A 113204-nucleotide genomic window follows, 5' to 3' on the forward strand; every position below is an offset into this window, starting at 1 on the left:
ATTTCCCCCCTGATTTCATTCAGGATTTCCACCACACCGGCAATCTGCGTCCGCCCCTCGGCGGCCAGTTCTGCAGCCCCCGGCTGGAACAGCACCTCAGACGAAAAGACGAAGCGGTCGCCCACCACCCGCACCCCCTCGCGCCCGTCCAGAAGGGTGGATAGTTTGCCAAAGAATTCAGACCGATAGCGTGCCAGATCGGCATTCTCCGCCGCCAGCCGCGCCGCCTCTGCCGCCTCCAGCTCCGCCCGTTTCCGCTGCTCTGCCGCCACCTGCGCCAAGGCCGCGTTCAACTGCGTGCCCAGCGCATCCAGCTGCACCTGCGCCGCCTCGTCCCGCGCGGCGGAGGCGTCCAGGATCCCCTGCAACTGCGCCAACTGCGCCCGCAGCGCCCCGATCTGCTCGTTCAACAGCGCCACTTTCCGCTGCGCTTCCAAGGACTTGGCCTGTTCCTCGGTCAACGCCCGTTCTGCGGCGGCCAGAACGGCGTCCTTGTCCGTCTGCCCTTCTGCCGCCTTCGCCGCCTCGGTCTGCGCGGCGGCCAAAAGGGTCAAGGTCTCCTCCGCCTGCCGCCGCTGCTCCTCCAGCGCCAGGGTCATGGCGGCCAGTTCATCCTCCGACCCCTTAAGCTTCTCGCGCAATTCCTCCAGCGCAGCCGCATCCACCAACCGCGCCGCCTCTTCCTCGGACAGCTTCGCCTCGGCCCCTTCGGCCCGCGATTGCAGGCTGGCGATCAGGCTTTCCAGCGCCTGCCGCCGCGCCGCCATAAAGCGGGCGGTCTCGGCATTCGCATCCACCTCCTCGCGCGCGCGGGCAAGGGCAAGCTGCATCGCCTCCTGCTCGGTCAGCAGTTTTTTCTGAGCATCCTCAAGCTCTTGCACGGAAGCTGTCAGCTCCGTCACCTGCCCCCGCGCCGCGTCCCGCTCGGCCAGCAGACTGGCGACCTGCGCCTCGAAACTGGCGATCCGGCCCTGTGCCGCCTCCAGATCACCCTGCGCCGTGGCAAGCTGCCCCGTCAGCGTGGCGATCAGCGATGCCTGCCGCTCACCCTCGGCCTGCGCCGCGGTCAGCGACGCGGTCAGGCTGTCCACCTGCTCCTCCAGCCCCGCCGCCCGCTGCCGTTCCAGCCCCAGCGCATCGGCCAGTTGCGAAATCTGGTCGGTCAGGCTGTCCAGTTCGTTGGATTGCGTGGTGATGGTCTCGCGCAGGACCATCTGCATGACGGTGAAGATGGTCAGCACGAACATCATCACCATCAAGAGCGTGGTGACAGCGTCCACGAAACCCGGCCAGATCAGATTCGAATCCCGCCGCGACCGCAGTGCCATGACCTATCCCCGCCCGACCGTGCCGCGCGACAACTGCCGGATCGCCGCCGTCAATGCCGCCAGATCGCCGCGCAGATCGGCAATCGCCTCTTGCCGGCCAGCCGCCATTTCCTCAAGGATTTTCAACAGTTGCACGTCGATCGACCGCAGGCGCATCCGGCTTTCGGCATCAGCGCCCATGGCCCCCTCGCCCCCGCCGGACGTCACCGCCGCGATCAGTCGATCCTGCCCCTCGGCGATGCGGGCCAGAAGTTCGGCGCTCTCTCCCGTGGTCCGTTCGGCCAGACGCGACACGGCCCGCGCCAGATCGTCGATCTTGTCCTCGACCATCACCCGCGTGATGTCGGACTGGGTATAGAGCGATTGCAGCGCATCCATCTGCGCCTGAACCTGCTCCAGAACCGCAGCCATCGCGGCGGTATCGCTGGCCTCGCCATCCGCGCTGGACAGACTGACCCGCGTGATGGACGACAACCATTCCTCCAGCTCGCGGTAAAAGCGGTTTTGCCCATGGCCCGCGAAAAGCTCCAGCAGCCCGATCACCAGCGATCCGGCCAGCCCCAGAAGCGAGGAGGAGAACGCCGTCCCCATCCCGCCCAACTGGCTTTCCAGCCCCGACATCAGCTTTTCAAAGACCTGCAGGCCCGTCTCGCCCTCTTGCGGGGCAAGGGACCGGATCGTCTCGACCACGGCGGGCACCGATGTGGCAAGGCCGAAGAACGTCCCCAGGAGGCCAAGGAAAACCAGAAGGTTGGCCAGATACCGCGTGATGTCCCGTGCCTCGTCGATCCGTGTCGCGACAGATTCAAGGATGGATCGTGATGACGAGGACGAAATCTGCATCCGCGCTCCCCGCGACCGCAACAGCGCGGCCAGCGGCGCCAGCAGGCGCGGCGGATTTGCCGTGTCATGTCCGGGGACATGGCGGACGAAATCCTCGATCCAGCTGACAGATTGCACAAGGATGAGAACCTGCCAGAAGCAGGTCACCACCCCCAGCAGGAAGACCGCCGTGATGAACCCGTTGAACAGCGGGTTGACCTGCAGGATCTCGGTCACTTCGCGATGGATGAACCACGCGCCCGTCCCGACCAGAAGACAGACCACCAGCATGGCCACGATTTGCCGGATCGGCTGGCTGAAGGTCGGCGCGCCGTCGCCCCTGGTCTTTTCCATCCGCCCCACACTCGTCCGTTTCTTGCCCGGCCACAGAATAACAGGCCGGACGCCCCTGCCAAGCCGCCGTAGATCAGACCTGCGTCATCGGCAGGATCTGCCGGACCCGTTCTGCCAGCCAATCCAGATCAGCATCGGCAATGCCCAGTTCGTGCAGATGTTCCGCCGTCGACCACAGGTAATCGCGGTTCGGCCCGCGCCCCCCGACGGCCTGCGCGATGATCTGCGCCTGTTCCTCGAGCGCGAGCCCGCCGCAATACTGCACATGATGCGGGTCGATGACATAACACAGCGTCCGCAACCGGCGCCCGTCGGCCAGCGAAACGTCGAGTTCTTCTTCCAGATAGGCGGACGAGACAAGCTCGCGCTCGCGCAGGGCAGCCACCGTTGCGGCCTCGGCCCCCGGCTCCACGCGGAAGGCCACACCGTCGCAATGGGCCCCCGTAGCGCGGTCCAGCGCCAGCACGAGTCCGGGTGCGTCGGGCGTGCCGCGATGGTGGATCGACCGCATGCAAAAGCTTCGGTGCCATCCGTCCAGCCGCGCAACCTGCCGTTCGGCCACGGGAAATCCCGGATGCCAGATCAGCGACCCGTAGCCGAAGACCCAAAGACCGCCCGTCATATGCTGGCCCTCCCCTGATACCCCCTGTAAACAGCAGCGCGACACGGAAGGAAAGGGTCGGACATGCGGGCACTTCTCTGGATCATTCTGGTCGCGGCGGCGCTTTGGGGCGGTTACTGGTTTGCCGGTGCCAAGGCCACCGAACAGGCCGTCTCGGGCTGGTTCGCGGAACAGGACGGCCGACCCGTCGCCGCGCAGCATCAGGGGATCGCGGTGCGCGGTTTTCCCAACCGCTTCGACCTGACCATCACGCAACCGGAGATCCGTGACGCGGAAACCGGCACCGGCTGGTCTGCGCCCTTTGCCCAGATCTTCACCATGACCTGGAAGCCGTGGCACCTGATCGCCGCACTGCCGCAGGAGCAGACCCTTTCCCTGCCCGGTCAGGACCTGACCATCAGCAGCACCGTGATGCAGGGCAGCCTCGTCCTCGTTCCGGGTATGGACCTGACCTTGGACCGTCTCTCGACCGAGAGCGACGGCATTACGGTCCGGTCCTCGGCCGGATGGGCGGTTTCCGCGACCTCGGCCAATCTGGCGACGCGCCGTGCGCCGGACAGTGCGATGGGTCACCAGATCTGGGCCGAACTCACCACGGTCACGCCGGATGCGGCCTTTCGGATGGCGCTTTCCCCGCTGTCGGACCTGCCCGAACAGATCGAGCGGCTGCGCCTTGACGGTACGGTGACACTGTCCGCACCGGTAGACCGCCACCTCGCCACGACCCGCCCCGACCTGCAGGCCCTGACCGTGAAAGAGGCGCTGCTGCTCTGGGGTGATCTGACGGTTTCCGGAAAGGGCGACATCGTGCCCACCGCAGACGGAACTGCCGAAGGACGTATCGACATCAGGATCGACAACTGGCGCAAGCTGGTTCCCGTCCTCGTGGCCGCCGGTCTTGTCACACCGGAGGTGAGCGAGACCGTCACCCGCGCCATGGAACTGATGGCCGCGCAGGACGGCACGCCCGATGTGCTGGACGTGCCGCTGGTCTTTGCCAGCGGACGGATGAGCCTTGGTCACGTTCCCCTTGGCCCCGCGCCGCGCCTGCGCTGATCAGCGGCAATAGGGGCGGTCGAGATTGGCCACGTCGAAATGCAGGTGGTCCTCGTGGTACCCGTCCGATCCGGGGCCGAGGGTGGTACCGAATATCCCGCAGGCGGCCTTGTGCGCGCGCCTTATGGTGCGGTTGTAATCCCCCGCGATCGACCATTCGCGGCCGTCTTCCATGATGAATCCCGAGATGTCGACCGCATTTCCCCGCCCGTGCTCGCTGACCTTTGCGCCGCGCAAATTGTTGCGGGGGCGGCAGATGTAGCTGGCGGCGATCCGCAGTTCGACCACCTCGTTCCGCCCGAAGGCGGGGCGCATCGCGTCATTGACCCATGTCTTCAGGGCCCGTGCCGTCTGGCAGTTGATCGTGGCGGGTGTGGTCAACCGGATTCCGTCGACCGAGGTGACGCGGACCGGTTCCTCGATCCCGCACCCTTTTACCCGCGAGGAGATGGGGGCCAGTTCCTCGCCCTGGATGTCGCGGTCGCCACAGACGAAGCCATCGGCGGGTTCCGGCCTTTCCTCGGACTTGCGCCGTCCGAAGAGCCCGCCGAAAAGGCCGCCGCCCTGCCGCTCTTCCCGGGCACGCGGGGCGGGAACGTCGCTCTGCGGCGCGCTGGCGGTCTGTGTCTGGCCAAGCCCTGCGGGCCGCGGCATCGGGCGCAGAACGGGCAGGGCCGCGGCAAGTTCGACAGGCTGGGGTGGCAGGGCCGTGGTCATCGCCACGGCGGGGCGCGGGCGGGGCCGGATCGGCGAGGCGGCAGCTTCAGGTCCGGTGACCGGTGCCGCAACGGGTGGCAAGGCGACGGATGCGGGACGGGGCTGCGGGCGCGGCGATGTCGTCAGGTCCTGCGCCGCGAGCGGTCCCCCGAACAGGAGGGCCACGACGCACAGGAACCGGACTCGCACACGCATTCAACCACTCTTCTCGACCACTATGGCGGATCGCCCGAAATCGGGGGCCGCGGTATCCTGTCCCGCTTCGATGATCCCGCGCCTGATGGCACGGGTGCGGGTAAAATAGGCGTGCAGATGATCGCCGTCACCCAGCCGGATCGCACGTTGCAGCGCGAAAAGCTCTTCCGTGAAACGGCCCAGAATTTCCAGCGTGGCGTCCTTGTTGGTCAGGAACACGTCGCGCCACATGGTGGGGTCCGATGCCGCGATGCGGGTAAAGTCGCGAAATCCGGCGGCGGAATAGTTGATCACCTCGCTGTCGGTCACGCGGCTCAGGTCATCGGCCACGCCGACCATCGTGTAGGCAATCAGGTGCGGCGTATGCGACGTCACGGCCAGCACAAGATCGTGGTGGGCCGCGTCCATCTCGTCGACCTTGGCCCCCATCCCCTCGCACAGCGCCCGCAGGCGGGCGACAGCGGCGGGATCGGCCCCTTCCATCGGGGTCAGAAGCCACCAGCGGTTGACGAAAAGCGTGGCAAAGCCCGACCGCGGGCCGGAATGTTCGGTCCCTGCGATGGGGTGGCCGGCGATGAAATGCACGCCTTCGGGCATATGCGGCGCAACGGCCGCGATCACCGCCTGCTTCACCGACCCCACATCGGTCACGGTCGTCCCTGCCGCCAGATGCGCCCCGATTTCTTCGGCCAGCTCGCCCATGGCGCCCACGGGCACGGCGAGCACCACCAGATCGGCGCCCAGCACCGCTTCGACCGCAGTGTCCGTCACGCGGTCGCACAATCCGATCTCGACCGCCACCGCACGGGTTTCGGCGGATTTGGCATAGCCGACAATTTCCTTCGCCAGACCATTCGCCCGCATCGCATGGGCCATGGACGAGGCGATGAGGCCCAACCCTATCAGTGCGACACGGTTATAGAGCGCGGCCATCACCGGACCCCTTTGAACTGCGCCACGGCATGGGCGACGCGGCGGCAAGAGGCCTCGTCCCCGACGGTGATCCGCAGGCAATGCGGCAGTTTATAGCCCGCCACCCGCCGCACGATCAGCCCCTGCTGCTGCAGGAAGGTATCGCAGGCCACCGCTTCCTCTTCGGATGCAAAGCGCGCCAGAACGAAATTCGCCATCGACGTATCCGACGGCACGCCCAGTTCCGCCAGCGACTCGGACAGCCAGTGCCGCATGCGCGCATTCTCGGTCCGGCAGCGGGTGACGAAGTCCTGATCGCGCACGGCGGCCTCGGCCGCGTCAAGCTGTGTGGTGGACAGGTTGAACGGTCCGCGGATGCGGTTGAGCACGTCGATGATCGCCTTTGGCCCGTAGCCCCAGCCGATCCGCAACCCGCCCAGACCGTAGATCTTGGAGAAGGTCCGCGTCATCACGACATTGCTGCGTGCCTCGATGATCGACAGCCCCGCATCATAGCCTTCGACATATTCGGCATAGGCCCCGTCCAGCACGAGAATGGCCTGTTTGGGCAGGCCCGCCGCCAGACGCTCGATCTCGGCAGTCGAGATCATCGTGCCGGTCGGGTTGTTCGGATTGGCGATGAAGACAAGCTTCGTACGGCGGTTGCAGGCGGCAAGGATCGCGTCGACATCCGTCGTGCGTTCCCGTTCGCGCACTTCGACCGGCGTGGCGCCGACGGCCAGCGCGCTGATGCGGTACATCAGGAAACCGTGTTCGGTGAAGACCACCTCGTCCTTCGGTCCGGCATAGGCCTGACAGAGGAAGGTGATGATCTCGTCCGAACCCACGCCGCAGATCACCCGTGCTGCATCCAGCCCATGCACCTCGGCGATCGCCTCGCGCAGCGAGGAATGGTCGGTCGAGGGATAGCGGTGCAGCGAGTGGACGCTGCGCTGGAACGCTTCTTTCGCGCGGTCGGACGGGCCGAAGGGATTCTCGTTGGACGAGAGTTTGACGACATTGGTCATGCCCGCGACATGGGCCTTACCGCCCTCGTACAGCGCGATATCAAGGATGCCGGGTTGCGGGCGGATGGCGTCGGTCATTTTGGCAAGATTCCCCTCATGCTGCGGGGTTCTACCGACGGGCGCGCAGCAAGGCCAGACGGAATGTCGCGGCGGGGATCACTTCGTCGACCGCGCCTGCAACCAGTCCATCAGCGCCATCAGCACGCCCGAGACGACGAAGGTCAGATGGATGATGGTCAGCCACAGCAGCGTGCGGTCATCCGCGGCGGGGGTTTCGGGATCGCCGATCTCCATGAAGCGTTTGAGCAGGTGGATGCCCGAGATCGCGACGATCGAGGCGATGAGCTTCATCTTCAGCCCGCCGAAATCCACCTTTCCCATCCAGTCGGGCCGGTCGGTGCCCGCGTCGAAATCGAATTTCGACACGAAATTCTCGTACCCCGAGAACATGACAATCAGCAGCAGGTTCGCCGCAAGCGTCAGGTCGATCAGGGTAAGCACCACAAGGATCGTTTTTTCCGGACTGAGCGTCAGGACCTGCGGCGCGTAATGCACGAGTTCGCGCAGGAAGATGACGGTCATCATCCCCAATGCGACAACCAGCCCCAGATACATGGGCGCCATCAACCAGCGCGACGCAAAGAGTCCCCGCTCGAAACGGTCTTCAAGTGCCTGCTTGCGTGCCATCGCCCTGTGTCCTGCCCTGCCTGACCCAAACCTGTCGCGACTTGTCACAAAAGCAAGAGGCCCGCCATAAGGCGGGCCTCGCTCCGGTGCACCAAGGTGCAGCGATCAGTTCTTCGCGTAGTATTCGACGACGAGGTTCGGTTCCATCTGCACCGGATAGGGCACATCGCCCAGAGCCGGGGTGCGGACGAACTTGGCGGTCATCTTGGAGTGATCCACCTCGATGTAGTCCGGAACATCACGCTCGGTCAGGGCGACGGCTTCCAGAACCAGCGCCATCTGCTTGGACTTCTGGCGCACTTCGACGATGTCGCCTTCCTTGACGCGGTAGGAGGCGATGTTCACGCGCTTGCCGTTCACGGTCACGTGGCCGTGGTTCACGAACTGGCGGGCGGCGAAGATCGTCGGAACGAACTTGGCGCGGTAGACAACGGCGTCGAGACGGCGCTCCAGCAGACCCACCAGCATCTCGCCGGTGTCGCCGCGCACACGCTCGGCCTCGGCATAGATCTTGCGGAACTGCTTTTCGGTCAGGTCGCCGTAATAGCCCTTGAGCTTCTGCTTGGCGCGCAGCTGCGTACCGAAGTCGGACAGCTTGTTCTTGCGGCGCTGGCCGTGCTGGCCGGGGCCGTATTCGCGCTTGTTCACCGGGGACTTCGGACGGCCCCAGATGTTTTCGCCCATGCGGCGGTCGATCTTGTACTTGGCAGAGGTGCGTTTGGTCACCGCTGATCTCCTTCGTTTCGTTTTGAAGGGCGTTGTCCTTTGGCCCGAAGGCCCGACAGGCATCCCCTTGCGGGGGCCACCAACACCAATGAAAAGCCCCGGCGCAATGCACCGGGACGGGGGGGCTTATACAGCCGCTCGGGGCGGAGTCAACCGCTGCCTGTCATGGCCTCCGGTCATATCGCCCTGTCATGGCGCAAAAGGGCGACCTCGCTGCTGGACAGGTTGCGGCGCGCGTAATCGCCATAGGCCTGCGGATTGATGTCCACCCCGGGCACCACCTCGACCAGACCTGCCCTCTGGGAAGGGTCCAGCATGTCGAGCGTGGTGTTGGACGGGTGGAAGCTTTCCGTCTCGATTCCATTGGCGAAGACGATGCTGTGCCGGTCCAGCAGGATGTGGATATAGGTCACTTCGCGCAGGCTGTGGTCCAGCAGGATCGTCGTGTCGTTCACCAAATCCTCGGCCTTGACCAGCACTTCCGATGTGCCGAACAGCGACAGCGCGCCCGGCCCCTTGACCAGAATCCGGTGGGCCGGCGACACGATCAGGTCGGGGTCGGGCCGGTCCTGTCCCATGGCGCCGGAACGCAGGCGGATCGGGCGCAGGTGAGGCATAGCGTAAAGCCGCGCACCCGACATCCGCCGGCTGCCGGACCAGAGGATCGGCTGCGGCCCGTCATCCTTGGTCAGCACCATGTCGCCGGGTTCCAGCGACTGGATCAGACGGGGACCGTCCGGCGTGGCGATGCGGGTTCCGGGGGTGAAGCAGATCACCCCGCCCCCTTCGCGCCCGCCCGAAGCCACCCGCGCGCGGTCGATCGAGGCGCGGACCACCCAAAGGTCGCGGTCCGTGGGCGGCAACTCGCCAAACGCCATCAGAATGCGCGTTCCCGTATCGGGCACCGCAATGATGGTCAGCGAGAAGCTCTGTATCCCGTCGGTGACGATGAAACCCTGATCGGGCGTTTCATCCTCGTCCGCCGCCATTTGCGCCGAAAGGTCACCCGCCGGGGTCTTGCCCAATGCGGTCCCCACCAGCCGTTTCACCACACGCGCCGCACGACGGCGCATCTCTGCCTGCCCCTCGGCACCTTCCAGACGCAGAAGGTCTGCCGCGCCGTCGATACGCACTGCCTCGCCCGACCAGCGCCATGAGGCGCCGACGACGAGGAGGTCAATCGCCGCCCCTGCCAAACCATCTATTTCTGTCTGTGCCCAAGAGATGACAAACGTGCCACGAAAGCCCGTCACCATGTCCTGTATGCCTGCTCGTACTTTTGTTTTTATGAGCAGACCTTAGGACATATACAGACTTTCGGCTATATCATTCCTGCAACAGGCCGGAAAAAGACGGTCGATCAGAATTTCACGCGCAGGTTGACGGACCCCACGATCTGGTCCGCGGGCTGTTCGTCATATTCGCGGCCAAGCCATGTCAGCCCATAGAAGGCCTCGCTTTCACCGCCCTGCCAGTGGACGCCCGCGCGCAGACGCGAGCGGGTGTCGGACAGGGTATTGGGGTCGGCCTCGATGAAGTATTCGCTGTCGAACACCTGCGCGATGTCCCCGCCCAGGGTCAGGCTGATGCCTTCCCCGGTATTGCCACGCGCGACGCGGAACCGCTGGCCGGTCGTCACGTCGCGCAGCATCAGCGCGCCTTGGGCGAAATGGCCGAAGGAGATGTCACCGCCGACACGGACCAGCGTTTCCGCGCCGACCTGCGCCTCGGCGAAGGGGCGGACCTGGGCCGGACCGAAGGACAGGCTGCGTCCGATCTCGGCCGTGGCGGTGGGAAAGACATCATCGCCGATCTGTCCGCCAAAGACGGTGGGGGCGGGCAGACCCAGCAGGTCGTGCAGGTCTGCATGCAATCCGCTGATCCGGGTCTGCGGGCCGACGATCACGGCATCCGCGCCAAGACTGGTTTCGATCCCTGCCATGTCGAAATGGGTATGCATCCCGAAGGACAAGGCCCCGACATAGCGGCGGTCTGTCGCCGCAGGCGTGACCAGATCGGCTGGCGAGATCGTCTCGAGCCGCATCCGGAATTCGAGGATCTCTCCCGGCATCGCGGGAAGCGTGCCGCGCCAGTTGGGGCCCCTTACCCGGCTGAGCGCATAGGAACCGGTGCGCCACCGGTCACGCCCGTCGCCGATGGCGTCATTCGTCAGAAGCCGCCCCCAGCCAAGCGTCACGCGTTCCTGCGATTCGGCAGGAAGGGGAAGCGACAGGGCAAGGGCAACGAAAGCCACAAGGGGTGCGCGCATGGATCATCCGTCTGTTAGCCCCCCCAGGCTGACGGGACATTAACCTGTGCTCACGCCCGCGGCTAGTGCTGTAAGGCAACAGCTTTGTTAACTTGGATTATCAGTTCGCGTGGCGTGAACTGGAAGTGACGCCAACTCACGACTCCACGACAGACGCCAATAGAAACACGCCCCTACCCGCGACACGCCGCGCGGCGGGAGGCGCTATTGTATGCAATCCGGCAGTTTCATCACCTTCGTCACGAAGGTTTACGGCTTCGTCACCGCGCAGTTTCCCATACGGAAGTATCATGCGATCACATAATTGATCGCCGTCGGCAGTGTAGATGGTGACCAGTGTTCCGATGCCCATGTCCCCCGAAGACGCGGCATCACGGTGGCTGGCGGCGATCATGCAAAGCGTGTGCGCCGCCATGTGTAGATGGTGTCCAGTGTTCCGGCGAAGGGTCGCAGACCCGACAAAGGATGTTTCTGGCGGCAAGTACGCGGTGATTGATCGCCGCCGGCCTTTTGGATGGTGACAGTGTATCGATGCCCACGTCCCCCGAAGGCGCGGCATCAGGTTCGGCTGGCGGCGATCGACTTACCCCCACCTAACCCGCACTTAGAATAGCCGCAGCTGGCGCAGGTCATGCAACCCTCGACCATGCGCATGTCATAGCTGCCGCAGGAGGAACAGGCCTTGCCCTTGGGCGCGCCCAGCGCCACCACCTCGGCCTTGGGGTCGGATTTCAGGCCCAGCCCCTCGCCCGCGATGAAGCCGATGTCGATCAGGTGGCGTTCGATCACCCCGCCGATGGCCGCAAGGATGGACGGGATATAGCGCCCCTCCATCCACGCCCCGCCGCGCGGGTCGAAGACGGCCTTCAGCTCCTCAACCACGAAGGAAATATCGCCGCCACGCCGGAAAACCGCACTGACCATACGGGTCAGAGCCACGGTCCAGGCGAAATGTTCCATGTTTTTCGAGTTGATAAAGACCTCGAAGGGGCGGCGATGGCCTGCGATGACGATGTCGTTGACCGTGATGTAGAGCGCGTGTTCCGACCCCGGCCATTTCAGCTTGTAGGTCTGCCCTTCCAGCGCGGCGGGGCGGTCCAGCGGTTCGGAAAGATAAACCACCTCGGCCCCGTCGGTGCCCTGCTGCACGGTGGCGGGCGCCTCGGCCGGGGTCTTGTCGGAGCTTTCCGACACGGTCAGGACAGAGCCGGTCACATCATTCGGTCGATAGGTGGTACAACCCTTGCAACCCTGGTCCCAGGCGGCCATGTAGACCTCCTTGAAATCGTCGAAGCTGATGTCTTCGGGGCAGTTGATGGTTTTCGAGATGGAGCTGTCCACCCACTTCTGCGCCGCCGCCTGCATGCGGACATGGTCCAGCGGGGGCAGGGTCTGGGCGTTGACGAAGTAATCCGGCAGGAGCGCGTCGCCGTTCTTTTCGCGCCACAGGCGGACGGCGTAGTCGACCACCTCTTCTTCCGTCCGCGAACCGTCCTTTTGCAGCACCTTTCGGGTATAGGCATAGGCGAAGACCGGTTCGATACCGGATGACACGTTGCCCGCATAGAGGCTGATCGTGCCGGTGGGGGCGATCGAGGTCAGCAGGGCGTTGCGGATGCCCTTGGCACGGATTGCGTGCTTTACCTCGTCGGGCATGACGCGAAGTGAACCTGACGACAGGAACTTTTCGGCGTCGAACAGGGGGAAGGCGCCCTTCTCGGCGGCCAGATCGGCCGAGGCGAGATAGGCCGAGCGTGCGATCGCGGCCATCCACTCCTCGGTCGCGCGGGCGGCGGCGTCGGAGCCGTAGCGCAGCCCCACCATCAGCAGCGCATCGGCCAGACCGGTGACGCCAAGGCCGATGCGGCGTTTCGCCTGCGCCTCGGCCGCCTGTTGCGGCAGGGGGAAGCGGCTGGCATCTATGACATTGTCCATCATGCGGACGGCGGTGCGGACGAGGCGGTCAAGCGCGGCCATGTCCATCGCGGCGAATTTGGTAAACGCGCCGTTAACCAGCGTCGGCAGGTTGATGGAGCCCAGAAGGCAGGCGCCATAGGGCGGAAGGGGCTGTTCGCCGCAGGGGTTGGTCGCGGCGATGGTTTCGCAATAGGCCAGATTGTTCATCGCGTTGATCCGGTCGATGAAGATCACGCCCGGTTCGGCGAAGTCATAGGTGTTGCGCATGATCCGGTTCCACAGATCGCGCGCCTGCACCGTGCGATAGACCTTGCCGTCGAAGACGAGTTCCCACGGACCGTCGGCCTTTACCGCCGCCATGAAGGCATCGGTCACTAGCACGGAAAGGTTGAACATCCGCAAACGGGCGGGATCTTTCTTCGCCTCGATGAAGGTTTCGATATCGGGGTGGTCGCAGCGCATGGTGGCCATCATCGCGCCGCGGCGGCTGCCTGCCGACATTATGGTGCGGCACATCGCATCCCAGACATCCATGAAGGACAGAGGGCCCGATGCATCGGCGGCGACCCCCTTCACCTCGGCCCCGCGGGGGCGGATGGTGCTGAAATCATAGCCGATTCCGCCGCCCTGCTGCATGGTCAGCGCGGCCTCTTTCAGCCCGTCGAAGATGCCGCCCATGTTGTCGGGGATCGTGCCCATGACGAAGCAGTTGAAGAGCGTGACGGAACGCCCCGTGCCTGCGCCCGCGGTGATGCGACCTGCGGGCAGGAATTTGAAATCCTCCAAGGCTTCGTAAAATTCGGCCTCATACCGGGCGGGATCGGCTTCGACCTCGGCCAGGGCGCGGGCGATCCGGCGCCAGCTGTCCTCGACCGTGCCGTCGATGGGGGTGCCGTCCGCCTCTTTGAAGCGGTACTTCATGTCCCAGATCTGTTCGGCGATGGGGGCGGAGAAGCGGGACATTTGGCGCCTATCTTGCGTTGGTTTTGAGCAAGCCCCCAACATACGCGAAGGGGGTGGGATGGTCAAACCTTGCGGGTCCGGTGGTTAACGCTAGAGTCCCGACCGGAGACCCCGGGGGAATCGTGGCTTACGTCAATATCCTGAAGCTTTGCGTCGGCGCGGACAGTGTCGAGGATCTGGTCGACTGGCAGGAGAGCCAGCGGCACAGATGGCCGAAGGGCTGTGCGGTGCATGTGACGCGGATGTGGCCCAAGCGCGAGGCAGAGGTTCTGGCGGGCGGGTCGCTCTACTGGGTCATCAAAGGGGTCATCCTTGCCCGCCAACGCATTGTCGGGCTTGAGAAAATCGATGGCGCGGACGGGGTGCAGCGCTGCGCGCTGGTACTGGACGCAGAGGTCATCCGGACCGAGGGCGCGGCGCGGCGGCCGTTTCAGGGGTGGCGCTATCTGGACCCTGCGGAAAGCCCGCGCGACCTGCCCAAGGGGCGCGAGCGCGAGGATGCGCTGCCGCCGGAACTGGCGCAGGCTTTGGCGGAAATCGGGCTGCGGTAGCTGTACCGTCGGCTGTGCAGAGCGTTGTACCGCAAACTGTCAGCACGCAGCGAACGCTTCATTGCGGAAGCGTTCGCATTCCGGGCGCCGTCGAGAGGTTCAGAAGTTGTTGGGATTGCCGTCGATCAGGGTTCCGGTGCCATCCTCGGCCCCGTCCTTGATCCATGCGACCTGATCGCCGGACAGGCGAACGCCCCAGCAGCTCGCCCCTTCGCCATAGTCGAAGCACATCGCGTCGCCTTCCACCGTCCATTTGCCGGTGTAGCCGTCGCCCTTGATGGTGCCATCCTCGGCGTAAAACTCGGTATAGGCGCCAGAGGCGATCATGGAGCCCTGCACGGTCTTGCCCGAGATCGCGGACTTGATCGTCTCGCCAGTGGCGAGGTCCTGCGCGAAGGCGGGAAGGGCAAGGAGGAGGGCGGTAGCGGTCAGACGGAGATGCATCCGGGATATCCCTTTTGTTCACCAGAAGGGGAGGTAGTCCTTGGCGCAGGACGTCAAGCTTTGGTCACAGATCGGCAGGCGGCGCGACATCGACGCGGGCGGCGAGGGCAGCCAGCGTGGCGCGCTCGGCCTGCGTCCAATCCGCGTTGCGCGACAGGAAGAGCACCGCCTGAGACTGGTGGACCAGACCGTCCGACAGCACCTTGAGGTGGTTGGCGCGCAGCGTCTCGCCGGTGGAGGTGATGTCGGCGATGGCCTCGGCGGTCAGGTTCTTGACCGTGCCTTCGGTCGCGCCTTGGCTGTCCACCAGTTGGTAATCCGCCACGCCGTTCTTCGTCAGGAAGTCGCGGACGAGGCGGTGGTATTTCGTGGCGATCCGCAGGCGGTGGCCGTGGGCAGCGCGGAAGGCGGCGGCGGCGGCGTCGAGGTCGTCGAGCGTGTCGACGTCGATCCATGCGGCGGGGACGGCGATGATGAGGTCGGCATGGCCGAAGCCCAAGGGGGCGAGTTCGGTGACTTGTGACGGCCAGTCGGCCAGCTTGTCGCGCACGAGGTCCGATCCGGTGACGCCAAGGTGGATGCGGCCCGCGGAGAGTTCGCGCGGGATTTCACCGGCGGAGAGGAGGACGAGTTCCACCCCGTCGATCCCTTCGACCGCGCCGGAATATTCGCGGTCATTGCCGGTCTGGCGCATGGTGATGCCGCGCGCGCCGAACCAGTCGAAGGTCTTTTCCATCAGCCGGCCTTTGGAGGGGACGCCGATTTTCAGCATCAGACAGCTCCCTTCAGGCGGGCGACGAGGCCGGGGCGGATGACGCCGCCGACGGCGGGGATGGAGCGGCCCTGCCCGAGGACGGCGGTCAGCGCGTCATAGCGGCCGCCCGAGGCGACGGGGGGAAGGGCGGGGTCCGTCGCGTGGAAGCTGAACACGAAGCCGTCGTAATATTCGAGGCTGGTGCGGCCATGCGATGCCTCGAACGGCAGGGTCGCGGTGTCGGTGCCGAAGCCGTCAAGCGCGTCGAGGCGGGCGGCGAAGCGGTCCACGGCGGGGGCGATGGCGGGCAGCATCGGGGTGATGCCGCGCAGGTGGTTCAGTGCGGCGCGGGCGGGCGCTTGCAGTGATAGCAGGTCGTAGAGGAGCGCGGCCTCGGGCGCGGCGATGGGGGGCGTTGCCGCATCCTCGATCAGGGCGCGGGCGCGGGCGGCGATGTCTTCGGGGCTGCGCAGGCCGACATGGGTTCCGGCGGCGAGGGTCAGCGCCTCGGGGCTGTCCTTTTGCAGATGGTGCAGGAGGGCGGCGCGGGCGGCGGGCATGGGCGCGCGGCCCGAGAAGCGGTCGAGCAGCGCGCGGAAGCGGTGGGGCCGCCAGATGTGGCGCAGGAGCGCGGCCTTGCGGCGGTCGGTGGTGGACAGGCCACGGACGGCGGCCATGAGGATGCCGATATCACCGGTAGCCGCACGCAGGTTCAGGGGGGCGAGCAGGCGCGCGAAGAGGGCGAAGACCTGCGCGTCGGCCTGTTCGGGGGCGGTGCGGTCGAAGAGTTCGAAGCCCACCTGCAGGTATTCGGAGGCGCGGGGGCCTGCGGTATCCTGTTTGCGGAACACCTCGCCCATGTAGCAATAGCGCGCGGGTTCGGCGCCGTGGGCCATGTGGGCCTGCACCACAGGGACGGTGAAGTCGGGGCGCAGCATCATCTCGCCGCGCAGGGGGTCGGTCGTGACATAGGCGCGGGCGCGGATGTCTTCGCCGTAAAGATCGAGCAGGGTTTCGGCGGGCTGGAGGATGTCAGCCTCCACCGGAACCGCCCCTTCGGCGCGGAAGGCGGCGAAGAGGGTTTCGGCCTCGGCCCGTATCGCGGCCTTGGGCGTCATTTGCCCAGCATCTTCCGCACCGCCGCGACCAGTTCGGCGCGGGGGACTTCGACCTGTGCGGGGCGGTCTTTCCATTCTTCCAGCGTGGCGTTCTGCGCGATCTGCGCGCCGAGGATCAGGTCCTTCAGGATGACGCTGCCCTTTTCGGCCTCGTTCCCCCCTTGGATCACGGCGACGGGGGATTGGCGTTTGTCGGCGTATTTCAGCTGGTTGCCGAAGTTCTTGGGGTTGCCGAGATAGACTTCGGCGCGCAGCCCCGCGTTCCTGAGGTCGGCGACCATGCCCATGTAATCGGCCATGCGGTCGCGGTCCATGACGGTGACGACGACGGGGCCGGTCGTGTCGGCCCCTGCCCGCCCCTTGGCCCGCAGGGCGGCAAGCAGGCGGTCCACCCCGATGGAGACGCCGGTGGCGGGGACGGATTGGCCGGTGAAGCGTTTGACCAGATCGTCATAGCGTCCCCCGCCGGAGACGGAGCCGAATTGGCGCTTGCGGCCCTTTTCGTCGAGGATTTCGAAGGTCAGTTCGGCCTCGAACACCGGGCCGGTGTAATAACCCAAGCCACGCACGACGCCGGGATCGATCAGGATGCGGTCGGACCCGTAGCCTTGGCGGTCGAGCAGTTCGGCGATGGTTTCAAGCTCTGCCACGCCTTCGCCGCCCGTGACGGAAGCGCCGACGAGTTCGCGCAGGCGGGCGACGGTGGCGGCGCCGGTGTCGCGGCGGGCGGCCATGAAGGCCATGACGACCTCGGCCTGTTCGGCGGCAAGTCCCGCGCCCTTGGTGAAATCGCCGGACTCATCCTTGCGGCCTTCGCCCAGCAAGGCGCGGACGCCGGTTTCGCCAAGGCGGTCGATCTTGTCGATGGCGCGCAGGACGATGCCGCGTTCGGCGGCGAAGCGGTCGGGATCGGCGGGGTCGAGGACGCCCGCCACTTCCATTACGCCGTTCAGAACCTTGCGGTTGTTGACGCGCACGATGTAGTCGCCGCGCGGTATGCCCACGGTTTCCAGCGCGTCCGACAGCATGGCGCAAATTTCGGCATCCGCCGCGACCGACGGCGCGCCGACGGTATCGGCATCGCATTGGTAGAACTGGCGGAACCGACCCGGCCCCGGCTTTTCGTTGCGCCAGACGGGGCCCATCGCATAGCGGCGATAGGGCGAGGGCAGGTCGTTCCTGAACTGCGCCGCGACGCGGGCCAAGGGCGCGGTCAGGTCATAGCGCAGGGCGAGCCAGTCGGCATCCTCGTCCTGCCACGCAAAGACGCCTTCGTTGGGGCGGTCCACGTCGGGCAGGAATTTTCCCAGCGCCTCGACCGTTTCGACGGCAGAGGTTTCCAGCGGGTCGAAGCCGTAGCGGTGGTAGACCTCGGCGATCTTGTCCAGCATCGCCTTGCGTTCGGTCACCTCGGCCCCGAAGTAATCGCGGAACCCCTTGGGGGTTTCGGCGCGGGGGCGGCGCGTCTTTGCCTCGGGGGCTTTGTCCTGTGCCATGCTGCGGGCCTTTGGCTTTTCTTCGGGGTCCGTGTATCGGATGGGGACAGGCCCGGCAAGCAGGGGCGGCAAGCGGCGGAGGGTTCGATGGCGGATGCGGTGCTGGAAGAGAAAGTCGCGCATCTGATGCGGGCGGTGGACGATCTGTCCGACGTCGTGGCGGGCCATGCGAAAGAGATCGAGCGGCTGACGCGGCTGGTGCAGCTTCTGGTCGAACGCGAGGCCGAGCGCGAGGCGATGGCGGTGGACGGGCCTGCCGCGAATGTGAGGCCGCCGCATTGGTGACGGGTTGAAACCGGCGGACCTGCACGGCAGGAACGGCGTATGGGATTTCTGGATGGATTACGGCGGGTGGACTATGCGGCGCTGGCGATGACGCTGGCGCTGGGGTCCGCCGGTGGTGCGGTGGCCCTTGCGCTGCACCTGCCGCTGGCGCTGCTGCTGGGGTCGCTGCTGGTCACCGCGGTGATCGCGGCGGCGGGGTGGCGACCCTTCGGGCGGGCCGTGCTGCTGCCGGTCAAGTTGCGGTCGGCCTTTGTGCCGGTGATCGGGGTGTCGATCGGCGGGGCCTTCACGCCCGAGGTGGTGGGGCAGGCGGGCGCGTGGTGGCCGTCGCTTCTGGCGCTGGGTCTGTTCCTGCCCTTGGCCCATGCGACGGGCTATCTGGTCTATCGCATGGGCGGTCTGCCACGGCTGGAAAGCTTTTTCGGGTCGGTCCCCGGCGGGCTGATCGAGACGGTGCAGATGGGCGAGGAGGCGGGCGGTGACGTGCGGCTGATGACCGTGCTGCAATTCCTGCGGCTGATCCTGACCATCATCTTCGTGCCGTTGATCTTCATGGTGCTGACGGGGGGTGCGGTCGGATCGGCCAGCGGCACGGCGATGCCTGCCGCTACCGTGCCGCTGACGGCGCAGGAGGTGGCGGTGCTGCTGGCGGCGGGGGCGTCGGGTCTGTGGATCGGGCGGCTGGTGCGGCTGCCTGCGGCCATCATGACCGGGCCAATCCTGTTTTCCGCCGTGGCCCATGCGACAGGGTTGGTGCACGGGGTCCCGCCGGCATGGCTCGTCGGCGTGACGCAGGTCGTGGTGGGCTGCGGGCTGGGCGCGCGCTTTGCGGGGGCGGACCGGCGGATGCTGGCCCGCGCGGTGCCGCTGGCCGTTGCAAATGCGGTGCTGGCGCTGGGGATCACCTTTGCCTTTGCGCGGGGTCTGGCGCCCTTGACCGGCGAACCCGTCGCCGCCGTCTTTCTGGCCTTTGCGCCCGGCGGTCTGGCCGAGATGAGCCTGATCGCGCTGAGCCTGCAGATGAGCGTGGTCTATGTCACCGTCCACCATGTGCTTAGGATCGTCCTGTCGGTGATGATGGCAAAGGGGGCGCGTCGATGGATCGGTTGAAGGGGATGCGGCAACGGGATTGGGCGCGGCTGTTCGCCTTTGCCTGCGTGGCGGTGGGGTTGGGGCTTTCCCTTGCGGGCTATGCGGGCGCGCAGTGGGATGCGCTGATCCTGCTGCTGGGGTCGCTGATGCTGCTGCGCGCAGCGGTGGAAGGGCCGTCGCCCGACCGCGCGGCGGGGCTGATGCGCGCGCTGCGGGTGGTGCTGTTCATGCTGGCCTTTGCCGCCGTGAACCGCGCGCAGGGGGGAGTGGAGGGGGCTGTTCAAGGCGTTCTGGGCAACCGCGTGCTATGGGCAGTGGCGGTGCTGCTGTTTGCGCTGCCGCTGCTGCGGCGGGGGCTGGCGTGGGGAACGGCGCACGGGGCGGCGGTGGAGTGTGCGGCGCTGGCCCTTGTGGCGGGGCTGGGCTGGCTGGTCTACCGCTGGCTGGAGGGCGCGGGGGACATGGCGGCGCTGCGGACGCTGGTCGCGGTGGCGGCGGTCGCCAATGCCGCGCCGATCTGGCTGCGGAGGGGCGAGCCCGTCGTCGCGGCGGCGGCGGCAGGTGTGGCGCTGGTCTGTCTGATCGCGGCGCCGGGCGCGGCGGTCTGGCCGGTGGCAGCCGGTGCGGTTCCGGTCGCCGTGCTGTCCGGCTGGTTGCGGAGGGGCTGATTTTTCTTGCGAAAAATCAGGCGGCGATCCTTCTGGCGAAGGATCGGGCCCTGCGGGTGGGGACGGGTTTTCGCAAGAAAACCCGGGGCAAAAATTCTTCGCAGAAGAATTTTGCCGTCAGACCTCTTCGACCATCACCACGCCCGCCATGGCCTTGATCGCGCCCTTGATCTGGGGCGTCACAGGATAGGGTTGGGGCAGCATCACGTCGATCTCGCGCCCCGTGTCATCCGGCACGCAGATGGTGATCGCAGCCTTCGAGCGCCCTTCGACACGCGCCAGAAGAGCCGCGACCGATGCCGCCGCCTCGGCCCTGTTCAGATGGATACGCAGGGCCGACGCCCCCGCCTCGGCCGCGACCGAGTCGATGGGCTGCACACCGTTGGCGAGGAGTTTCACCCCCTCGCCATCGGGATCGGCGCGCACGGTCAGCACCACGTTCTTGCCCGGTTCCAGATGGTCGCGGCAGGCCTCGAGCACATCGGAGAACACGGTCACCTCGTAAAGCCCCGTGGGATCGGACAGCGAGACGAAGGCAAACCGGTTGCCCTTGGCCGATTTCTTTTCCTGACGTGCCGAGACGGAACCTGCCATCTTGACCACGGTCGTGCCGCGTTCGGCCAGACGGATGACCTCGGTCAAGGTTTTCACGTCCTTGCGGCGCAGCGCGCCCATGTAATCATCCAGCGGGTGGCCCGACAGGTAAAAGCCCACCGCCTGATGTTCCTGCGCCAGACGTTCCACGGGCAGCCAGTCGTCGCGCCGCGCGATGCGGGGTTCGGGGATGTCGGCCCCCGCTTCGCCGAAGAGCGAGACCTGCGAGGAGGCGCGCGCCTCGTGGATGGCCGCGGAATAGGCGACGAGGGCATCGAGCGCCTCGAACACGCGGGCGCGGTTGGAGTCGATCTGGTCGAAGGCCCCCGCGCGGGCGAGCATTTCCAGCGGGCGCTTGCCCACGCGTTTGAGGTCGGTGCGGCGGGCAAAGTCGAAGAGGGTGGCGAAGGGTTTGTCGCCCCGCGCCTCGACGATGAGCTTCATCGCCTCGACCCCCACATTCTTCAACGCGCCCAGCGCATAGACGATCTGGCCGTCCACCACGGTGAAGGTGGCGAGCGAGCGGTTGACGCAGGGCGGCACGGTGGTGATGCCCAGCTTGTCCACCTCGCGCTTGTAGACGGCCAGCTTGTCGGTCAGGTGGATGTCGCAATTCATGACGGCGGCCATGAATTCGACGGGGTAATTCGCCTTCAGATAGGCGGTCTGGTAGCTGACCACGGCATAGGCGGCGGCGTGGGATTTGTTGAAGCCGTAATTGGCGAATTTCTCCAGCAGGTCGAAAACCTCGCCCGCCTTTTTCGCGTCGATGTTGTGGGTGGCCTTGGCGCCTTCGATGAATTTCGGGCGTTCCTTGGCCATCTCCTCGGCGATCTTCTTGCCCATCGCGCGGCGAAGCAGGTCGGCGCCACCAAGGCTGTAGCCCGCCATGACCTGCGCGATCTGCATCACCTGTTCCTGATAGACGATGATGCCCTGCGTTTCTTTCAGGATGTGGTCGATGGTGGGGTGGATGGATTCAAGGTCGCGCTGGCCGTTCTTGACCTCGCAATAGACGGGGATGTTCTCCATCGGGCCGGGACGGTAGAGCGCGACGAGGGCCACGATATCTTCGATGCAGGTGGGCTTCATCCGGCGCAGCGCGTCCATCATGCCCGACGATTCCACCTGGAATACGGCAACCGTCTTGGCGGCGGCGTACAGGTCGTAGGTAGGTTTGTCGTCCAGCGGGATGAGGCTGATGTCCAGCGTCACGCCGCGCAGTTTCAGAAGGTCCAGCGCGTTCTGGATGACGGTCAGGGTTTTCAGCCCCAGAAAGTCGAACTTCACCAGACCCGCGGCTTCGACCCATTTCATGTTGAACTGGGTGGCGGGCATGTCGGAGGCCGGGTCCTGATAGAGCGGGACCAGCTCGTCCAGCGGCCTGTCCCCGATCACCACCCCCGCGGCATGGGTGGAGGCATTGCGATAGAGCCCCTCGATCTGTTCGGCATAGGTCAGCAGGCGACCCACCACCTCTTCCTTCGCCGCCTCGCGCAGGCGGGGTTCGTCGGCCAGCGCCTTGGTGATGGAGACGGGCTTGACCCCTTCCAGAGGGATCATCTTGGACAGGCGGTCCACCTGACCGAAGGGCATCTGCAAGACACGCCCCACGTCGCGCACCGCGGCCTTGGACAGCAGCGCGCCGAAGGTGATGATCTGGCCCACCTTCTCGCGCCCGTAACGCTCCTGAACGTAGCGGATCACCTCTTCGCGGCGGTCCATGCAGAAGTCGATGTCGAAGTCGGGCATCGACACGCGTTCGGGGTTCAGGAAACGTTCGAAGAGCAGCGCATAGCGCAGCGGGTCAAGGTCGGTGATCGTCAGCGCATAGGCGACAAGGGAACCCGCCCCCGACCCCCGCCCGGGACCGACGGGGATGTCGTGGTCCTTGGCCCATTTGATGAAGTCGGACACGATCAGGAAATAGCCGGGGAAACCCATCTTCTCGATGATGCCCAGCTCGAAATCCAGACGCGCCTGATACTCCTCGGGCGTGGCGGCGTGGGGGATGACCTTGAGCCGCGCCTGCAACCCCTCGTTCGCCTGACGGCGCAACTCCTGCACCTCGTCATCGGCAAAGCGGGGCAGGATCGGCTTGCGCTTGTAGGCGGCAAAGGCGCAGCGGCGCGCGATTTCGACCGTGTTCTCCAGCGCCTCGGGCAGGTCGGCGAAGAGCGCGCACATCTCTGCCTCGGATTTCAGATAGTGCTGGGGCGTCAGGCGGCGGCGGGGCTGGCTCTGGTCGACATAGGCCTTTTCGGCGATGCAGATCAGGGCGTCATGCGCCTCGAACATCTCGGTCTTGGGGAAGTAGACGTCGTTGGTGGCGACAAGGGGCAGGCCCATGTCATAGGCCATCTCGACGAAGCCGCGTTCGGTGGCGGCCTCGGCCTCGGTCAGGCGCCCGCCTTCGCCGGGGTGGCGCTGGAGTTCGACATAGAGCCGGTCGCCGAAGGCCGCATGCAGGCGCTCCAGCAGGGCGCGCGCGCGGGTCCCCTGCCCCGTCTGCAGGAACCTGCCCACCGGCCCCTCGGCCCCGCCGGTCAGGCAGATCAGGCCCGCCGAATATCTCTCCAGCTCCTCCAGCGTGACCTGATTGAGCTGGCCGCCCTTGTCCACGTAGAGGCAGGTGTTCAGCTTCATCAGGTTCATGTAGCCCGCCTCGGACTGGGCGAGCAGGACGACGGGCGCGGGCAGGCGCAGCTTTTCGCCCTGTTGCGCGGGGTCGTATTCGACGGACACCTGACAGCCCACGATGGGCTGCACCCCCGCATCCTTGGCGGTGACGGAAAATTCCAGCGCGCAGAACATGTTGTTCGTGTCGGTCACGGCAATCGCCGGCATCTCGGCGGCGGCGGCGAGCTTCACGAGCTTTTTCACCGGAATCGCGCCTTCCAGCAGCGAATGTTCGGTATGGACACGCAGGTGGATGAATCGGGGGGCGCTGGACATGGGCGGCAGCCTAGCGCGGCACCGCGCGGGGGGAAAGACCGCCCCTTCTTTCGGCAAAAGACGAAACTGCTTCCAAGAAACGCGGAAAGGTTCTGCTGGACAGGTGGCGCGCGGGCTTGCTTCACTGCTAGGAAGGGAAACAGGCAAACCGGACAAACCGGGGCCAGGGGCGCGTGGGCCGCTTTACGCCGCATCGGGCGGACACGCAACATGCCTCGAACGGGGAGAAGGCGGCGGGTTGAGACATGGCCGGGATTGCGTTTCTGCTCAATGGAACGCCGGTCCGCGTGGAGGGGGAGCCCCCGACGCGGACCCTTCTCGACTGGCTGCGCGAAGGGCGCGGTCTTTGCGGAACGAAGGAAGGCTGCAACGAGGGCGACTGTGGCGCCTGCACGGTGATGGTCACCGATGCGGGGGGGTCACGGGCGCTGAACGCCTGCATCCTGTTTTTGCCGCAGCTTGACGGCAAGGCGGTGCGGACGGTCGAGGGGATCGCGGGGCCGGATGGCGAAATGCATCCGGTGCAGGCGGCGATGGTGGCGCATCACGGGTCGCAATGCGGCTTCTGCACGCCGGGCTTCGTGGTGTCGATGGCGGTCGGTCACCTGAACGGGCGGCGGGATCATGACGACGTGCTGGCGGGCAACCTCTGCCGCTGCACGGGCTATGCCCCCATCATCCGCGCGGCCGAGGCCGTGGAAGGCGCGCCGGTGCCCGAATGGATGAAGGAGGATGCCGCCTTCATCTCGGCCCAAATACTCTCGGGGGGTGAGGCCGCAGGCCGAGGGGGGCAGACGGCCCCCCTGCCCGGCTTCCGCCCCGCGTCATCGGATGAACTGGCGGACTGGTATGTGCAGAACCCGGGCGCAACCCTGATCGCAGGGGCGACGGATGTGGGGCTCTGGGTGACCAAGGCGCTGCGCGACCTGTCGCCGGTGGCCTTCCTGAACGGCGTGACGGACCTGCAGCAGATCGAACGGCAGGGGGGCATGCTGCATGTGGGCGCGTGCGTCACCATCGCCGCGCTGCGCGAGGCGGTGGCGGAGCGGTTGCCGTCGTTTGGCGAGTTGCTGCGGCGCTATGCGTCGGAGCAGGTGCGGAATGCGGCCACCATCGGGGGCAACATCGCCAATGGGTCGCCCATCGGGGATGGTCCGCCCGCGCTGATCGCGCTGGGGGCCACGCTGCATCTGCGGCGGGGCGATGCGATGCGGTCGATCCCGCTGGAGGCGTTCTTCCTCGACTATCGCAAGCAGGATCGGCAGGCGGGGGAATTCGTGGCGGGGATCAGTTTCCCCGAAAGCGCGCCTGCCTTGCGCTGTTACAAACTGTCCAAGCGGTTCGATCAGGACATCTCGGCCGTCTGCGGCTGTTTCAACGTGACGGTGGGGGGCGGCCGCGTGACGGCGGCGCGGATCGCATTCGGCGGGATGGCAGGCATTCCGAAGCGGGCGGCGGCGGTGGAGTCGGCGCTGGTGGGGCAGCCGTGGACCGAGGCCACGATGCGCGCGGCGATGGCGGCCTTCGCGCAGGATTTCACGCCGCTGAGCGATATGCGGGCCAGTGCGGGCTATCGGCTGGAGACGGCGGCGAACATGCTTCTGCGCTATTTCCATGAATTGAGCGGCGTGCCCGTCTCGGTTCTGGAGGTGCAGCCATGAGCATGGGCAAGCCCCTTCCCCATGATGCGGCCCCCCTGCATGTGACGGGTGTGGCGCGCTATGTGGATGACATCCCGCTCCCTGCGGGGGCGCTGCATCTGGCCTTCGGTCTGTCCACCGTCGCGCATGGCGAGATCGTATCGCTGGACCTGTCCGCCGTGCGCGCGGCAGAAGGCGTGGTGGCGGTGCTGTCGGCCGAAGATTTCGACGAGATGCCGGATTGCAGCCCGTCGGTGCATGACGAGCCTTTGCTGGCGATGGGTCGGGTGCATTACGTGGGCCAGCCGGTCTTCCTTGTCGCGGCGACCAGCCATCTGGCCGCGCGCAAGGCGGTGCGTCTGGCGCGGGTGGAGCTGCGGGAACTGTCCGCGCTTCTGACTGTCGATGACGCGCTGGCGGCGAACAGCCGGTTCGAGCAGGGGCCGGTGATCTGGACCAAGGGCGATCCGGCGGGGGCGCTGGCCAAGGCGGCGCGGGTGGTCGAAGGGTCGTTCGAGGTCGGCGGGCAGGAGCATTTCTATCTGGAAGGTCAGGTCGCCGCCGCCCTGCCGCAGGAGGGCGGGGATGTGGTCATCCAGTCCTCGACCCAGCATCCGACGGAAATCCAGCACAAGGTCGCCCATGCCCTGCACCTGCCGATGAGCGCGGTTCGGGTGGAGGTGCGGCGGATGGGCGGCGGGTTCGGGGGCAAGGAAAGCCAGGGCAACGCCCTTGCCATTGCCTGCGCCGTGATGGCGGTGCGGACGGGGCGGGCCTGCAAGATGCGCTATGACCGCGATGACGACATGGTCATCACGGGCAAGCGGCATGACCTGCGGATCGTCTACCGCGCGGGGTTTGACGGGCAGGGCCGCGTGACGGGGCTGGAATTCAAGCATCTCTTCCGCTGCGGCTGGGCGCAGGACCTGTCGCTGCCGGTAGCGGATCGGGCGATGCTCCATGCGGACAATTGCTATCACCTGCCGGACATCCGGATCGAAAGCCACAGGTTGCGGACCAATACCCAGAGCGCGACGGCCTTCCGCGGCTTTGGCGGGCCGCAGGGGATGGTGGGGATAGAACGGGTGATGGATCACATCGCCCACGCCCTGGGCCGTGATCCGCTGGAGGTGCGGCGCGCGAATTTCTATCGCGCGATGGCCGCGGCCCCGGGGGTTTCACCCCCGGACCCCCAAGGTATCTTGCCCGAGACGAAGGAGGGGGTCGATCTGGCCTCGCGCGGGGCGGCGGTTCCGGTGGGGTCGCATGCGCTGCCGACGGACGGGCCGGTGCAGACGACGCCCTATCACATGCCGGTCGAGGATTTCGCGGGGCATGAGCTGGTGGCGGAGCTGGTGCGGTCGTCGGACTACGTGGCGCGGCGGGCGGCGATTGCGGAATGGAACCGTGGCAGCCCCGTCCTGAAGCGGGGGATCGCGCTGACGCCGGTGAAGTTCGGGATTTCCTTCACGCTGACGCACCTCAATCAGGCGGGGGCCTTGGTGCATGTGTATCAGGACGGGTCCATCCAGTTGAACCATGGCGGGACCGAAATGGGGCAGGGTCTGTTCCAGAAGGTCGCGCAGGTGGTGGCGGGGGTGTTCGGGGTCGATCCGGCGGTGGTGAAGATCACGGCGACGGATACGGGCAAGGTGCCCAACACCTCGGCCACGGCGGCATCGAGCGGGTCGGACCTGAACGGGATGGCGGCCAAGGCGGCGGCGGAGGTGATCCGCGGGCGGCTGGCGGCCTTCATCGCGGAAAAGCATCAGGTGAAGCCCGCGGCGGTGAAGTTCGTGGATGGCATGGTGCGCGTGGCGGGCGAGGAATATGATTTCGCCCGTGTCGCGGGTTGGGCCTATCAGGCGCGGGTGTCGCTGTCGTCGACCGGGTTCTATGCGACGCCCAAGATCGTGTGGGACCGGATGCGCGGGGTGGGGCGGCCGTTCTTCTACTTTGCCTATGGCGCGGCGGTGACCGAGGTGGTGATCGACACGCTGACGGGCGAGAACCGCATCCTGCGGGCGGATTTGCTGCATGACACGGGGAGCAGTCTGAATACCGCGCTGGATATCGGGCAGGTGGAAGGCGCCTATGTGCAGGGTGCGGGCTGGCTGACGACGGAAGAGCTGGTCTGGGACGGCAAGGGGCGGCTGGCGACGCATGCGCCGTCGACCTACAAGATTCCCGCCTGTTCGGACCGGCCGCGGGTGTTCAACGTGGCGCTCTGGGGGCGGCCCAACCGCGAGGAGTCGGTGGGGCGGTCCAAGGCGGTGGGCGAGCCGCCCTTCATGCTGGGGATATCGGCGCTTTATGCGCTGTCCGATGCGGTGGCGGCCTGTGGCGACGGGTCGGTCTATCCGTCGCTGGATGCGCCCGCGACGGCAGAGCGGGTGCTGGCGGCGGTGAAGCGGGTGCGCGGGGATGCGTGAGGGAAAGCGAAATCTGACACAGATTTCGCGCCGAAATCTGCGCGCAGGACTTGGGGGTGCGGATGTTTGATCTGGACGCCCTGCAAGACGCGGTTTGCCGGCATGGCCGGGTGGCGCGCGTGATGGTCGCCGCGCATGACGGGTCGTCCCCGCGCGAGGTGGGGGCGGCGATGCTGGTCTGGGAGGGCGGGCAGTCGGGCACCATCGGCGGCGGCGCGCTGGAGTTCGAGGCGGTGGCGCGGGCGCGCGGGATGCTGGGCGCGGGGGGCGCGCGGCTGGACCGCGAGGCGCTGGGGCCGAAGCTGGGCCAGTGCTGCGGCGGCGCGGTGACGGTGCTGACCGAGGTTTACGAGGCTGCGTCGCTGCCCGTGGCAGAGGCGGGCGTCATCGCGCGGGCGGTGGACGGGCGGGCGATGCCGCTGGCCGTGAAGCGGATGCTGGCGCGGGCGCGGGGCGAGGGGGTGATGCCCGTGCCTGCGCTGGTACAGGGCTGGATGGTGGAGCCGGTGGCGCGGCCCGCGCGGCGGGTCTGGGTCTGGGGCGCGGGGCATGTCGGGCGCGCGCTGGTGGCGGTGCTGGCGCCGTTGCCGGGCGTGGCTGTGACATGGGTCGATGTGGCGGAAGGGCGGTTTCCGCAGGCGGTGCCCGCGGGTGTGGTTTGCCGGATCGCGGCGGACCCTGCGGCGTTGGTGGCCGAGGCGCCTGCGGGGGCGGAGCATTATATCCTGACCTTTTCGCACGCGCTGGATCTGGAGCTGTGCCACCGGCTGCTGATGCGGGGCTTTGCGGCCTGCGGTTTGATCGGGTCGGCCACGAAACGGGCGCGGTTCCGGTCGCGGCTGGTGGCGCTGGGGCACGGGGCGGCAGAGATCGCGCGGATCGATTGCCCTATTGGCGATCCCGCGCTGGGAAAGCATCCGCAGGCGATTGCGGTGGGGGTTGCCATGGCCTTCCTGCGTCGGGAAAAGACGGAAAACGCGTCACGACAGGAGAACGCGGGATGACGGGGACGGGGACGGGGACGGAACTGCTGGCCATCAGCGGGGTGACCAAGGCCTATCCGGGCGTGGTGGCCAACAGCGATGTGTCGTTTTCCATCAGCGAGGGCGAGGTTCACGCCCTGCTGGGAGAGAATGGCGCGGGCAAGTCGACGCTGGTCAAGATGATCTACGGGCTGGTGAAGCCGGATGCAGGTTCGATGCGGTTCCGCGGGGCCGATTACGCGCCGGCCGAGCCGCGCGCGGCGCGGGCCGCCGGTGTCGCCATGGTGTTCCAGCATTTCAGCCTGTTCGAGGCGCTGAACGTGGCCGAGAACGTGGCGCTGGGGATGGAGAACCCGCCGCCCATGCGCGAGCTTGCCAGCCGGATCAAGGCGGTGAGCGAGGAATATGGCCTGCCCTTGGACCCCGGGCGGATGGTGGGCGACCTGTCGGCGGGCGAGCGGCAGAGGGTGGAGATCATCCGTTGCCTGTTGCAGGACCCGAAGCTGCTGATCATGGACGAGCCGACTTCCGTTCTGACGCCGCAGGAGGTGGAGATCCTGTTCAAGACGCTGCGGCAGTTGTCGTCCGAGGGGACGGCGATCCTTTATATCAGTCACAAGCTGGAGGAGATCCGCGCGCTGTGCGACGAGGCGACGATCCTGCGGCGGGGAAAGGTCGTGGCGACCTGCACCCCGCGCGAGCGGTCGGCGCGCGAGATGGCGGAATTGATGGTGGGCGCGACGCTGACCCCGCCGGCGCGGGCGGCGCAGGAAAAGGGGGCGGTCGCGCTGGAGGTGGCGGGGCTGTCGGTGGCGTCGCCCATTCCCTTTGGCACGAGTTTGAAGGACGTGTCCTTCGCGGTGCGGAAGGGCGAGGTGCTGGGCATCGCGGGGGTTGCGGGCAACGGGCAGGACGAATTGCTGCTGGCCCTGTCGGGCGAGTTGCGCTGTTCTGCGGGGGCGGTGAGGATCGACGGGGTGCCGATGGGCGATCAGGGGCCGAACGCGCGGCGCGCGGCGGGTCTGGTCGCGGCACCGGAAGAGCGGCTGGGCCATGCGGCGGCGCCGGATATGTCGCTGGTGGAAAACGCGTTGCTGTCGGGGGCGGTGCGGAAGGGGCTGGTGAAGGGCGGCTTCATCGACTGGGCGGCGGCGGGGGAGTTTGCCGCCGGGATCGTGAGGGATTTCGACGTGAGGACGCCTGGTACGCATGTGGCGGCGCGGGCGCTGTCGGGCGGGAATCTGCAGAAATTCGTCGTGGGGCGCGAGCTGTCGCAGGCGCCGTCGGTCATCGTGATCAACCAGCCCACATGGGGCGTGGATGCGGCGGCGGCGGCGGCGATCCGGCAGGCGATCCTCGACCGTGCGGCGGGGGGGGCGGCGGTTGTCGTCATCTCGCAGGATCTGGACGAGCTTTTGGAGATCGCGGACCGCTTCGCCGCGCTGAACGAGGGGCGGTTGACCGCGCCGCGGCCGGTGGAGGGGCTGACCATCGACGAGATCGGGCTGATGATGGGCGGTGCCCACGGGATGGAGGTCGCGCATCATGGGCATTGAGGGCGGCGTGGTGCGGGGTGGATACCCCGGGGGCCGTCAGCCCCCGGACCCCCGAGAGTATTTGGGCCGAGATGAAGGGGGTGCGGCATGGTGAGGCTTGAGAAGCGACCTTCGCCCAGTGCCTTCTGGCAATGGGCGACGCCGGTGCTGGCGGTGGTGCTGACCATGATCGCGGGCGGGATCATGTTCGCGCTTCTGGGCAAGAACCCCGTGGAGGCGATCCGGACCATCTTCTGGGACCCGCTGTTCAACGAACAGTTCGCGGCCTATTCGCGGCCGCAACTGCTGGTGAAGGCGGGGCCGCTGATCCTGATCGCGGTGGGGCTGTCGCTGGGGTTCCGCGCCGGCATCTGGAACATCGGGGCCGAGGGGCAGTACATCATGGGCGCGATCTTCGGCGCGGGGGTGGGGCTGGCGCTATACCCTGTCGAGACGCGCTGGGTGTTCCCGCTGATGGTGGTGGCGGGGGTGTTCGGGGGGTGGCTCTGGGCGATGATCCCCGCGATCCTGAAGACGCGGTTCAACACCAATGAAATCCTCGTCTCGCTTCTGCTGGTCTATGTGGCGCAAAACATCCTTGCCTCCATGTCGCTGGGGCTGCTGCGCAATCCCGAAGGGGGCGGCTTTCCGGGCAGCCGGAATCTGGGGCAGATCCCGGCGATGGCGAACCCCGAACTGATCCCCGGCACGGGGATGCATTGGGGGGTGATCGCGGCCTTCGTCGTGGTGATCGCGGCCTATGTCATGCTGCAGCGGCACATCCTCGGCTTTCATATCAAGCTGTCGGGGCAGGCGCCGCGCGCGGCGCGGTTCGCGGGGGTCAGCCCGCAGCGGCTGGTGGTGCTGTGCATGGGGATTTCCGGCGCGCTGGCCGGTGCGGCGGGGCTGTTCGAGGTGGCGGGGCCGTCGGGGCAGATCAGCATCGACTTCAACGTGGGCTACGGGTTCACCGCGATCATCGTGGCATTCCTTGGCCGGTTGAACCCGATCGGCATCCTGCTGGCGGGCTTGCTGATGGCGCTGACCTATATCGGGGGCGAGCTTGCGTCCTTCATGCTGTCGCTGCCTTCGGCCGCCATTCAGGCCTTTCAGGGGATGCTGTTGTTCTTCCTGCTGGCGGTCGACCTTCTGACCAATTACCGCGTCCGGTTCGGCGCGAAGCGCGAGGTGGCGTGATGGATATCGGCGGCATCAATCCGGCAATCCTGATCGCCTCGCTCATGGTGGCCTCGGTCCCGATCATCCTTGCCGCCATCGGCGAGCTGGTGGTGGAGAAGGCGGGCGTCCTGAACCTGGGCGTCGAGGGGATGATGATCATGGGGGCGATCTGCGGATTCGCCACGGCGGTGGGCACGGGCAACCCCTATCTGGGTTTCGTCGGTGGCGCGGCGGGGGCGATGGCGCTGGCGCTGGTCTTCGGGTTCCTGACGCAGTTCCTGCTGGCCAACCAGGTGGCGACGGGGCTGGCGCTCACGCTGTTCGGGCTGGGCCTGTCCAGCATGATCGGGCAGGGCTATGTGGGCATCAAGCCGCCTGCGACGCAGAAGCTGGAGCTGGGGCCGCTGGCGGATATCCCGTTCTTCGGGACGATCCTCTTCGAGCATGACTGGATGGTCTATATGTCCATCGCGATCATCGCGGCGGTCTGGGCGGTGCTGAAATACACGCGCACGGGGCTGATCCTGCGGGCGGTGGGGGAAAGCCACGATGCGGCCCATGCGCTGGGCTACAAGGTGCGGCGCATCCGGATGCTGGCGGTGCTGTTCGGCGGCGCCATGTCGGGGCTGGGCGGGGCCTATATCAGCCTGATCCGCGTGCCGCAGTGGACGGACGGCATCACGGCGGGGGCGGGGTGGATCGCACTGGCCATCGTCGTCTTTGCCAGCTGGAAGCCGTGGCGGGTTCTGCTGGGCGCCTATCTCTTTGGCGGGATTACAGTTCTGCAGCTGAACCTGCAGGCAGCGGGGGCACGTATACCTGTGGAGTACTTGTCGATGAGCCCGTATCTGATAACCATCCTCGTGCTGGTCATCATGTCCTCTGGCAAGGGCAAGGCGGCGCTGAATGCGCCGGCCGCGCTGGGCCAGAACTTCCACGCCTCGCGCTGAGGCCATAACGAAACCGGGGCCGGATCAGGCCCGAACTGGGGAGCAAGAAATGAAGAGAAGAACCATCCTGAAGGGCGGCGCGGCGCTGGGCCTCGTCTCGGTCATGGGCGGTCGCATGGCGATGGCGCAGGGGCTGGAAAAGGTGAAGGCCGGCTTTGTCTATGTCGGCCCGATCGGGGATGGCGGCTGGACCTTCCAGCACCATCAGGGCGCGCTGGCCGTGCAGGAAGCCTATGGCGACAAGGTCGAGATCGTGTGGCAGGAAAACGTGCCCGAGGGCGCGGATGCCGAGCGCGTTCTGACGCAGATGGCGCTGTCGGGCTGCAACATCATCTTCACGACCTCCTTCGGCTACATGGACCCGACCAATGCGGTGGCGGCCAAGTTCCCCGATGTGAAGTTCGAGCATGCCACCGGCTACAAGCGCGACCATGCCAACGTGTCGACCTATAACGCGCGCTTCTACGAAGGCCGCGCGGTGCAGGGCCATATCGCGGGCAAGATGACCAAGACGAACAAGATCGGCTATATCGGGTCCTTCCCGATCCCTGAGGTCATCATGGGGATCAACAGCTATTACCTGCACGCCAAGAAGGTGAATCCGGACGTCGAGCTGTCGGTGGTCTGGGCCTTCACCTGGTTCGATCCGGCGAAAGAGGCGGATGCGGCCAAGGCCCTGATCGATCAGGGTGTGGACGTGATCGCGTCGCATACCGATTCCACCGCGCCGCTGGCCGAGGCCGCAAAGACCAACGGGGCCGTTATCGGCTTTGGTCAGGCGTCGGACATGGCCGATTACAAGCCCAGCCCGCGCGTGTCGTCGATCATCGACAACTGGGCGCCCTATTACGTCAAGCGCGTGGGTGCGCTGCTGGATGGCACCTATGAGCAGGCGGATGCATGGGAAGGCATCGCGGGCGGCGAAGTGGAGATCGGCGAGATCACCGATGCCGTTCCGGCCGATGTGAGGGCCGAGGCCGAGGCGCTGCGCGATTCCATCGCGGCGGGCACCTACCACCCCTTCACCGGCCCGATCAACAAGCAGGACGGTTCCGCATGGCTGGCCGAGGGCCAGACCGCGCCGGATGGCGACCTGCTGGGCATGATGTTCTATGTCGAGGGCATCACGGGCGAAATCCCGTCCTGATTTCTTCGCTGACCGTGTCAAAGGCCCGCTCCGGCGGGCCTTTTTCGTTGCACGGGGGCGGATCGTCGCAGGGTGATTTAGATCAATTACATTCGTATCTTTGAATGTATTATGCGCGGATGAACCTTTGGAGGGAGGACTATCCGCATGGCGCATGTCGTGGTGTTGGGGGCGGGTCTGGGCGGGGCCATCATGGCCTATGAACTGCGGGACCAGCTTCGCAAGGAAGACAAGGTCACGGTGGTGACGAAGGACCCGAAATATCACTTCGTCCCGTCCAACCCGTGGATCGCGGTGGGTTGGCGGCAGCGCGAGGAGATCACGGTCGATCTGGAGCCGACGATGCGGAAGAAGGGGATCGACTTCATCCCCGTCGCGGCGGAAAAGCTGCACCCCGAGGAAAAGCGCATCGCGCTGGTGAACGGGCAGTCGGTTTCCTACGACTATCTGGTGATCGCGACGGGGCCCGAACTGGCCTTTGACGAGATCGAGGGGTTCGGGCCGCATGGCGGCTTCACCCAGTCGGTCTGCCATATCGACCATGCCGAACAGGCCCGCGCGGTGTTCGAGGAGCTGGTGAAGAACCCCGGCCCCGTCATCATCGGCGCGGCGCAGGGGGCGTCCTGTTTCGGTCCGGCCTATGAATTCCTGTTCATCCTTGAAACCGCGCTGCGGCGGGCCAAGGTGCGCGACCGCGTGCCGATGACCTTTGTCACGTCGGAGCCTTACATCGGGCATCTGGGGCTGGACGGGGTGGGCGACACCAAGGGTCTGCTGGAATCCGAAATGCGGGCCAAGCACATCAAATGGATGACCTCGACCAAGGTGAAGAAGGTCGAGGCGGGCAGGATGACAGTCGAGGAGATCGCGGAGGACGGGTCGTCCAAGGGAGAGAAGGAATTGCCCTTCGCCTTTTCGATGATGCTGCCCGCCTTCCGGGGGATCAAGCCGGTGTCGGGGATCGAGGGGCTGTCGAACCCGCGCGGGTTCACCATCGTGGACCGCCACCAGCAGAACCCGAAATACCCAGAAATCTTTGCCGTGGGCGTCTGCGTGGCCATCCCGCCGATGGGGCCGACGCCGGTGCCGGTGGGCGTACCCAAGACCGGCTTCATGATCGAATCGATGGTGACGGCCACCGCGCACAACATCGGCAATCTGGTGCGCGGCAAGGCGCCCGACCGCGTGGGCACCTGGAACGCCGTCTGTCTGGCCGATTTCGGGGACGGGGGCGTGGCCTTTGTCGCGCAGCCGCAGATTCCGCCGCGCAACGTCAACTGGTCGTCCAGCGGCAAGTGGGTGCACATGGCCAAGATCGGCTTTGAAAAGTACTTCATCCGCAAGCTGCGCAAGGGCGTGTCCGAGCCGTTCTATGAAACGCTGGCGCTCAAGACGCTGGGGATCGACAAATTGAAGGAAACCCATACGGGTTGACCTGACAGAGTGACGCGGGCCGCAGGTCATTCTGCGGCCCGCGCCTTTCCAAGCGGGCCGCGCCGTGGCAGGGTCGCGCCCATGATGACGAACCCTTCCCTTGCCTTCGGCTGCATGCAGTTCGGCGGGCGCGCCGATGCGGCCGCGTCGCGCGCGATGTATGACGCGGCGCGGGCGGCGGGGATCGTGCAGTTCGACACGGCGCATGGCTATACCGATGGCGCGTCCGAGCGGCTGCTGGGGCAGTTCGCGCGGGGCGACGATGCGGTGCGGATCGCCACCAAGGTGGGCTATGACGGCGGCGCGGGGCGGGCCAACCTGACCGCGCAGTTCGAGACGAGCCTGCGGCGGCTGGGGGTCGAGGGGGTCGATCTGCTGTATCTGCACCGCTTCGATCCTGCGACCTCGCTGGAGGAATGGATCGGCCTGTTTGTGGAATGGCAGCATCAGGGCCGCATCGCGCGGATCGGCGTGTCGAATTTCGCGGCCTGGCAAGTGATGAAGGTGCAGGCGGTGGCCGCGCGCTTTGGCAGCCGGATCGACGTGATCCAGCCGATGTACAATCTGGTGAAGCGACAGGTCGAGGTGGAGATCCTGCCCATGTGCGCCGATCAGGGGATCGAGGTGCAGGCCTATTCGCCGCTGGGCGGAGGGTTGCTGACCGGGAAATATGCCGCCGGTCAGGGCGGGCGACTGGTGGAGGATACGCGCTATGCCGCGCGCTATGCCCCGCCCGCGATGCATGCGGCGGCAGATGGACTGGCACGGATCGCGGAGGAGATCGGTGTCGATCCTGCGACGCTGGCCGTCGCATGGGTCATGTCCTGCCCCATCGCGCCCGTGATACCGCTGATATCGGCACGGGACGCGGCGCAGTTGCGCCCGTCGCTGGCGGCCAGGGATTTCGCGATGGATGCGGAGCTGCGGGCGCGCCTTTCGGCGCTCTATCCCGCGCCGCCGCCCGCGACGGACAGGATCGAGGAAGCATGAGCGATTTTCTGGTGATCGGCGGCGGCATCGGCGGCATCTCGGCGGCGGCGCGGCTGTCGGAACTTGGCTCTGTCACCGTGCTGGAGGCGGAGGGGGCGCTGGCGCACCATGCCTCGGGCCGGTCGGCGGCGCTGTATGAGCCGCGCTATGGCGCGCCTGCGGTGGTGGAATTGTCGCTGGCGTCAGAGGCGCATTTCCGCGCGACGGAAAACATCCTGTCCCCGCGCGGGTTGATGAGCGTGGCAAAGGCCGACCAGCGCGCCGAATTCGACGCCGAGGTGCGGGATTTCCAGCTGGAGGTCGTGTCGGTCGACGAAGCGCGGGCGGTGGTGCCGGTGCTGAACCCGGATGTGGTGGCCTTTGCCGCCGTGGCGGATCATGCCTGGGACATCGACACGGACCTTCTGTTGCAGGGTTTTGCGCGCGAGGCGAAGGGGCGCGGGGCGCAGATCGTCACGGGCGCGCGGGTGACGGCCATCGCGCGGGGCGGCGAAGGCTGGGTCGTGCAGTCGGCGGCGGGGGAGTTCACGGGCCGCGTTCTGGTCAATGCGGCGGGGGCCTGGGTGGATCAGGTGGCGGTGATGGCGGGGGTGCGTCCGCTGGGCTTTACCCCCAACCGGCGGTCCATGGCGCGGATACCGGCGCCGGGCGGTCTGGATATCAGCCGCTGGCCCATGATCTTTGGCGCGGGCGAGGCGTGGTATGCCAAGCCCGATGCGGGCGCGCTGATCGTGTCGCCGGCGGAAGAGCACCCGCAGGAACCGCATGACGCATGGGCCGATGACATGGTGCTGGCCGAAGGGCTGGCGCGGTACGAAGAGATGGTGACGGAACCCGTGACGCGGCTGATTTCCAACTGGGCGGGCCTGCGGACATTCGCGCCGGACCGCGTGCTGGTGATCGGGCGCGACGCGCGCGAGGCGGATTTCTTCTGGCTGGCGGGTCAGGGGGGATACGGGTTCCAGACCTGCCCCGCGGCAAGCCTTCTGGCCGCCGACCTGATCGGCGGGCGGGCGACGGACCTGTCGGACGGGCTGGTTGCCGCGCTGGACCCCGCGCGGTTCGGATAACATATTCCTTTTTATGAATTCGTTTTGACCCAGATCAAGGCGGGGCATCTGTGCCCTGCCCTATCGGTGGCCCGTCAGAAGAAGGGCTTACCGATGGGTTACAAGGCGAAGATCGCGGATATGCGCGGCGAGATCCGCGCGATGAACAAGCTGATCCCCGAGGCGGCGGCGGGCTTCGCCACGCTGTCAAAGGCGGTGAAGGAAAACGGGCCGCTGTCCTTCAAGGAAAAGGAATATGTGGCGCTGGCCATCGCCATCAGCCAGCGCTGCGAGCCTTGCATCAATTTCCATGTCGAGGCGCTGATGAAATCCGGCGCCACGCGCGAGGAGCTGGGCGATGTCCTGTCCATGTCGATCCAGATGGGCGGCGGGCCCGCGCTGATGTATGCGGCCCATGCGCTGGCCTGCTGGGACGAGCTGGCGGCGCCTGCGGTGGCGGCGGAATAGCGCGCGCACCCGCGCAAAGGGGCGTGACAGGGAACGGCGGATGGGCCAGCATCGGCCCATCATGCTGCGCCTCGTCCCGTTCCTCTTCGCCCTGATGCTTGCCGCCTGCGGCGGGCGCGCGCCCGCCCCGATGGATACGGGCGCGATCCCTGCGCCGCCCGTGAACCGCCCGAATTTCGGGGATGCCGACCCCGCGAGCTTTGGTCGCAACGGACCGGAGGACCACCCCGTCCACGGCATCGACCTTGCGCGGTTCCAGACGGATGTGGACTGGCGGCAGGCGCGGGCGAACGGCGTGAGCTTCGCCTTCATCAAGGCGACAGAGGGCGGCGATCTGGTCGACCCGATGTTCCGCGACCACTGGCGCGGCGCGGGACGGGCGGGCGTGCCGCGCGGAGCCTATCATTTCTTCTACCACTGCCGCCCCGCGGCGGAACAGGCCGCCTTCTACATCCGCACCGTGCCGCGCGTGGCGGGCAGCCTGCCGCCGGTGCTGGACATGGAATGGACGCCCTTCTCGCCCACCTGCACCATCCGCCGCGCGCCCGATGTGATCCGCTCCGAGGCGCGGATATTCCTCGACATCGTCGAGGCGCATTACGGCAAGCGGCCGATCATCTATTCCACGGTGGATTTCTACCGCGAGAACCAGATGTGGAAGGTCGGCAACTACCCGTTCTGGCTGCGCTCGGTCGCCGCCCATCCGGACGAGGTCTATGGCGGGCGGCACTGGACCTTCTGGCAATACACCTCGACCGGCCTGATCCCCGGCATCGCCGGAGAGGTGGATATCAACGTCTTCGACGGCAGCCGCGAGGATTGGGCGCGCTGGCTGGCGGCACATGCGGGCTGACTAGGCCCGCCGCGCCACCTTGGCCGCATCGATGCCTGCGCCGGCGAGCATCGCGCTGATCTGCTGCATGAGCTCGGCGGGCATGCCGGACAGGTCCAGCGTGCCGTCGGCCATGCGGGCGGGGGCGCGCAGGCGGAAGCGGGCGATGGCGGCGCGCATCGCCTCGGACGAGGATTGCAATTCGGCGGCACCTGCGGCGAGCTGTTCTGCCTGACCGCTGGTCGCGGTGGCGGAATTCGCCACCTCGCCGATGGAGGTGGTGATCTGCGCAACGGCGCGGGCCTGTTCGTCGCCCGAGGAGGCGATGGAGGAGACGAGGGTTTCCACCTCGGCGATGTCATGGGCGATGCGGTCGAAGGCGCGGCGGGTGTCGTCGGCGATCGACACGCCGGACGCCACACGCTGCGCCGCATCCTCGATCAGGTCGCCGCTTTCGCGCGCGGCACGGGCCGAGCGTCCGGCAAGGTTGCGCACCTCTTGCGCCACGACGGCGAAGCCACGGCCATACTGGCCTGCGCGCGCGGCCTCGACCGCGGCGTTCAGGGCCAGAAGGTTGGTCTGGAAGGCGATCTCGTCGATGACCTTGATGATCTTGGCGATGTCGTCCGACGAGGTGCGGATCGCCTCCATCGCCTGCACCATACCGATGACCTTTTCGCGCCCCTCGGTCGTGGCGTTCGAGGCGGAAGAGGCGCGGTGGCTGGCCAGTTTGGCCGAGCTGGCATTGGCGCGGACCTGCGCGTCGGTCTCTTCGGCCGAGGCGGAAATCTCGTCGACCGAGGTGCTGGCCACCTGTGCATTGTCGGCCAGCATCTGCGCGCTGGAGGCGATCTGTTCGATGGTCGCCGTGACCTGCGTCACCTGTTCGCCGATCTCGTGGAAGGTGGCGTTCAGTCCCTCATAGGCGCGCCCGAAGGCGTCGGCGATCTGGCGGAATTCCCCGGGGAAGGTGTCGGGGCGGATGTCGCGGTCCAGGCGGCCCTCGACGATGTCGATCGACATCGCCTCGATCTCTCCGATCGTGCGGCGGAAGGTGTCGCGGATGCTGTCCATCGCCTCGTTGATGAAGACGCGGTCGCCGGTGAAGCGTTCGAGCGGATGGTCGAAGTCGCCGCGCGCGAAGGCCTCGGCGCAGGTGATGATCTTGCGCTTGGTCGAGATGTGATCGCGGACCATCTGGTTCACCCGCGCGACAAGGTCGCCGAAGATCGGGTTGAACAGGGTTTCATCCATGTAGTCGTGGATCTTGCCCGCCTTGTGCGCGGCGGACATGCGCGACAGCTCGGCCATCAGGCGGTCGATCTGCTGCGTGTTCTCCTCGAGCGCGGTGAGGTCCTGCCATTCGACGAAAAGACCCACCGTGCGGCCGGTCGCGTCGTGATGCGGGATCGCGCGGAAGGCCAGACGGCGGCCGCCCACGGTGAATTTGCCGTCATGCGGTTTGGCAAGGTCGGCCATCAGGCGGCGCTGGTAGGCGGGATTCTTGTGGAACAGGTCGATGGATTTGCCCACCACCTCGCGCGCGGTGAAATGCGGCAGGTCGCGGCGGATCTCCTCCTCGATCGCCTCGAACATGCGATAGGCGGCCTCGTTCACGAAGCGGACGACCATGTCGGTGTCGGCCACCATCACGGGGTTGGACAGATGGTCCAGCACCGCCATCGGATTGAAACGGGCGGAAAAGGTCGCGAGTTCTTCATGAGGGAGGGAGGAATCGGTCACCGCTTGAGTCATCGTTACGTCCTGTCATTCGCGTTGCGGGATCAGCAGATCCCCCTTCGGCAAGGAGAAACGGCCGAAAATCCGCGTTGTTGAATGCAGGCATGAAAAAAGGGCCGGCAGCATGTGCCACCGGCCCCCGTAAAGCTCGCCGCTCTCAGCCGTCGATGCGGATGCGGGCGTTGGACGGGTCGAAGGGGCTGTCCTCGGTCACGACCGCGTCCCATTCCTGACGCAGCATCTTGACCTTCAGCTTCGTGCCCACCTCGGCCAGATCGGGGCGGACATAGCCCATGCCGATCTGCTTGCCGAAGGCCACGGACCAGCCGCCGGACGTCAGACGACCGACCTTTTCGCCGTTCAGGAGGAGCGCTTCCTTGCCCCACGGATCGGCGTCCGACGGGCCGTCGATCAGCAGCGTGACGCATTTCGACCGGATGCCGGTTTCCAGCATCTTGGCCTTGCCGCGGAAGTCCTTGGACAGGTCGACGAAGCGGTCCAGCGCAGCCTCGAGCGGGGTCGCGTCGCGGCCCAGTTCGTTGCCGAAGGCGCGATAGGATTTTTCCTGCCGCAGCCAGTTCTGCGCGCGGGCGCCCACGCCCTTCAGCCCGTGCTTTTCGCCCACGGACCAGATCAGGTCCCACAGGTAGCGGCCGAATTCGATGGGGTAGTGCAGTTCCCAGCCAAGCTCGCCCGTATAGGCCACGCGGACGGCGCGGACGGGGCACATGCCCAGTTCGATGTCGCGGTAGGAGAGCCACGGGAAGCGCTTGTTGCCCAGCACGGTGTCGGGGTTGGCGTCCTTGACGATGTCCTTCAGCAGGGCGCGGGCATTCGGACCGGCAAGGGCGAAGACGCCCCATTGCGTGGTGATGTCGTGGATGTCGATATAGCCGCCACCCTGCGCCATCCAGTCCTCGGCCGCCTTGATCAGGAAGTCGGCGTCATAGGCCGTCCATGCCCCAGCGGAGATGAGGTAGTACTCGTTCTCTTTCAGCCGCACGATGGTGTATTCGGTGCGGGTCGTGCCGTGGTCGGTCAGGGCGTAGGTCAGATTGATCCGGCCCACATTCGGCAGCTTGTTGCAGGTGAAATGGTCGAGGAAGGCGGTCGCGCCGGGGCCACGCACGAGGTGCTTGGTGAAGGCGGAGGCGTCGATGATGCCCACGGTGTTGCGGACGGCCTGCGCCTCGGCCTCGGCATAGGGCCACCACGTGCCGCGGCGGAAGCTGCGGCCGTCATGGTCGAAGGACGCGGGGGCGTCCTTGGGGCCGTAGTAGTTGGGGCGTTCCCAGCCGTTCACCTGACCGAACTGCGCGCCCATTTCCTTTTGCCGGTCATAGGCCGGGGCGGTGCGCAGGGGGCGGCAGGCTTCGCGTTCCTCGTCCGGGTGGTGCAGGATGAAGACGTGTTCGTAGCATTCCTCGTTCTTGCGCGCGGCGTATTCGGTCGTCATCCAGTTGCCGTAACGCTTGGGGTCGAGGGAGGCCATGTCGATTTCGGCTTCGCCTTGCGTCATCATCTGGGCAAGGTAATAGCCCGTGCCGCCCGCGGCGGTGATGCCGAAGGAGAAGCCTTCCGCGATCCACATGTTGCGCAGGCCGGGGACGGGGCCGACCAGCGGGTTGCCGTCGGGGGTATAGCAGATCGGGCCGTTGTAATCGTCCTTGAGGCCCACGGTTTCCGACGACGGGATGCGGTGGATCATGGACATGTATTCCGCCTCGATCCGTTCGAGATCGAGCGGGAAGAGGTCGGCGCGGAACGACTCCGGCACGTCATAGAGGAAGCGGGCCGGGGCGTTGCGTTCGTAAGGGCCGAGGATCCAGCCGCCGCGTTCTTCGCGCACGTACCACTTGGCGTCGGCGTCGCGCAGGACGGGGTGCTGCGGGTTGGTCTTGCGCCATTCGACCAGCGCGGGGTCCGGTTCGGTGACGATGTACTGGTGTTCGACCGGGATCGCGGGAATCTTGATGCCCAGAAGCCGCGCCGTGCGCTGGGCGTGGTTGCCCGTGGCGGTGACGACATGTTCGGCGTGGATGTCGTAGGTTTCTTCCGTGGGGAGCAGGTTGCCGCCCTTGTCCTCCATCCGCGTCACCGACACGATCCATTCCGACCCCGTCCAGCGGTAGCCGTTCACCTGGATCTTGCGTTCGATGGTGGCACCCAGTTGCCGCGCGCCCTTGGCCATGGCCTGCGTCACGTCGGCGGGGTTAATGTAGCCGTCCTGCGGGTGATAGAGCGCGCCGACGAGGTCTTCGGTGCGGACCAGCGGCCAGCGGTCCTTGATTTCCTTGGGCGACAGGAATTCGTGGTAGACGCCTGCGGTTTCGGCCACCGACGAATACAGCATGTATTCATCCATGCGCTCCTGCCGCTGCGCCATGCGCAGGTTGCCCACCACGTAGAAGCCGGGGTTCAGGCCCGTCTCGGCCTCCAGCCCCTTGTAGAAATCGACCGAGTATTTGTGGATGTGGGTCGTCGCGTAGGACATGTTGAACAGCGGCAGCAGGCCCGCGGCGTGCCAGGTGGAGCCTGCGGTGAGTTCATCGCGTTCCACCAGCATCGTATCCCATCCCGCCTTGGCGAGGTGATAGGCGATGCCGTTGCCGACGGCACCGCCGCCGACGACGAGGGCTTTGACATGGGTTTTCATGGGGGCGACTCCGCGGAAGCTGTTTTGTCCCTATCTGCCCGAATGCGCGGCGGACGGGCAAGACAACCCGACCCTTGGCAGACAAAAGCGACATCCCTGTAAAATGGGCGACTTCGCCGCGGGGGGCTTGGCCGGAGGCTGGGCAATATTGCCCGGCCTGCGTCAGGACCGCCGCATCCGACCGAAAATGGCGGACAGCGCGAACAGGATCGCGGCGGCGGCGATGATCGAGGGGCCGGCGGGCGTATCTTCCCACAGCGACAGTTGCAGCCCCGCAAGGGCGCTGGCCGCGCCGAAGAGCGTCGCCAGAAGTGCCATGCTTTCCGGCGTGCGCGACAGGCCGCGTGCGGCGGCGGCGGGGATGATGAGCAGGGCCGCGATGAGGAGGGCGCCCACGACCTTGATCGCCACGGCCACGACGACGGCCAGCGCCAGCGTCAGCACCAGCCGTTCCCGCGCGGGGTTCAGGCCCGAGGCATGGGCAAGGTCTTCGTTCAGGGTCGAGGTAAGCAGCGCCTGCCAGCGCCACGCAAGCAGCCCGAGGACGAGCACCGCCCCCCCCCAGATGAAGCCCAGATCGGCGCGCGACACGGCAAGGATGTCTCCGAACAGCCATGCCGACAGGTCCGTCCGCGCCCCCGGCACGAAAGAGACGGCGACCAGACCGAAAGCCAGCGCGGAATGGGCCAGAACGCCCAGCGTGGTGTCCATCGCCCAGCCGCGCGCGGCAAGCGTGGCCACCGTCACCGCCATTGCCAGCGCGATGACAAGCGTTCCAGCCACCACAGGCAGCCCCGTCGCCAGCGCCAGCGCAACGCCGAGGATTGCCGCGTGGGATGTGGCATCCCCGAAATAGGCCATGCGCCGCCAGACGACGAAAGACCCCAGCGGTCCCGTCGCCAGTGACAGGCCCAGCCCTGCAAGGGCGGCGCGCACAAGGAAATCGTCAAGCATGGTGGTGCCCGTGGCTGTCGGCGTGGTCATGGTCATGCGCGTGGCGGGGGTGGGCATGGCCCTGCCCGCCCGCATCATGGCTGTGGTCGTGGACATGCTGGTAAAGCGCCAGCGCGCCTTGCGTGCCCAGCCCGAACAGCGCGCGGTATTCCGGCGCGGTCGACACCACGCGGGGCGTGCCTTCGCAGCAGATATGCCCGTTCAGGCAGATCACACGGTCCGAGGCCGCCATGACGACATGCAGGTCGTGGCTGACCATCAGCACCGCCACGCCGGTCTCGCGCCGGACCTCCTCGATCAGGCGGTAGAAGGCGGCCTCGCCGGGCTGGTCCAGCCCCTGCGTCGGCTCGTCCAGCACCAGAAGCTGCGGTTGCGACAGCAGGGCGCGGGCCAGCAGCACGCGCTGGAACTGCCCGCCGGACAGGTCCGCCATCTGGCGCTGCGCCACGTCTGGCAGGCCGACGCGGGCCAGCGCCGCCGCCGCCGCCGCATCCGCCACGCGGGCGGGCAGCGACAGGAAGCGGCGGACGGTCATCGGCAGGGTGCGGTCGATGGCAAGGCGCTGCGGCACATAGCCGATCCCCAGCCCCGCGCGGCGCGTCACACGACCCCGCGTTGCGGGCAGGATGCCCAGAAGCGCGCGCAAAAGGGTCGATTTGCCCGAGCCGTTGGGGCCGAGGATCGTCACGATCTCGCCCGGGCGGATGGCAAGGGTGACGTCGCTCAGTACCGGATGGGCGTCGAGCGTGACCGTCAGGTGATCGGCACGGATCAGCGCGTCATCCGTCATGCGCCCGCCCCCCGGCAAGCGGGGCACAGACCCAGCGCCTCGATGTTGGAACGTTCGATGGCAAAGCCCAGCGCGGCGGCGGCATGGTCCAGCGCCTCGCGGACCGGGGCGGCGGGGGCCTCGGCCACATGGTTGCAGGCGCGGCAGATGAGGAAGGCGGGGGCGTGCGCCTCGCCGGGGTGCATGCAGGCGGCAAAGGCGTTCAGGCGCCGGATGCGGTGGGCAAGACCGTTTTCCACAAGGAAATCCAGCGCGCGATAGGCGACGGGGGGCTGGTTGCCGAAACCTTCGCCCGCCAGCCGTTGCAGCACGTCATAGGCGCCCAGCGCGCGGTGCTCCTCCAGCAGGATTTCCAGCACGCGGCGGCGCACGGGGGTCAGCTTCACGCCCTGCTCGGCGGCCAGAGCCTCGGCCCGGGCAAGGACGTCGCCGGAGCAGTGGCTGTGATCATGCCGCGCAAAGGCGGCCTGCGGTGCCGCGGCACAGCCCGGACAGGCGTCGGAATGATGGGCGTGGGGCATGGGCGCCTCTTGACATGTTATAGTATAACATACATAGGCCCGACAGGTTGTCCAGAAAGGCCAGATGATGCGTTATATCATATCCTTTGCCGCCACCAGCCTTGTCGCCGCCCTGCCCGCATGGGCCGAGGTGCCGCGCGTGGTGACGGATATCCACCCCGTACATTCCCTCGTGGCGCAGGTGATGGGCGATCTTGGGACGCCCGAACTTCTGCTGGAGCGTGGCGCGAACGAGCATGACTTCCAGCTGCGCCCGTCACAGGCGGCGGGGCTGGAGGCGGCGGATCTGGTGGTCTGGATCGGGCCGGAGCTTACGCCCTGGCTGGCACGCGCGCTGGACGGCGTGGGCAGCGGGGCGGCGCAACTGTCGCTGCTGGCGGCCGAGGGGACCGAGACACGCGCCTTCAGCGCGGATGGCGCGCACCGGCACGGAGCGGAGGACGACGCACACGAAGAGCACGGGCACGAGGACCACGGCCACGACGAGCAAGGTCATGGCGGGCACGAGGACGCGGGACAGGCCGACGCCGCCCATGGCGAGGACACGCATGACGGGCATGGCGCAGAGGAAGGTCACGCCCATGAGGGCACCGATCCCCATGCATGGCTCGACCCGCACAATGCCAAGGTCTGGCTGCAGGCGATCGCAGCCGAACTGGGCCGGATCGACCCCGGCAATGCCGCGACCTATGCCGCGAATGCCGCCGCCGCCGCCCTGCGGGTGGATGCGGTCGATGCGGAACTGGCCGCCACGCTGGCTGCGGTGAAGGGCAGGCCGCTCGTCGTCTATCACGACGCCTACGGATACTTCGCCGCGCATTACGGTCTGGACATCTTCGGCTCGGTCGCGCTGGGAGATGCCACGGCACCTGGGGCCGCGCGTCTGGCAAGCCTGCGCGACGGCATGGCGGCCGGCGGGGCGGTCTGTCTTTTCCCCGAGGCGCAGCATGACGATGGCCTGATCCAGACCCTTGCCGAAACGCCCGGAACCCGCATCGGGGCGGCGCTTGACCCGAACGGGTCGCTGCAGGAGCCCGGCCCCGCCGCATGGGAGGGGATGATGCGCGCGCTGGCCGCCGCGCTGGCCGGTTGCGCCACGGCGGGCTGACCGGACCGGCCCAAACCGCTTGACCCCCGCCGCAGGCTTCGCCACCACTTGGGCAACGGTGGGGAGAGGGCATGGCACAGCAACAGCTCGGGGTGGCACCCTTTGGCATGACCGCGAAGGGCGAGGCGGTCCAGCGCGTGACGCTGGGCCGTGACGGGCTGACCGTATCGGTCCTGACATGGGGTGCGGTGCTGCAAGGCGTCTGGCTGGAGGGGGATGCGCGCAGCCTGACGCTGGGGTCCGACAGGCTGGCCGATTATGAGGGCGCGATGCGCTATCACGGTTCGCTCATCGGGCCGGTTGTCAACCGGCTGAGCGGTGCGCGGGCGCGGGTCGCGGGGCAGGAGTTGCGGTTCGAGGCAAATCAGGACGGGCAGCACTGCCTTCACTCGGGCAGCGCGGGCACGCATCTGAAGGTCTGGCGGCTGGCCGAGGCGACCGAGGACACCGTCCGGCTGGAACTGGACCTGCCCGATGGCGAGGGCGGTTTTCCGGGCAACCGCCGCGTGGCGGCGACATGGCGCGTGGACGGGGCGAGCCTGCATCTGCATGTCCATGTCACGACCGACCGCACGACGCCCGTGAACTTTGCCAATCACAGCTACTGGAACCTTGACGGCACGCCGACCTATGCAGGCCACCGCCTGTGGATCGCGGCCGACCGCTACCTGCCCACGACGCCGGACTTCACCCCCACCGGCGAGGTGCGGCCGGTCGAGGCGGAGGGGATGGATTTCCGCAAGTCCCGCCGTGTCGAACCCGGGGCACCGGCCTTGGACAATTGCTTCTGTCTGTCCGATGGCCATACGGACCTGCGCGAGGTGCTGCGCCTGACCGGACAGTCGGGCATCGGCCTGTCGGTGGCGACGACCGAAGCGGGCATCCAGATCTATGATGCCCGAAACGCCCTGCGTCCCGGACGCGGCGCGCATGAGGGGCTGGCGATCGAGGCGCAGGGTTGGCCCGACGCGCCGAACCACGGGGGCTTTCCCTCCATCGACCTCGGGCCAGGGCAGGATTACCGCCAGCACACCCGCTGGCAATTCACGCGCGGCTGAGCGGGTCCGTCCGGCAGTTCTGCTGCCTGCATGTTTCCCCTATGCAAAAGTGCATGGCGTGCTATCCTTTCGGTTGGGGCTTTGTTTGGACAGGATCGGCGTGATGGGCGCGGTGCTGTTCCTTTCTTGTGTTTTGATGGTGAGCGGTCTTGCAGACCCGTTGTGTCACGAGTGATCCGATGCGCGTCATTCCGACCGCGCGACAGGTCCATCTGGCCGCTCTTGCAACAGCGGGAGATTGGCTATGGCGACGACCGGCGCGGACCTGATTTTCGGGACGGACAACAACGACGTGATCGCCGGTTTGGCGGGAAGCGACACGCTTTACGGCGGCCCGACCTCGCTCTCGGCGGGACTGGGGGATGACACCCTGTCTGGCGATGACGGGACTGACAGGCTTTTCGGCGGCGCTGGCAATGATGTCCTGACGGGAGGGGCCGGGGCGGATACGCTGGATGGCGGGGCGGGGAATGACACGCTGCGTGGCGATGTCGCGGCGGGGTCCGAATTCGACGACAGTTTCGGAGAGACTGACACGCTGCATGGCGCGGATTCGCTTATCGGCGGGGGTGGCGCGGACCTGATCATCGGTGGCGGCGGCGCGGACAGCCTGTTTGGCGGGGATGGCGCGGATACGCTCTATGGCAATGCTGGCAGCGACCAGTTGCAGGGCGGCGACGGCGACGACGACCTCTATGGAGGCAACGGCAATGATACGCTTGTTGCGGGGGCAGGCGATGACGTGCTGTACGGTGGCGCTGGTGGCGACTCGCTTTCGGGCGAAGGCGGCAATGACTCGATCTATGCCGGCGATGGGAATGACACGCTTGCAGGCGGATTGGGCGACGACCTGCTGGATGCAGGGTCGGGCAGCGACACGGTCTTTGGCGGCTTTGGCAATGATTTGATCTACGGCGACGACTCGGTCGGGGGCAGCGCGGATTCCATCGACGCGGGCGACGGCAGCGACATCGTCTATGCAGATGGCGGAAACGACACCGTCATCGGCGGAGAGGGGAACGATTACATCGACGGCGGCGAGGGAGCCGACTCGCTGACCGGCGGGGTCGGGATGGATTCGCTTTCTGGAGACGACGGGGCAGACCGACTGTTCGGTGGCGCTGCGAATGACTACATTTATGGCGGGAACGGCAATGATTTCATCGAAGGCGGCGATGGCGATGATGTCCTGACTGGAGGGCTCGGTGATACCTCCAATTCCACCCTTGCCGGGGGCAATGCCAACGACACGATGTTCGGCGGGGCTGGGAATGACGAAATCCATGGCGGCAGCGGCAGTGACAGCATTGACGGCGGGACGGGCAATGACTGGATAAATGGCGCTGACTTCCTCAATCCCTCCTTGGACGGGCGGGATACGCTTCTGGGCGGGGATGGCGACGACACGATCACCGGCGGCAGTCTTGCCGATGTCATCGACGGCGGGACGGGAAATGACGTCATAGAGGCCGGAGACGGCAACGATGTGTCCATCCGCGGCGGGGCCGGTCATGACGATATCTCGGGCGGGGCGGGCCATGATTCATTGCAGGGCGAGGCGGGCAACGATCGGCTGGACGGTGGCGCGGACAACGACACGCTGCTGGGCGGGGACGGCAACGACAGGCTGATCGGCGGAACGCAGCGGGACAGCCTGATCGGGGGGGCCGGTTCGGATATCCTGTTCGGCGACCGCGATCTTTCCAGCCCGGATGTGCAGCTTGTCAGTGACGAGATGAACGACACGCTCGACGGCGGCGCGGGCGATGACGCGCTGTTCGGCGACGCAGGCAATGACAGCCTGCTGGGCGGTGACAACTCGGATATTCTGGTCGGCGGGTCCGGTCAGGACAAGCTGCTGGGCGGCGCGGGCAATGACGTGCTTCATGGCGATCTTGTCGAACTCGGGTCTGGCAGCCTGTCCTTGGATGCGCTTTTTGCGAATTTGCTGCGGCTGAACGAGACCGGTGAGGACGGGAATGACGAACTTCTGGGGAATGGCGGCGACGATCTGATCATCGGCCATGGCGGCAATGACGTGATCGACGGCGACGACCTGAACGGTGCAGGGGTCGGCAATGACACGATCTTCGGCGGGGGCGGCGATGACGTGATCCGCGGCGGCGGCGGGAATGACCTGATCTTTGCCGATGGCGGGAAAGACCAGTCCTTCGGCAATGCGGGGAATGACACGATCTTTGCCGGTAGCGGGAACGGGCAGGATACCGTCTTTGCCTATGGCGGCGATGGCGCGGATGAAATCTTCGGCTTTGACCCGTCTTTCAATGGTTCGGGCCACTACGAACTGCGCGGCGGCTTGGGGAATGACACGATCTATGCGGGCTGGATGGATTCCGGCAACAAGCTGTTCGGCGAAGGCGGCGACGACCTGCTTTATGCCAATGGCAACAGCACCCTCGAAGGCGGCGATGGTGCCGATACGTTGGTCGCGGCCTATGGCAGCGTTCTGGATGGCGGCGCGGGGCGGGATATCATCTTCATCCAGTCCGGCACGACCGATACGGTGATCCGCAATTACTCGGCCGCGGATGATATTCTGGTGATCGAGGCGGGCGATTACGCGGTGCTGAGCGTCACCGAGAGTGGTGGAAATACGATCATCAAGATCGGGGAGCAAACCATCGCCACGCTGATCGGATTTGACTGGAACAATGGCGTCATTGATCCGCTGGCACCGTTGTCGACAGGACAGGTGCGGTCGAACCTGAAGATCGCCCTTGCGGGCGCGCAGCCGACCCTTGGCACGGGCAACGACACCTATGCCGGAACCATGGGTGACGACACGATCTATGGCGGGGACGGCAACGACACCCTGCGGGGCGATTTCGGCGATGACACGATCGAAGGCGGCAATGGCAATGACCAGTTGTTCGGTGGCTTTGGCGATGACACCATCCGTGGCGGAACGGGCAATGACAGCATTGACGGCGGCGCGGGGCATGACAGCCTGCGGGGCAATTCGGGCAACGACACCATCTTCGGCGGGGCCGGAGATGACTCGCTTGCCGGGGGTGACGGCAATGACAGCGTGACCGGCGGCACCGGAGACGACACGCTGGGCGGCGGCACGGGCAACGATACCCTGTCGGGCGACGATGGTCTGGACGAGATTTTCGGCGATGAGGGGCGCGACTCGATCTCGGGCGGGGCGGGCAATGACACGCTGGACGGCTGGACGGGCAATGACACGATCCAGGGCGGCGATGGCGATGACCTGATCTTTGGCGGACCGTCACCGAACGCCGAACTTTCGGGCGCCATCGAACGGGATGACGACCTGCTGCGCGGCGGAAACGGGAATGACTATATCCTGGGCCACGGCGGCAACGACACGCTGGAGGGCGAGGCCGGAAACGACACGCTGGAAGGCGGGGCCGGTTTCGACAGCCTGCTGGGCGGGACCGGCGATGACGAGCTTGTGGGCGGCGATGGTGCCGACATGCTCAAGGGCGAGGCGGGGAACGACTCGCTCTATGGCGACAGTGGGCCCGAGAGCCTGCATCGCGGGCAGGACACGCTGGAAGGCGGCGACGGGCATGACTCGCTGGTCGGCGGCGGCGGGCGTGACGTGCTTTATGGCGGGACAGGCAATGATTTCCTGAAGGGCGACTGGTATCCGAACGCAGGCCAGTTTGAAGACGACCTTATCTGGGCCGCCGGTGCCGACACGCTCTTCGGCGGGGACGGGGATGACACGATCGAGGGCGTCTATGGCAACGACCTTGCCTATGGCGGCATCGGCAACGATTCATTCTGGGCCGATGACGGGCAGGACACGCTTTATGGCGATGCAGGGAACGACATCCTTGAAGGTGGCCGTGGCGACGACAGCCTGTTCGGCGGCGACGGCGAGGATGAACTCTTCGGCGACAAGGGCGACGACGTCTATGACGGCGGCGCGGGCCATGACCTTCTGAGCGACTGGGACGGCCACAACGTCATGAACGGCGGTGCGGGCAATGACACGGTCTTTGGCGCAGGCGGCGGCGAGGATACCATCGCAGGCGGGGATGGCGCGGATTTCCTGAACGGCAACGGCGGTGACGACAGCATCACGGGCGATGCGGGTGCCGACAATCTGCGTGGCGGTGGCGGCAACGACCGGCTGGATGGCGGTGCCGACAACGACATGATCTATGACGGAAGCGGCGACGACACGCTGATCGGCGGCGCGGGGGATGACGAGCTGTTCATGTGGAACGGGACCGACGTCGCCTTTGGCGGTGACGGGGCCGACAGCTTCTACTTTGGCGCGCGCGGCGATGCGGCCTTCGGGGGCGGCGGGACCGACAGCTTCTTCCTGTGGCCGGCAATCGATGGCGAGGTCTATATCGAAGGCGGTGACGCAGCAGACCTGACGGTGATCGAGAATACCGGTGCCACCAACAGCAAGGTGATCTTCGCCGACTTCAACCCTGCAGGCGGCGATGCGATCCGCGTCATCGACTATGACTTCACGGCAACGCAGGACGGCCTGACCGGCGCCCCCCTGACGGCGGCGATTGCCGGATGGAGAGGCGGGCTGACCATCGACAGCTTCGATGACTCCTATCTGGTCGTCACGATTGGCGGCAGCGGCATAGAGCTCCACTTCCCGACGATCAGCGTGACCTCGCCGGAATCGGTCATCAACGCCATCCTTGCGGCGATCACCCCCGTCGGCAACACCGAGCGTCTGGGCAGCGATCTGGCCAATGATACGATCAACGGTACCGCGGGCTATGACGCCCTCTACGGACTGGCCGGAAATGACAGCCTGTCGGGCAATGACGGCCATGACGAGCTTTACGGCGGGATCGGCAATGACACGCTGTCAGGCGGCAACGGCTGGGATTTCCTTGACGGCGGCGACGGCAATGACAGCCTTGTGGGCGGGGCCGGAGGCGACACGCTTGTTGCCGGCAACGGCAACGACACCATGACCGGCGGAAGCGGATCGGACCTGTTCGTCTGGGACATCCGCCGCGAAGGGGCAAAGACCATCACGGACTTCGCGCCCAACATCGACACCCTGCGCGTCGTCGTGGGGGTGGACTTTGACCCCGACATCCTCGACTCGGCCGTCCGGATCGTGGGCGGGAACACGGTGGTGGGCGACAGTTTCGCATCGCTGACCGTGACCGGCGTGGGCAGCCTTGTGCAGATGGGTGATCTGAACGTCCAGATTGCCGTCGAAGGCAGCGAAGAGAGCGAGTCCATTGTGGGCTTTTCGAATCTTTCCGAGGAGATTCGAAACAACCTGCTGTTCGGGATGGGCGGAGACGACGCGCTGGTCGGCGGCGACGATGGCGACGACACGATCTATGGTGGCGACGGAAACGACACCATCGACTCCAACGGCGGCTGGTGGAACGAGCTTTATGGCGGGGACGGCGACGACACCCTGTATCTGAGCGGCGACGGCTTGATGGAAGGCGGCGCGGGCCGCGATACCTTTGTCTTTACGCGCTCAGAGTTTGGCTACGCCTATGGGGAAGTGACCGACTTCGACCAGAGGAGTGACTGGATCGTCATCGACAATCCGGACTTGACGATAGATGATCTGTACTTCGAAACCTCCAGCGACGGCACCTTGATTTTCTGGGGTGATGGCGAGATCTGGGTTGCTGGCAAGACGCCAGCAGATTTGACACCGCGGATCGTGTTCGACGTCGATTGATTTCGTGGCGACGGGGGTTGAGACACCCCGGCAATCTGCTACCGAAAATCCGGCCGAACTCTGATCTCTGACAAAAAAGGCGCATCCCGGAGGGGTGCGCCCTTTCGCAAAACCCGAGATGCGGGGTCACCCCTCAACCCCGCCCCGCTCTGCGGCGCGGAACCAGTCCACGATGGCGGCGCGTTCGGCGGGTTCGATGTAGCTGAGGTTGCCGGGCGGCATGGCATGGCTGATGCCCGCCTGCAGATAGATGCGCCGCGCCTCGTGCGCGATCTGGGCGGGGGTTTCGAGGACCACCCCCTTGGGCGCCCAATACATCCCTTCCCAGACGGGTTCTGCGGCGTGGCACATGGAACAGCGGCCCTGCACTATGGAGACCACCTCGTCAAAGCCGGTGGCCGAGGCATAGGTCAGCGCCGCACCCGACAGCGAGGCCCCCTCTTGCCCCGCATCGACGGTCCGCATGTTGGCCGTCGACAGCCATGCGATGACAAGGAACAGCACCGCCGTCACGCCCCATGTCCAATGCGGGCTGCCCTTGCGGGCGTGCTGGGTGTTGAACCAATGGCGGATGGTGACGCCCATCAGAAAGACCAGCGACGCGATCAGCCAGTTGTACTGCGTGGCAAAGACCAGCGGATAGTGGTTCGACAGCATCAGGAACAGCACGGGCAGCGTGAGGTAGTTGTTATGCGTGCTGCGCTGCTTGGCGATCTTGCCGTATTTCGGGTCCGGCGTGCGCCCCGCCTTGAGGTCGGCCACCACGATTTTCTGGTTGGGAATGATGACCATGAAGACGTTGGCCGACATGATCGTCGCCGTGAAGGCCCCCAGATGGATCAGCGCCGCGCGGCCCGAGAAGACCTGCGTATAGCCCCAGGCCATCGCCACCAGCACGACGAACAGCGCCACCATGAGCCCCGTCTGGTTGGCATTCACGAAAACCTTGCAAAGCGTGTTGTAAGCCAGCCATCCGAAGGCCAGCGAGGCCAGCGAGATCGCCACCGCCTGCCATGTCTGCAACTCCATCACGGTCGGGTCGATCAGGTACAGGTCGGACCCGAGGTAATAGACCAGAACCAGCATGGCGAAACCCGACAGCCACGTGGCATAGCTTTCCCATTTGAACCAGGTCAGATGCTCGGGCAGGCGGTCGGGGGCCACCAGATATTTCTGGATATGGTAAAAGCCGCCGCCATGGACCTGCCATTCCTCGCCATGTGCCTTTTCGGGCATTCCGGGCGCCTTTCGCAGGCCAAGGTCCAGCGCGATGAAGTAGAAGGACGATCCGATCCACGCGATGGCGGTGATCACATGCGTCCAGCGGGCGGCAATCTCGACCCATTCCCACAGCACGGCCCAGTCATAGATGCCTTCCATCGGCGCGGCTCCCCTCTCGTTTGCCAAAGGCTATACCGCCATGCATTCGCCTGTTAATCCTTCAAATAACCAATCACTTTCAAACCACGGCAAATAATGGCAAGCCGCCGGAGCAGGGATCGTGCCCCGGGGACATGACGCAAAGGCCCTTGGCAGGTCGCGTGGGCGGACCTAAGGTCCAGCGGGGGCGAGTATGTGGTTTGGGAGTGCCATGAAGGTAAAAGGTCGTGTGTCGGGGCTGGTTGCCGCCCTGTTTGTGCTGGTTCCGGCCCTGTTCGGCCCGTCAGGGGCAGAGGCGCAGAAAAGGGCCGCCTCGCCTTCACCCTATGTCTCCAACGCGCTTGATGCCGTCCTGCTGCCGGTCACGACATCGGTGGTGCAGGCCTTCAACCTGCCCAAATCTGCCAGCGGGGTCGTCATCGCCTCGGTCCAGCCGGGCGGGATTGCAGATCTTTACGGCATGGACCCCGGCGAGGTCATCACGTCGATCGCGGGCAAGCAGATCCGCCGTCCGGTCGATCTGGACTCGCTGGTGCGGTACAATCTGTCGGACGATGGCGACTATTTCTACATGGAAGGGCTGCGAAAGGGAAAACCCAAGCGGACCATCGTCTGGCTGGAACCCGACGATTACAGCACGACCCTACCCGTGCGCGAGGCACCGCGCTGGCGGGGCTATCGCGGCGAATACTTCGACTATGTGACGTGGTTCCGCCCCTATTGGTACGAGATCGAGGAGATCTACACCTATTCCTACACCTATGTCGAAGAGGTCATCGTCACCGACATCTTCATCAGCACGGTGTCGAGCAGCGAGAGTTACTTCTATTACGACTATACCGAGATCACGTCGGTCGAGATCCGCGAGGATTGGGTCTCGGTCGAGGAAGACATCTATTGCGGCGACGTGACGGGCTATGGCTGCGGGGTCGAGGAGATCGGCTATCCCGATGCCGACAGCTTTGACCCGCAAAGCTTTGCCGAGACGGGGGAAGAGGATGTCGGCGGCGATTACTGCAGCGCCTTCCCCGACGACCCCTATTGCACCGGCGAGGTGGCGGGGGCCACGGATTGCAGCGAAACCCCCGACGCGCCGGACTGCTTGGTCGAGGAGGCAGCCGCAGGTGATTACGGCACCGGAGAGGAGGGGGACGGGGCATCGGACGGGACTGCCTATGATGACCCCGCCTATGACGACACGGCCACCGATGACGCGGACGTCGCGGGCGAGGCGGGCTATGACGACACGACCGATGGCGACCTGTCCGGCGAGGAAGGCTATCAGGAAGAGTCCTATGACGAGCCGGTGGCCGACGACGCCACCGGGGAAGAGTCCTACGAAGAGCCGGCTGTCGAGGAAGGCTATGAGGAAGGCTCCTATGACGAGCCTTCGGCAGGAGAGGAAAGCTACGACAGCAGCGGCACCGACGAGGCCTATGAAGAGCCTGCCTATGAGGAACCCGCCGCCGAGGAACCCGTCTACGACGAACCGGCCTATGACGGGGGCGGCGAGGGTGGTGGTGAGTGCTATTTCGACGAGGACGGGGTCGAAATCTGTCCGTGACCGGACACAGGAAGGGGCGCCCCTCGCGCCCCTTTCTTTTCGGGCGTCCTTCTGGCATTTCTTGTAAATGCGCCACCGCTTTCAACGGGTGGCTTAAAATGGGCGCGTGCCGATGTCCTATGTGAACAACATCCGCATGTTCGTGCGGGTCTATGAACTGGGCAGCATGAGTGCGGCCGCCCGTGACCAGCGCTGTTCACCCGCCGTCGCCTCGGCCCGCATTTCCGAGCTGGAAAAGCATCTGGGCGTGCGGCTGTTCAACCGCACCACACGCAGCCTTCAACCGACCGAGAACGGCCGCATCTTCTATGACGGCGCGCGCCGCGTGCTGGAGGCGATCGACGAAGCCGAGGCGGCGGTGATGGACGTGACGCAGAACCCGCGCGGGACGATCTTTGTCGCGGCCCCGCTTGGCATCGGGCGGCGGTTCATCGCGCCCCATGTACCCGCCTTCAAGGACCAGTTTCCGCAGATCGACGTCCGCCTGCGCCTGTCCGACCGCGTGATCGACGTGACGGGCGAGGGGCTGGACATCGCCTTCCACCTCGGGCTGCTCGAGGATTCCACGCTGAAGGTGCGGCTGGTGGCCGATTGCCCGCGCGTGCTCTGCGCCGCGCCAGCCTATGTCGAACGGCGCGGGATGCCCGCCGATGGCGCGGCGCTTGTCAGTGACCGGCATGACTGTCTGAACCTGCGCTTTCCGGGGGCCAAGGAATTCCAGTGGACCCTGTCCACCCCCGACGGCCCCCGCCGGTTCGAGATCATGGGGCCCTTCGAATCCGATGATGGCGACGTGCTGACGGGCTGGGCGCTGGACGGGCGGGGGATCGTGATGAAACCGATCTTCGAGGTGGCCGAACATCTGAAGGCGGGCCTTCTGGTTCCCGTCGCCACCGCCACGCCGCCGCTGCCCACTCAGCTTTCGGTCCTGTCGCAGCACCGCAGGCTGAAGGACCCCAAGGTGCGGCTCTTCACCGATTACATCATCGCCCGCATCAAGGCCGACATGGCCGCGCGGATGGAAGGTCTGGGCGACCTGATCTGATGCCCGCGCTGCTGACCGTCCATGCCGAGGGCCAATGGCAGGTCGACCGTGCCGCAGGTACGGGCGACGATCTGGTCATCGCCTTTTCCAGCATCGGGCACGATCCGGCGCGGATGCCGTCGCCGGAATTCGTGGCATCTGCCACCGCAGGCGGGCGGCGGGCGGTCTTCGTGATGGATCGCGGGCGAAGCTGGGGCACGGAGGCGGGCTTCCTGCCCGCCCTGCGCGCGGGGCTGGCGGACGCCGGACCTGCCGCGCGCATCCTCTGCGTCGGGTCGTCCATGGGGGCGGTGATGGCCCTGCGCGCGGCCCCCGTCGCGGCGGCCACGGCCACGCTGGCCTTCGGCCCGCAATCCGACCTGACCGATCCGCGCTGGCACCACCTGACCCGCGGCCTGCCGCCCCTGCCCCTGCCCGCGCCGCAGGGCTGGACCATCCTCTGCCACGCTCTGGCCGACGATGCCGCGCAGGCGGCGGGCTTTGCGCCCGCCCGCGGCACCGACCACCTGCTCTTCCCCGCCATCGCCCATTCCGACCTGACCGCGCATCTGAAATCGCGCGGCCTGCTGGCGGGCCTTGTCGACGCGGCCCTGACCGGCGACCGCCGCCGCCTTCTGCGCATCGCCACCGGCGCGGGCGCGCTGCAACGCCGCCACCACCCGCTGCCCTAAGATATCACTGATCGCAGCCGTAACCCCTTTTGCGCCACAGCCAAGGGGGACCGGATCATGGCCAGCATCATCATCCGCAATCTGGAAGAGGACGTGAAAGCGCGGCTGAAACTGCGCGCCGCCTCGCGCGGGCATTCGATGGAGGAAGAGGCCCGCGACATCCTGCGCCGTTCCGTCGGGGCCGCCGATCCCCGCGCCGATCTGGGCACCGCCATCGCCGCCCGCTTCGCCGCGCTGGGCGTGACCCTGCCGCCGATGCAGCGGGGCGCGTGACGTGATCGTCCTCGACACCCCCGTCCTCTCGGCCCTGATGGACCCGACGCCCGATCCGCGCCTGCTGGAGTGGTTCGCGCGCAACCCTGCGGGAACGCTCTACATCTCCACCGTGACCGAGGCGGAACTTCTTGCCGCCGCCGCGCGCCTGCCGGACGGGCTGCGCCAGCGCACCATCGCCCAGATCGACGCCATGGTGGGCGAGGATTTCGCAGGCCGCGTCCTGTCCTTCGACAGCGCCGCCGCGCGCGATCTGGCCGCGATCCTTGCGCGATCCGCCCGCACGGGGCGCGCGCTGCCGATGGTTGCGGCGCAGAACGCCGCCATCGCGCGGGCAAACGGCGCGCAACTGGCGACGCTGGACCCCGCCGCCTATGACGGCTTCGGGATCGACTGTCTGGACCCGCTGGCTCAGGACCCGCGATAGGTCGAATAGGCAAAGGGCGAGATCAGCAGCGGCACATGGTAATGCTGCCCCGCATCCGGCACGCCAAAGCGGATCGGGATCTCGTCCAGAAACAGCACACCCTCGCCCGCCTGCCCCGTCGCGCGCAGATAATCGCCCGCCGAAAAGACCAGTTCATAGGTGCCGGTCGTGAACCCCTCGCCCGTCAGCATGGGCGCGTCTGTGCGGCCATCGGCATTGGTCACCGTCTCGGCGATCTTGTGATGCGCGCCTCCGCTGACACGGTAAAGCGCGATCCGCACCCCCGCCGCGGGCTTGCCCCGCGCCGTATCCAGAACATGCGTCGTCAACCGTCCGGCCATCTTGCGCCTCCTGCCTGTTGTCACGCCCATCCTAACCGCTTTCCGCCCGTTCCGGCGACCGCCCCGCAACCGGAAAGGTCTTATCGGCATTTTTTGATAATGCCTTTCGGAAATCCCGCCTAAGCTTTGCCCAAAGACCGCCAATTCAGGGACAGATGCAGTGAACCGTTACCCGCGCGACTTCCGGGGCCACGGCCCCAATCCGCCAGATGCGAAATGGCCGGGGGGGGCAAAGATCGCCGTCTCGCTGGTGCTGAACTATGAAGAGGGCGGCGAGAACAACATCCTGCATGGCGACGGGCAGTCCGAAGCCTTCCTGTCCGACATCGCCGGTGCCGCGCCATGGCCGGGGATGCGGCACTGGAATATGGAATCCATCTATGACTACGGCGCGCGGGCGGGCTTCTGGCGTCTGCACCGGCTGTTCACGCAGATGGATATTCCCGTCACCATCTACGGCGTGACCTCGGCCCTTGCGCGCAACCCCGAACAGGTCGCCGCGATGAAGGCCGCAGGGTGGGAGATCGCCTCGCACGGTCTGAAATGGGTCGACCACCGCGACATGCCAGAGGAGGAAGAGCGCCGCCAGATCGCGGAATCCTTACGCCTGCACGAAGAGGTGGTCGGTGAACCCCCGCGCGGCTGGTATACGGGGCGCTGTTCGATGAACACGGTCCGCCTGACCGCGGAAACCGCGCGGCTGGACTGGATTTCCGACACCTATGACGACGACCTGCCCTACTGGATGGAGGCGGGCGACCGCGACCAGTTGGTGATCCCCTACACGCTCGAAGCCAACGACATGCGCTTTGCCACCGCGCCGGGCTATATCGAGGGCGAGCAGTTCTTCACCTATCTGAAAGACAGCTTCGACACGCTCTATGCCGAAGGCCAGCAGGGCCGCGCCAAGATGTTCTCGATCGGGCTGCATTGCCGCCTGATCGGGCGGCCGGGCAAGATCGCGGGGCTGAAACGCTTTCTCGACTATGCGCGCGGGCATGAGGGCGTCTGGTTCCCCCGCCGCATCGACATCGCGCGGCACTGGGCGGCGACGCATCCGCACAAAAGGATCGAACGTCCGTCGCGCATGACGAAGGACCGTTTCGTCGAACGCTTCGGCGGGATCGTGGAACATTCGCCCTGGGTTGCGGAACGGGCATGGGCGCTGGAACTCGGCCCCGCGCATGACAGCGCGACGGGTCTGGCCAATGCCCTGCACCGCGTGCTGCGGACGGCCAGCCGCGACGAAAGGCTGGGCGTGCTGCGCGCCCATCCCGACCTTGCGGGCAAGCTTGCCGCCGCGAAACGCCTGACGCCCGAATCCACTGCCGAACAGGCCAGCGCGGCGCTGGATGCCCTGACGGACGAGGAACGCGCGACCTTCCAGCGGCTCAACACGGCCTATGTGGAAAAGCACGGCTTCCCCTTCATCATCGCCGTGCGCGACAACACCAAGGCGTCCATCCTTGCCGCCTTCGAAACCCGCATCGGCAACGACACCGACACCGAATTCGCCACCGCCTGCGGACAGGTCGAACGCATCGCGGAACTGCGCCTGAAGGATATCCTGCCATGACCGGCTATTACGCACCCCCGGGCGGTCTGCCCCCGCAAACCAGCCTGATGACCGGCCGCGCGGTGTTCACCGACGCCTATGCCTTCATCCCCAAGGGCGTATTCTCGGACATTGTCACCAGCTACCTGCCCAGCTGGGACAAGACGCGCCTCTGGCTGATCGCGCGGCCCATGACGGGCTTTTCCGAAACCTTCTCGCAATATGTGATGGAGGTCGCCCCCGGCGGCGGGTCGGACACGCCCGATCCGGACGCGGGCGTGGAACACTGGCTGTTCTTCACCGGCGGTCTGGCCACCGTCACCGTGGGCGGCGTCGGGACCGAGGCCGAGGCGGGCAGCTACTTCTACATCCCCGCCGGCACGCCATGGACCCTGCTGGCCGAGGGCGCCGAACCCGCGCGCTTCCATTGGCTGCGCAAGGTCTATGAACCCGCGCCGGGCGTGCCTGCGCCGGACCCCATCATCATCAACGAACGCGACCTTGCCCCCATCGCCATGCCCGACACGCAGGGACGCTGGGCCACCACCCGCTTTGCCGACCCGACCGACCTGCGCCACGACGCCCATGTGAACATCGTGACCTTCCAGCCCGGCGGCGTGATCCCGTTCGAGGAAACCCACGTGATGGAACACGGTCTCTACGTCCTCGAAGGCAAGGCCGTCTACAAGCTGAACAAGGACTGGGTCGAGGTGGAGGCAGGCGACTTCATGTGGCTGCGCGCCTATTGCCCGCAGGCCTGCTATGCCGCAGGCCCCGGCCCCTTCCGCTATCTGCTCTACAAGGACGTCAACCGCCACGCCAAGCTGCGCGGGCCGGGGGCCTTTGGCGCGCTGCGCTGATCGCGTCCATTTTCCGTCCACAAATATCCCGGGGGGTGCGGGGGGCTGGCCCCCCGCGGCAAAAGGCAGAACGATGCAGACCATCAAGATCAAACCCCTGACCGCCGAAGCCTTCGCCCCCTATGGCGAGGTGCTGGAGGCTGCGGGCGATTTCCGGCTGATCAATGCGGGCCTCTGCCGCCGCCACCATGACCGCGCGGGTCTGGACTTCGGCCCCGCCGGACGCGCGGGGATTTCCATCTTCAAGGCCGAGCTGCGGTCGCTGCCCTATGCCTTCAACCTGATCGAACGCCACCCCGACGGATCGCAGGCCTTCATCCCGATGTCCGCCGACCCCTTCCTCGTCATTGTCAGCGACGGGCCGACGGCCACGCCCCATGCCTTCGTCACGGACGGGGCGCAGGGCATCAACCTGCGCCGCGGGACGTGGCATGGCGTGCTGACGCCACTGGGCGGGCCGGGGCTATTTGCCGTGATCGACCGGATCGGCCAGACCCCCAATCTCGAGGAATACCGCTTTTCCGAAAGCTGGACGGTCACGCCCTAGGGCTCAGCCCATCCGCATCGCCACATCCAGCATCCGGTTGGAAAAGCCCCATTCATTGTCATACCAGCCAAAGACGCGCAGCATGCCGCCCGCCGTCACCCGTGTTTCGGGGCAGGCCATGACGATGCTTTCCGGCCGCGCCCGCAGGTCGGTCGACACGAGCGGCCGGTCCGTCGCGCCGATCACGCCACCCGCCGCGCGGAATGCGGCGTTCACCTCTTCCGCGGTTGCCCGCCGCTCTGTCATCACCGACAGGTCGACGCACGAGACCGAGGCGGTGGGAACGCGCACCGCCGACCCCTCGATCCGGCCCGCGATCTGGGGCAGCACCACATCGACAAGGCGGCTGGCCGAGGTCGTCGTCGGCACCATCGACAGCGCCGCGGCGCGCGAGCGCGGGTAATCGGCGGCAGGGGCATCCACCGTGGGCTGGCTGCCGGTATAGCAATGGATCGTCGTCATCGACCCCGTCACCACCCCCCAGCGGTCATGGATCAGCCGTGCCAGCGGCGCCAGCGCATTCGTGGTGCAAGAGGCGTTGGAGACGATCGCCTGCCCCGCAAGCGCCGCATCATTGGCCCCGAGCACGACCGTGAAATCCGCGGCCTTCGACGGCCCCGACACCAGCACACGCCGCGCCCCCGCGCGCAGGCCGCGTTCCGCCACATCGCGGGCATCCGCGCGGCCTGTGCATTCCATCACCACATCCACGCCCGACAGGTCCAGCGCCGATATGTCGGGCGTGCGGTGCAGCGGGATCGCCACCCCGTTCACCACCAGCGCCCCCGATTGCAGTGCCACGCTGCCGTGCCACGGGCCGAAGACGGAATCGTATTCGAAGAGATAGGCGCACATCTCGGCCGCCGCGATGTCGTTGATCCCCGCCACCGTCAGGTCCGGCCAGCGGTCCGGCGACTGGATCAGCGCGCGCAGCACCGACCGCCCGATCCGCCCGAAGCCGTTGATGAAGACGCGCATTGCCGAACTCCCCTGCCCGCTGGCGCACAGACAGACCACGGCCTGCGACGGGCTTCAATGCCTGAAACGCGATATGATCAAACGGCAGGATGGGCAATATTGCCCATCCCACGGGTCACAACGCCACCTCGATCCCTAGGCCCCGCTCGCGCGCCCGCGCCACGGCCACGGCGGCCACGGCCAGATCCTGCAGGCCCACGCCCGTCCCGTCGAACAGCGTGATCTCCTCTGCCGACCGCCGCCCCGCATCCGCGCCCGTCAGCACCGCGCCAAGCGGCGTGATGTCCCCCGCCGCCACCAGCCCCGCCGCCATCGCGTGCTGCGCCTCGCCGATCGTGACCGACTGCGCCACCTCGTCCGTGAAGAGCCGCGCCTTGGCGACAAGTGCGGTTTCCACCTCTTGCTTGCCCTTGGTGTCGGTGCCCATACAGGCCAGATGGGTGCCCGCCCGCACATGCCCCGCCATCAGCGACGCAGCGGGGGACGAGGTGATGGTGATGATCGCATCCGCCTCTGCCATCCGCTCCAGCGGCACGGCCTCGAAGGGCAGGCCCAGTTCCGCCGCCACCTCGGCCAGTTTCGGCAGCATCTCGGGATGCAGGTTCCAGCCGATCACGCGATCCCACTGCCGCACCCGCGCTGCCGCGCGCAACTGGAACCCCGCCTGATGCCCCGCACCGACCATCCCCAGCACCCGCGCCTCCCGCCGCGCCAGCCGGTCGATGGACAGGGCCGAGGCCGCCGCCGTCCGCAGCGCGGTCAGCAGGTTGCCCCCCACCATCGCCGTCGGACGGCCCGAGTCGGGATCGAAGAGATAGACCGTGGACTGGTGGTTGGTGATCCCGCGCGCCATGTTGCCCGGAAAATACCCCCCCGCCTTCACGCCCAGCATCCCCCCCGCGCGGTCCAGCCCGGATTTGAACCCGTACTGCCGCCCCTCGCCCAGCGCCTCGCGCACGACGGGGAAGTTGTAGGCCTGATCCCGCGCCATGGCGGCAAAGGTCGCCGCCACCGCGTCATAGGCATCCTGGGCAGAGACGAGGTCGGCAATCAGCGCCTCGGGAACGATCAGCATCGCATGTCCTTCGGGGAAAAGGGGGGAAGGCGCGCGCAGGCATCCCCGCGCGCGCCTGTCGGATCAATAGGCCTTGCCGCGCGCCGACACCGGCCAGACCACCTCGACCTTGCCGCCGCGCACGCCCACATACCAGTCATGGACGTTGCAGGTCGGGTCGCAATGGCCGGGCACCAGACGCAGCTTGTCATTGACCTTCAGCACGCCCTGCGGGTCGTCGATCACGCCATGCTCGTCGCTGCACTTGATGTATTTCACATCCGTCCGGCCATGGATGACCGGCAGCCCGCTATCAACCGACTGCGCCTTCAGCCCCGCGTCGCAGATCGCGCGGTCGGCCTTGGCGTGGGACATGACCGAGGTCAGGATGAACAGCGCATTCTCCCATTCCCCCTGATCAATCCGCTTGCCATCCTTGTCGAGGATGCGCCCGTAATCGGCATCCATGAAGGCGTAGGAACCGCACTGAAGCTCGTTATAGACCCCCGAATTTCCTTCGAAGTAATAGGACCCCGTGCCACCGCCCCCGACGATGTCGCAGTCGATCCCTTCCGCCTTCAGCGCATCGACCGCATCGCGCACCATGGCGACCGCGATGTCGATCTTGGCCTTGCGGTCCTCGTATTTGTCCATGTGCTGCATCGCGCCCTGATAGGCTTGGATGCCCGCGAATTTCAGCCCCGGCGCGGCGGCAATCGCCTTGGCCAGAGCCACCACCGCAGGCGTCGTCGTCACGCCACACCGCCCCGCGCCGCAATCGATCTCCACCAGACATTCGATGGTCGTGCCGTGCTTCACCGCCGCCGCCGACAGATCGGCCACATTGGCCGGATCATCCACGCAGCAGATCGTCCGCGCGCCCAGCTTCGGTATCCGCGCCAGACGGTCGATCTTGGCCGGATCGCGCACCTGGTTGCTGACCAGCACGTCCTTGATCCCGCCCCGGGCAAAGACCTCGGCCTCGCTCACCTTCTGGCAGCAGACGCCGCAGGACCCGCCCAGCCGTTCCTGCAGCAGGGCCACATCCACCGACTTGTGCATCTTGCCATGCACGCGGTGACGCACGCCCATCGCCTTGGCGAAGTTGCCCATCTTCACGATGTTGCGCTCCAGCGCGTCCAGATCCAGCACGAGGCAGGGCGTCTGGATATCCGCCTCGGCCATCCCCGGCAGCGCGGGGATGTCATAGCCCACTTCCAGCCCGTCCAGTTTCACAGGTGCGTTCATATCCCTTACCCCTTCATCCAAGGCAGCTTGTCCAGATCCACATTCCCGCCGGTCAGGATCACCCCGACCCGCTTGCCCCGGAACCGGTCCGGGTTCTTCAGGATCACCGCCAGCGGCACGGAACAGCTGGCCTCGATCACGATCTTCATCCGCTTCCAGTGCAGCTTCATCGCCTCCACGATCTCGTCCTCGGTCGCGGTCAGGACATCGGTCGCGTAGGTCTTCACGAAATGCCAGGTCAGCTCCTTCAGCGGCACCTTCAACCCGTCGGCCACCGTGTCGGGCGCATCATCCGCGATGATGTGGCCCGCGCGGAAACTGCGCGCCGCGTCATCGGCATTCACCGGCTCGGCGGCAAAGATCTCCACCTTCGGCGCGATGGCGGACAGGGTCAGGCAGGTGCCGGAAATCATCCCGCCCCCGCCGATGGGGGCCACCACGGCCTCCAGCCCCTCCACCTGCTCCATCAACTCGCGCGAGCAGGTCCCCTGCCCCGCGATGACGCGCGGGTCGTTGTAGGGATGCACGAAATCCGCCCCCGTGCGCGCCTGCACCTCGGCAAAGACCGCCTCGCGGCTGCTGGTCGACGGCTCGCATTCCACGATCACCCCGCCATAGCCGCGCACCGCATCCTTCTTGGCCTGCGGCGCCGTGCGTGGCATCACCACCGTGCAGGGTATCCCCCGCCGCCCCGCCGCATAGGACAGGCTCAGCGCATGGTTCCCGCTGCTATGGGTGGCAACCCCCCGCTCCAGCTGATCCTCGCGCAACCCGAAGACGGCGTTCGACGCCCCCCGCACCTTGAACGCGCCCGCCTTCTGGAAGTTCTCGCATTTGAAGAACAGCTCCGCCCCCGTCAGCTCGTTCAGGAACGAAGACGTCAACACCGGCGTGCGGTGGATATAGGGCCTGATCCTTTCATGCGCCGCGACCACATCGTCATAGGTCGGCACCACCATCTCTGCCATGTCGCGCACCCCTGCCTCCATTTTCCGTTCCCAAATATCCCGGGGGTCCGGGGGCTGGCCCCCGGTCCCGCCGCATCCGTCATTCCGCCGCCATGGCCATGGGCGCGGCCGACCCGCGATAGAACTCCGCCGCCGCCGCCACACCCGATCCCAGCCGCACGCCCCAGCCCAGATCGGCCATGCACATCTCGGCCGTCGCAAGGCCCCCCAGCACCATCACATCCGTCAGCATCCCCAGATGCCCGATGCGGAACACCTTGCCCGCCACCTCGCCCAGTCCTACACCGAAGGCCACGCCGTATTTCTCGGCCGCCAGCTTCACCAGATCGGTCCCGTTGCACCCCGCAGGCACCACCACCGCCGTCACCGTGTCGGAACAAAGATCCGCCGACGCCGCGCAGGGCCGCATCCCCCAGGCCGCCACCGCGCGCCGCACCCCTTCGGCCAGCCGCGCATGGCGGGCATAGACGGCCTCCAGCCCCTCGTCCTCCAGCATCTCGATGGACTTCGCCAGGCCCGCAATCAGCCCTACCGCGGGCGTGTAGGGATACCCCCCCGCCGCATAGCCCTTCAGCATGTCGCGGAAATCGAAGAAGGTCCGCGCCATCCGCGCCCCCTCCATCGCGGCAAGGGCCTTGTCCGACACGCCAAGGATCGCCAGACCGGCCGGCAGCATGAACCCCTTCTGGCTGCCCGCCACGGCGATATCCACACCCCAACCGGCCATGTCGAACGGCATCGACCCGATGGACGACACCCCGTCCACGAACAGCATCGCCCCATGCCCCGCCGCATCCATCGCCCGCCGGATGCCACCGATATCCGACCGCACACCCGTCGCCGTCTCGTTATGGGTCGCCAGAACCGCCTTGATCCGCCCGGCCCCATCAGCCCGCAGCGCCGCCTCGATGGCGGCGATCGGCGCGCCCTGCCCCCAGGGCGTCTCGATGATCTGCACCTCCAGCCCGTGGCGCTGGCACAGGTCGATCCAGCGGTGGCTGAACATCCCGAACCGCGCGGCCAGAACCGTATCGCCGGGCGACAGGGTGTTGGTGATCGCGGCTTCCCATCCCCCCGTGCCAGTGGACGGCAGGATGATCACCTCGCCCCCCTCCATCCGCAGCACGCGCCGCACCCCCGCCACCGCCGGACGGAACAGCCGCCCAAAGGCCGCCGAACGATGGTCGATCGTCGGCATGTCGCAGGCCTTGCGGATCACCTCGGGGATGTTGGTCGGACCGGGAATGAAGACGGGATTCTGGAAGGACATCGGGGCAACTCCACCTTGGATTGCCCTGACCCTACGCCCGCCGACCCGATCCCGCAATTTTTTCGAAAAGATTTTTCATTCAACGAAAAACCCGCTATCCTGCCGTCAAATCAACCGCTTGCGCTTTTTCACCCGAACCGGACGCCCGACAATGCCCACAAAACCCCGTGGCCGCCCCAAGGCCTTCCACGACAAGACCGACCAGAACACCGTCCAGGCGCTCGACCGCGCGCTGGGCCTCCTCTCCACCCTCGCCGCCCATCCGGGCCTGACGCTGTCGGAACTGGCCGAAACCTCCGGTCAGGCCGTCGCCACCGTCTTCCGCGCCCTCGTCACCCTGCAATCGCATGGGATGGTGGAAGTGGAGGAGCCCGGTCAGGTCTGGCACATCGGCCCTGCCGCCTTCCGCGTCGGCACCGCCTTCCTGCGCCGGACCAAGGTCGTCGAACGCGCGCGGGGGCCAATGGACCAGCTCATGCGCGACACCGGCGAAACAGCCAATCTGGGGGTCGAGGTGGGGGATGAAGTCCTTTTCCTCAGCCAGGTCGAAACGCACGAGGCGATCCGCGCCTTCTTCCCCCCCGGGACCAAGGCGCCCATGCATGTCTCGGGCATCGGCAAGGCGCTGCTCGCCTGGTATCCCGAGGACAAGGTCAGGGGCATCCTGTCGCGCAAGGGGATGGAACGCTTCACCACCCTCACCCACACCTCGGACAGCGCGCTGTTGCGCGACCTTGCCCGCACGCGCGAACGCGGCTTTGCCATCGACGATCAGGAACGCGCCGAAGGGATGCGCTGCGTCGCAGCCCCCATCTTCAACGCCCATGGCGAACCCGTCGCGGGCCTGTCGGTCAGCGGCCCCGCCTTCCGCATGGCGCTGTCCGACGCCGCCCGCCTTGGCGCCCTCGTCCGCGCCGCCGCGGATCGGGTGACCGAGGCGACGGGCGGCGAAAGACCCGCCTGATTTCATCTCGGCCCAAATACTCGCAGGGGGAGAGGGGCGCGCGCGCCCCTCGGGGGGCGGCAGCCCCCCCTTTCGCACAGGCGTGCCGCCGGGAACGGCGGCTCCGCGTGATTATTGCAGGTCGCGGAACGCCGCCTGCATCCGCGCCACCGCCTCCTCCACCATCGCGCGGGGGGCGGCGATGTTGAACCGCAGGAAGCTTTCCCCGCCCGCCCCGAAGCTCGACCCGTGGTTGGTGGCGATCTTCGCCTCCTTCTCGACCCGCGCGATGAATTCCGCCGCGTCCATCCCCGTGCCGGAAAAATCCAGCCAGGCCAGATAGGTCGCCTCCAGCGGCATGGACCGCAGCCCCGGAATGGCCGCCATCCCCGCATCGAAGACCCGCCGGTTCCCGTCCAGATAGGCCATCAGCGCATCCACCCATGCCGCGCCTTCGGGCGAATAGGCCGCCGTCGCCATGTGCATCCCGAAACTGTTGCCCGAAATGCCCAGCGCCATGATCTTCGCCGCGAACTTCCCCCGCAGCACGGGGTCCGCGATGATGACATTGCCCGTATGGCTGCCCGCGATGTTGAAGGTCTTGGTCGTCGCCGTCATCATCACCAGCCGGTCCGCGATATCCGGCGCGGCCAGCGGCATCGGCACATGCGTCTGCCCCGGATAGACCAGATCATGGTGGATCTCGTCCGAGACGAGGATCAGGTCATGCCGCTTGCAGAACTCCGCCACCCCGCGCAGCTCGGCCGCCGTCCAGACCCGCCCGCCGGGATTGTGGGGCGAGCAGAGGATGAACATCCGCTCTGTCCCCGTCATCATCGCGTCCCAGCCGTCGAAATCCATCTCGTAACGGCCATCCACCACCGCCAGCGGACATTCCCGCACCTCACGCCCCGCCGCTTTGATCGTGCGGGCAAAGGCGTGATAGACCGGCGTCGTCAGCACCACCGCATCCCCCGGCGCGGTGAACGCCTCCAGACACAGCCCCGTGCCATTCACCAGACCGTGGGTGGTGAAGATATCCCCCGTCTCGACCGACCAGCCGTGGCGCGTTTGCATCCACCAGCGGATCGCCTCCAGATAGGCGCTGTCATCCCCGAAATAGCCATAGACCCCATGCGCCGCCATCCGGTCCACCGCCGCCTGCACGCAGGCCGGCGGGCGGAATTCCATGTCCGCCACCCACATGGCAAGCCCGCCCTCGGCAGGGACGCCATAGTACTTCTCCATCATGTCCCATTTCACGCAATGGGTGCCGATGCGGTTGATCGGGGTGTCGAAGTCCATGTCCGCCCTCTGTTCGCTGTGACAGGCACAGGCATAGCAAGACGGAACCTTCGTTCCAAGATGGAAATTTGAAGCGATACAATGTTCCGAAATTTCATACCTACATAGAACATTTTACCGATAAAGCGGAATTATCCGGAATACTGGACCAAGGCCACCGCCCGCCACCCCGCTCCTGTCCCGCCATTGCAGGACCGGCCCCTTTTCCGCTAATCAGGCCGCATGATCCGTCCCATCCTGATCCATCCCGACCCGCGCCTCAAGAAGCTCTGCGAACCCGTCGCCGAGATATCGGCAGACATGGGCAAACTGGCCGAGGACATGCTGCAGACCATGTATGATGCCCCCGGCATCGGCCTTGCCGCGCCGCAGATCGGCGTGACCAAGCGGCTGATCGTCATGGACTGCGTCAAGGGCGAAGATCAGGCCCCCCGCCCCATCGCCATGTTCAACCCCGTCATCACATGGTCCTCCGAAGAGCTGTCGACCTACGAGGAAGGCTGCCTCTCCATCCCCGACCAATATGCCGAGGTGCAGCGCCCCGCCGAGGTGCGCGTGACATGGACCGGCCTTGACGGCAAAAGCCACGAGGAACAGTTCGCCGGTCTCTGGGCCACCTGCGTGCAGCACGAGATCGACCACCTGAACGGCAAGCTCTTCATCGATTATCTGGGCCCGCTGAAACGCCAGATGATCACCCGCAAGATGGAAAAGCTGAAGCGCGAACGCGCGCGGCAGGGCTGATGGCGGTCCTGCCCGTCCTGACATGGCCCGACGCGCGGCTGTCCACGCCCTGCGTCCCCGTCCTGCCGACCGATGCCACGCGGGCGCTGGCGCAAGACATGCTCGACACCATGTATGCCGCCCCCGGCCGCGGCCTTGCCGCGCCGCAGGTGGGGCATCTGATCCGCCTTTTCGTGATGGATGTGACGTGGAAGGACGGCCCCCCCGCCCCGCGCATCTTCTTCAACCCCGTGATCCTGTCGCGCGGCACCGCCACCGCGACCGGCCCCGAAGGCTGCCTGTCGATCCCCGGCATCACCACCGACATCACCCGCGCCACGGAAATCCACCTGCGCTGGACCGATGCCGAGGGGCGGCCACAGGAAGACACCCTGACCGGCTTCGCCGCCATCTGCGCCCAGCACGAGATCGACCATCTCGACGGCATCCTCACCCTTGACCGCCTTTCCCCCGCCGCCCGCGCCCGCGCGCTTGCGGCCTATGACGCAGCGAACGCCCCATGACCGCCCGCCCCTGCCTGCCCTGGCCCCACCCCGTGCTCAAGACGCCCGCAGCGACGGTCGATGCCATCACCGACGAGATCCGCGCCATCTGGACCGACATGATCGACACGATGGAGGCGATGCCCGGCTACGGCCTTGCCGCGCCGCAGATCGGCATCCCCCTGCGCCTTGCCGTGGTGGACTGTTCCACCGAACGCGGGCAGGCGATCCGCATGGCCAACCCCGAAGTGCTGCACGCCAGCGTCCAGCCCCGCGAACATGAGGAGGCATCCCCCAACCTGCCCGGCGTCTCGGCGGTGATTGAACGCCCCCGCGCGGTCACGGTCCGTTTCGTGAACGAACAGGGGGAAATCGAGGAACGCGACTTCGTCCACCTCTGGGCGACCAGCGTGCAGCACCAGATCGACCATCTGGCGGGCAAGATGTATTTCGACCGCCTCTCGCCCCTGAAACGCAAGATGCTGCTGGCCAAGGCGGAAAAACTGCGGAGGCGCGGGTGAAGATCGTCTTCATGGGCACGCCCGATTTTTCGGTCCCCGTGCTGCGGGCCCTCGCCGCGCGGCATGACATCGTGGCGGTCTACACCCAACCCCCCCGCCCCGCCGGACGGGGCAAGGACCTGCGCCCCACGCCCGTCCATGCGGCGGCCGATGCACTCGGCCTGCCCGTCCGCCATCCCGCCAGCCTGAAGGGGGCCGACGAACAGGCGTCCTTCGCCGCACTTGGCGCGGATGTGGCGGTGGTGGTGGCCTATGGCCTGATCCTGCCGCAAGCGATCCTCGACGCCCCGCGCATGGGCTGCCTGAACATCCACGCCTCGCTCCTGCCGCGCTGGCGCGGCGCGGCCCCGATCCATCGCGCCATCATGGCGGGGGATGCGGAAACCGGCATCTGCATCATGCAGATGGAGGCGGGCCTCGACACCGGCCCCGTCCTGCTGCGGCAGGCAACGCCCATAGGCGCGGAAGAGGTGACGTCCGAACTTCACGACCGCCTCTCGCAGATGGGCGCAGGGCTGATCCTTTCCGCGCTCGACCGCCTGCCCGACCTGACCCCCGAAGCGCAACCCGCCGAAGGCGTCACCTATGCCGCCAAGATCGACAAGGCCGAAGCCCGCATCGACTGGACCCGTCCCGCGGTGCAAGTCGACCGGCTGATCCGCGGCCTGTCACCCTTTCCGGGCGCGTGGTGCATGGCGGGGGGCGAACGGGTGAAACTCCTGCGCGCACGCCTTGCCACGGGCAGCGGCGCCCCCGGCAGCGTGCTGCACGGCCTGACCATCGCCTGCGGTGACGGCGCGGTCGAGATCACCCTTGCCCAGCGCGAAGGGAAGAAGGCGCAGGTGCCAGAAGATTTCCTGCGCGGCTTCACCCTGCCCGCGCGGCTGGACTAACCCTTCGCCTGCCGGATCACCCGCTCCAGCACTTCCAGAAACCGCGACCTGTCGGCCTTGGAAAAGGGCCGCCCGCCGCCCTGCCGGAAGGGATCAGCGCTGCGCAGGTCCGCCATCAGATCGCGCGTCGCCAGAGCGTTGCCGATGTTGCGGTCGGTCAGCACCTCGCCATTGTGCTTCACCACCACGGCCCCCGCCGCCACCGCCTTGGCGGCCAGCGGGATATCCCCCGTCACCACCACATCCCCCGCCCCGCATTGCGCGGCGATCCACTTGTCGGCCTCGTCCGGCCCGTCCGCCACATAGACCATCTCGACCAGCGGGCTTGTCATCGGCCTGATCCCGCCATTCGACACGACATACATCCGCACCCCGTGGCGGGCCGAGACACGCCCCGCCTCCTCCTTCACGGGGCAGGCATCGGCATCGACGAAAAGCCGCGTCACCCCGTCAGCCCAGCAAGGCCTGCGCATGGAAGGCCACATGTTCCTCCATGAAGGTCGACACGAAGAAATAGCTGTGGTCATAGCCCTTCTGCATCCGGAACGACCCGCCCTGCCGCCGCGCCGCCATCGCCTCGGCCAATGCCTCGGGCTTCAAGAGGTCAAGGAACTGGTCCGCCGTCCCCTGATCGATCAGCATCGGCCCGTCGAACCCATAGCGCCGCATCATCAGCGTGGCGTCATAGCCCGCCCATGCGGATTCATCCGCGCCCAGATAGGCGGTGAACTGCTTGCGCCCCCAGTCGGACGCCACCGGATTGCAGATCGGCGCAAAGGCCGACACCGACCGGAACCGCCCCGGAAAGCTCATCGCCACGGTCAGCGCGCCATGCCCGCCCATCGAATGGCCGGTGATCGCCTGCGCCGCCTCGGCCAGAGGAAAGGCGGAAAACAGCACGTTGGGCAATTCGTCGGTGATGTAGTCCCACATCTGGAAATGCGGCTCCCACGGGCTTTCCGTGGCGTTCACATAGAACCCCGCGCCCTGCCCCAGATCATAGGCCGGATCATCTGCCACCCCCGCCCCGCGCGGGCTGGTATCGGGAAAGACCAGCGCGATGCCCGCCTCGGCCGCCCAGCGCTGCGCGCCGGATTTCACCATCGCGTTCTCATGCGTGCAGGTCAGGCCGGACAGATACCACAGCACGGGAACCGGCCCGTCCTCGGCCTGCTCGGGCAGGAAGAGGCCAAAGGTCATGTCGCAATCGCAGGTGCCCGACGGATGCGAATACACCCCCTGCACACCCCCGAAGGCACGGCTTTCCGATACGGTCTTCATCGATCACCTCGCATTGTCAGGGTGAAACTTTCACGGGGCGCAAAGGGATGCAACCCACCCTTCCCCCTTCATCTCGGCCCAAATACTCCGGGGGTCCGGGGGCAGGGCCCCCGGCGGCCTGCCCGCCCGCGCCGCGGCGGGCTATTGCGTCGGATGGAATTTCCCCGCGGGCGAGGCGGTGAAGATCTGGCACCCCGTCGCCGTCACGCCAACGGAATGTTCGAACTGCGCCGACAGCGACTTGTCCCGCGTGATCGCGGTCCAGTCATCGGCCAGAACCTTCGTCTCGGGGCGGCCAAGGTTCACCATCGGCTCGATGGTGAAGAACATCCCCTCCTCCAGCACCGGCCCGCTGCCCGCCCGCCCGTAATGCAGCACGTTGGGCGGCGCATGGAAGACCCGGCCCAGACCGTGGCCGCAGAAATCGCGCACCACGCTCATCCGCTGGCTTTCGACATAGGACTGGATCGCATGGCCGATATCGCCAAAGGTATTCCCCGGCTTCACCGCCGCGATCCCGCGCATCAGCGCCTCGTGCGTGACATTGATCAGGCGCTGGGCAAAGGGCTTGGCCGTGCCCGCGACATACATCCGGCTGGAATCGCCGAACCAGCCGTCCACCACAACGGTGACGTCGACATTCAGGATATCCCCGGCCTGCAGCACGTCATTGCTGCGGCCGGGAATCTTGCTGCCCGGAATCCCGTGGCAGACCACATGGTTCACGCTGATGCAGGAGGCATGGCGATAGCCCTTGTAACCGATGGTGGCCGACACCACGCCCAGCCGCTTGACCTCTTCGGTGATGAAGGCGTCGATGTCGCCCGTCGTGGCGCCCGGCACCACCAGCGGACCCACGGCATCCAGTATCCCTGCCGCCACGCGCCCCGCTTCGGCCATGCCCGCGAAATCCGCATCCTCGTAGATGCGGATTCCGTCCTTCGTGATGCGCCCGCGCGTCTCGTCCACTGGTCAGAACCTTTCCTGCGTCAGCGCCTAGATAAGCAAAGCCTCTTGCAAAGGCCAGACCTGCGCCGTCCCGCCCCCTTTGAAACCGTGCCCGCGCGGCCTATACCCGTCCCACGCCCGCCGGAAGGAGACCGTAATGCCCAATCCCACCGCAGCCATGCTCGTCATCGGGGACGAAATCCTGTCCGGCCGCACCCGCGATTCGAACATGCACCATCTGGCCCGCCGCCTGACCGACCACGGCATCCGCCTGACCGAGGCGCGCGTCGTGGCCGACGACCACCCCGCCATCGTCGCCGCCGTGAACGAGCTGCGCGCCCGCTACGACCATGTCTTCACCTCGGGCGGGATCGGCCCCACCCATGACGACATCACCGCCGAGGCGATCGCGGCGGCCTTCGGCGTTGCCATCACCCACCGCGCCGACGCCATGGCCCTGCTTGCCGCCCATTACGACCGCGCGGGCCTGCCCTTCAACGAGGCCCGCCAGCGCATGGCCCGCATCCCCGACGGCGCGACCCTGATCGAAAACCCCGTCTCCACCGCGCCGGGCTTCACCCTTGGCAATGTCCATGTCATGGCCGGTGTTCCCAACATATTCGAGGCGATGCTCGCAGGCGTCCTTCCCACGTTGACGGGCGGCGCGCCGCTTTTGTCGCAATCGCTGCGCGTGAACCGGGGCGAGGGCGAGATCGCCTCGGATTTCGCGGCCCTCGCGGCCGAGTTTCCCGACCTCTCGATGGGCAGCTATCCCTTCAACACCAACGGCGTCTACGGCACCAACCTCGTCATCCGCGGCACCGATCCGGCGCGGATCGACGCGGCCATGACGCGCCTTGCCGCGATGTTCCCGTGACCGGTGCGATGACCCCCGCCCGTCTGGCCGCACTGGCCGAGGCGACATGGCCCCCCGCCGCCACGCACCGCGCGGGGCCGTGGCTGATCCGCGAAGGTCAGGGGGGCGGGCAGCGCGTCTCGGCCGCCTCACCTGCCGCAGACTGGACCGATGCCGACATCCCCGCGGCCGAGGCGGCGATGCGCGCGCTGGGGCAGCACCCGCTTTTCGTCATTCACCCCGCCGACGCCGCGCTGGATGCGGCACTGGCCGCGCGCGGCTATGCCCTGCACGACGCCGTGGTCGCCTATGCCGCCCCCACCGCCGGGCTTGGCGCGGAAGAGCCTTCCTTCCTGTCCACCTTCCCCCATTGGCCGCCCCTGTCCGTCACCCGCCAGATCTGGGCCAAAGGCGGAATCGGCCCCGCCCGTGTTGCCGTCATGGACCGCGTCACGGGGCCGAAAACCGCCATCCTCGGCCGCACGGGCGACCGCGCGGCGGGGGCGGCCTTCGTCGCGCTTCAGGGCAATATTGCGATGCTTCACGCGCTTGAAACAGTCCCCGCCCTGCGCCGCCAGCGCTGCGCCCACAACATCTTGCGGGCCGCCGCCCGCTGGGCCCGCGATCACGGGGCCGACACGCTGGCGCTTCTGGTGACTGAGCGGAACGCCGCCGCCCGCGCGCTCTATGCTTCCCTGCAAATGCAGGTTGTGGGACAGTATCACTATCGGAAGCAATAGCCCGAAGAAGGCCGAGCAGTTGAGAATATCCCCGACCGAACGCCCGCACCGGACCCTCCGGCGACTGGTGACTGCGCTTGCCCGCCCCGCACTGGCCCTGCCCTTGCTGGTCGCGCTGCAAGCGCCGGTTCTGGCCTTCGACCTTGTCCTTCCCTCTGCTGCCAAGCCCTCGGGCGAACGGGTCGAGGCGCTGGCCTCCCACGCCGTCGCCACCGGACCGTGGAAGGCGGGCACCCTGCCCACCACCACCGCCGAAGGCAGCCTGCGCCAGACCGCATGGAAACTCGCAGGCGCCGACAGGGGCACGCTCGACCTGCTGCGCCCCCTGCGCGACCAGATCACGGCGGCGGGCTTCACCACCGTTTTCGAATGCGAAAGCACAGGCTGCGGCGGGTTCGACTTCCGCTATGGCATCGAAATCCTGCCTGAACCCGAAATGCATGTGGACCTCGGCGATTTCCGCTTCCTCGCCGCCCGTCGTGACGGCGGGAATGGCCCCGAATGGGTCACCCTGATTGTCAGCCGCTCTGCCGATACGGGCTTTGTCCAGCTCACGGAGATCGGCGCGCCGGTGGCCGGTGAGGATGTCACCCTCTCCACCAAATCCGACTTCACGCCCGATCTGGCCGAAACCGGCAGCATCGACCCCGCACCCGCCGCCCTGCCAGCCAATCCCGTCACGGGCCCCGTCGCACAGGCCCTGTCCGCCGGTCAGGCTGCAGTGCTGGAAGACCTGTCCTTCGCCTCGGGCGCGGCGGACCTGACGGCGTCCGACACCGACTCGCTGCGCCAACTGGCCAACTGGCTGGTCGCCAATCCCGACGCACGGGTGGAACTGGTGGGCCATACCGACGCCTCGGGCAATGCCGGTGCCAACACCGCCCTGTCACTGGCACGGGCCGAAGCGGCGCGCAGCGCGCTCCTCGCGCTGGCCGACATCGACCCCGCCCGCATCACCGCGCGCGGCGCCGGCCCCGACAGCCCCCGCGCCACCAACGACACCCAAGAAGGCCGCGCCCAAAACAGAAGGGTCGAGGCGATCCCCGCCCCGACCCTCTGACCGCGTCCGTTCGTCGGACCTCACCAGTTATCCGGTCCCTTGTCGATCAACTGCCGCGCAAGGAAATCGATGAAGGCGCGCACCTTGGGCTGGGTGAACCGCCCCGGCGGATAGACCGCATAGATGCCCAGCACCTCGGTCGGCAGTCCAGGAATGGCCTCTTCCACCAACCCCTGCCGCATCGCATCCGCGTAAAGGAAGGACGGCAGATAGGCGATCCCCAGACCGGAAATCGCCGCATTCAGCAGCGATTGCCCGTCATTCACCGTCAGCCAGCCCACCGACCGCACCTGCCGCTTTTCCCCCGACGGCGCGGTGATCTTCCACACATTGCCATTGGCCTGATTCGAATAGTGCAGCAGCTTGTGTTCGTTCAGGTCGTCGATCTTCATCGGACGCCCGTATTTCTGGAAATAGGACGGCGAGGCGATCATCCGCTTCGTCGTCTCGGTCAGCTTGCGCGCGCGCAGCGAGCTGTCCTCCAGCTCGCCCACGCGGATCGCCATGTCGAACCCTTCGGAGATCAGCTCCACATAGCGGTTGTTCAGGACCATGTTCACCGTGATCTCGGGATATTCGATCAGGAAATCCCCGAGGATCGGCGACAGCAGGTTCACCCCGAAATCGGTCGCCACGGAAATCCGCAGCAGACCCGACGGCGCCGACTGCATCGACGTGACCAGCGCATCCGCCTCGCCCGCATCGTTCAGCACCCGCCGCGCGCGGTCGTAATAGGCAAGGCCAATCTCGGTGGGCGACACCCGCCGCGTCGTCCGGTTCAGAAGGCGGGCCCCCAACCGCGCCTCCAGCGCCGACACGTGTTTGGACACGGCGGATTTGGAAATGCCCATCTTCTTGGCCGCATCCGTGAATCCGCCCTGGTCCACCACGGTGGCGAAGGCTTCCATTTCCGTCAGTCGGTCCATTGTTACCCTCTGGCAAGCTATGAGGTCGTCTTGCCAAGGATTGACCGCGAAATCGGGCAGGATCGGGGCGCAGGCGGGGCCGATCAGGGGTTTTCGTGGGGATCGTTGAAGGCAGGGAAACAGGATGCCCCGCCCGCACCTTTATCCGCTCACAACCGCGCGGCCAGCCGCGCCCCCTGATCGATGGCCCGCTTGGCATCCAGTTCGGCCGCCACATCCGCCCCGCCGATCACATGGGCCGCGATCCCCGCGGCGGCCAGCGCATCGGCCAGCCCCCGCTCCGGCTCCTGCCCCGCGCAGAGGACGACTGTGTCGACGGGGATCAACTCCTCCACCCCGTCGCGCCGCACGACAAGGCCTTCGGGCAGGATGCGGTCATAGGCGACACCGCCGATCATCTTCACCCCCTTGGCCGCCAGCGCCGCGCGATGGATCCAGCCCGTGGTCTTGCCCAGCCCCCGCCCCGGCTTTTCCGCCTTGCGCTGCAACAGCCAGACCTCGCGCGCGGGCGGCTCGGGCGCGGGCTCCACCAGCCCGCCCGCCACATCCGCCGGATCGCCCACGCCCCATTCCCGCCGCCACAGCGCAGGCTCCAGCGTCGGGGACAGGCCGCGATGGACCAGAAACTCGGCCACGTCGAACCCGATGCCCCCCGCGCCGATCACCGCCACCCGCCGCCCCACCGGCGCCCCGTTCAGCACATCGGCATAGCCCAGCGCCCGCTCCTGCCCCGCAATCCCCGGGTTGCGCGGGCTCACCCCCGTCGCCACCACCACCTCGTCGAACCCGCGCAGGTCATCCACCCCAACCTCCGCGCCCAGCCGCAAGTCCACCCCCGCCCGCGCGATCCGCGCAGCAAACCAGCGCACCAGCCCGTGGAACTCTTCCTTCCCCGGCACCTGCTTGGCGAGATTGAGCTGCCCACCGATCCGGTCCGCGCGGTCGAACAGCACCACGCGATGCCCCCGCTCTGCCGCCACTGCCGCCACCATCAGCCCCGCCGCGCCGGCCCCCACGACGGCCACCGATTTCGCCACCGCCACCGGCTCATAGGCCAACTCCACCTCATGACAGGCGCGCGGGTTCACAAGACAGCTCGTCAGCTTGCCGCTGAAGGTGTGATCCAGACAGGCCTGATTGCAGGCGATGCAGGGCGCGATCTCCTCCGCCCGCCCCGCCGCCGCCTTGGCCACGAAGTCCGCATCCGCCAGAAAGGGCCGCGCCATGGAAACCATGTCGGCCTGCCCCTCTGCCAGCACCCGCTCCGCCACATCGGGCGCGTTGATCCGGTTCGATGCGATCACCGGTATCCCCACCTCGCCCCGCAGCCGCCCCGTCAGATGCGCGAATGCCGCCCGCGGCACCGATGTGGCGATCGTCGGCACCCGCGCCTCGTGCCAGCCGATGCCGGTGTTCAGGACACTCGCCCCCGCCGCCTCGATGGCACGGGCCAGCGTCACCACCTCGTCCCATGTGCTGCCGTTCGGGATCAGGTCGATCAGGCTGATGCGGTAGATCAGGATGAAATCCGCCCCCACCGCCGCCCGCACCCGCCGCACCACCTCCACCGGCAGGCGCATGCGGTTGGCATATTCCCCGCCCCAGCGGTCGGTCCGCCGGTTGGTATGGGTGACGAGGAACTGGTTCAGGAAATACCCCTCGCTCCCCATCACCTCGACCCCGTCATAGCCTGCCTCGCGCGCCCGCACGGCCGCCGTCACGATGTCGGCAATCTGCTTTTCGATCCCCGCCTCGTCCAACTCGCGCGGCACAAAGGGCGAAATGGGCGAGCGCACCGCACTCGGCGCCACGCAATCCTTGCCATAGGCATAGCGCCCCGCATGCAGGATTTGCATCGCGATCCGCCCGCCCGCCTGATGTACGCGGTCCGTCACAACGCGGTGGTTGGCGATGTCCTGCGCGGAATGAAGCCCCGCCGCACCGGGAAAGACCCCCCCCTCGGCATTGGGCGCCATCCCCCCCGTCACGATCAGCCCGACCCCGCCCCGCGCGCGTTCGGCATAGAACTCCGCCACGCGGTTCCAGTCGCCCCGCTCCTCCAGCCCCGTATGCATCGACCCCATCAGCACACGGTTGGGCAGCGTCACTTGACCCAGCGACAGGGGCGACAGCAGGTGCGGGTATTCGGTCATGATGGTCCTCCGGCGCGCAGACTGCCCCAGCGCCGCGCCCCTGTCACCGGCGACGCGGCGTCATGCGCGACCACACGCGCAGAACCTCGGCTGCCTGCTTGCCCGATGAAGGGCGCAAGGGGCGCGACGTCACATCGTCTCGACGCAATGCCGCCGGAAGGCCCGCTTCAGCATGTCCAGCTCGGCCCGCAACAGATCCACCTCGGCGCGCAGGTCGTCTTCCATCGCCACGCCCGTGATGATGGTGAAATGCGCCAGATTCTCGCCCGTCTCGCGGTCGCGGATCAGGAAGGTCTGCACCCCCTCGGCCAGAACCTCGGCCGGGATCGGCACGCGCACCGACCATTCCCCCGCACGGTCGGGGATCGCCACAACCTCCAGCCCGGGCACGACCTGCTCCAGATGCCGCACCTCCAGCGACGGGCGCTCCGTTCCGGACAGCACCCCCTCCCAGACGCCCGCGCGGATGCGTGTCCTGGTCAGTTTCACCCCGTCCATCACCATCCCCCGTTCACAGTTCCGCCCGCGGGCGGCGGCTGACCGTCACGTCGCGCAGGATGATCTGGTTCATCTCCGGCCCCTCGAAGATCAGGTCGATCCACAGCTTTTCGATCCGCTTCTCGTTGATCTTGGTATAGGTCAGGTCGAATTCCACCATGACCTCCTCGGCCCCCAGCGGCACTTCCAGCACGATCTGTTCCGTATTCGGCCCGTGCTTCACGTTCAGCCGCGCAAAGATCTCCAGCGGCTTCTCCAGCTCCACGATCATGTCCAGCCGCACCAGATGGCGCAGCTTCAACCCCCGCGCCGCCTCTTCCGGCAGGTCGATCACCAGCGACAGGAACGACCCGTCAAAGCGGAACACATCCATCCGGAAACCGAAGGGGGCCACATCGCCCGCCCGCTCGTTGCGGATCTGCCGTACGGTCAGCTCGCTCAGCCGGCAGTCATGGAACAGCGTCGCCCCCTCGCCGAAGGTCGACCGGTTCGGCACCGACGCCATCCCCGGCACCGGCATCGGCCCGCGCCACAGCTCCGGCCGCCAGGCCCAGTCCGTGCCCAGCGGGCGGCGGATCGAATTCGACCCGATCACCGGCAGCGCCAGACGGTATTCCGCCTCGTGGATCACGCGGTCGATCTGCCGCCGCAGCGCCCGCGCCTTGGCACGCCAGCCCCGCAGCGTGGCAAGGTCCGCCGCCGCCGCGCCCTCGGCCCGTTCCTCCCAGTGCCGCAGCACCCGCCGCTGAAGCACCCTGTCAAAAACGTTGTCCAGCCTGCCCAACTTCACACGCGCCCCGCACCTGCGCGCCGCACCGGCACGCTGTGGCTGTTTATGCCGCAAAACGCCCGCCGCGCCACCGCCAATTTGCCTGCAGTCCCGCGAATTCATCCCCGCGCGGCGGGTTCAGATCGACGGCGCCCCCGCCTCGCGGTTCGCCGCCACCAGCGCGGCCACCGCCGCGTCCAGCAGCGCGCGCCCCTCGGTCACACTGATCGGCGCGCCCTCTGCCCCGCTGACCGACACCGTCGCCAGCCGCCCGCGCAGGGGCCGGATCGCGCGCCAGTATTCCCCCGCCTCGCGGTCCGCCACATGCAGCACGAAGGTGCCCCCGCTGCTCGCCGCCGACAAAAGCCGCACGTCCCCCGCCCTGCCCGACCGGCTCAACGCCGCCAGCCCGTCCTGCGACTGGAAATACGCCGCCAGCGCCGCGCCCCCGTCCGACATGGCCCCGCCCGACCCCGCAGCCCCCACCGACAGCGTGATCACCGCAGGCTCGGCCCCGCTGCCCGCCGAACAGCGCCCCATCAGCACCACCGCATTGTCCGCGCCCCTCTGCCCCGCCCCTTCGGCGATGCAATAGCCGGACGGCGCCGCCGCCGTCACCGCCCCGTCAAGCAAGGCCACCTGCCGGATGCCGCCCCCCGGCGCCACGCATCCGCCCAGCAACCCAAGCGCCACCAGCGCGAGCACACCTGTCAACCTTGCCACTCCGGCCTCCCCGACGCCGCTTTTCCCGCGGCGGTTGACCCCTGCATAACGCCCCGACCCCGCCCGCGTCCACAACCGTGACGCACCGCTTGCATCCGCCCCGCCGACCCGCTTCATTCCGCCAACAGGGAGACACCGATGACCGACACCACCCGCCTTGCCGCCCGCCTGAACGGGCAGCCCGACCTCTACGCCGCCCTCCGCGCCGCCATTGCCGGAACCGGCACCGCCCCCGCCATCCCCGACCTGATCGCCGCCTGCGACGCACCCACCGCCGCGCGCCTCGGCGCCGTGGATGCGGGGCTTCTGGCCGCCATCGCGCGCAAGGCCGCAACGGGCGAGGCGGTGGCAGGTTCCGCCGCGCTGCGCGCCCGCCTCGCCACCCTGCCCGCCCACCCCCTCTTCCTGCCCGATCCCGCAGAGGGCGCGACCATGGCGCTGCCCACCACCGGCGAACGCCCCGACATGCCCGCCTTCTCGGACCGCACCTTCGACGCATGGTTCGACGCCCACCGCGCCCGCGGCATCCGCTACGGCCTCGGCCTCTATGGCGAGAACCGGACGGTCTACGCCACCCCGCAATTCGCCGATGCCGCCAGCCCCGAACGGCGCACCATCCACCTTGGCATCGACGTCTTTGCCCCCGTCGGAACCCCCGTCCACGCCCCGCTTGCGGGCCGCGTCCGGCACCTGACCTACAATGCCGACCCGCTGGATTACGGTAACACGCTGATCCTCGAACACGACCTCGACGGGATGCGCTTCTTCACCCTCTACGGCCACCTCGCCGCCAGCCTGCCCGACCTGCACCCGACCGGACGCATCGAGGCCGGCCAGACCATCGCCCATCTGGGCGACTGGCCCGAAAACGGCGGCTGGGCCGCGCATATCCATTTCCAGATCGTCACCGACCTTCTGGCCACCTCGGGCAATTTCTTCGGCGTGGGCCATGCCAGCCTGCGCGATGTCTGGTCCGACATCAGCCCCGACGCCAACCTCCTCATGCGCCTGCCCGCGCACAGCTTCACGGTCTGACCATGCCCCACCTGATCCGCCCCGCCACCCTCGACGACCGCGCCCTCTGGCAGCCGCTCTTCGAAGCCTATGCCGCCTTCTACAACACCCCCCTCACGCCCCAGACACTCGACACCGTCTGGGGCTGGATCCACGATCCCGAAAACCCCTTCTGGTGCGACCTCGCCCTCTCTCCCGACGGGCGCCCCCTCGGCCTCGTGCAGTATCAGCTCATGCACCGCTCCCTCGGCGGGTCGATGGTCTGCTACCTCTCCGACCTCTTCACCACGCCCGACGCTCGCGGTCAGGGCATCGGCCGCGCCCTGATCGACCACGTCCTCGCCTTTGCCAAGCAGCGCGGCCTGCCCAATGTCCGCTGGCTCACGGCCGAGGACAACACGACCGCGCGGCAGCTCTACGACACCTACCGCCCCCGCACCCCCTTCATCCTCTACGCCATCCCAACGACCTGAACCGCCCCCACCCGCGCCTGCCTCCCCCGCCACAGCCTGCCCGATTGCATTTCCCGCCCCCCCGCCTTATCTCTGCCCCCCAACCGACGGAGCCGAACAAGGGCAAACCCCGCATGAACTGGATCTCCAACTACGTCCGCCCCAAGATCAACTCGCTCTTCTCCCGCAGGGAAGTGCCCGAGAACCTGTGGACGAAGTGCCCCGAATGCGGGACCATGCTCTTCCACCGCGAACTGGCCGCCAACCTGAACGTCTGCACCTCCTGCGACCATCACATGGCCATCAGCCCGCGCGACCGCTTCACCGCCCTCTTCGACGGCGGCATCTTCACCGAGGTGAAGGTTCCCGAACCCGTTACCGACCCGCTGCATTTCCGCGACCAGAAGAAATACCCCGACCGCCTGAAGGCCGCGCAGAAAGCGACGGGCGAGAAAGAGGCGATGCTGGTGGCCGAGGGCGAGATCGCCAAGACCCCGATCGTCGCCGTCGCGCAGGACTTCTCCTTCATGGCGGGCTCCATGGGCATGTATGTCGGCAACGCCATCCTCGCCGCCGCCGACCGCGCGGTGAAGATGAAGCGTCCGCTCGTCCTCTTCTCTGCCGCCGGTGGCGCGCGGATGCAGGAAGGCATCCTGTCGCTGATGCAGATGCCCCGCACCACCGTCGCCGTGCAGATGCTGCGCGAGGCGAACCTGCCCTATATCGTCGTGCTGACCCACCCCACCACGGGCGGCGTCACGGCCTCCTACGCCATGCTGGGGGATGTGCAGATCGCCGAACCCAACGCGCTCATCTGCTTCGCCGGTCCCCGCGTCATCGAACAGACCATCCGCGAAAAACTGCCCGAAGGGTTCCAGCGCGCGGAATACCTGCTCGACCACGGGATGCTGGACCGCGTCACCCACCGCAAGGCCCTGCGCGAGGAACTGGTGACCATCATCCGCATGCTCACGAACCAGCCCCCCGCCATCCGCGGCGAGCTGACCGCCCAACCCGCCGAAGCCTGATCCCGTGACCACGCTTCCCTCCGACGCCATCCTCGAACGGATGATGACCCTGCACCCCAAGGTCATCGACCTGACACTTGACCGCGTGCACCGGCTGCTGGGCCTGCTGGGCAACCCCGAACGCGCCATCCCGCCCGCCATCCACCTTGCGGGCACCAACGGCAAGGGATCGACGCAGGCCATGATCCGCGCGGGGCTTGAGGCGGCAGGACAGCGCGTCCACGCCTATACCTCGCCCCACCTTGCCCGCTTCCACGAACGCATCCGCCTTGCGGGCGAGTTGATCGGGGAACCCGCCCTCGCCGCGCTGCTGGACGAATGCGTGGAACGGAACGGGCCGGACGAGATCACCTTCTTCGAAATCACCACCTGCGCCGCCTTCCTCGCCTTTGCCCGCACCTCCGCGGACTGGACGCTCTTGGAAGTGGGCCTCGGCGGGCGGCTCGACGCCACCAACGTCATCACGCCCCGCCTGTCGATCATCACCCCGGTCTCGATGGACCACGAAGCCTTCCTCGGCGACACCATCGCCAAGATCGCGGGCGAAAAGGCGGGCATCATCAAGCGCGGCATCCCCGTCATCGTCGGCCCCCAGCATCCCGACGGGCTGGCGGTGATCGAGGCGACCGCCGCCCGCCTCGGCGCGCCCCTCCTCGCCCACGGCCAGCACTGGCAGGTATGGGAGGAACGCGGTCGCCTGATCTATCAGGACGAGCATGGCCTGCTGGACCTGCCCCTGCCCAACCTTCCGGGCCCCCACCAGATCCAGAACGCGGGCGCCGCCCTCACCGCGCTGCGCCATCTGGGCCATGACGAGGCGGCCTGCGAAGCCGCCGTCACCCGCGCCGAATGGCCCGCCCGGATGCAGCGCCTGCGCCGTGGTCCGCTGGTCGACATGGCGCCGCAGGTGGAACTCTGGCTCGACGGCGGCCACAACCCCGCAGGGGGCGAGGCGGTGGCGTCAACGCTTGCCCGCATGCCCGCGCGGCAGACGCATCTGATCTGCGGCATGCTGAACACCAAGGACGTGACGGGCTACATGCGCCCCCTCGCCCCGCAGGTCACGCAGCTCCATGCCGTGTCGATCCCGGGCGAAAAGAACACCCTGCCGGCAGAGGCCACCCGCGACGCCGCCCAGAGCGCGGGCATCGACGCCACCACGGCAGACAGCGTGGCAGGGGCACTCGCCACCATCGCCGCCAAAGACCCGCAGGCCCGCGTCCTCATCTGCGGATCGCTCTATCTGGCAGGCTCCATCCTGCGCGAGAACGGCTGACCGCAAAATCCTTCCTGCGAAGGATTTTGCCCCGATTGTTCTGCGAACAATCGCCCCCACCGTCCCGCCCCGATCCTTCGCCAGAAGGATCGCCACAAGATTTTTCGCAGAAAAATCTTGCCCCTCAGACGCCGTAGCGCGCCATGAACATCGCCACCGCACCCCCCACCACCCGCGCCACATCGCGCGGGGTTGCCACGCCCTGCCCGAACACGGCGCGGTCATGCAGATTCGCCTTGCACAGCTGCGCGAACTGGTCCGCCGCCAGATCCAGATCCTCGATCCGCAGCTCCCCCCGCTCCACCGCCTTGGCCAGATAGCGCGTCAGCCGCTCGCGGATCAGCTTCGGCCCGCTGTCATAGAAGGCCGCCCCCAGCGCCGGAAACCGGTCCGCCTCGGCCACGCACATGCGGAACATGCGCTGCCCGAAATCCGACTGGGCAAAGGCCACGATCCGTTCTCCGGCCAGCCGCAGCACATCCGCCACCGCCGCATCGTCGTCGATCAGCGCCTCTGCCTCATCCGCCGCGCGCAGGCATTCGGCGCGCGCCACTTCCATGAAAAGCAGCCGCTTGTCGGGGAAATAGCTGTAAAGCGTGGCCTTGCTGACCCCCGCCGCACGGGCGATGTCGTCCACCGATGCGCCTTCGAACCCGTCGCGGAGGAAGATGTCGCGCGCACCGGCCAGCACCTGCCCGAACTTGCGCCCGCGCCGGATTTCCGCGCCCCCGCTCACACCCGCCGCCGCGCCGTCACCGGCCCGCCCCCCTGCTCCGCGATCCGCGCGATGGCCTCCGCCATCCCCTCGTGCCGCACATCCATGCTGTGACCATTGGCGTGAAGGATGGTCGCGCCATCCACCACCATCGCCACATGCCCCTTCCAGAACAAGAGGTCCCCCCGCCGCAGCGCCGCGCCCTCCGGCACTTCCTCCCCGATGCGCGCCTGCTGGTCGCTGTCCCCCGGACAGTCCCGCCCGCAGGCCAGCAGCGCCCCCTGCACCAGACCCGAACAGTCGATCCCGTCGCGGCTGTTGCCACCCCACAGATAGGGCGAACCCAGAAACCGCTCGGCCACCGCCACCGGATCGCCCTCTGCATCGCCCAGCGCGCGCAGATGCATCGCGGGGACAAAACCGCCCGCCACCCGCGCCCATTTCCCGTCACTCTCCGCCACCGCCAGCCGCGCGCCGAAGGGCAGCGCCATCACCTCGCGCGCCTGCACCCGTGCCTCGGGGTACAGATGCGTGGCCCCTGCCGCCACCCGATGCGTCGCGGCAACCGCAGGCCCCGCCGCCCCCGCCGCCAGCCAGCCGCAATAGCCGTCCTTGCCCATCTGCACGAAGCAATGCCCGTCCCGCCGCTCCACCACCACCAGCGGCTCGCCCAGCACAACCTGCCGGTCCCGCGCGCCATCGGGCGTGGCGCAGAGATCGGCCAGCGCCACCGCGACCGCCCCCGCCTCGCCCGACACGAACTCCGCCTCCACCGCCCCGCGCAGGCACTCCAGCGCGACACGCCCCGAAAACGGTGTCAGCCTGCGGTCCATCACAGCCCCAGCATCGCGGGCAGGCCAAGGAACAGCGCCCGCGCCCCCTGCCCGACCCCGCCCTTGGGCCGCCCCGGCGCCTCGGTGGGCGTGTGGCCATAGATGTCGAAATGCACATAGCGCGGATGGTCGGCAAAGCGCCGCAGGAACAGCGCCGCCGTGATCGACCCCGCGAAGCCGAAACCCGGCGCATTGTCCAGATCGGCGATCCCCGGTTCGATCACCGGTTCATAGGCGTCATGGAAGGGCATCCGCCACACCGGATCGAACCCCGCCACCGCGCCCGCCTCCAGCGCCGCCGCCACACCCGCATCGTCGGTGTAATAGGGCGCAAGGTCCGGCCCCACCGCCACCCGCGCCGCCCCCGTCAGCGTCGCCATCGACACCATGAGATCGCAGGGCTCCTCCCCCGCCCAGGCCAGCGCATCGCCAAGGATCAGCCGCCCCTCGGCATCGGTATCGTTCACCTCCACCGTCAGCCCCTTGCGGCTGGTCAAAATATCCTTCGGCTTCAGCGCATTGCCCGCCACCACATTTTCCACCGCCGGCACGATGACGCGCAGCCGCACCGGCAGCCCCGCCTCCATCACCATCTGCGCAAGGCCAAGGACGGTGGCCGCCCCGCCCATGTCCTTCTTCATCAGGTTCATCCCCGACGACGGCTTCAGGTTCAGCCCGCCCGTGTCGAAACACACCCCCTTGCCCACCAGCGTGACCGCAGGCCCCGCCTCGCCCCAGCGCATTTCCATGATGCGCGGCGCGCGCGGGCTGGCGCGGCCCACCGCATGGACCATGGGAAAGCCCTGTGCCAGCAGGTCATCCCCCCGCACCGCCGCCGTCCGCGCCCCGAACCGCGCCGCCAGCGCCATGAAGGCCGACTCCAGCTCTTCCGGCCCCATGTCCTGCGCGGGCGTGTTGATCAGGTCGCGCGTCAGGAACTCGCCCCGCGCCATGGCGAGCATCCGCCCCGCATCCACCCCGTCCGGACAGACCAGCCGCGCCCCGCCCCGCTCCTTGCCCGCCTTGTAGCGGGTGAAGCGGTATTGCGTGAACAGCCAGCCCAACGCCGCCTCGGCCCGTTCCGCCGCCGTCAGATCGCCCTCCAGCCGCCACACGCCCGCAGGCAGACCCGCCACCGCCTTGGCCAAGCCAAAGCGCAGCCGCCGCCGCGCCCGCTCGGTCCCCTTGCCGACCACGGCCCCCACCACGCCGCCGCCCGCATCGGGCAGCAGGCGCAACTCGCCCGCATCAGCCTTGAACCCCGTCGCCTCCAGCCAGCCCGACGCCTCCGCGCCCAGCGCGGCCTTGGCCGCCTCCAACCCTTCGGGCGTCACCACATGCAGGGGCAGCGACGGCGCACCCGCCTCGGCAAATTCCGGCGTCAGGAACGGCAGGGTGATGTCTGTCATGGGGCACTTCCGGTCAGGGCAATCCTTTGCCCGACCCTACAGCGCCCCGCGCCCCCTGCAAGGCCCCTCAGCCCCCCGATCAGACCCCGACGAGCGACCGCTCCGCCACCCGCACCAGCCGCGCCCAGACGGCGGCAAAGGCCGTCGCATCGCCCCCCACCAGCGCGGTCCGTGCATCCTCGGCCACCTGTGCCAGACTGACCATGCCCAGCCCCGCCGCCATGGCCTGCATCCGCCGCAGACCGCGCGGCAGACCCGCCACCTCGTGCCGCTCCACCTGCGCGCCCATCACCGTGACGGCCAGCGCAAGCTCGCCCACAGCCCGCGACACCAGTTTCTTCCCCGGATCGGGGCCAAGCCGGTCAAAGATCGCCATGATCGCCCCCTCATCCTCATCCACCCGCTCCTGCGGGCGCAGCATCACAACGCTGGCCGACATCGCATCCCCCGGAATTCCGACACACCCGGTCGAAAGCATGATCCGTGCCACTGAACGAAAGGTTGCCGCAGTCGGAATTAAACACTCGAATTTTCCTATACTTCGCCCTAGTAAGGCCGCGACGACCTTTGCAGGATGCCCGATGCAGCAAGCCCGGCCCCTTCCCGCCTATCTCATCAGCCGCTTCCACGGCTGGCGCGCCACCACCTATCAGGACAACAAGGCCTGGTACCGCCGCCTCGCCGAAAGCGGGCAGCACCCCCGCGCCATGGTCATCTCCTGCTGTGACAGCCGCGTGCACGTCACCTCGATCTTCGGCGCGGACGAGGGCGAGTTCTTCATCCACCGCAACATCGCCAACCTCGTCCCGCCCTATAACCCCGACGGCGAATATCACGGCACCTCGGCGGCGGTGGAATATGCCGTCACCTCGCTGGGCGTCGCGCATATCGTGGTGCTGGGCCATTCCAACTGCGGCGGCGTCAAGGGCTGCCACGACATGTGCTCGGGTCATGCCCCCGCCCTGCTGGAGAAATCCTCCTTCGTCGGCCGCTGGATGGACATCCTGCGCCCCGGCTTCGACAAGGTGAAGGCACAGGCACCCGACGATTTCCTGCGCGCGCTGGAAAAGCAGGCGGTGCTGACCAGCCTCGAAAACCTGATGACCTTCCCCTTCGTCCGCGCCGCGGTCGAGGATGACAGGCTCACCCTGCACGGGCTCTGGACGGATACGGGCGAAGGCGGTCTGGAACAGTTCGACCCCGCGCGCGGCGGGTTCGTGGCCGTCTGAAACCCGACACTAGACCTCGAACCGCGTCGCCCCCCGCCGCTTTTCGTCGACGGGCTGCGACAGCACCACCGCCTGATGCGCGCGCTGGTCGCAATTGGCGCGCGGGCAGATGCGGCAGTTGATGCCCACCTGCGTCATCCGCGCCCCCGCGACCGAGAACGCCTCGGCATAGCCGATTTCGGGCGCATGCTCGATCGCGCAGCCCATCGCCACGGCCAGCCGGTTGTCCTGCGCGTGGCGGGCCCAAGTCGGGCGGTCCACCGTGCGCGAAAAGACAAAGAACTGCGACCGGTCCGGCATCTCGACGAATTGCGGCACGATCCGCCCCGGCGTGCGGAAGGACGTATGCACATCCAGCCGCGGACAGGCCCCGCCATGTTCGGCCAGATGGAACCCCGTCGCATTGAACCGCTTGGTGACGTTCCCGCCCTTGTCGATCCGTAGAAAGAAGAACGGCACCCCCTGCGCCCCCTCGCGCTGCATCGTCGTCGCGCGGTGGCAGGCCTGTTCGAAACTGACGCCGAAGCGTGTCGCGATATGGTCGAGGTCGTATTTCGTCGCCCGCGCCTCGGCCAGAAACGCCTCATAGGGCATCAGGACGGCGGCGGCGAAATAGTTCGCCAGCTCCACCCGCAACCGCGCCACCCCGCGCGGATCGGTGATCCCCGACCGCGCCACCAGACTGTCCAGCAGCCCCCGCTTCTCCAGCAGGCCGCACATATGCACCAGCTGGAAGATGCGGTTGGTGTGGTCCAGCGCCTCGGACAGCAGGATCTCGCGCCGTGCCTCGTCATACTGGCGCAGCGTGCCGGGCAGGTCCTCGACCCTGACCAGCCGCACGGTCACGCCCACGCGCCCCCGCAGCCGCCGCTTCAGCGCGACATAGACCTCGTCCGGCTCGACCGCCGACCCGCTCCAGAACCCCTCCGCCGCCTCTTCCAGCTCGCGGAAGTGATTCCGGTGCTTGCGGAATTCGTTGTGCACCGCCGATTCCGGCGTCGCCACGATCTGCGGCGCCTCGCCCTCGGTCAGTGACAAAAGCTGGTCCGTGGCCGCCTGATAGGCGCTGTGCAGCCGCAGAAAGGACTGCACCAGCCCCGGCGAATGGACCAGCGCCGCGCGCATCTGCGGCAGGTCGGGCCGCGTTTCGCTGAACAGCGGGTCCTGCATCACGGCGCGCAGGTCGGCCAACTGGCTGGTGCCATCCTCGTCCGCGATCTCGCGCCAGTCGACGCCATAGACATCGAACAGCTTCAGCAGAACCTGCACCGATACCGATCTCTCGTTGTTTTCCAGAAGGTTGACATAGGACGGGCTGATGCCCAGCGCCTTGGCCATCGCCCCCTGTGTCTCGCCCCGCTCAAGTCGCAGCCGCCGCAGATGCGGTCCGATGAATGTCTTTTGCATACCGTCGCACACATTACAGGTTTCGTTGTGTTTACAATATTACAAATTACAAGCGATGTAAATTCTCGCATTTACAGCACAACCCGCTTTCGTTTTGCACAAATTACAAGCGGTGCCATGTCTGTCCCAACGAATTGGAGGACATCATGAAAACCGGAACGCAGCATCTCTACATCCCCGGACCCACCAATGTGCCCGAGGTCGTGCGTCAGGCGATGAACGTCCCCATGCAGGACCACCGCGCGCCGGATTACGGCAACCTGACGATGGGCCTGTTCCGCGACCTCAAGACCATCTTCAAGACCGAAACCGGCCGCGTGATGATGTTCCCCGGTTCCGGCACCGCCTGCTGGGAAGCGGCGATCACCAACACGCTGAACCCCGGCGACAAGGTGCTGATGGCCCGTCACGGCCAGTTCTCGCATCTCTGGGTGGAAATGGCGAAAAAGCTGGGCCTCGACGTCGAAGTTGTCGACCTCGCATGGGGCGCGGGCGTTCCGGTCAACGAATTCGCCCGCATCCTGGGCAATGACCGCCACGGCAAGATCAAGGCCGTCTTCGTCACCCATAACGAAACCGCCACCGGCGTCACGTCCGACGTCGCCCTCGTCCGCCGCGCGCTGGACGAATGCTTCCACGACGCGCTCCTCTTCGTGGACGGCGTCTCCTCCATCGCCTGCATCGACTTCCGCATGGACGAATGGGGCGTCGACCTTGCCGTGACCGGCACGCAAAAGGGCTTCATGCTGCCCGCGGGTCTGGGCATCATCGGCGTCTCGCAGAAAGCCATGGCCGCGTCGGAAACCAACACCATGCGCCGCTGCTTCCTCGACTTCGCCGACATGGCCAAGATGAACGATACCGGCTACTTCCCCTACACCCCGCCCACCCAACTGCTGCACGGCCTGCGCAAGTCGCTCGACCGCATGCTGGAGGAAGGGCCGGAAAACACCTTTGCCCGCCACCGCCGCCTTGCGACGGGCGTGCGCAACGCAGTCGCGGCATGGGGGCTGGAAATGGCGGCGGAACATCCCTCGCTCTACTCCGACACCGTCACCGCGATCCGCACCCCGCAGGGCGTGGATGCCCGCGACGTCATCAAGATCGCCTATGACCGCTACAACTGCTCGCTCGGCTCGGGTCTCGGCCCGCTGAACGGCAAGGTGTTCCGCATCGGCCATCTGGGCGACCTGAACGAAGGCATGTGCCTGACCGCCATCTCCATCGCGGAACTCTCGCTGGCCGCCGCCGGGGCGCAGATCCGCTTCGGGTCGGGCGTCGCCGCCGCGCAGGACGTCTATGCCGAACCGGTCGCCCGCGCCGTCCAGCGCAACACCGCCGCCCGCATCGCCGCCGAATAACCCCAGAGGAAACCATGTCCCACACGCTTTACCCGCTGCGGCGTCAACGCCTGCAGCGATCGGAACTCGCTGTCCCGGCGTCAAACCCCACCATGATCGACAAGGCCGCCGCCGGCCCCGCCGACTACGTCTTCCTCGACCTCGAAGACGCGGTCGCACCGCCGGAAAAGGAACAGGCCCGCAAGAACTGCATCCAGGCCCTGAACGACATCGACTGGGCCGCGAAGGGCAAGACGGTTTCCGTCCGCATCAACGGGCTGGACACGCATTACATGTACCGCGACGTGGTCGACGTGATGGAACAGGCAGGCAGCCGCGTTCACACGCTGCTGGTGCCCAAGGTCGGCGTGCGCGATGACCTCTACATGGTCGAAGCGATGATCAACCAGATCGAACAGGCCAAGGGCTACGCCACCCGCGTCGGGCTGGAAGCGCTGATCGAAACCGCGCTTGGCATGGCCAATGTGGAATCCATCGCCCAGTTCGGCGGCCGGCTCGAGGCGCTGCATTTCGGCGTCGCCGACTACGCGGCCTCGATGCGCGCCCGCACCACCAATATCGGCGGCCTGAACCCGCATTACCCCGGCGACCAGTGGCACGCCGCCATTTCCCGCATGGTCATCGCCTGCCGCGCCTATGGCCTGCGCGCCATCGACGGCCCCTTCGGCGATTTCTCCGATCCCGAAGGCTACAAGGAAGGCGCCCGCCGCGCCGCGGCCCTCGGCTGCGAAGGCAAATGGGCGATACACCCGTCGCAGGTCTCCATGGCCAACGAAGTCTTCAGCCCCACCGATGCCGAGGTCACCAAGGCCCGCCGCATCATCGAGGAACTGAAGATCGCGGAAAGCCAAGGCAAGGGCGCCGCCAGCCTTGACGGCAAGATGATCGACGCCGCGTCCGAGAAGATGGCGCGCAACGTCCTCGTCATCGCGGAAGCGATCGACGGCAAGTGATACCGCAGGGGTGGGCCAACGGCCCATCCCACCCGGGATGGGCGCTCCGCCCGTCCCCGCCAAAGGGAGGAAGAAAATGGACATCCACGAGTATCAGGCCAAAGAGATTCTCGCCCGCTTCGGCGTGCCGGTCCCGCGTGGCGGCCTTGCCTACAGCCCCGAACAGGCGGGCTACCGCGCCCGCGAACTGGGCGGCAGCGCCTGGGTGGTCAAGGCGCAGATCCATTCCGGCGGCCGCGGTGCCGCAGGCGGCGTCAAACTCTGCCGGTCCGAGGCCGAGGTGCAGGAATTCGCCGCCACCCTTTTCGGCAAGCAGCTTGTGACGAAACAGACCGATGCCAACGGCAAGGGCGTCTACCGCCTCTGGGTCGAAGGCGCCTCGGACATCGCGCAGGAACTCTATCTCGGCTTCGTGCTCGACCGGAAATCCGAACGCATCATGATCGTCGCCTCCGCCCATGGCGGGATGGAGATCGAGGATCTCGCCGAAAAAGACCCCAACAGCCTCCGCCGCATGACGATCGACCCCGCGGTGGGCCTGTCCGAATTCCAGGCGCGCGAACTGGCCTTCCAGCTCGGCCTCAAGGGCGGCCAGATCGCCCAGATGGTCACCATCCTCAAGGCCTGCTACCGCGCCTACCGGGACCTCGACGCCATGATGGTCGAGATCAACCCGCTCGTCATCACCGGCTCGGGCGACCTCGTCGCGCTCGACGCCAAGATGTCCTTCGACACCAACGCCCTCTTCCGCCGCCCCGAAATCGCGGAACTCCGCGACCGGAGCCAGGAAGACCCGCGCGAAAGCACGGCGGGCGACCACGGCCTCGCCTATGTCGGCCTTGATGGCGACATCGGCTGCATCATCAACGGTGCGGGTCTGGCGATGGCCACGATGGACATGATCAAACTCGCCGGGGGGGAGCCTGCAAACTTCCTCGATATCGGCGGGGGGGCCAGCCCGGAGCGGGTAGTGCGGGCTTTCCGCACCGTGCTGGCCGACCGTAATGTCAGCGTGATCCTCGTCAACATCTTCGCGGGCATCAACCGCTGTGACTGGGTCGCGCAAGGTGTGGTGCAGGCCTACAAGGAACTTGGCCTGACCCTGCCCGTCGTCGTCCGCCTTGCCGGAACCAATGTCGAGGAAGGCCGCCGCATCATCGATGCATCGGGCCTGCCGCTCATCACCGCCGACACGCTGGAAGACGCCGCCAAGGCCGCCGTCGCCACGCGCCACAAACTCGCAGCCTAAGGGGAACGACCAATGGCAATCCTCATCACCGAAAAGACCCGCGTCATCGTCCAGGGCATGTCCGGCCGCATCGGCCAGTTCCACGCCGAAGACATGATCAAACATGGTACCAATGTCGTGGGCGGCGTGACCCCCGGCAAAGGCGGCGAATCCCTGCTGGGCCGTCCCCTGTTCAACACCGTGAGGGAAGCGGTCGAGGCGACGGGCGCCGAAGCCTCGCTCGTCTTCGTACCCCCGCCCTTCGCGGCCGACGCGATCATGGAAGCCGCAGACGCAGGCATCAAGACCGCCGTCTGCGTGACCGACGGCATCCCGTCGCAGGACATGATGAAGGTCAAGCGCTTCCTGAAACGCTACCCCTCCGACCGCAAGATGCGCCTGATCGGTCCGAACTGCGCGGGCATCATCTCGCCCGGCAAGGGCTTCATGGGCATCATGCCGCCCCATATCTATATGCCCGGCCGCGTGGGCATCGTCGGCCGCTCCGGCACGCTGGGCTATGAGGCTGCCTCCCAGATGAAGGCGCTGGGCATCGGCGTCTCCACCTCGGTCGGCATCGGCGGCGACCCGGTCAACGGAAGCAGCTTCCGCGACATCCTCGAACTCTTCGAGGCCGACCCCGAAACCGATGCCGTGATGATGATCGGCGAAATCGGCGGCCCGCAAGAGGCCGAAGCCGCCCTCTACGCCCGCAACTTCATGAAGAAACCGGTCGTGGCCTATATCGCGGGCCTCTCGGCGCCCAAGGGCCGCAAGATGGGCCATGCGGGTGCCATCATCTCGGCCTTCGGGGAAAGCGCGCAGGAAAAGGTGGAAATCCTCTCCGCCGCCGGCATCACCATCGCGCCGAACCCATCCGCCATGGGCGAAACCATGGCCAGCGTGCTGGCCACCCGCCGCGCCGCGGCCTGACAGAATTCCCTCGACCTGTCCTGAACGGGCGGCCTCCGGGCCGCCCCTTTTTCATTGGCGCGGCGGACGGCAAGACAACCCCGTCCCGGGCCTGACCCGGGACCTCCCCCTCCTTTCGCCCCGCCCCTTGGCCCCCGATTTCGGAACACCCCGCGCCGTGACGGGTTGATCCCGCTCCACCAAGACACGGACGACGCCATGCACCTCCCCTCCCGCCAAACCCTCCCCTTCCTGCGCGACTGGGGGGCCGATCCGGTAGGAAGGGGCGTCTGGCGCTTCTCCATCTGGGCGCCGCAGGCCGACAGCGTCGCCGTCACCGTCGAGGACCGCCACACCCCCCTGCGCCGCTACGGCGACGGCATGTGGCGCGCCGAAGCCCCCGCTCAGGCGGGCGAGACCTACCTCTTTCACATCGACGGCCACACGATCCCCGACCCCGCCGCCCGCGCGCAGGCGGGCGACGTCCACGCCCCCTCGCGCCTGATCGACCCGACGGCCTATCGCTGGACCACGCGCTGGTCCGGCCGCCCATGGGAAGAAACCGTCCTTCACGAACTCCACATCGGCACCTTCACCGCCCAAGGCACCTTCCGCGCGGCCGAAGCCGAACTCCCCCGCCTCGCCGCCCTCGGCTTCACCGCCATCGAACTCATGCCCGTGGCGCAATTCGCAGGCCATCACGGCTGGGGCTATGACGGCGTGCTGCCCTATGCCCCGCACCCCGCCTATGGCACGCCAGACGACCTCAAACACCTCGTCGAAACCGCGCAATCGCTGGGGCTGATGGTCTTTCTCGACGTGGTCTACAACCACTTCGGCCCCGACGGCTTCCACCTTGCGCGCATCGCCCCCGTCTTCCACCCCGACAGCCACACACCATGGGGCAAGGCGATCGACTTCACCCGCGCCCCCCTGCGCCGCTTCCTGATGCAGAACGCCCTCTACTGGCTGGCCGAATACCGGCTCGACGGGCTGCGCCTCGACGCCATCGACGGCATCGACGATCCCTCCGACCCCGACTTCGTCACCGAACTCGCGCTGACGATCCGCAACCACGGCTTCGACCGCCCCATCCACCTGATGACCGAGGATGACCGCAACATCACCCGCTACAACGACCCCGCGGCGGGGCTGAACATCGCGGAATGGAACGACGACTGGCACCACGCCGTCCACTGCCTGCTTTCGGGCGAATCCCACGACTACTACGCCTCCTTCGCCCGCGACCCGCTGACCGACCTGCGCCTTTCGCTGACCGAAGGCTTCGTCGAACAGGGCCAGCCGCGCCCGCCGAAACCCGGACCGCGGGGCGAGCCTTCGGCCCACCTGCCCCCCACCGCCTTCGTCAACTTCAACCAGAACCATGACCAGATCGGCAACCGCCCCAAGGGCGAACGCCTCCTCACCCTCACCGACCCCGCCCGCGCCCGCGTGGCGCATGCCCTCCTCCTCGCCACGCCCCCTATCCCCCTGCTCTTCATGGGCGAGGAGATGGGCACCCGCACCCCCTTCCGCTTCTTCTCCGACCACGGCCCCGCCCTCGCCGCCTCCATCCGCGACGGCCGCGCACAGGAATTCCCGCACCTGCACCGCGACGACCTGCCCGACCCGAACGACCCCGCGCATTTCCACGCCTCGCGCCCGCAACGCCCCGACGACGCGGCAGAGTGGGAGGCGCTCACCGCCGCCCTCCTCCACCTGCGCGCCACGCGGATCGTCCCCCTCGTGAAATCCGGCACACCGCAGGCCACCGCCACGATCACCGCCCCCGCCACCCTCGCCGCCGGATGGCGTTTTCCCGCCGGAACCCTCCGCCTCACGGCGCGTTTCGCCCCCGACCCAGACGCGACCCCGCCCAAGGACACCCCCGCCTTAGCCTTGGGCGACCCGACCACCGGACCCTCCTTCGCCCTCTGGCTTGCCTGATCCACCGCCCCCTCATCTCGGCCCAAATACTCTGGGGGTACGGGGGTGAAACCCCCGGCTGCCCGCCAGACCCCAGCGCACCGCAGGACAGATGATCCCCACCGCCACCTACCGCATCCAGCTCAGGAACGGCGTCACGCTGGACGACGTCGCCCGCCAGATCCCCCGCCTCGCCGCCCTCGGCATCTCGCACCTCTACCTCTCGCCGATCCAGACCGCGACGCCCGGCTCCACCCACGGCTACGACATCACCGACCCCACCGAAATCGACCCCACCCTCGGCGGCCGCCCCGCCCTCGACCGCCTGTCGCAACAGGCACAGGCCGCAGGGCTGGGCCTCATCCTCGACATCGTCCCCAACCACACCGCCTTCCACCTGTCGAACCCGTGGCTGCGCGACGTCCTCCGCCACGGCCCCGCCGCGCGCCATGCCCGCCATTTCGACATCGACTGGTCCGCAGGCCGCCTGATCCTGCCCGTCCTGCCCGAACCCTTCGAAACCCTGCTGGACCGCGGCGATATCACCGCCATCACCACCCCCGACGGCCCCGCCCTCTGCGCCCGCGACCTCGCCATCCCCCTCTCCCCCGACAGCGACGCGGGCACCGCCACGGCGCAAGACCTCATCGCCCTCCACGACGCGCAACACTGGCGCCTCACCCATTGGCTGCTGGAACGTGACGGCGTCACCCACCGCCGCTTCTTCAACATCACTGGCCTGATCGGGATGCGCGTCGAAGACCCCGGCGTCTTCGACGACACCCACGCCCTGATCCTGGACCTCGTCCGCTCCGGCACCATCCACGGCCTGCGCATCGACCATATCGACGGCCTCGCCGACCCCGCCGCCTACCTTGCCCGCCTGCGCGCCGCCGTGGGCGACCTGCCCCTCTGGGTGGAAAAGATCCTCACCCGCGACGAAGCCCTCCCCGACTGGCCCGTCCAGGGCACCACGGGGTACGAGGCCACGCGCCAGATCACCCGCCTCCTCGCCGCGCCCCACGGCCTCGCCAAACTCCGCAGCACTTGGGAAGCGGACACCGCCACCCCCTTCGCCACTCTCCACGCCGCCGCCCGCCTCGACATCCTGCGCTACGAACTCGCCGCCGAATTCCTGTCGCTGATCGACCTCGCCCGCCCCATCCGCGACGGCGACCCAGCCCTCGAAACCGGCGACGAATCCCTGCGCGAGGCGATCCGCACCCTCCTCCTCGCCTTCCCCTGCTATCGAAGCTATCTCGACGACGGCCCGCCCTCCGCCACCGACCTGCGGCTGATCCAGTCCACCGCCGACACCGCCGCCAGAACCCTGCGCGACGACCGCACCCTACGCCGCCTGACGCAGGCCCTCACCCTGCCCGCCAGCCCCGCCGAAACCGCCTTCCGCACCCGCTTTCAACAGATCACCGGCGCACTTGCCGCCAAATCCCTCGAAGACACCGCGATGTTCCGCTACACCCCCATGCTCGCCCTCTGCGAAGTGGGCAGCGACCCCGACGAAGACCCAATCGCCCCCGCAGACTTCGCCGCATGGGCCACCGGGCGCGGCGCCACATGGCCCCTCTCCCTCACCCTCACCTCAAGCCACGACACCAAACGGGCCGAAGATGCGCGCGCCCGCCTCCTCGCCGCCACCCACGACCCCGACGCCCTGCTAGCGCTGCTATCGCTCCTCCCGCCCGCCTTCGACACCATCCCCGCCGCCATCCGCTGGTATGTGGCGCAAAGCTGGCTCGCCATCGCCGCCACGCCCGAACGGCCCGACCACCCCGCCCTGCCCGAACGCCTCGCCAGCCACATCGAAAAGGCATTGCGAGAGGCGAAAGAGATCACCACCCCCACCCATCCCGACCCGGGGGCCGAGGCGCCCATCCTCGCCGCCGCCCGCGCACTGGCCACGGCATGGCGCATCCCGCCCGCCCCCGCAAAACGCCTGATCCGTCTGGGCGAAGACCTCTCCCTCTGCCAGCTCGCCCTGAAACTCGCCCTGCCGGGCATCCCCGACATCTATCAGGGCTGCGAAACCGCCTCATACCACCTCACCGACCCCGACAACCGCCTTCCGGTGGATTTCGAAGCCCTCACCCGCCCCCAACCGAAAAGCAGCCTCTCGGCCGCCAAACTGGACCTCACCCGCACGCTCCTCGCCTTCCGCCGCCGCATCGCCGCCGACGCCCCGATCACCGGCCCCGTCACCGCCCATGCCGCGCCCCAAGGCACGCTCCTCTCCACCCGCACGCCCAAAGGCACGATCTGGCTCCACCTCGCCCCCGGCGCCACGGCCAGCGCAGGCAAGGGCCCGCCGCTCTGGCCCCCGAACCCGGGTCACGGCCCCGTCTGCCTGCGCTTTCAAGAAGACTGACCCGCCCCTTCATCTCGGCCCAAATACCCACAGGGGGTGAAGGCGCGCCCCCGCGCGCCGAGGGGGCGCGTGCGCCCCCTTGCCCGCCTGCATCGCGCGCCCTGCGATGCAGGCTCACGGCGTGCCTGCACGCCCCGCGCAGGCTCCGCAAAGTCAGGCGAATTTCAACGCGACGATACCGGCAAGGATCAGTCCGACCCCCACCACCCGCATCAGGTTGACCGGATCGCCGAACAGGAACACGGCCATCACCGCCGTCCCCACCGCCCCGATCCCCACCCAGACGGCATAGGCCGTCCCCACGGGCAGATCCTTCATCGCGATGGACAACAGCCAGAACGACGCCACCGCGCCCAGCACCGTCAGAACCGACGGCACAGGCTTCGTGAACCCGTCCGAATATTTCAGACCCAGCGCCCAGCCGGTCTCCATCAACCCCGCGATCAGGACGATCAGCCAGGGGCTCAAGCCGCCAGCCCCTTGGACCCCATCTCCACGAACTTCGCGCGGCGGTCCTTGATCAGCGCATCGGGCTTCTTGCCCGACAATTCCTTCAGCATCGCCTCGATGCCCTTGCCGACCGCCTCGATCGTCTCCTTCCGGCCCCGCTGCGCGCCGCCCAGCGGTTCCTTGATGATCCGGTCGATCACGCCCAGCTTCTGCAAATCCTGCGCGGTCAGGCGCAGCGCCTCGGCTGCCTCGCGCATCTTTTCGGCATCCTTCCACAGGATCGACGCGCATCCTTCGGGGCTGATCACCGAATAAACCGAATGTTCCAGCATCGCCACGCGGTTCGCCGTTGCAAAGGCCACGGCCCCGCCCGACCCGCCCTCGCCGATGATGACCGACACCAGCGGCACCCCGATTTCCAGACACTTCGCCGTCGACCGCGCAATGGCCTCGGCCTGCCCGCGCTCTTCCGCGCCCTTGCCCGGATAGGCGCCGGGCGTATCGACCAGCGTCACCACCGGCAGGCGGAACCGGTCCGCCATATCCATCAGCCGGATCGCCTTGCGATACCCCTCGGGCCGCGCCATGCCGAAATTCCGCTCGATCCGGGACTTGGTGTCATTGCCCTTCTCATGCCCGATCACCACGACCGGCTGGTCGTTGAACCGCGCGATCCCGCCCATCACCGCATGGTCATCGGCAAAGTTCCGGTCCCCCGCCAGCGGCGTGTACTCCGTGAACAGCGTGTCGATGTAATCCTTGCAATGCGGCCGGTCCGGATGCCGCGCCACCTGACATTTCCGCCACGGCGTCAGGTCCTTGTACAGGTCCCGCAACAGCGCCTCCGCCTTGCGGTCCAGCGCCTCGGCCTCCTTGCTCACGTCCATACCGGAATTGGACCGCGCCATCGCGCGCAGCTCCTCCGCCTTGCCTTCGATCTCGGCCAGCGGCTTTTCGAATTCCAGATAGTTCATCGGGCACTCCCCAAGCGGATCGCCCCTATATGGCCAAGCAGGGGCCAAGATGCAACCGATCCGCTCCCCCCGAAACAGCAGCGCCCCGTGGGGTTGCCACGGGGCGTGCGTCCTCCCGATGCTGCGCGGGGCCTCCTCTCCCCGTGGGTCGCAGCGCGGGTAATCTTTTCAAAGCGCCTGTTTCCTGCGCTCCGGTCGGCAGACCTTGCCCGCGCCGCAAGCGCCCTGTCAACGATTCATCAATGACGCAACGTCAACCCGCAATCAGCTCCGCCTGCCGCACGATCACCTCGGCCTGCTTGATCGACGCGATATCCACCAGACGGCCCTTGTAGACCGTCGCCCCCTCGCCCCGCGCCTTGGCCGCCTCCATCGCCGCCAAAATCTCGCGGGCTTCGTTCACCGCGGTTTCCGACGGGGTGAAGACCTCGTTCGCCAGCGCCACCTGCTTGGGATGGATCGCCCATTTCCCCACCATCCCCAGCGTGGCCGACCGCCGCGCCTGCGCGCGGAAACCCTCGTCGTCGCTGAAATCCCCGAAGGGCCCGTCCACCGGCAGGATGCCATGCGTCCGGCAGGCCGCCACGATCGCCGCCTGCGCCCAGTGCCACGGATCGGACCAGTGCTTCGCCCCCTCGCGCAGCATGTAATAATTCTCCTGCGTCCCGCCGATGCCCGTCGTCTGCATCCCCATGCTGGCCGCGAAATCCGCCGCGCCAAGGCTCATCGCCTGCAAACGGGGGGAGGCCTTGGCGATCTCCTCCACATGGGAAATCCCCGCCGCCGATTCGATGATGACCTCAAAGGCGATGGGCTTCACCCGCCCCATGGCCCGCTCCACCGCCGTGACCAGCGCATCCACGGCATAAAGATCCTCGGCACAGCCCACCTTTGGGATCATGATCTGGTCCAGCCGATCCCCGCCCTTTTCCAGCAGGTCCACCACATCGCGATACCACCACGGCGTATCCAGCCCGTTGATCCTGACCGAAAGCGTCTTGCGCCCCCAGTCCACCCCCGAAATCGCCTCGATGATGTTCGCCCGCGCCTGATCCTTGTCCGACGGCGCGACCGAATCCTCCAGATCGAGGTTGATCACATCCGCCGCACTCGCCGCCATCTTCTCGAACAGGGCCGGGCGCGATCCGGGGCCGAACAACTGGCAGCGGTTCGGGCGGGCGGGGGCGGGGGGTTGCAGGCGAAAGCTCATCGTGTTCTCGCAAGGAAATTTCAGTTCATGCTGCACCAGCGATATAATCTTGCGCCGCAGCGCACAAGCGCCATTTCGCACCCGCAGCATGACTTGACACCGCGCCGCACCTTACGCCCCCTTCCCGCGACAGGAGGCCCCCATGATCACCGCCACCCTCGACACCTTCCCCCTCGCCCGCGCCTTCACCATCTCGCGCGGGTCCAAGACCGAGGCGCGCGTCATCACCGCCACCGTCACCCGCCACGGCATCACGGGGCGCGGCGAATCCGTCCCCTATGCGCGCTACGGCGAAACGCCCGAAACCGTGCTGGCCCAGATCGCCGCCCTGCCCCACGGCATCACCCGCGCCGCGCTGCAAGACGCCCTTCCCCCCGGCGCCGCCCGCAACGCCGTCGATTGCGCGCTCTGGGACTGGGAGGCGAAGGCGGCCAACACCCGCGTCTGGCACCTCGCCGGACTGGCCCCGCCCAAGCCCCGCATCACCGCCTTCACCCTGTCGCTCGACACGCCCCAAACCATGCGCGCGCAGGCGTCCGAAAATGCCCACCGGCCGCTGCTGAAGATCAAGCTCGGCACCCCCGACGACATGCCCCGACTCGAAGCCGTCCGCGCCGGCGCCCCGCGCGCCACCATCATCATCGACGCCAACGAAGGCTGGACGCCCGAAATCTATACCGACCTCGCCCCCCACCTCCTCCGCCTCGGCGTGGCACTGGTGGAACAGCCGCTCCCCGCCAAGGCCGACGGGATGCTGTCGGAAATCCCCCACCCCATCCCCGTCTGCGCCGACGAAAGCGCCCATGACCGCCGCAGCCTGCCTTCGCTGAAGGGCAAGTATGACATGGTGAACGTAAAGCTCGACAAGACCGGCGGCCTGACCGAAGCCCTGCTGATGGTGGCAGAGGCCCGCGCTGCAAACCTGCCCCTGATGGTGGGCTGCATGGTCGGCACCTCGCTCGCCATGGCCCCCGCGATCCTGCCCGCGCAACACGCCACCTTCACCGATCTCGACGGCCCCCTCCTTCTGGCCCGCGACCGCACCCCCGCGCTGCACTACGACGGCGAAGGGGTCCACCCGCCGGATGCGGCGCTGTGGGGGTGACTCACACGGCCTTGAACGGATTGACCACCCGCAACACCTGCTCGATCACCAGCCCGTCCTGCATGTCCTCGGACAGGACGCGACCACAACCCGCGATCAGCGCCGCCCCCACGATCATCGCGTCATAGATCGATAGCCCATACCGCGCTGCAACGGCCCGTCCTGCGTCATGCACATCCACGGTCAGGTCAACGACGCGGCACAGCCGCCGTATGCCCGCCAGAAACTCGGCCGCCTCGTCCAGACCCATCCCCGCCTTGCGGACGCAGTTCACCAGAACCTCGTTCAGCACCTGCACGCTGATCACCCCACCCGCTGCCAGCACCGCCTCGGCCCTCCCGGCCTTGGGTCCGTCGTCCAGCAGATAGAGGATCACGTTGCTGTCGATGAAGTCACCGCCCGCCGGCATCGTCACGGCTCAACCGGTCCGCCGCAGCCAGCCGCCCGCGGAACTTCCGCAACCCGACCAGAATCTCTTCGGGTCGCGCCTCCCGCCGCACGGCAAACCCGCCGTCCTCCGCCCTCAGCGCAACTTCGTCCCCTTCGCGCAGCCCCAATTCACGCACCAGTTCCGCAGGCAGGCGCACCGCAAGAGAGTTTCCCCACTTCGCAACCTGCAACGCCACCTCCCCCTATGGATATACATCAGGAATGTATATCCATCGCCATTTCCGTGCAACAGGACATCAGCTCAACGCGCACTTCCCCCTTGACCCCGCGCCCCCCTTGCCGCCAAACCGCCCCTGACCGCAGCGCAGGGAGGAACCCATGACCCGCACCGTCTATGTCAACGGCACCTGGCTGCCCGAGGATCAGGCCACCGTCTCCATCTTCGACCGTGGCTTCCTGATGGCCGATGGCGTGTATGAGGTGACCTCCGTCCTCGACGGCAAGCTGATCGATTTCGACGGCCACATCGTCCGCCTGCACCGCTCCCTGAACGAGTTGGACATGCAGGCCCCCTGCTCCGATGCCGAACTTCTGGACATGCACCGCGAACTGGTGCGGCTGAACGGCATCGACCAGGGCATGATCTACCTGCAGGTCACGCGCGGCAATCCCGGCGACCGCTCCTTCGTCTTTCCCGACGAAAGCGTGAAACCCACCATCGTGGCCTTCACCCAGAACATCCCCAACCTCGCCGACGCCCCCGCCGCCAAGACCGGCTTCAAGGTCATCTCGATCCCCGACATCCGCTGGGGCCGCCGCGACATCAAGACGGTGCAGCTCCTCTACCCCTCCATGGGCAAGATGATGGCGAAAAAGGCGGGCGTGGACGACTCGTGGTTCACCGAGGATGGCCACGTCACCGAAGGCACCTCGAACAACGCCTATATCGTCAAGGGCAACCGCATCATCACCCGCCAACTGACCAGCGACATCCTGCACGGCATCACCCGCGCCGCCGTCCTGCGCTTTGCCGCCGAGGCGCAGTTTGAAATCGAGGAACGCCCCTTCACCGTGGCCGAGGCGCAGGCCGCCGACGAGGCTTTCTCCACCGCCGCCTCCATCTTCGTCATGCCGGTCGTGGAAATCGACGGCCAGCCGGTCGGGACCGGCAAACCCGGCCCCGTGGCCACCCGCCTGCGCGAGCTTTATCTGGACGAGATGCGCAAGGCGGCGATCTGACGGCCGCCCCGCAGCACCGCCGCCTCAGGCGGCAAGGCGGGTAAAGACGAAGTCCGCAGCATCCACCTGCGCCAGCGTCTTGCCCGCCAGCCGCAGCGCGATATCCCCGTCCAGCCGCACCAGCACCGCGCCCTGCACCTCTTCCAGTGTCAGAACCGGCTGGGTCTGGCCGTCATAAAGGATTTCGATCCGGTCCGCTTCGGGGTCGAAATCGGTCACCACCAGACCGTCCGCATTCCCCACCGCCAGCCTGTCCTCGCCACCGCCCAGCGTCACGACATCGGCACCATCGGCCTGGATCACGTCATTCCCGCCGCCACCGTCCAGCGTGTCGGCCACCGTGCCGCCATCGCGCCCGTCCAGCGTATCCGCACCGTCACCGCCTGCCAGACTGTCGCCCCCCGCCCCGCCACGCAGCAGGTCTGCTCCGCCCTCGCCCAGCAGGGTATCGTTGCCGTCACCGCCCAGCAGGGCATCATTGCCATCCCCGCCGAACAGCAGGTCGCTGCCCGCCCCGCCGGACAGCTGGTCATTGTCCAGATCGCCATAAAGCGTGTCGTTCCCCGCTCCGGCGGTCAGCACATCATCCCCCGCCCCGCCGCGCGCAAAGACACCCGTCACTGCCGAGGCCCCCAGAAGCCGGTCCCTGTCATCACCAAGGAAGATGCGGTCCGCCCCGCTATCGGCAAAGAGCGTGACAGTATCCGCCCCGCTTCCGGCATAAAGCGTATCCGCCCCCGCACCGCCCGTCATGAGGTCATTCCCGCTGCCGCCCAGCAGCGTGTCGATGCCGTCGCCACCAAAGACCAGATCGTCACCCGCCCCGCCATCCATGTAATCGCGGCCAAGCCCGCCAAACAGCGTGTCCCGATCGCCATTCCCCAGCAGCGAGTCGTTGCCCTCCATCCCCATCAGCAGATCGTCGCCATTGCCCCCGAGGGCTGTATCGGCGCCCGCGCCCCCGAACAGCCGGTCGGCATCCGCGCCGCCCTGCAACCAGTCGTCGCCCGCGTTGCCGATCAGCGTGTCATTGCCTTCCAGCCCGAAGAAATCGTCCCGCCCCGCCGTGCCACGGAACAGCCCGTCCTGACCCGCCGTCGCCGTGACAGCGGCCATCGGCGCGACCGTGTCAGCAGTATCGTCGGTGGAATTCTCGGCTGTCCGGACCGCATCTTCGGGGCTGCCCTCCCCCTCGGTGCCGTCATCGGAAGACGACGACCCGTCAAACAGGCCTCCAAGGGCAAGCAGGGGCAAACCCAGCAGCAGCAACAGCGCACTCATGACACACATCCCAAAAACGGATAAAAGACACGCGAAAGTTGACCACAACGCCACAGTGCTGCCAAGATTTTTCTGGCGCGGCCGCCTGCGCGTTAAGGTTGCGGAAACAGTCCGTCAGGAATCCCGCGATTGTCGATCCGCAGCGAACGCCGAATCGGGCCGTATCCCGCCTCAGACGACCGGCGCATAAAGGCCGACATCGGCGGCAACCAGATCGCCCGCCACCAGACCGGGCAGAAAGGCCAGATCGACCCCGTCCGCACTGACCATCAGCCCCCCCGCGACAGGCGTCACCGCGATCACCGGCGCGGCCCCGTCCACCTGCAGCTCCAGCACATCCACACCCGGCAGGAAATCCTCGATCCGCAGCGCACCTCCGGCGGCCGTATAGTCCACCAGCACACCCGCCTGCACCCGCACCAGATCCGCCCCCGCACCGCCCGAAACGCTATCGCCCGCGCCGGCCAGCATCAGGTCGTCCCCCGCCCCGCCTGCCAGCGTATCCGCCCCCGCGCCCCCGTCCAGCGTATCGTTCCCCTCGTCCCCCGAAATCCAGTCCGCCGCGCCGCCACCGGCCAGAAGGTCCGCCCCCGCGCCGCCCGCCAGCGTGTCGCTTCCCGCATCCCCCTGCATCGTGTCATTGCCCGCGCCGCCCTGCATCAGGTCGGCATCGGCCCCGCCCTGCGCGGTCACCCCGCCCAGCGCCAGCGTGGCATCCAGCCAATCCGCCCCGTCGTCCAGAAAGACCGTATCCCCGTCCGTCTCGGGCCAGATGGTGACGACATCATCCCCCGCCCCGCCGAAGATGCGGTCAAACCCCGGCCCGCCGGTCAGCGAGTCGTTGCCCTCGCCCCCCATCAGCGTATCGTCGCCCGACCCGCCCATGACCGAGTCATTGCCCAGTCCTCCGCCCAGCAGATCGTCGCCCTCGTTGCCATGCAGCGCGTCATTGCCCGGACCGCCATTGACGACATCCGCGCCCGTGCCCGCAAAGACCGTATCCGCCCCGCCCAGCCCGTGCACGGTGTCATTCCCGCCATAGCCCAGAAGCAGCTCCGCCTCGTCGGTGCCCGTGATCTCTTCGGCCGTGCCGTCACCCGCGGCGGCCCCGCCGCCACCTCCGGCCCCCGCACCACTGTCGGACGCGGTGCCCCAGATCAGCGCCCCGATCAGCAGGGGCAGCCCAAGGTTGAACAGCAGGAAATCCATCACATCACACGATCCGTTGCCACCCTCGGTTAAACGGATCGTGTTAGGGATTGTTAAGAACTCGGCCCCGCGCCAGCCGTCCCGCCTCAGCCGTGGGTCTTGAACGCCTCGGTAAAGGCCGCCTTCTGCGCCTCGCTCGCCTCGGCCTGATGCAAGGCCTTCCACGCGTCATAGGGCATTCCGTAGACCAGCGTCTTGGCCTCTTCCTTGCCCAGCGCGACGCCCTGCGCCTCGGCTGCCTCGGCCATCCAGCGGCTCAGGCAGTTGCGGCAAAACCCGGCAAGGTTCATCAGGTCGATGTTCTGCACATCGGTCCGGTTCCGCAGATGGTCGCGCAGCCGCCGATAGGCCGCCGCCTCCAAAGCCTGCATCGTGGCATCGTCGATCTGGGTCATCTGGGCCTCCCGCGGTTGCATCGCGCGACAGTCTGCCCTGCCCGCGCGGCGGGGACCAGCCCCCCCGACACGTCCCGCGCCGCCGTCCCGTCAGGCCACGATTCGGTTGAACAGCACATCCGCCGCGTCCAGTTGCGACGCATCCAGCCCGGCAAGGAAGGCCACATCGACATCATTGGCCGACACCATCACCCCGCCCTGCACCGCGCGCACCTCGATCGTCACATCGCCACGCCCGACATACTGCACCTCCAGCTGGTCCTCGCCGGGGCGGAAATCCTCCACCCTCACCACCGCGCCAAAGGCGGGGTCCGCCGGATCATCCGGCACCGGCGGCGCAAAGGCCGAGAACAGGTCCTCCCCTGCCCCGCCGGTCATCGTGTCCCCGCGATCCCCGACCAGCGTATCGTTCCCCTCGCCCCCGGACATCGAATCGGCACCTGCTTCCAGCCGCTGGGAAAACACGTTGCGCTCCAGCATCCGGTCAAAGGCATCGGGCTGCGCCCCGAACCGCGCTTCCACCCCCGACAGGAAACTGGCGAAATCCAGATCCCCCGTCGCGTCGCGCGGCGACCCGGGTTCACCCGTCAGCCCGATCAGGATGTCATTGCCCGCCCCGCCCGACAGCGTATTGTCCCCGCCCGTTTCCAGCAGGACGTCATCGCCCCCCTCGCCGGTCAGGCTGTCATCCCCGCCGCCCCCGATCAGCAGATCGTTGCCCGACCCGCCCGACAGCGTATCCGCCCCCATCCCGCCCAGCAGCACGTCCAGCCCGTCCCCGCCTGCCAGCCGGTCCGCCCCCGCATCCCCCACCAGCAGATCGCGCCCGCCCGCGCCGGACAGCACGTCATCGCCGCCATATCCGGCCAGCAGATCCTCGCCGCCATCCCCCGAGAATTCATCCGCGGACGCGCCGCCCTTCTGCACGCCGTCATCCGCACCACTGTCCGGAGAGGACGCCCCGCCATCATCGCCCCCGCCGCCGAAAAGTCCGGCCAACAGGGCAACAGGAAGCAGCAACAGCAGAAAACCCATGACACACTCGCACAACCACGTTTCGCAACGCCAGCCTGCCGCAACTGCGCCACCCGAGTCAAACGCGGGCCGTCCACTGTCGGCCCGTCGGCAACCGGCCGCGCCAGCCGGCGCGATTGTCCATCAACGCACGGCTAAAGGTCCACCGCCGCCAGCGCACGCTCCAGCATCGGCGCCAGCCGCGCCGCCCATTCGGCCTGCGCCGCCTCGGTCCCGATCAGGTCGTTCCTGACCTCCACCAGCGTGTTCTGCCGCCCGAACCGCAGCGCGTGCCGGTCGATCGCATCGCCGGGCAGGTGGCCGCTATAGGGCTCGTTATCCCCCACGCACAGGTCCGGCTCCGCGCGCAGCACCCCGATCAGCGCGCGGCTGAGCCGCTCGTCCAGATGGGAATGCAGCACCCCCACATGCCACGGACGCGGGCTTCGCCCTTTCAGACAGGGGGTAAAGGAATGGATCGCCACGATCACCACATCCGGCCGCCGCCCCGCCAGCCGCGCCAGGGCATCGTGATAGGGGCGATACAGCCGCTCCAGCCGCTCCTCCACCCCATCGGGCCCGATATGCCGGTTCGCCGGAATGATCGTCCCGTCATAAAGCTTCATCACCAGCGTCGGGTCATCCTCGCCGCGGTTCGGATCGATCACCAGCCGGCTGAAATCCGACATCACCACCGGACTGTCCAGCGCCGCCCCCAGCGCACAGGCCAGCCCCGCCGCCCCCACATCCCAGGCGATATGCCGCCCCATATCCTCGGGCGCGATCCCCAGATCGCCCCCCGCCACCCAGTCCGGCACGCGGTTCGACGCATGGTCGCAGGTCACCAGCCACCGGCCGGGCCGATCCTCTCCGATGATGCGAAAGGCACTCACCCCCGCCCGCTCCCTGCCGTTTTCATGGTTTCGTCATTTATTCTGACGAAAGGAAAAGCGCCAGTTGCGACATCCCGCCGATTGCGCCATAAGACCCGCGGCCCACGACAAAATGTAGAACTGCACAAGGAACGAGGCATATGAGACGCCTTCGGAACGTCAAGATCGTGGCCACTCTCGGACCGGCCTCCAGCGATTACGCAACCATCCGCGCCCTGTTCGAGGCGGGCGCAGACGTGTTCCGCCTGAACATGTCGCACGGCACGCATGACGACATCCGCGCGCGCCACGCCATCATCCGGCAGGTCGAGGCCGATACCGGCCGCCCCATCGCCATCCTTGCCGACCTTCAGGGTCCGAAACTCCGCGTCGGCACCTTCACCAATCCGGCCGGCGAGGAACTGGCCGACGGCGCCGCCTTCCGCATGGACCTCGACCCCGCGCCGGGCGATGCGACCCGCGTGCAGCTTCTGCACCCGGAAATCTTCGCCGCGCTGGAACCCGGCGCCTCGCTGCTGGTCAATGACGGCAAGATCCGCCTGCGCGTCGAAACCTGCGGCAAGGATTTCGCCAACTGCACCGTCACGGTCGGCGGCACCATCTCGAACCGCAAGGGCGTCAACGTGCCCGACGTGGTCCTCCCCCTCGCCGCGCTGTCCGACAAGGACCGCAAGGATCTGGAATTCGCCTGCGAACTGGGCGTGGACTGGCTCGCCCTCTCCTTCGTGCAGCGCCCCGAAGACGTGATCGAGGCGAAGGAACTCGCCAAGGGCCGCGCCGCCGTCCTGTCCAAGATCGAGAAACCGGCAGCGGTCAAAGCCTATGACGCCATCCTCGAAGTGTCCGACGGCATCATGGTCGCCCGCGGCGACCTCGGCGTGGAACTTCCCGTCCACTCCGTCCCGCCGATCCAGAAACGCCTCGTCCGTGGCGCCCGCGCGGCGGCCAAGCCGGTGATCGTCGCCACGCAGATGCTGGAATCGATGATCGAATCGCCCATGCCGACGCGGGCCGAGGTGTCGGACGTCGCCACCGCCATCTACGAAGGCGCCGACGCCATCATGCTCTCCGCCGAATCCGCTGCCGGACGCTATCCGGTCGAGGCGGTGCAGACCATGAACAACGTCGCCATCTCGGTCGAAAGCGACCCGACCTACCGTCAGGTGATCGAGGCCAGCCGCAGCATCAACCGCACCTCCGTCGCCGACGCCATCGTCGCCGCCGCGCGCGAGATCGCCGAGGCCGCCGACATCAAGGCCATCTGCTGCTTCTCGCAATCGGGCACCACCGTGTCGCTCGTGGCGCGCGAACGCCCCCGCGTGCCGATCATCGCGCTGACGCCGCTGATGGGCACCGCCCGCCGCATGTGCCTGACATGGGGCGCCCACTGCGTCATCACCGAGGAGCAGGACCGCTTCAAGGGCGCCGTCATTTCGGCCGTCCGCGCGGCCCGCACCTACGGCTTCGCGACGGAAACCGACCAGATCGTGCTGACCGCAGGCGTGCCCTTCAACGTGCAGGGCACCACGAACATCCTGCGCGTCGCGCCCTGCGACGAACGGCTGATCTACCGCGTCGATCCGGAATAGGGCCGCGTCCGCCCGCACCCCCGCCTGCGCCGTGATGGCGCGGGCGGACTTGCGCTGCATGCCCTGACCTGCCTTACTGCAACCGTAGCGTTCCGGTGGGGTCCAGCATGGCCGTCGACCACGATCTCGTCCTCGTCACCGGCCTCTTGCTTCTGGCCCTCGCGCTTCCCTCGCTCCTCGCCGCACTGGTGGACGAACGCCTGCCCGTCGTCGCGGGTGGCCTTCTCCTCTGCGGCTCGGGCCTGTCGGCATGGTCCCTCCTCACCGACGACCGCCCCTTCCACCCCGCCGACCTGCCCGACGCCATCTTCTCGGTCATCGGGCGCTACCTCTTCTGACCGCCGCTTTTCCCCTTGCACGCCGGACGGACCCCGCCTATACGCCCCACCTTGCGATACCCGCGCGACCGGCCGATGTGGCATGCCGAGTCGCGCCTGCAACCACGGAGATGGAAATGCCCAAGATGAAGACCAAGTCGGCGGCGAAGAAGCGGTTCAGCTTCACGGCCTCCGGTCGGGTGAAGGCCGGCGTCGCCGGCAAGCGCCACGGCATGATCAAGCGTACGACGAAATTCATCCGCGATGCGTCCGGCACCATGGTGCTGTGCGACAGCGATGCGAAGATCGTCAAGAAATACATGCCCTACGACCGGTAAGGAGCTAAGACATGTCCCGCGTCAAATCCGGCGTCGTCACGCACGCCCGTCACCGCAAGGTTATCAAGGCCGCTTCCGGCTATTACGGCGCCCGTTCGCGCAACTTCCGCACGGCCACGCAGGCCGTCGACAAGGCGAACCAGTACGCCACCCGCGACCGCAAGACCCGCAAGCGCAACTTCCGCGCCCTGTGGATCCAGCGCATCAATGCCGCCGTCCGCCTGTTCGACCTCGAGATGACCTATTCCAAGTTCATCAACGGTCTGGCCAAGGCCGGCATCGAGGTTGACCGCAAGGTCCTCGCCGATCTGGCGGTGCACGAGCCCGAGGCGTTCAACGCCATCGCCGCGCAGGCCAAGGCCGCTCTGGCCTGATCCGTCCGGATCGCCCGATTACGAAAGGCCCCGCCCGCGCGGGGCCTTTTGCTTTTGGCAGCCCGATTTTTGCCGTTATCCTCCGGCACAGACCGTTCCGTAGTTTCCAGTCACGAGTTGCCGCCATGTATATCGGACGCGAGATGTATTCCCCCCTCACCGACCCCGCCCGCCAGCGCGAGCTCTTCGCCCAGACCGTCGGGCGGGTCGAGGTGGAAACCCATTCCTACTGCAACCGCCGCTGCGACTATTGCCCCAATGTCGTGGGCGACCGTCTGGGCCCCAATGTCCGCATCAAGCCCGCGATCTGGGAAAAGCTCCTGCGCGATCTGGCCGAGGTGGGCTATTCCCGCTTCCTCGTGCTGAACAGCTACAACGAACCGCTCTACGACCGCGCCATCCTCGACCGCATCGCCGAGGCGCGCGCCGCCCTGCCCCGCGCGCGCATCATGATCTACACCAACGGCGACTACCTGACGCCCTCCTATGTCGACGACCTCGCCGCGGCGGGGCTCGACTACATGCATGTGTCGATCCACCTCAAACAGGGCGACAAATATTCCGACGTCTACGTCCTG

At 67.1% G+C, this 113204-nt stretch carries 106 protein-coding genes (2 of these 106 running past the window's edge); 54 read left to right on the top strand and 52 right to left on the bottom strand.

Going from position 1 to position 113204, the window contains the following annotated elements; translation table 11 throughout:
• The 3 genes from GU927_RS09570 to GU927_RS09580 all read right to left on the bottom strand — a co-directional run.
• Positions 1–1328: the 5' portion of a peptidoglycan -binding protein gene (locus GU927_RS09570; protein ID WP_161762225.1), read on the bottom strand. It extends 265 nt beyond the left edge of the window; the window shows 1328 of its 1593 coding nt (coding positions 1–1328); the start codon lies at positions 1326–1328; its stop codon lies beyond the left edge, outside the window.
• Between the two features lie 3 nt (positions 1329–1331).
• On the bottom strand, positions 1332–2504 hold the full coding sequence (locus GU927_RS09575; RefSeq protein ID WP_161762226.1) for a biopolymer transporter ExbB: 1173 nt from the start codon (positions 2502–2504) through the stop codon (positions 1332–1334).
• A gap of 73 nt (positions 2505–2577) precedes the next feature.
• Positions 2578–3126, bottom strand: coding sequence for a gamma-glutamylcyclotransferase (locus GU927_RS09580; protein WP_161762227.1), 549 nt, complete (start codon positions 3124–3126; stop codon positions 2578–2580).
• Positions 3127–3189: 63 nt separating this feature from the next.
• Here GU927_RS09580 and GU927_RS09585 point away from each other — a divergent pair, with 63 nt between their 5' ends.
• Entirely contained in the window at positions 3190–4182 is a 993-nt protein-coding gene (locus GU927_RS09585) for a DUF2125 domain-containing protein (protein WP_161762228.1), read from the top strand.
• Here GU927_RS09585 and GU927_RS09590 read toward each other — a convergent pair whose 3' ends face one another.
• From GU927_RS09590 to GU927_RS09625, 8 genes are all read right to left on the bottom strand, one after another.
• Positions 4183–5094 (bottom strand): extensin-like domain-containing protein, encoded by a 912-nt coding sequence (locus GU927_RS09590; protein WP_232489178.1) that lies wholly within the window; start codon positions 5092–5094, stop codon positions 4183–4185. It lies immediately after the preceding gene.
• Positions 5095–6027 carry a prephenate/arogenate dehydrogenase family protein gene (locus GU927_RS09595; protein WP_161762229.1) on the bottom strand — a complete coding sequence of 311 codons (933 nt, stop codon included), beginning with the start codon at positions 6025–6027 and terminating at the stop codon, positions 5095–5097.
• Positions 6027–7112, bottom strand: coding sequence for a histidinol-phosphate transaminase (gene hisC / locus GU927_RS09600; protein WP_161762230.1), 1086 nt, complete (start codon positions 7110–7112; stop codon positions 6027–6029). The genes GU927_RS09595 and hisC overlap by 1 nt, the downstream gene beginning before the upstream one ends.
• A gap of 78 nt (positions 7113–7190) precedes the next feature.
• Positions 7191–7721, bottom strand: a complete 531-nt coding sequence (locus GU927_RS09605) for a TIGR00645 family protein (protein WP_161762231.1) — start codon at positions 7719–7721, stop codon at positions 7191–7193.
• A 105-nt stretch (positions 7722–7826) separates the two neighbouring features.
• Entirely contained in the window at positions 7827–8447 is a 621-nt protein-coding gene (gene rpsD, locus GU927_RS09610) for a 30S ribosomal protein S4 (RefSeq protein ID WP_161762232.1), read from the bottom strand.
• 176 nt (positions 8448–8623) lie between these two features.
• Positions 8624–9643 (bottom strand): Hint domain-containing protein, encoded by a 1020-nt coding sequence (locus tag GU927_RS09615; RefSeq protein WP_332838500.1) that lies wholly within the window; start codon positions 9641–9643, stop codon positions 8624–8626.
• 164 nt (positions 9644–9807) lie between these two features.
• Complete coding sequence (locus GU927_RS09620) at positions 9808–10716, bottom strand: lipid A-modifier LpxR family protein (protein WP_161762234.1); 909 nt, start codon at positions 10714–10716, stop codon at positions 9808–9810.
• Positions 10717–11274: 558 nt separating this feature from the next.
• Positions 11275–13596 carry an adenosylcobalamin-dependent ribonucleoside-diphosphate reductase gene (locus GU927_RS09625; RefSeq protein ID WP_161762235.1) on the bottom strand — a complete coding sequence of 774 codons (2322 nt, stop codon included), beginning with the start codon at positions 13594–13596 and terminating at the stop codon, positions 11275–11277.
• A gap of 119 nt (positions 13597–13715) precedes the next feature.
• Between GU927_RS09625 and GU927_RS09630 the strand changes: the two genes are divergently transcribed.
• On the top strand, positions 13716–14147 hold the full coding sequence (locus GU927_RS09630; RefSeq protein WP_161762424.1) for a DUF1489 family protein: 432 nt from the start codon (positions 13716–13718) through the stop codon (positions 14145–14147).
• A 99-nt stretch (positions 14148–14246) separates the two neighbouring features.
• Here GU927_RS09630 and GU927_RS09635 read toward each other — a convergent pair whose 3' ends face one another.
• From GU927_RS09635 to hisS, 4 genes are all read right to left on the bottom strand, one after another.
• Positions 14247–14591 carry a hypothetical protein gene (locus tag GU927_RS09635; RefSeq protein WP_161762236.1) on the bottom strand — a complete coding sequence of 115 codons (345 nt, stop codon included), beginning with the start codon at positions 14589–14591 and terminating at the stop codon, positions 14247–14249.
• Positions 14592–14655: 64 nt separating this feature from the next.
• On the bottom strand, positions 14656–15366 hold the full coding sequence (hisG, locus tag GU927_RS09640) for an ATP phosphoribosyltransferase (protein WP_161762425.1): 711 nt from the start codon (positions 15364–15366) through the stop codon (positions 14656–14658).
• A complete protein-coding gene (locus GU927_RS09645) occupies positions 15363–16463 on the bottom strand; it encodes an ATP phosphoribosyltransferase regulatory subunit (RefSeq protein WP_161762237.1) in 1101 nt (366 codons plus the stop codon). The genes hisG and GU927_RS09645 overlap by 4 nt, the downstream gene beginning before the upstream one ends.
• Positions 16460–17959: a histidine--tRNA ligase gene (gene hisS / locus GU927_RS09650; protein ID WP_161762238.1), complete on the bottom strand. Its 1500-nt coding sequence runs from the start codon at positions 17957–17959 to the stop codon at positions 16460–16462. Before hisS ends, GU927_RS09645 begins: the two co-directional genes overlap by 4 nt.
• An 87-nt stretch (positions 17960–18046) precedes the next feature.
• On the opposite strand from hisS, the gene GU927_RS09655 reads away from it, so the two are divergent.
• Genes GU927_RS09655 through GU927_RS09665 form a run of 3 tightly spaced genes read left to right on the top strand, consistent with a single transcriptional unit; the run spans position 18047 to position 20004 of the window.
• Positions 18047–18244, top strand: a complete 198-nt coding sequence (locus GU927_RS09655; protein WP_161762239.1) for a SlyX family protein — start codon at positions 18047–18049, stop codon at positions 18242–18244.
• 39 nt (positions 18245–18283) lie between these two features.
• Positions 18284–19354 carry an AbrB family transcriptional regulator gene (locus GU927_RS09660; RefSeq protein ID WP_161762240.1) on the top strand — a complete coding sequence of 357 codons (1071 nt, stop codon included), beginning with the start codon at positions 18284–18286 and terminating at the stop codon, positions 19352–19354.
• On the top strand, positions 19342–20004 hold the full coding sequence (locus tag GU927_RS09665; RefSeq protein WP_161762241.1) for a hypothetical protein: 663 nt from the start codon (positions 19342–19344) through the stop codon (positions 20002–20004). Before GU927_RS09660 ends, GU927_RS09665 begins: the two co-directional genes overlap by 13 nt.
• Positions 20005–20121: 117 nt before the next feature.
• Here GU927_RS09665 and dnaE read toward each other — a convergent pair whose 3' ends face one another.
• Complete coding sequence (gene dnaE / locus GU927_RS09670) at positions 20122–23553, bottom strand: DNA polymerase III subunit alpha (protein WP_161762242.1); 3432 nt, start codon at positions 23551–23553, stop codon at positions 20122–20124.
• Positions 23554–23798: 245 nt separating this feature from the next.
• Between dnaE and xdhA the strand changes: the two genes are divergently transcribed.
• The 12 genes from xdhA (at position 23799) to GU927_RS09730 (ending at position 38213) form a co-directional block, all read left to right on the top strand.
• Positions 23799–25214 (top strand): xanthine dehydrogenase small subunit, encoded by a 1416-nt coding sequence (gene xdhA, locus GU927_RS09675; protein ID WP_161762243.1) that lies wholly within the window; start codon positions 23799–23801, stop codon positions 25212–25214.
• Positions 25211–27625, top strand: a complete 2415-nt coding sequence (xdhB, locus tag GU927_RS09680) for a xanthine dehydrogenase molybdopterin binding subunit (RefSeq protein ID WP_161762244.1) — start codon at positions 25211–25213, stop codon at positions 27623–27625. Before xdhA ends, xdhB begins: the two co-directional genes overlap by 4 nt.
• A gap of 62 nt (positions 27626–27687) precedes the next feature.
• The gene (gene xdhC / locus GU927_RS09685; RefSeq protein ID WP_161762245.1) at positions 27688–28629 is read left to right on the top strand and encodes a xanthine dehydrogenase accessory protein XdhC; all 942 of its coding nucleotides are present in this window, start codon (positions 27688–27690) and stop codon (positions 28627–28629) included.
• Complete coding sequence (locus GU927_RS09690; RefSeq protein WP_161762246.1) at positions 28626–30164, top strand: ABC transporter ATP-binding protein; 1539 nt, start codon at positions 28626–28628, stop codon at positions 30162–30164. Before xdhC ends, GU927_RS09690 begins: the two co-directional genes overlap by 4 nt.
• Positions 30165–30251: 87 nt before the next feature.
• Complete coding sequence (locus GU927_RS09695) at positions 30252–31340, top strand: ABC transporter permease (RefSeq protein WP_161762247.1); 1089 nt, start codon at positions 30252–30254, stop codon at positions 31338–31340.
• Positions 31340–32272: an ABC transporter permease gene (locus GU927_RS09700; RefSeq protein ID WP_161762248.1), complete on the top strand. Its 933-nt coding sequence runs from the start codon at positions 31340–31342 to the stop codon at positions 32270–32272. The genes GU927_RS09695 and GU927_RS09700 overlap by 1 nt, the downstream gene beginning before the upstream one ends.
• Positions 32273–32321: 49 nt before the next feature.
• Positions 32322–33419, top strand: a complete 1098-nt coding sequence (locus GU927_RS09705; RefSeq protein ID WP_161762249.1) for a BMP family ABC transporter substrate-binding protein — start codon at positions 32322–32324, stop codon at positions 33417–33419.
• A gap of 147 nt (positions 33420–33566) precedes the next feature.
• Positions 33567–34853, top strand: a complete 1287-nt coding sequence (locus tag GU927_RS09710) for an NAD(P)/FAD-dependent oxidoreductase (RefSeq protein ID WP_161762250.1) — start codon at positions 33567–33569, stop codon at positions 34851–34853.
• Between the two features lie 81 nt (positions 34854–34934).
• Positions 34935–35843, top strand: a complete 909-nt coding sequence (locus tag GU927_RS09715) for an aldo/keto reductase (protein WP_161762251.1) — start codon at positions 34935–34937, stop codon at positions 35841–35843.
• Positions 35840–36913 (top strand): NAD(P)/FAD-dependent oxidoreductase, encoded by a 1074-nt coding sequence (locus tag GU927_RS09720; RefSeq protein WP_161762252.1) that lies wholly within the window; start codon positions 35840–35842, stop codon positions 36911–36913. The genes GU927_RS09715 and GU927_RS09720 overlap by 4 nt, the downstream gene beginning before the upstream one ends.
• Before the next feature lie 93 nt (positions 36914–37006).
• Positions 37007–37360, top strand: coding sequence for a carboxymuconolactone decarboxylase family protein (locus GU927_RS09725; RefSeq protein WP_161762253.1), 354 nt, complete (start codon positions 37007–37009; stop codon positions 37358–37360).
• Between the two features lie 40 nt (positions 37361–37400).
• Positions 37401–38213: a GH25 family lysozyme gene (locus GU927_RS09730; protein ID WP_394357668.1), complete on the top strand. Its 813-nt coding sequence runs from the start codon at positions 37401–37403 to the stop codon at positions 38211–38213.
• Here the strand turns inward: GU927_RS09730 and GU927_RS09735 are convergent, their stop codons facing one another.
• The 5 genes from GU927_RS09735 to GU927_RS09755 form a co-directional block, all read right to left on the bottom strand.
• Positions 38214–39947 carry a methyl-accepting chemotaxis protein gene (locus tag GU927_RS09735; protein ID WP_161762254.1) on the bottom strand — a complete coding sequence of 578 codons (1734 nt, stop codon included), beginning with the start codon at positions 39945–39947 and terminating at the stop codon, positions 38214–38216.
• A gap of 142 nt (positions 39948–40089) precedes the next feature.
• A complete protein-coding gene (locus tag GU927_RS09740; protein WP_161762255.1) occupies positions 40090–42588 on the bottom strand; it encodes a GcvT family protein in 2499 nt (832 codons plus the stop codon).
• Between the two features lie 162 nt (positions 42589–42750).
• On the bottom strand, positions 42751–43542 hold the full coding sequence (locus GU927_RS09745) for an iron chelate uptake ABC transporter family permease subunit (protein ID WP_161762427.1): 792 nt from the start codon (positions 43540–43542) through the stop codon (positions 42751–42753).
• Positions 43535–44332, bottom strand: coding sequence for a metal ABC transporter ATP-binding protein (locus GU927_RS09750; protein WP_161762256.1), 798 nt, complete (start codon positions 44330–44332; stop codon positions 43535–43537). Before GU927_RS09750 ends, GU927_RS09745 begins: the two co-directional genes overlap by 8 nt.
• Positions 44329–44853: a Fur family transcriptional regulator gene (locus tag GU927_RS09755; protein WP_161762257.1), complete on the bottom strand. Its 525-nt coding sequence runs from the start codon at positions 44851–44853 to the stop codon at positions 44329–44331. Before GU927_RS09755 ends, GU927_RS09750 begins: the two co-directional genes overlap by 4 nt.
• 64 nt (positions 44854–44917) lie before the next feature.
• Between GU927_RS09755 and GU927_RS09760 the strand changes: the two genes are divergently transcribed.
• The 3 genes from GU927_RS09760 to GU927_RS09775 all read left to right on the top strand — a co-directional run bounded on the left by GU927_RS09760 (position 44918) and on the right by GU927_RS09775 (position 52699).
• Positions 44918–45961 (top strand): zinc ABC transporter substrate-binding protein, encoded by a 1044-nt coding sequence (locus GU927_RS09760; RefSeq protein WP_332838501.1) that lies wholly within the window; start codon positions 44918–44920, stop codon positions 45959–45961.
• A gap of 71 nt (positions 45962–46032) precedes the next feature.
• On the top strand, positions 46033–47019 hold the full coding sequence (locus GU927_RS09765; protein ID WP_161762258.1) for an aldose epimerase family protein: 987 nt from the start codon (positions 46033–46035) through the stop codon (positions 47017–47019).
• A gap of 244 nt (positions 47020–47263) precedes the next feature.
• Positions 47264–52699: a calcium-binding protein gene (locus GU927_RS09775; RefSeq protein WP_269770118.1), complete on the top strand. Its 5436-nt coding sequence runs from the start codon at positions 47264–47266 to the stop codon at positions 52697–52699.
• A 126-nt stretch (positions 52700–52825) separates the two neighbouring features.
• On the opposite strand, the gene GU927_RS09785 is transcribed toward GU927_RS09775, so the two are convergent.
• The gene (locus GU927_RS09785) at positions 52826–54070 is read right to left on the bottom strand and encodes a urate hydroxylase PuuD (RefSeq protein WP_161762430.1); all 1245 of its coding nucleotides are present in this window, start codon (positions 54068–54070) and stop codon (positions 52826–52828) included.
• A 220-nt stretch (positions 54071–54290) separates the two neighbouring features.
• On the opposite strand from GU927_RS09785, the gene GU927_RS09790 reads away from it, so the two are divergent.
• From GU927_RS09790 to GU927_RS09810, 5 genes are all read left to right on the top strand, one after another.
• Positions 54291–55643: a PDZ domain-containing protein gene (locus tag GU927_RS09790; protein WP_161762259.1), complete on the top strand. Its 1353-nt coding sequence runs from the start codon at positions 54291–54293 to the stop codon at positions 55641–55643.
• A gap of 112 nt (positions 55644–55755) precedes the next feature.
• Positions 55756–56688 (top strand): LysR family transcriptional regulator, encoded by a 933-nt coding sequence (locus GU927_RS09795; protein ID WP_161762260.1) that lies wholly within the window; start codon positions 55756–55758, stop codon positions 56686–56688.
• Positions 56688–57359 carry a hypothetical protein gene (locus GU927_RS09800; protein ID WP_161762261.1) on the top strand — a complete coding sequence of 224 codons (672 nt, stop codon included), beginning with the start codon at positions 56688–56690 and terminating at the stop codon, positions 57357–57359. The genes GU927_RS09795 and GU927_RS09800 overlap by 1 nt, the downstream gene beginning before the upstream one ends.
• Positions 57360–57416: 57 nt before the next feature.
• Positions 57417–57632: a FitA-like ribbon-helix-helix domain-containing protein gene (locus GU927_RS09805; protein WP_161762262.1), complete on the top strand. Its 216-nt coding sequence runs from the start codon at positions 57417–57419 to the stop codon at positions 57630–57632.
• A 1-nt stretch (position 57633) separates the two neighbouring features.
• Positions 57634–58059, top strand: a complete 426-nt coding sequence (locus GU927_RS09810) for a PIN domain-containing protein (RefSeq protein WP_161762263.1) — start codon at positions 57634–57636, stop codon at positions 58057–58059.
• Here the strand turns inward: GU927_RS09810 and uraH are convergent.
• A complete protein-coding gene (gene uraH, locus GU927_RS09815) occupies positions 58044–58400 on the bottom strand; it encodes a hydroxyisourate hydrolase (protein WP_161762264.1) in 357 nt (118 codons plus the stop codon). The two genes, GU927_RS09810 and uraH, sit on opposite strands and share 16 nt — an antisense overlap.
• Positions 58401–58560: 160 nt before the next feature.
• On the opposite strand from uraH, the gene puuE reads away from it, so the two are divergent.
• From puuE to GU927_RS09830, 3 genes are all read left to right on the top strand, one after another.
• Positions 58561–59976 carry an allantoinase PuuE gene (gene puuE, locus GU927_RS09820; RefSeq protein WP_161762265.1) on the top strand — a complete coding sequence of 472 codons (1416 nt, stop codon included), beginning with the start codon at positions 58561–58563 and terminating at the stop codon, positions 59974–59976.
• A complete protein-coding gene (locus GU927_RS09825) occupies positions 59973–60815 on the top strand; it encodes a bifunctional allantoicase/(S)-ureidoglycine aminohydrolase (protein ID WP_161762266.1) in 843 nt (280 codons plus the stop codon). The genes puuE and GU927_RS09825 overlap by 4 nt, the downstream gene beginning before the upstream one ends.
• A 73-nt stretch (positions 60816–60888) precedes the next feature.
• Positions 60889–61362, top strand: coding sequence for an ureidoglycolate lyase (locus tag GU927_RS09830; protein WP_161762267.1), 474 nt, complete (start codon positions 60889–60891; stop codon positions 61360–61362).
• A gap of 3 nt (positions 61363–61365) precedes the next feature.
• Here GU927_RS09830 and GU927_RS09835 read toward each other — a convergent pair whose 3' ends face one another.
• From GU927_RS09835 to bhcA, 5 genes are all read right to left on the bottom strand, one after another.
• The gene (locus GU927_RS09835; protein ID WP_161762268.1) at positions 61366–62340 is read right to left on the bottom strand and encodes a type I glyceraldehyde-3-phosphate dehydrogenase; all 975 of its coding nucleotides are present in this window, start codon (positions 62338–62340) and stop codon (positions 61366–61368) included.
• Positions 62341–62455: 115 nt separating this feature from the next.
• Positions 62456–63415, bottom strand: coding sequence for an iminosuccinate reductase BhcD (gene bhcD / locus GU927_RS09840; RefSeq protein WP_161762269.1), 960 nt, complete (start codon positions 63413–63415; stop codon positions 62456–62458).
• A 63-nt stretch (positions 63416–63478) separates the two neighbouring features.
• On the bottom strand, positions 63479–64642 hold the full coding sequence (gene bhcC / locus GU927_RS09845) for a 3-hydroxy-D-aspartate aldolase BhcC (protein WP_161762270.1): 1164 nt from the start codon (positions 64640–64642) through the stop codon (positions 63479–63481).
• 5 nt (positions 64643–64647) lie between these two features.
• Positions 64648–65631, bottom strand: a complete 984-nt coding sequence (gene bhcB / locus GU927_RS09850) for a beta-hydroxyaspartate dehydratase BhcB (protein WP_217765582.1) — start codon at positions 65629–65631, stop codon at positions 64648–64650.
• 58 nt (positions 65632–65689) lie between these two features.
• Entirely contained in the window at positions 65690–66880 is a 1191-nt protein-coding gene (gene bhcA, locus GU927_RS09855; protein WP_161762271.1) for an L-aspartate--glyoxylate aminotransferase BhcA, read from the bottom strand.
• A gap of 151 nt (positions 66881–67031) precedes the next feature.
• On the opposite strand from bhcA, the gene bhcR reads away from it, so the two are divergent.
• Positions 67032–67844 (top strand): HTH-type transcriptional regulator BhcR, encoded by an 813-nt coding sequence (bhcR, locus tag GU927_RS09860; protein ID WP_161762272.1) that lies wholly within the window; start codon positions 67032–67034, stop codon positions 67842–67844.
• Between the two features lie 111 nt (positions 67845–67955).
• Here the strand turns inward: bhcR and GU927_RS09865 are convergent, their stop codons facing one another.
• Positions 67956–69128: a MalY/PatB family protein gene (locus tag GU927_RS09865; RefSeq protein WP_161762273.1), complete on the bottom strand. Its 1173-nt coding sequence runs from the start codon at positions 69126–69128 to the stop codon at positions 67956–67958.
• A 222-nt stretch (positions 69129–69350) separates the two neighbouring features.
• Between GU927_RS09865 and def (GU927_RS09870) the strand changes: the two genes are divergently transcribed.
• Genes def (GU927_RS09870) through fmt form a run of 4 tightly spaced genes read left to right on the top strand, consistent with a single transcriptional unit; the run spans position 69351 to position 71768 of the window.
• Positions 69351–69872 (top strand): peptide deformylase, encoded by a 522-nt coding sequence (def, locus tag GU927_RS09870; protein ID WP_161762274.1) that lies wholly within the window; start codon positions 69351–69353, stop codon positions 69870–69872.
• Complete coding sequence (def, locus tag GU927_RS09875) at positions 69872–70375, top strand: peptide deformylase (RefSeq protein WP_161762275.1); 504 nt, start codon at positions 69872–69874, stop codon at positions 70373–70375. Before def (GU927_RS09870) ends, def (GU927_RS09875) begins: the two co-directional genes overlap by 1 nt.
• Positions 70372–70875, top strand: a complete 504-nt coding sequence (gene def, locus GU927_RS09880; RefSeq protein WP_161762276.1) for a peptide deformylase — start codon at positions 70372–70374, stop codon at positions 70873–70875. Before def (GU927_RS09875) ends, def (GU927_RS09880) begins: the two co-directional genes overlap by 4 nt.
• Entirely contained in the window at positions 70872–71768 is an 897-nt protein-coding gene (gene fmt, locus GU927_RS09885) for a methionyl-tRNA formyltransferase (protein WP_161762277.1), read from the top strand. Before def (GU927_RS09880) ends, fmt begins: the two co-directional genes overlap by 4 nt.
• Here the strand turns inward: fmt and GU927_RS09890 are convergent.
• From GU927_RS09890 to map, 3 genes are all read right to left on the bottom strand, one after another.
• Positions 71765–72214, bottom strand: coding sequence for a YaiI/YqxD family protein (locus GU927_RS09890; RefSeq protein WP_161762278.1), 450 nt, complete (start codon positions 72212–72214; stop codon positions 71765–71767). The genes fmt and GU927_RS09890 overlap by 4 nt on opposite strands.
• Before the next feature lie 4 nt (positions 72215–72218).
• A complete protein-coding gene (gene fghA, locus GU927_RS09895) occupies positions 72219–73049 on the bottom strand; it encodes an S-formylglutathione hydrolase (protein ID WP_161762279.1) in 831 nt (276 codons plus the stop codon).
• 141 nt (positions 73050–73190) lie between these two features.
• The gene (map, locus tag GU927_RS09900; protein ID WP_161762280.1) at positions 73191–74018 is read right to left on the bottom strand and encodes a type I methionyl aminopeptidase; all 828 of its coding nucleotides are present in this window, start codon (positions 74016–74018) and stop codon (positions 73191–73193) included.
• Between the two features lie 136 nt (positions 74019–74154).
• Here map and GU927_RS09905 point away from each other — a divergent pair, with 136 nt between their 5' ends.
• From GU927_RS09905 to GU927_RS20630, 3 genes are all read left to right on the top strand, one after another.
• The gene (locus tag GU927_RS09905; RefSeq protein WP_161762281.1) at positions 74155–74874 is read left to right on the top strand and encodes a competence/damage-inducible protein A; all 720 of its coding nucleotides are present in this window, start codon (positions 74155–74157) and stop codon (positions 74872–74874) included.
• An 8-nt stretch (positions 74875–74882) separates the two neighbouring features.
• Positions 74883–75593, top strand: coding sequence for a GNAT family N-acetyltransferase (locus GU927_RS09910; protein ID WP_161762432.1), 711 nt, complete (start codon positions 74883–74885; stop codon positions 75591–75593).
• Positions 75594–75660: 67 nt separating this feature from the next.
• The gene (locus GU927_RS20630) at positions 75661–76653 is read left to right on the top strand and encodes an OmpA family protein (RefSeq protein WP_161762282.1); all 993 of its coding nucleotides are present in this window, start codon (positions 75661–75663) and stop codon (positions 76651–76653) included.
• Between the two features lie 20 nt (positions 76654–76673).
• Here GU927_RS20630 and GU927_RS09920 read toward each other — a convergent pair whose 3' ends face one another.
• The 5 genes from GU927_RS09920 to GU927_RS09940 form a co-directional block, all read right to left on the bottom strand.
• Entirely contained in the window at positions 76674–77579 is a 906-nt protein-coding gene (locus GU927_RS09920; RefSeq protein WP_161762283.1) for a LysR family transcriptional regulator, read from the bottom strand.
• Positions 77580–77728: 149 nt separating this feature from the next.
• Entirely contained in the window at positions 77729–79732 is a 2004-nt protein-coding gene (locus GU927_RS09925; protein ID WP_161762284.1) for an NADPH-dependent 2,4-dienoyl-CoA reductase, read from the bottom strand.
• 129 nt (positions 79733–79861) lie between these two features.
• On the bottom strand, positions 79862–80230 hold the full coding sequence (locus GU927_RS09930; RefSeq protein WP_161762285.1) for a hypothetical protein: 369 nt from the start codon (positions 80228–80230) through the stop codon (positions 79862–79864).
• A gap of 13 nt (positions 80231–80243) precedes the next feature.
• The gene (locus GU927_RS09935) at positions 80244–81005 is read right to left on the bottom strand and encodes a DUF6478 family protein (protein WP_394357670.1); all 762 of its coding nucleotides are present in this window, start codon (positions 81003–81005) and stop codon (positions 80244–80246) included.
• 132 nt (positions 81006–81137) lie between these two features.
• Positions 81138–81713, bottom strand: a complete 576-nt coding sequence (locus GU927_RS09940; RefSeq protein ID WP_161762286.1) for a cation transport ATPase — start codon at positions 81711–81713, stop codon at positions 81138–81140.
• A gap of 147 nt (positions 81714–81860) precedes the next feature.
• On the opposite strand from GU927_RS09940, the gene GU927_RS09945 reads away from it, so the two are divergent.
• From GU927_RS09945 to GU927_RS09960, 4 genes are all read left to right on the top strand, one after another.
• Complete coding sequence (locus GU927_RS09945; protein ID WP_161762287.1) at positions 81861–82757, top strand: peptidoglycan DD-metalloendopeptidase family protein; 897 nt, start codon at positions 81861–81863, stop codon at positions 82755–82757.
• Between the two features lie 2 nt (positions 82758–82759).
• A complete protein-coding gene (locus GU927_RS09950; protein WP_161762288.1) occupies positions 82760–83209 on the top strand; it encodes a GNAT family N-acetyltransferase in 450 nt (149 codons plus the stop codon).
• 113 nt (positions 83210–83322) lie between these two features.
• Positions 83323–84216, top strand: a complete 894-nt coding sequence (gene accD / locus GU927_RS09955) for an acetyl-CoA carboxylase, carboxyltransferase subunit beta (protein ID WP_161762289.1) — start codon at positions 83323–83325, stop codon at positions 84214–84216.
• Positions 84217–84256: 40 nt separating this feature from the next.
• Positions 84257–85492, top strand: coding sequence for a bifunctional folylpolyglutamate synthase/dihydrofolate synthase (locus GU927_RS09960; protein ID WP_161762434.1), 1236 nt, complete (start codon positions 84257–84259; stop codon positions 85490–85492).
• Positions 85493–85616: 124 nt separating this feature from the next.
• On the opposite strand, the gene GU927_RS09965 is transcribed toward GU927_RS09960, so the two are convergent.
• The 4 genes from GU927_RS09965 to GU927_RS09980 all read right to left on the bottom strand — a co-directional run bounded on the left by GU927_RS09965 (position 85617) and on the right by GU927_RS09980 (position 88888).
• A complete protein-coding gene (locus GU927_RS09965; RefSeq protein ID WP_161762290.1) occupies positions 85617–86228 on the bottom strand; it encodes a TetR/AcrR family transcriptional regulator in 612 nt (203 codons plus the stop codon).
• A complete protein-coding gene (locus GU927_RS09970) occupies positions 86225–87040 on the bottom strand; it encodes a C40 family peptidase (protein WP_161762291.1) in 816 nt (271 codons plus the stop codon). The genes GU927_RS09965 and GU927_RS09970 overlap by 4 nt, the downstream gene beginning before the upstream one ends.
• The gene (locus GU927_RS09975; RefSeq protein ID WP_161762435.1) at positions 87040–88425 is read right to left on the bottom strand and encodes a leucyl aminopeptidase family protein; all 1386 of its coding nucleotides are present in this window, start codon (positions 88423–88425) and stop codon (positions 87040–87042) included. Before GU927_RS09975 ends, GU927_RS09970 begins: the two co-directional genes overlap by 1 nt.
• A 103-nt stretch (positions 88426–88528) precedes the next feature.
• Positions 88529–88888: a hypothetical protein gene (locus GU927_RS09980; protein WP_232489180.1), complete on the bottom strand. Its 360-nt coding sequence runs from the start codon at positions 88886–88888 to the stop codon at positions 88529–88531.
• A gap of 142 nt (positions 88889–89030) precedes the next feature.
• Between GU927_RS09980 and GU927_RS09985 the strand changes: the two genes are divergently transcribed.
• Complete coding sequence (locus tag GU927_RS09985) at positions 89031–89678, top strand: carbonic anhydrase (protein WP_161762292.1); 648 nt, start codon at positions 89031–89033, stop codon at positions 89676–89678.
• A gap of 9 nt (positions 89679–89687) precedes the next feature.
• Here the strand turns inward: GU927_RS09985 and GU927_RS09990 are convergent, their stop codons facing one another.
• Entirely contained in the window at positions 89688–91085 is a 1398-nt protein-coding gene (locus tag GU927_RS09990; RefSeq protein ID WP_161762293.1) for a helix-turn-helix domain-containing protein, read from the bottom strand.
• A 146-nt stretch (positions 91086–91231) separates the two neighbouring features.
• Here GU927_RS09990 and GU927_RS09995 point away from each other — a divergent pair, with 146 nt between their 5' ends.
• From GU927_RS09995 to treY, 6 genes are all read left to right on the top strand, one after another.
• Positions 91232–92446, top strand: coding sequence for a pyridoxal-phosphate-dependent aminotransferase family protein (locus GU927_RS09995; protein WP_161762294.1), 1215 nt, complete (start codon positions 91232–91234; stop codon positions 92444–92446).
• A gap of 14 nt (positions 92447–92460) precedes the next feature.
• Positions 92461–93399: an HpcH/HpaI aldolase/citrate lyase family protein gene (locus GU927_RS10000; RefSeq protein ID WP_161762295.1), complete on the top strand. Its 939-nt coding sequence runs from the start codon at positions 92461–92463 to the stop codon at positions 93397–93399.
• Between the two features lie 76 nt (positions 93400–93475).
• Complete coding sequence (locus GU927_RS10005; protein WP_161762296.1) at positions 93476–94648, top strand: malate--CoA ligase subunit beta; 1173 nt, start codon at positions 93476–93478, stop codon at positions 94646–94648.
• A gap of 12 nt (positions 94649–94660) precedes the next feature.
• On the top strand, positions 94661–95560 hold the full coding sequence (sucD, locus tag GU927_RS10010) for a succinate--CoA ligase subunit alpha (RefSeq protein WP_161762297.1): 900 nt from the start codon (positions 94661–94663) through the stop codon (positions 95558–95560).
• A 198-nt stretch (positions 95561–95758) separates the two neighbouring features.
• Positions 95759–97486 carry a malto-oligosyltrehalose trehalohydrolase gene (treZ, locus tag GU927_RS10015; RefSeq protein WP_161762298.1) on the top strand — a complete coding sequence of 576 codons (1728 nt, stop codon included), beginning with the start codon at positions 95759–95761 and terminating at the stop codon, positions 97484–97486.
• A gap of 91 nt (positions 97487–97577) precedes the next feature.
• Positions 97578–99848: a malto-oligosyltrehalose synthase gene (gene treY, locus GU927_RS10025; protein WP_161762299.1), complete on the top strand. Its 2271-nt coding sequence runs from the start codon at positions 97578–97580 to the stop codon at positions 99846–99848.
• 153 nt (positions 99849–100001) lie between these two features.
• On the opposite strand, the gene GU927_RS10030 is transcribed toward treY, so the two are convergent.
• The 3 genes from GU927_RS10030 to GU927_RS10040 form a co-directional block, all read right to left on the bottom strand.
• A complete protein-coding gene (locus GU927_RS10030) occupies positions 100002–100316 on the bottom strand; it encodes a DMT family transporter (protein ID WP_161762300.1) in 315 nt (104 codons plus the stop codon).
• On the bottom strand, positions 100313–101272 hold the full coding sequence (locus GU927_RS10035) for an acetyl-CoA carboxylase carboxyltransferase subunit alpha (protein WP_161762301.1): 960 nt from the start codon (positions 101270–101272) through the stop codon (positions 100313–100315). The genes GU927_RS10030 and GU927_RS10035 overlap by 4 nt, the downstream gene beginning before the upstream one ends.
• Positions 101273–101525: 253 nt before the next feature.
• On the bottom strand, positions 101526–102482 hold the full coding sequence (locus GU927_RS10040; RefSeq protein ID WP_161762302.1) for an L-malyl-CoA/beta-methylmalyl-CoA lyase: 957 nt from the start codon (positions 102480–102482) through the stop codon (positions 101526–101528).
• Between the two features lie 142 nt (positions 102483–102624).
• On the opposite strand from GU927_RS10040, the gene dgcA reads away from it, so the two are divergent.
• Positions 102625–103587, top strand: coding sequence for an N-acetyl-D-Glu racemase DgcA (gene dgcA, locus GU927_RS10045; protein ID WP_161762303.1), 963 nt, complete (start codon positions 102625–102627; stop codon positions 103585–103587).
• A gap of 1 nt (position 103588) precedes the next feature.
• Here dgcA and GU927_RS10050 read toward each other — a convergent pair whose 3' ends face one another.
• On the bottom strand, positions 103589–103996 hold the full coding sequence (locus GU927_RS10050) for a PIN domain-containing protein (protein WP_161762437.1): 408 nt from the start codon (positions 103994–103996) through the stop codon (positions 103589–103591).
• Positions 103980–104207 carry an AbrB/MazE/SpoVT family DNA-binding domain-containing protein gene (locus tag GU927_RS10055; RefSeq protein WP_161762304.1) on the bottom strand — a complete coding sequence of 76 codons (228 nt, stop codon included), beginning with the start codon at positions 104205–104207 and terminating at the stop codon, positions 103980–103982. The genes GU927_RS10050 and GU927_RS10055 overlap by 17 nt, the downstream gene beginning before the upstream one ends.
• 148 nt (positions 104208–104355) lie before the next feature.
• Here GU927_RS10055 and GU927_RS10060 point away from each other — a divergent pair, with 148 nt between their 5' ends.
• Positions 104356–105216 carry a D-amino-acid transaminase gene (locus tag GU927_RS10060; protein ID WP_161762305.1) on the top strand — a complete coding sequence of 287 codons (861 nt, stop codon included), beginning with the start codon at positions 104356–104358 and terminating at the stop codon, positions 105214–105216.
• Positions 105217–105240: 24 nt separating this feature from the next.
• Here GU927_RS10060 and GU927_RS10065 read toward each other — a convergent pair whose 3' ends face one another.
• The 5 genes from GU927_RS10065 to GU927_RS10085 all read right to left on the bottom strand — a co-directional run bounded on the left by GU927_RS10065 (position 105241) and on the right by GU927_RS10085 (position 110008).
• Entirely contained in the window at positions 105241–106497 is a 1257-nt protein-coding gene (locus GU927_RS10065) for a calcium-binding protein (protein WP_217765583.1), read from the bottom strand.
• A 171-nt stretch (positions 106498–106668) separates the two neighbouring features.
• Positions 106669–107706, bottom strand: a complete 1038-nt coding sequence (locus GU927_RS10070) for a calcium-binding protein (RefSeq protein ID WP_161762306.1) — start codon at positions 107704–107706, stop codon at positions 106669–106671.
• Positions 107707–107792: 86 nt separating this feature from the next.
• Positions 107793–108092 carry a DUF1244 domain-containing protein gene (locus GU927_RS10075; RefSeq protein WP_217765588.1) on the bottom strand — a complete coding sequence of 100 codons (300 nt, stop codon included), beginning with the start codon at positions 108090–108092 and terminating at the stop codon, positions 107793–107795.
• Between the two features lie 99 nt (positions 108093–108191).
• The gene (locus GU927_RS10080) at positions 108192–109136 is read right to left on the bottom strand and encodes a calcium-binding protein (protein ID WP_161762308.1); all 945 of its coding nucleotides are present in this window, start codon (positions 109134–109136) and stop codon (positions 108192–108194) included.
• A 134-nt stretch (positions 109137–109270) separates the two neighbouring features.
• Positions 109271–110008 carry an N-formylglutamate amidohydrolase gene (locus GU927_RS10085; protein ID WP_161762309.1) on the bottom strand — a complete coding sequence of 246 codons (738 nt, stop codon included), beginning with the start codon at positions 110006–110008 and terminating at the stop codon, positions 109271–109273.
• Positions 110009–110148: 140 nt separating this feature from the next.
• Here GU927_RS10085 and pyk point away from each other — a divergent pair, with 140 nt between their 5' ends.
• From pyk to GU927_RS10110, 5 genes are all read left to right on the top strand, one after another.
• Positions 110149–111597 (top strand): pyruvate kinase, encoded by a 1449-nt coding sequence (pyk, locus tag GU927_RS10090; protein WP_161762310.1) that lies wholly within the window; start codon positions 110149–110151, stop codon positions 111595–111597.
• A 107-nt stretch (positions 111598–111704) separates the two neighbouring features.
• Positions 111705–111935, top strand: coding sequence for a hypothetical protein (locus GU927_RS10095; protein ID WP_161762311.1), 231 nt, complete (start codon positions 111705–111707; stop codon positions 111933–111935).
• Between the two features lie 116 nt (positions 111936–112051).
• Positions 112052–112252, top strand: a complete 201-nt coding sequence (rpmI, locus tag GU927_RS10100) for a 50S ribosomal protein L35 (RefSeq protein ID WP_161762312.1) — start codon at positions 112052–112054, stop codon at positions 112250–112252.
• Positions 112253–112263: 11 nt separating this feature from the next.
• Complete coding sequence (gene rplT / locus GU927_RS10105; protein WP_161762313.1) at positions 112264–112626, top strand: 50S ribosomal protein L20; 363 nt, start codon at positions 112264–112266, stop codon at positions 112624–112626.
• 125 nt (positions 112627–112751) lie between these two features.
• Positions 112752–113204: the 5' end (the start) of a radical SAM/SPASM domain-containing protein gene (locus GU927_RS10110; protein WP_161762314.1), read on the top strand. Its footprint extends 513 nt past the window's final position; only the first 453 of its 966 coding nucleotides appear in the window; it begins with the start codon at positions 112752–112754; the stop codon falls past the right edge of the window.

Origin of the sequence: Paragemmobacter amnigenus (genome assembly GCF_009908265.2) — a bacterium.
Classification (GTDB): Bacteria; Pseudomonadota; Alphaproteobacteria; order Rhodobacterales; family Rhodobacteraceae; genus Paragemmobacter; species Paragemmobacter amnigenus.

What these genes read in the sequence shown, in the direction of transcription:
- GU927_RS09575 (WP_161762226.1), bottom strand. Translation starts at nt 2,504, where the DNA reads ATGGAAAAGACCAGGGGCGACGGCGCGCCGACCTTCAGCCAGCCGATC.
- GU927_RS09580 (WP_161762227.1), bottom strand. Translation starts at nt 3,126, where the DNA reads ATGACGGGCGGTCTTTGGGTCTTCGGCTACGGGTCGCTGATCTGGCAT.
- GU927_RS09585 (WP_161762228.1), top strand. Translation starts at nt 3,190, where the DNA reads ATGCGGGCACTTCTCTGGATCATTCTGGTCGCGGCGGCGCTTTGGGGC.
- GU927_RS09590 (WP_232489178.1), bottom strand. Translation starts at nt 5,094, where the DNA reads ATGCGTGTGCGAGTCCGGTTCCTGTGCGTCGTGGCCCTCCTGTTCGGG.
- GU927_RS09595 (WP_161762229.1), bottom strand. Translation starts at nt 6,027, where the DNA reads ATGGCCGCGCTCTATAACCGTGTCGCACTGATAGGGTTGGGCCTCATC.
- hisC (WP_161762230.1), bottom strand. Translation starts at nt 7,112, where the DNA reads ATGACCGACGCCATCCGCCCGCAACCCGGCATCCTTGATATCGCGCTG.
- GU927_RS09605 (WP_161762231.1), bottom strand. Translation starts at nt 7,721, where the DNA reads ATGGCACGCAAGCAGGCACTTGAAGACCGTTTCGAGCGGGGACTCTTT.
- GU927_RS09620 (WP_161762234.1), bottom strand. Translation starts at nt 10,716, where the DNA reads ATGCGCGCACCCCTTGTGGCTTTCGTTGCCCTTGCCCTGTCGCTTCCC.
- GU927_RS09625 (WP_161762235.1), bottom strand. Translation starts at nt 13,596, where the DNA reads ATGTCCCGCTTCTCCGCCCCCATCGCCGAACAGATCTGGGACATGAAG.
- GU927_RS09635 (WP_161762236.1), bottom strand. Translation starts at nt 14,591, where the DNA reads ATGCATCTCCGTCTGACCGCTACCGCCCTCCTCCTTGCCCTTCCCGCC.
- GU927_RS09645 (WP_161762237.1), bottom strand. Translation starts at nt 16,463, where the DNA reads ATGACGCCCAAGGCCGCGATACGGGCCGAGGCCGAAACCCTCTTCGCC.
- hisS (WP_161762238.1), bottom strand. Translation starts at nt 17,959, where the DNA reads ATGGCACAGGACAAAGCCCCCGAGGCAAAGACGCGCCGCCCCCGCGCC.
- GU927_RS09655 (WP_161762239.1), top strand. Translation starts at nt 18,047, where the DNA reads ATGGCGGATGCGGTGCTGGAAGAGAAAGTCGCGCATCTGATGCGGGCG.
- GU927_RS09660 (WP_161762240.1), top strand. Translation starts at nt 18,284, where the DNA reads ATGGGATTTCTGGATGGATTACGGCGGGTGGACTATGCGGCGCTGGCG.
- GU927_RS09665 (WP_161762241.1), top strand. Translation starts at nt 19,342, where the DNA reads ATGGATCGGTTGAAGGGGATGCGGCAACGGGATTGGGCGCGGCTGTTC.
- dnaE (WP_161762242.1), bottom strand. Translation starts at nt 23,553, where the DNA reads ATGTCCAGCGCCCCCCGATTCATCCACCTGCGTGTCCATACCGAACAT.
- xdhA (WP_161762243.1), top strand. Translation starts at nt 23,799, where the DNA reads ATGGCCGGGATTGCGTTTCTGCTCAATGGAACGCCGGTCCGCGTGGAG.
- xdhB (WP_161762244.1), top strand. Translation starts at nt 25,211, where the DNA reads ATGAGCATGGGCAAGCCCCTTCCCCATGATGCGGCCCCCCTGCATGTG.
- xdhC (WP_161762245.1), top strand. Translation starts at nt 27,688, where the DNA reads ATGTTTGATCTGGACGCCCTGCAAGACGCGGTTTGCCGGCATGGCCGG.
- GU927_RS09690 (WP_161762246.1), top strand. Translation starts at nt 28,626, where the DNA reads ATGACGGGGACGGGGACGGGGACGGAACTGCTGGCCATCAGCGGGGTG.
- GU927_RS09695 (WP_161762247.1), top strand. Translation starts at nt 30,252, where the DNA reads ATGGTGAGGCTTGAGAAGCGACCTTCGCCCAGTGCCTTCTGGCAATGG.
- GU927_RS09700 (WP_161762248.1), top strand. Translation starts at nt 31,340, where the DNA reads ATGGATATCGGCGGCATCAATCCGGCAATCCTGATCGCCTCGCTCATG.
- GU927_RS09705 (WP_161762249.1), top strand. Translation starts at nt 32,322, where the DNA reads ATGAAGAGAAGAACCATCCTGAAGGGCGGCGCGGCGCTGGGCCTCGTC.
- GU927_RS09710 (WP_161762250.1), top strand. Translation starts at nt 33,567, where the DNA reads ATGGCGCATGTCGTGGTGTTGGGGGCGGGTCTGGGCGGGGCCATCATG.
- GU927_RS09715 (WP_161762251.1), top strand. Translation starts at nt 34,935, where the DNA reads ATGATGACGAACCCTTCCCTTGCCTTCGGCTGCATGCAGTTCGGCGGG.
- GU927_RS09720 (WP_161762252.1), top strand. Translation starts at nt 35,840, where the DNA reads ATGAGCGATTTTCTGGTGATCGGCGGCGGCATCGGCGGCATCTCGGCG.
- GU927_RS09725 (WP_161762253.1), top strand. Translation starts at nt 37,007, where the DNA reads ATGGGTTACAAGGCGAAGATCGCGGATATGCGCGGCGAGATCCGCGCG.
- GU927_RS09730 (WP_394357668.1), top strand. Translation starts at nt 37,401, where the DNA reads ATGGGCCAGCATCGGCCCATCATGCTGCGCCTCGTCCCGTTCCTCTTC.
- GU927_RS09735 (WP_161762254.1), bottom strand. Translation starts at nt 39,947, where the DNA reads ATGACTCAAGCGGTGACCGATTCCTCCCTCCCTCATGAAGAACTCGCG.
- GU927_RS09740 (WP_161762255.1), bottom strand. Translation starts at nt 42,588, where the DNA reads ATGAAAACCCATGTCAAAGCCCTCGTCGTCGGCGGCGGTGCCGTCGGC.
- GU927_RS09745 (WP_161762427.1), bottom strand. Translation starts at nt 43,542, where the DNA reads ATGCTTGACGATTTCCTTGTGCGCGCCGCCCTTGCAGGGCTGGGCCTG.
- GU927_RS09750 (WP_161762256.1), bottom strand. Translation starts at nt 44,332, where the DNA reads ATGACGGATGACGCGCTGATCCGTGCCGATCACCTGACGGTCACGCTC.
- GU927_RS09755 (WP_161762257.1), bottom strand. Translation starts at nt 44,853, where the DNA reads ATGCCCCACGCCCATCATTCCGACGCCTGTCCGGGCTGTGCCGCGGCA.
- GU927_RS09760 (WP_332838501.1), top strand. Translation starts at nt 44,918, where the DNA reads ATGATGCGTTATATCATATCCTTTGCCGCCACCAGCCTTGTCGCCGCC.
- GU927_RS09765 (WP_161762258.1), top strand. Translation starts at nt 46,033, where the DNA reads ATGGCACAGCAACAGCTCGGGGTGGCACCCTTTGGCATGACCGCGAAG.
- GU927_RS09775 (WP_269770118.1), top strand. Translation starts at nt 47,264, where the DNA reads ATGGCGACGACCGGCGCGGACCTGATTTTCGGGACGGACAACAACGAC.
- GU927_RS09790 (WP_161762259.1), top strand. Translation starts at nt 54,291, where the DNA reads ATGAAGGTAAAAGGTCGTGTGTCGGGGCTGGTTGCCGCCCTGTTTGTG.
- GU927_RS09795 (WP_161762260.1), top strand. Translation starts at nt 55,756, where the DNA reads ATGTCCTATGTGAACAACATCCGCATGTTCGTGCGGGTCTATGAACTG.
- GU927_RS09800 (WP_161762261.1), top strand. Translation starts at nt 56,688, where the DNA reads ATGCCCGCGCTGCTGACCGTCCATGCCGAGGGCCAATGGCAGGTCGAC.
- GU927_RS09805 (WP_161762262.1), top strand. Translation starts at nt 57,417, where the DNA reads ATGGCCAGCATCATCATCCGCAATCTGGAAGAGGACGTGAAAGCGCGG.
- uraH (WP_161762264.1), bottom strand. Translation starts at nt 58,400, where the DNA reads ATGGCCGGACGGTTGACGACGCATGTTCTGGATACGGCGCGGGGCAAG.
- GU927_RS09825 (WP_161762266.1), top strand. Translation starts at nt 59,973, where the DNA reads ATGACCGGCTATTACGCACCCCCGGGCGGTCTGCCCCCGCAAACCAGC.
- GU927_RS09830 (WP_161762267.1), top strand. Translation starts at nt 60,889, where the DNA reads ATGCAGACCATCAAGATCAAACCCCTGACCGCCGAAGCCTTCGCCCCC.
- GU927_RS09835 (WP_161762268.1), bottom strand. Translation starts at nt 62,340, where the DNA reads ATGCGCGTCTTCATCAACGGCTTCGGGCGGATCGGGCGGTCGGTGCTG.
- bhcD (WP_161762269.1), bottom strand. Translation starts at nt 63,415, where the DNA reads ATGCTGATCGTTCCCGAGGCGCTGATTGCCGACCTCGTCTCTGCCCAG.
- bhcC (WP_161762270.1), bottom strand. Translation starts at nt 64,642, where the DNA reads ATGAACGCACCTGTGAAACTGGACGGGCTGGAAGTGGGCTATGACATC.
- bhcB (WP_217765582.1), bottom strand. Translation starts at nt 65,631, where the DNA reads ATGGAGGCAGGGGTGCGCGACATGGCAGAGATGGTGGTGCCGACCTAT.
- bhcA (WP_161762271.1), bottom strand. Translation starts at nt 66,880, where the DNA reads ATGTCCTTCCAGAATCCCGTCTTCATTCCCGGTCCGACCAACATCCCC.
- bhcR (WP_161762272.1), top strand. Translation starts at nt 67,032, where the DNA reads ATGCCCACAAAACCCCGTGGCCGCCCCAAGGCCTTCCACGACAAGACC.
- GU927_RS09865 (WP_161762273.1), bottom strand. Translation starts at nt 69,128, where the DNA reads ATGGACTTCGACACCCCGATCAACCGCATCGGCACCCATTGCGTGAAA.
- def (WP_161762274.1), top strand. Translation starts at nt 69,351, where the DNA reads ATGATCCGTCCCATCCTGATCCATCCCGACCCGCGCCTCAAGAAGCTC.
- def (WP_161762275.1), top strand. Translation starts at nt 69,872, where the DNA reads ATGGCGGTCCTGCCCGTCCTGACATGGCCCGACGCGCGGCTGTCCACG.
- def (WP_161762276.1), top strand. Translation starts at nt 70,372, where the DNA reads ATGACCGCCCGCCCCTGCCTGCCCTGGCCCCACCCCGTGCTCAAGACG.
- fghA (WP_161762279.1), bottom strand. Translation starts at nt 73,049, where the DNA reads ATGAAGACCGTATCGGAAAGCCGTGCCTTCGGGGGTGTGCAGGGGGTG.
- GU927_RS09905 (WP_161762281.1), top strand. Translation starts at nt 74,155, where the DNA reads ATGCCCAATCCCACCGCAGCCATGCTCGTCATCGGGGACGAAATCCTG.
- GU927_RS09910 (WP_161762432.1), top strand. Translation starts at nt 74,883, where the DNA reads ATGACCCCCGCCCGTCTGGCCGCACTGGCCGAGGCGACATGGCCCCCC.
- GU927_RS09920 (WP_161762283.1), bottom strand. Translation starts at nt 77,579, where the DNA reads ATGGACCGACTGACGGAAATGGAAGCCTTCGCCACCGTGGTGGACCAG.
- GU927_RS09925 (WP_161762284.1), bottom strand. Translation starts at nt 79,732, where the DNA reads ATGACCGAATACCCGCACCTGCTGTCGCCCCTGTCGCTGGGTCAAGTG.
- GU927_RS09930 (WP_161762285.1), bottom strand. Translation starts at nt 80,230, where the DNA reads ATGGACGGGGTGAAACTGACCAGGACACGCATCCGCGCGGGCGTCTGG.
- GU927_RS09945 (WP_161762287.1), top strand. Translation starts at nt 81,861, where the DNA reads ATGACCGACACCACCCGCCTTGCCGCCCGCCTGAACGGGCAGCCCGAC.
- GU927_RS09950 (WP_161762288.1), top strand. Translation starts at nt 82,760, where the DNA reads ATGCCCCACCTGATCCGCCCCGCCACCCTCGACGACCGCGCCCTCTGG.
- accD (WP_161762289.1), top strand. Translation starts at nt 83,323, where the DNA reads ATGAACTGGATCTCCAACTACGTCCGCCCCAAGATCAACTCGCTCTTC.
- GU927_RS09960 (WP_161762434.1), top strand. Translation starts at nt 84,257, where the DNA reads ATGATGACCCTGCACCCCAAGGTCATCGACCTGACACTTGACCGCGTG.
- GU927_RS09970 (WP_161762291.1), bottom strand. Translation starts at nt 87,040, where the DNA reads ATGGACCGCAGGCTGACACCGTTTTCGGGGCGTGTCGCGCTGGAGTGC.
- GU927_RS09980 (WP_232489180.1), bottom strand. Translation starts at nt 88,888, where the DNA reads ATGTCGGCCAGCGTTGTGATGCTGCGCCCGCAGGAGCGGGTGGATGAG.
- GU927_RS09985 (WP_161762292.1), top strand. Translation starts at nt 89,031, where the DNA reads ATGCAGCAAGCCCGGCCCCTTCCCGCCTATCTCATCAGCCGCTTCCAC.
- GU927_RS09990 (WP_161762293.1), bottom strand. Translation starts at nt 91,085, where the DNA reads ATGCAAAAGACATTCATCGGACCGCATCTGCGGCGGCTGCGACTTGAG.
- GU927_RS09995 (WP_161762294.1), top strand. Translation starts at nt 91,232, where the DNA reads ATGAAAACCGGAACGCAGCATCTCTACATCCCCGGACCCACCAATGTG.
- GU927_RS10000 (WP_161762295.1), top strand. Translation starts at nt 92,461, where the DNA reads ATGTCCCACACGCTTTACCCGCTGCGGCGTCAACGCCTGCAGCGATCG.
- GU927_RS10005 (WP_161762296.1), top strand. Translation starts at nt 93,476, where the DNA reads ATGGACATCCACGAGTATCAGGCCAAAGAGATTCTCGCCCGCTTCGGC.
- sucD (WP_161762297.1), top strand. Translation starts at nt 94,661, where the DNA reads ATGGCAATCCTCATCACCGAAAAGACCCGCGTCATCGTCCAGGGCATG.
- treZ (WP_161762298.1), top strand. Translation starts at nt 95,759, where the DNA reads ATGCACCTCCCCTCCCGCCAAACCCTCCCCTTCCTGCGCGACTGGGGG.
- treY (WP_161762299.1), top strand. Translation starts at nt 97,578, where the DNA reads ATGATCCCCACCGCCACCTACCGCATCCAGCTCAGGAACGGCGTCACG.
- GU927_RS10035 (WP_161762301.1), bottom strand. Translation starts at nt 101,272, where the DNA reads ATGAACTATCTGGAATTCGAAAAGCCGCTGGCCGAGATCGAAGGCAAG.
- GU927_RS10040 (WP_161762302.1), bottom strand. Translation starts at nt 102,482, where the DNA reads ATGAGCTTTCGCCTGCAACCCCCCGCCCCCGCCCGCCCGAACCGCTGC.
- dgcA (WP_161762303.1), top strand. Translation starts at nt 102,625, where the DNA reads ATGATCACCGCCACCCTCGACACCTTCCCCCTCGCCCGCGCCTTCACC.
- GU927_RS10050 (WP_161762437.1), bottom strand. Translation starts at nt 103,996, where the DNA reads ATGCCGGCGGGCGGTGACTTCATCGACAGCAACGTGATCCTCTATCTG.
- GU927_RS10060 (WP_161762305.1), top strand. Translation starts at nt 104,356, where the DNA reads ATGACCCGCACCGTCTATGTCAACGGCACCTGGCTGCCCGAGGATCAG.
- GU927_RS10065 (WP_217765583.1), bottom strand. Translation starts at nt 106,497, where the DNA reads ATGAGTGCGCTGTTGCTGCTGCTGGGTTTGCCCCTGCTTGCCCTTGGA.
- GU927_RS10070 (WP_161762306.1), bottom strand. Translation starts at nt 107,706, where the DNA reads ATGGATTTCCTGCTGTTCAACCTTGGGCTGCCCCTGCTGATCGGGGCG.
- GU927_RS10080 (WP_161762308.1), bottom strand. Translation starts at nt 109,136, where the DNA reads ATGGGTTTTCTGCTGTTGCTGCTTCCTGTTGCCCTGTTGGCCGGACTT.
- pyk (WP_161762310.1), top strand. Translation starts at nt 110,149, where the DNA reads ATGAGACGCCTTCGGAACGTCAAGATCGTGGCCACTCTCGGACCGGCC.
- GU927_RS10095 (WP_161762311.1), top strand. Translation starts at nt 111,705, where the DNA reads ATGGCCGTCGACCACGATCTCGTCCTCGTCACCGGCCTCTTGCTTCTG.
- rpmI (WP_161762312.1), top strand. Translation starts at nt 112,052, where the DNA reads ATGCCCAAGATGAAGACCAAGTCGGCGGCGAAGAAGCGGTTCAGCTTC.
- rplT (WP_161762313.1), top strand. Translation starts at nt 112,264, where the DNA reads ATGTCCCGCGTCAAATCCGGCGTCGTCACGCACGCCCGTCACCGCAAG.